We start from the raw sequence: 113,554 nt of genomic DNA, 5'->3' as shown, positions 1-113,554 counted from the left end.
ATCAAGTCATGTCGAAGCGCAACACACCTCAACGGCGCCACAACATCCTGGCCTTGCTCAACGAGCAGGGCGAAGTCAGTGTGGATGAATTGGCAAAGCGCTTCGAAACCTCTGAAGTTACGATTCGCAAGGATCTGGCCGCACTTGAAAGCAACGGTCTGCTGCTACGTCGTTATGGCGGCGCCATCACCTTGCCTCAGGAATTAGTGGCCGACCTGAGTCAACCGGTCTCCAGGTACAAGCAGGCCATTGCCCGCGCAGCTGTTGCACGGATTCGCGAACACGCACGCATCATCATCGACAGCGGCAGCACCACCGCATCGATGATTCCGGAACTGGGGCAGCAACCGGGCCTCGTGGTGATGACCAACTCCCTTCACGTCGCCAATGCCTTGAGCGAACTCGAGCATGAGCCGGTGCTGTTGATGACCGGCGGCACCTGGGACCCGCATTCCGAGTCCTTTCAGGGGCAGGTCGCCGAGCAGGTACTACGCTCCTACGACTTCGATCAATTGTTCATCGGCGCCGATGGTATTGATCTGGTCCGCGGTACAACCACCTTCAACGAACTGCTGGGACTTAGCCGAGTGATGGCCGAAGTCGCCCGTGAAGTGGTCGTGATGGTGGAGGCCGACAAGATCGGCCGCAAGATTCCCAACCTGGAACTGCCCTGGAGCAGCATCCATACCCTCATTACCGATGATCGCCTGTCGCTCGAAGCGCGGGATCAGATTCAAGCCCGCGGTATCACTTTGATTTGCGCGGCTGTCAGTCAGGAGAAATAACATGTGTGGAATTGTCGGCGCAGTTGCAGAACGTAACATCACCGCCATCCTGGTCGAGGGCCTCAAGCGCCTGGAATACCGTGGGTATGACAGCGCCGGCGTGGCGGTGTACACCAACGATCAGAAGCTCGAGCGCGCGCGTCGCCCGGGCAAGGTCAGCGAACTCGAGCAGGCCTTGGCCGAAGAAGCACTGGTTGGTCGTCTGGGTATTGCCCACACTCGCTGGGCTACTCACGGTGCACCGTGCGAACGCAACGCGCATCCGCACTTCTCTGGCGATCTGGCCGTGGTGCACAACGGCATTATCGAAAACCATGAAGCCCTGCGTGAACAACTCAAGTCTCTGGGTTACGTTTTCACTTCAGACACTGACACCGAAGTCATCGCCCACCTGCTGAACCACAAACTCAAGGACCTTCCTGACCTGGCCGAGGCCCTCAAGGCAACAGTAAAGGAACTGCACGGTGCTTATGGCCTGGCAGTCATCAGCGCGAAGCAACCTGATCGCCTGGTGGCAGCCCGCAGTGGCAGCCCGCTGGTGATCGGCCTGGGCCTGGGTGAGAACTTCCTGGCGTCCGACCAATTGGCACTGCGTCAGGTGACTGACCGTTTCATGTACCTGGAAGAGGGTGATATCGCCGAAATTCGCCGCGACAGCGTGCAGATCTGGGATGTCAGCGGCAAGGCTGTCGAGCGTGAGACCGTGCAGTATCGCGATGGCGCCGAAGCGGCTGAAAAAGGCGAGTTCCGCCATTTCATGCTCAAGGAAATCCACGAGCAACCGTCCGTGGTGCAGCGCACCCTGGAAGGTCGTTTGAGCCCGAACGGCGTGCTGGTACAGGCTTTCGGTCCACAGGCCGCTGAACTGTTCGCCAAAGTGCGCAATGTGCAGATCGTTGCCTGCGGCACCAGCTATCACGCCGGCATGGTTGCGCGTTACTGGCTCGAAGAACTGGCCGGCATCCCCTGCCAAGTCGAAGTTGCCAGCGAGTTCCGCTACCGTAAAGTCGTGGTGCAACCCGACACCCTGTTCGTGACCATCTCTCAGTCCGGCGAAACCGCCGACACCCTGGCTGCGTTGCGCAATGCCAAGGAACTGGGTTTCCTCGCCAGCCTGGCGATCTGCAACGTCGGCATCAGCTCTCTGGTGCGTGAATCCGACCTGACCCTGCTGACCCAGGCAGGCCGCGAAATCGGCGTGGCGTCTACCAAAGCCTTCACTACGCAATTGGTGGGTCTGCTGTTACTGACCCTGTCCCTGGGCCAGGTTCACGGATCGTTGGCCAAAGGCGTTGAAGCGACACTGGTCGAAGAACTGCGTCGCTTGCCAACCCGCCTGGGTGAAGCGCTGGCGATGGACAGCACCGTGGAGAAAATTGCTGAACTGTTCGCCGAGAAGAACCACACCCTGTTCCTGGGGCGTGGCGCACAGTTCCCGGTCGCGATGGAAGGGGCCCTCAAGCTCAAGGAAATTTCCTACATCCACGCCGAAGCCTACCCGGCTGGCGAGCTGAAGCACGGCCCGCTGGCGCTTGTGGATAACGACATGCCAGTGGTGACCGTAGCGCCAAACAACGAGCTGCTGGAGAAACTGAAGTCCAACCTCCAGGAAGTCCGCGCCCGGGGTGGCCAACTGATCGTTTTCGCAGATGAGAAGGCTGGCATGACCAATGGTGAAGGCACGCACGTTGTGCACATGCCGCACATCCACGACATCCTGTCGCCAATCCTCTACACCATCCCGCTGCAGTTGCTGTCGTACTACGTGGCTGTGCTCAAAGGCACTGACGTCGATCAACCACGCAACCTGGCGAAATCGGTGACTGTGGAATAAGTTATCCACAGCTGATCGAACCTTAAAAAATCGCAGCCACTTGGTTGCGATTTTTTTTATCTGAATCGAGGACTCACCCATGGACCGCTTCCAGGAAATGCAGGTCTTCGCCGCCGTCGCCCAGGACCAGGGCTTTTCCGCAGCAGCGCGGCGTTTGGGTTTGTCCGCCGCCAGCGTTACCCGGGCGGTGGCGGCGTTGGAGAAGCGCATTGGCACGCAGTTGCTCACGCGCACTACGCGCAGTGTTTATTTGAGCGAGGCGGGGCAGCGATATCTGGAAGACTGTCGAAGAATTCTGGCTGAAGTGCAGGAAGCTGAGGATTCCGCGGCAGGCAGTCACGTCCAGCCCCGTGGGCATCTGACGATTACGGCGCCAGTTTTGTTCGGTGAGTTGTTCATCACTCCGCTGATGGTGAGTTTTCTCACGCAGTTTCCTGACGTGACGATCAATGCGCTGCTGGTGGATCGGGTGGTGAGTATCGTCGAGGAAGGGGTCGATGTGGCCATCCGCATCGGTGAGTTGCCTGACAGCAACCAGCATGCGATTCGGGTGGGCGAAGTGCGGCGAGTGATCTGTGCATCGCCGCAATTTCTGGGTATCCATGGTCGGCCAAAACATCCACAAGAACTGGCTCAGGCGCCGATTATTGCGACGTCCGCGATTGGACAGTTGAAGCACTGGCCCTTTCTCGAGCGAGGCGAGCCACTGAGTGTCCGGGTAGAACCGCGTCTGACAGTAACGGCGAATCAAGCAGCGATCACCGCGGCCGGGCTTGGACTGGGTTTTACCCGGGTTCTGTCCTATCAGTCGGCGAGCAAAGTGGCGGCAGGTGAGCTTGAAATTGTACTCGCGGATTTCGAAATGCCGCCTTTGCCCATCCATGTGCTTTATCAAGGCGGGCACAAGGCTGCGACGCGCGTTCGTAGTTTTGTCGACTTTACGGTGAAGGCACTCCGCGAGCATCTCGCTTTGCGGGACTGATGCTTTATTTCTCTGGGTGAAATAATTGATTGCGTTTGCTGGGTATTCTGTTGTTTTCGTGACTGGTAGAAGATGGCTGCCATCGGTGCTGATCTCTCCCCTGACAGCGCCACTGCCCAGCGGAGTCGACCATGCAAGCCATCAAACTCTACAACTTTCCACGTTCCGGCCACGCGCATCGTGTGGAACTGATGCTTTCGCTGCTGCAACTGCCGACCGAGCTGGTCCTCGTCGACCTGGCAAAGGGCGAGCATAAAAAGCCGGAGTTCCTGGCCATCAACGCTTTTGGCCAAGTGCCGGTGCTCGACGATCAAGGTGTGGTACTGGCGGATTCCAATGCGATTCTGGTCTACCTGGCGAAAAAATACGGTAAAGGTCGCTGGCTGCCAGACGATCCGGTCGGTGCCGCCAAAGTGCAGCGCTGGTTGTCGGTTGCTGCCGGGCCAATCGCCTTCGGGCCCGCCCGGGCACGGCTGATCACGGTATTTGGTGCACCGTACAATCCTGATGAAGTGATTCCTTACGCTCATAGCGTGCTCAAGGTGATCGATCAGGAACTGGCCAACACAGCTTTCCTGACCGGCAGCGAACCGACCATCGCCGATGTGTCTGCCTACAGTTACATCGCCCATGCACCGGAAGGCAACGTCTCGCTAGACGACTACGCCAACATCCGCGGCTGGTTGGCGAGGGTCGAAGCTTTGCCCGGTTTTATCGGCATGCCGCGCACTGTCGCCGGCCTGCAAAAAACTGCCTGATATTTTCGCCCGACTTCTGTCGGGCCCTTCACGCTGTGCCGATGGCGCAGGGGAGAAGCCGCAATGGATAATTCACCGTGGCATGCTGGCGAGAAAGAGTTGCAGGCTCATATCGGTGTCAGTGAAAGAATGGACGTACTCGGGCGCCGGGTGATTCGCGACCAGATGCCAGATCAACATCGCACCTTCTATCAGCAACTTCCGTTCATGTTGTACGGCGCGGTTGATGCTGATGGTCGTCCCTGGGCCAGTGTGCTTGAAGGTCAACCGGGTTTCGTACATTCCCCCGATCCAGGTTTATTGCAATTTAGCAGCTTGCCGGCTGCTGATGATCCTGCGCAACTGGGCGCGGGTTCGGCGATCGGTCTGTTGGGCATTGAACTGCACACCAGGCGTCGCAATCGCATTAATGGCCATATTGGCGCAATGACCACCAGCGGGTTTGCTGTGACGGTGGATCAGTCCTATGGTAATTGCCCGCAGTACATCCAATTGAGGCAGTTCCGCTCGGTGCCCCTGGCGGATCCGGCAACACGTCCCGCGCAGCAATTCAATGAATTGGATGACGCGGCCAAAGCCATGATTGCTGAGGCGGACACCTTTTTCGTCGCCAGTTACGTCGATGTCGATGGCGTACGGTCGGTGGATGTTTCACACCGTGGTGGACAGTCTGGTTTTGTCCGGGTGGAAGGGAACTGCCTGACCATCCCGGACTTTGCCGGGAACCTGTTTTTCAATACCTTGGGTAATCTGCGGGTCAATCCAAAAGCCGGTTTGCTGTTCATTGATTTCAATTCCGGTGATCTGCTACAGGTAAGTGGGCGCACCGAAATCATCCTTGAAGGCCCGCAGGTAGAGGCATTTCAAGGTGCTGAACGTTTGTGGATGTTCCACGTGGAACACGTTGTTCGTCGTCCCGCTGCCCTCGGTTTGCGCTGGCGCTTTGACGGTGTTTCGCCGACCAGTTTGCTCACGGGGACATGGGAGCAGGCCAAGGCGCGCTTGCAAGCCAAGACCTTGGGTGATCAATGGCGGCCGCTGCGGGTGGTGCGGATCGAAGCGGAAAGCCAACACATCCGTTCGATATATATGGAGCCAGCCGACGACGTCGGGTTGCCGTTGTTTCAAGCCGGGCAACATCTACCGCTGCGCTTCAACATTGATGGTGAAACCCATATCCGCACCTACAGCCTGTCGAGTGCGCCATCGGATGACTTTTTCCGTATCAGTGTGAAACGTGACGGTCGGGTGTCTTCGCACCTGCATGACCAGGTTCGCGTCGGTGACTTGTTGGAGGCAAGGGCACCCCAGGGGCATTTCACCGTTGCGCCCCATGAACGGCGGCCGCTGGTGTTATTGGCCGCTGGTGTGGGTATTACGCCACTGCTGTCGATGCTGCGTGAGGTGGTTTATCAAGGCTTGCGCACTCGACACATCCGGCCGACCTGGTTCTTCCAGAGTTCGCGCACCCTGGCCGATCAGCCATTTCGTCCCGAGGTGGATCGCTTGCTCGATCATGCCGGTGACGCGATCAGGGTGGTGCGTCTGCTCAGTCAACCGGAGCCGGAGGCACGGGAGGGCGAGGACTTCGATGTGACTGGGCGAATCGATGTCGCTCGGCTCTCGGAACTGCTCGAAGTCGAGGACTACGATCAGCTGGATTTTGTGCTTTGCGGCCCCGGCAGTTTTACCCAGGCGTTGTACGACGCCTTGCGCGAACTGGATATTCGCGATGCGCGGATTCACGCTGAAACCTTCGGTCCATCGACTTTGCGTCGTCGGCCTGACCCCGATGCCATCGTCATCGAGCAAACGCCAGCGGCTAGCACCTCGGTGCCGGTGGTGTTCCAGCGCTCAGCCAAGGAAGCTCGCTGGCAACCGGATGGCGGCAGTCTGTTGGAGCTGGCGGAAAGTCGCGGATTGCACCCGGAATTCAGTTGCCGCGGCGGCTCATGCGGCACCTGTAAGACACGGCTGATCAGCGGCCAGGTCAATTATCCACAGCCGCCAGCAGAGGTGCCGGATGAAGGTCAGGTGCTGATTTGTTGCGCAGTTCCGGCTCAAGGCACGCAGCCTTTGGTCCTGGATCTTTAGCGGGTCAACTCGCGGGAGCGATTGCCCGACGGTCGTTGGCTGGGTAGGGTAGGTAGTACGAAAAAGGGCCGAAGAAAGGCCCTTTGTGCATTTCAGGGACAGGCGTTTTTTCATGGGTTTTCTCACTCGCGTGATCGTCTCGCTGACGGCGCTCGCGCTGCTTGGTGGTTGCGAGCAGCACAACGCACCGCCACTCGATCAGCAACTCTATGTGTGGCAACGCCAATGGACCCCGGCGCATGACGCTGCATTGCGGGACAGTCGCGCCGATTTTTCCACCTTGCGGGTGCTGGCATTACAGGCCTTCCCTCAGGCGGGCTGGAGTCGCGCGCGGATTGATCCGGCGCTGCTCAAGCGCGATGGTCGGCGGCTGATTGCGGTGATTCGCCTTGATGGCCAGCTACAGTCGCTGGATCAGGATGAGGTCATGGAGCAGATCCAGAGCCTGATCAGCGATTGGCAGGGCAAGGGGCTGACACTCGCCGGGGTGGAAATCGACCACGATGCGGGCAACGCTCGGTTACCCGCCTATCGCGCGTTTCTGGCGCACCTGCGTTCTGTGATGCCAGCGCCCATGGCCTTAAGCATCACTGCATTGCCGGCATGGCTCGACAGTCCCGAGTTGCCAGCGTTGTTATCCACCGTCGATAGCAGCGTGTTACAGGTTCATGCCGTGAGCGATCCCCGGCGCGGCTTGTTCGATTCAGATCTCGCTAGCCAATGGGCAATGGCCTGGAGTCGTATCACCTCGAAACCCTTTTTCCTGGCCTTGCCGGCCTATGGCGTCGCGTTGTTGCCGAGTGTCGGTGGCGCTCCCATCGTGGAAAGCGAAGTAGCCATTGAGCGTAACGGCAAGCGCCGGGAGTTGTTGGCTGATCCACTGAAATTGAGCAAGCTTGCTGCGCGGTTGCGCGCAGACCCGCCGGCTCATCTGGCCGGTTTGATCTGGTTTCGGCTGCCTTTGGCCAACGACCGTCGAGCCTGGAGCCTGGCGACCTTGCGCGCTGTGTCGCGTGGTGATGTCCTTGAGAGTCATCTGGCACTGAATCTTTCGGAGCACGAAGGCCTCTATGACATTGGTATCAGTAATGAGGGCAACCTCGACAATGCCTGGCCCGAGCGCGTGACGCTGGCGGTACAGGGTTGTGAGGGGGCCGATGCGCTGGCCGGTTATACGTTGCAACAAGAACCGAACCTGCTTACCTTCACCCGCCTGCGCGACGGCCGGATAGCGGCTGGCGGACAGCGCGCCATCGGTTGGGCACGCTGCGCAATCATTGATCAAGGAGCTTCGAATGTTCACCCGTAACTGGCCTCGTCACTTGCTTTGTCTGAGCCTTGGCCTGCCGTTGGCAGCCATGGCTTGCGGGCCGGATTTCCCCATGCGGTTGCTGGACAATCGAGGTCAATCCCTGGCGGAATTACCGGAGGGCAATTTCAGTTTCGAGGTGAGCCGCCTCGGTCATGCGATTGCCGGTCTCAAGCCTGTTACGGCCGCCACCCTTGTCCCTGGCGCAGCCTATGGAGAGACCTCCGCTCATGTTGAACAGCGGGATCAGGCCGAGCAGGTTGGTTTGACCCATGAACAGCAGGCACAGGTGAAACAGTTGCGTGGGCTCGCCGATGCCCGGCAGGTTGAAGTACAGGGTACGAACCTTCCCGCCGAGCTCAAGTTGTATCTGGCGGGCGCGGTAGCGTTCAATGCCGGCGATCAAACGCTGGCCGCCGAATACTTCCGCAAGGTGCTGGCGCTGCCCGCCGATCAACGGGCATTGCGCAGTACCTGGGCTGCCTACTCGCTGGGGCGGGCGTTGTTCGCCATGAGTTCGCAGGCCGACGCCGCCCCCAACCTGCTGGAACAATCGCGCAAGGCCTACGAACAAACCCGCCAACTGAGCATCGACGGCTTCAGTGATCCACTGGAACTGGGCGTCGCCAGTCTCGGTGAAGAGGCTCGCGTGGCCCGGGCGGCAGGTGACTGGAACGGGGCGATCGAACTTTATGCGACGCAGAACCTTCAGGGTTCGGCAGTGGGTTACACCTCGTTGAAGCTGTTGATGGCTGAACTGGCTTCGATGCCCGAGGATCAGTTGGCCGGGTTGCTCAAGGGCAAGCCTGTGCAGCAGCTGGTGACCGCCGCCTTGATCAGCCGACTGGGTTGGTCATTCGGTGATCAACCACCTAACGAGCAAAAACTGATCAAGCTGTTGCAGAGCAGTACGCGCGGCAGCCTCGACAATGCGGACCGCCTGGCCGCGTTGAATTATCAACAGGGCGATTTCAACAGCGCCAAGGCCTTTCTCGAGCGCGCTGGCGACGGCGGCCTGGCCTGGTGGCTTCGGGCCAAACTGGCGGTGCGCGATGGCGATAAAGCGGCGGCGGCTGCAGCGTATGCGAAGGCCGCCAAGGCTTTCCCGCAGAATGAATCTTGGGGTGATCGGAGAACGCCGGATTACGATTTCGAAACGCTGCAACCCAAATGCCGGGTCGAAGGCGAAAGCGCGATCCTGGCCCTGCAACGCGGGGATTATCTGCAGGCGTTCGACCAGTTGTACCGCAGCCAAGGCATCTATTGGTTGGACGCGGCCACTGTTGCCGAGCGTGTACTGACGTTGGATGAGCTCAAGCAGTACGTCGATACTCAGGTACCGGCACCGCCACCACTCAGCCAGCACGATGTGGACAACTACGTGCCTCTGCCGGTGGCGGCGAGCCTGCGCAATCTGCTTGGGCGGCGTTTGTTGCGCGAAGGACACTACGAGCAAGCGCCGGCTTATTTCGATAACGATGGCTTGCGCCACAAAGCCAGGCTGTACGGCCAGCAACGTATGGCGGCGGATTCGGCATGGTGGCCGACGCGACGCGCCGCGGCTCTGTTCAATGCCGCCTGGACCGCACGTGAATGGGGGATGGATATTCTCGGTTATGAAATGGCGCCGGACTACGCCACGTTCGGGGGCAACTTCAGCCTTGAGAGTGCTGAACTCAAGGTCGGGCCGCTAGTAGCCGAGGACGAAGTGAAGCGTCAGCGAGCCAGCGCCGCCCAACCCGATCAGCGCTACCACTATCGCTTCGTGGCGACGGCACTGGCCAGCCGTGCAGCCGACAATCTGCCGCACACCAGCCAGGCGTTCGCCGCTGTGCTGTGTGAAGCGGCCGGCTGGAACAGCAGCCTTGAAGAACAAAGTGCGCTCTACCAGCGATATGTCAAAGAGGGACCATTCGTGGAGTGGGCAGCGGATTTTGGCCATCAATGCCCGTATCCCGACTTTGAAAGTGCAGACAAGCGCTATGTCACACAGGCCACCGATGCTGCCCGCTCGGCCCTGCGACCGTACAAGACAGCTCTGCAGATGGGAGGCGTGTTGTTGGTCATGGCGGTGGCGCTGGTGCAGGTCAAGCGCCGTCGCCGCAAAGTGCAATAAGGTTCAAGCCTGTTGAACAAAGGTCAGTCGCACGGCGAAACCGATCAACAGGCTGCCGAACAGCCATTGTTGAACGCGCTGAAAGCTGGGGCTGCGTTGCAGCCAACGACCCAGCGCGGCTCCGGTCAACGCATAGGCGCTATCGAACAGCAAACCGATACCGACCAACACCAGGCCCAGGACCGCAAACTGCGCGAGTACCGGTCCATTGAGTGGATCGATGAACTGCGGCAGCAATACCGAGCAAAACAGCAGCGCCTTGGGGTTAAGCAGATTGGTCAGTAGACCGCGGCGAATCGCTTCGCCCCAGCGTGTTTTTTCGTCTGTTGTACCTGGGCCGTTCAGGGATGGCAGCATCGTCGTCCGCAGGCATTGAATACCGATCCACAGCAGATAAGCAGCCCCGACCAGGCGCACTGCGTCGAATGTCCAGGGAGCCGCCTTGAACAATGCCGCCAATCCCAACGCCGCCAGCACTACATGACAACCGCGGGCGATCGCCAGGCCGACGGCCGTGGCCAACGCTGCGCCTTTGCCCTGGCGGGCACCGGTTTGCAGCAGCAGGATCATATCGGGGCCGGGTAACAGATAGACCACCGCCAGCGCCATGAAAAATAGCCCGAGTCCCGCCATGTCGTACCCCTGTCCGTAGTCGATTCAGTGGTGCCAGTCTAGAGCCAGGGAGTAGGGCATGTGCTTGCGTAGTTTGCTTCTAAAGGTGGCTGTTTTGGCATAACCTGCCAACAAATAACGGTTCAACCAGCGGGATATGCCAAACGATGAAACTGGATGCCTACGACCGCAAGATTCTTGCCGCTCTGCAACGGGATGGTCGGCTGAGTAATGTGCAGTTAGCTGAAGAAATCGGTCTGTCCGCCTCGCCATGTTTGCGCCGGGTACGGATGCTTGAAGAGGCCGGAGTGATTCGTGGTTATCAGGCCAATCTGGATCGCGATGAAGTTGGACTAGGGCTGACCGTGTTCGTCGGAGTAAAAGTCGAGCGCCATAACGATGAACAGGCTGAATCTTTTCGCTTGGCCGTGACAGCATTGCCGGAGGTGATTTCGGCGTTTCTGGTATCTGGAGAATCGGACTTTCTGTTGCAAGTGGTGGTACCGGATCTACGCGCCTACGACCGGTTTCTCACGGGGTGTTTGTTGAAGCTGCCAGGGGTGAGCGATATCCGCAGCAACTTTGCGATCCACACGGTGAAGACACCGGGAGCGTTGCCGCTGGGGCATTTGCCGCTGTAGACCGAGGAGACTTTTTCACGAGCAGGCTCGCTCCCACATACGAATGCATTCCAATGTGGGAGCGAGCCTGCTCGCGAAGCGAAGGCCCAGCCATCAAAAATCTGGAGGCCTACATCTGCGTCGCCATCCCCTCCACATTCATCGCGGCCTGGCGCAAGGCTTCGGATCGGGTCGGGTGAGGATGGCAGGTCAGGGCAATGTCTTCGGCGGATGCGCTGAACTCCATGGCCACGCAATATTCGCCAATCATTTCACTGACGCTTGGCCCTACGAGATGCACACCGAGGATTTCGTCGGTACGCTCATCGGCCAGCACTTTGGCGAATCCTTCGGTTTCATGATTGATCTTCGCCCGGCTGTTGGCGGTAAACGGAAATTTGCCGACCTTGAATGCGCGACCTTCGGCCTTCAACTGTTCTTCGGTCTTGCCGACGCTGGCCAGCTCCGGCTTGGTGTAGATCACGTTGGGGATCAGGTCGTAATTGACCTCACCAGCCTTGCCGACGATCTGTTCGACGCAGGCCATGGCTTCGTCTTCAGCCTTGTGGGCAAGCATCGGTCCGGAGGTGACGTCGCCAATCACCCAGACGCCCGCCGCTTCGGTACGGTGCCCCTTGTTGGCGAGCATGCCGCGTTTATCGGTGGCGAGGCCGACGTTCTCCAACCCCAGACCTTGGGTATAAGGCCGACGTCCGATCGCCACCAGCACGTAATCGGCCTCCAGCGACTCGGCTGCTCCACCTGCGGCAGGTTCGACGCTGAGCAGCACGCCGGTTGCGGTCGTCGTGGCGCTGGTCACTTTTGAACTCAATTTGAAACTGATGCCCTGTTTGCTCAGTGAGCGTTGCAGGGTTTTTCCTGCTTCGCCATCCACACCCGGACAAATCCGGTCCAGGTACTCGACCACGGTCACTTGAGCCCCCAAGCGCCGCCAGACGGAACCAAGCTCCAGCCCAATCACCCCGGCGCCGATCACCACCAGATGCTTCGGCACTTCTGTGAGTGACAGTGCGCCGGTGGAATCGAGGATGCGTTGGTTATCGATGTCCACCCCAGGCAGGGGAGTGGGTTCGGAACCGGTGGCGATGATGATGTCTTTGCCAACCAGTTCGGTCTTGCCGCCGACGTTATCCGTCACGGTGACTTTGCCCGGCCCGTCGATGTGGCCCCAACCCTTGATCCAGTCGACCTTGTTTTTGCGGAAGAGAAATTCGATGCCCTTGGTCAGCCCGGTCACGCTTTCATCTTTCTGTTTCATCATCTGGGCGAGGTTGAGCGTGGGTTTGACCTCGATCCCAAGGTTGGCGAATTCCGCTCCCATGGCTGCATCGTACAGCTCCGAGGCGTGCAGCAATGCCTTGGACGGCATGCAACCGACGTTCAGGCAGGTACCGCCGAGCGTAGCGCGTCCTTCTACGCACGCCGCCTTCAATCCCAGTTGGCCTGCTCGAATCGCTGCGTTATAGCCACCGGGGCCACCACCGAGTATCACGACGTCATAGGTGCTCATGGAAGTACTCCTGGATTGAAAGCGGACGGGGAGGGGTAAAAGTAGTCTTTGAATAAAATTACGAGCGTAATATGTGCGCTCCGATGCTTTTCGGTCAAGGGTTCAGCTTCGCGACAGGTTGAGCATCTTTAGATAGGGCGATTGAGCACGAAAATTTCACCAGTACTGTTATATCGTTACGAAATGCCCCGCGGGGCAATTCTAAATACTGGAGTGGTATGCAAGTCGATCTCGAAGAGGGTGGTGATGGAGCGCAGGTAGCCGGGCTGCCGCGTTTTCAGCAGGCAGTTTTTCAGGGGCGACGATTGCGCCTGCTCGCCATCGGTCTCGGCGCGCTCGCGGCAATGGGCCTGGTGCTGGGTTTTTTTGTCGGGATGTTTGCTCCGCAATCCCTTTGGCCTGCGCTGTTGTTCAATCAGAGCGCCGCATTGCTGGTGCTGGTCGCCGGCTTGCAATCGGCCTGGTGGGTCACGCAATGGCGTGCGCAGGCGATGAATCCCTTGGAGTCGGTGGTCGATTCTGATGAAGCTGAAGTCCCGGCAGGCTGGTATGAGCGACTGCTTGAGAGAATCAGTCAGCACTGCCTGAAGCTACTCAGGCAAATCGGAGCCCCGACACTGTGGCTGGCCGGTTGGGCGCTGCTGGCGTTGTTGTGCGTCGAACAGGCATGGACCCTTGCTTTGCCTTCCGCAGCGCTGGGCATGTCGGCCACTGTCAGCGCGACCCTGGGGTTGTTGTTGGCCTTTGGTCTGTTGGTTCTCGAGCGTCAGCTTGCTCAGGAAAATACTGCTCAATGGCCCGAGGCAGGCGCCTTGGCGCAGCTGACCCGCGTGGCGATCATCAGCCTGATTCTTGGAGCGTTTTGCCTGCTGTTCGGCAGTGAGACTTCGGTTTGGCCGGTGCGTCTGGCGGTACTGATCGGCCTGCTGCCAGGCTTCGTTGCCTTCGAATTACTGCTGCGTGCCGTGCTGTCATTGTTCAGCCCGCGTCGCGAACAACTTGAACCTGCATTGCTGGCGCGTAGTTTTGTCGCCGACATGTTGCGCTGGCCGCCACGGCCATTGCAGGCGTTACAGCAAGAATTGCACAACCGCTTCGGCATCGACCTGCGGCAAATTTGGGCCTTCACTTACATGCGCCGGGCATTGTTGCCGGTGCTGGGGGTAGTAGGCATCGTCGGTTGGGTGCTGACCGGTGTTCACGAAATTCCGCTGCAAGGGCGGGGGATCTACGAGCGATTCGGTAAACCGGTGACGGTGTTTGGGCCTGGTCTGCATGCGGGTTTACCGTGGCCATTGGGGAGGGTGCTAAGTGTCGAAAATGGCGTGGTTCACGAATTGGCCACCAGTGTCGGCGAAACATCGGCCCCCGTGCAGGCAGACCCCGCCGAAGGCCCGGCGCCGATAACCGCCAACCGGTTGTGGGACGCCAGCCATGTGAATGACAAATCCCAGGTGATTGCCAGTAGCCGCGCAGACAAGCAGAGCTTTCAGATCGTCAACATGGACGTGCGTTTTGTTTATCGCATTGGTTTGAGCGATCAGGCGGCATTGGCTGCAACCTATAACAATGCGGATGTGCCGACGTTGATCCGCAGCACCGCGAGCCGAGTTCTGGTTCACGACTTCGCGTCACGCACCCTTGACGGTTTGCTCGGTGAGGACCGGGTAGGGCTTGCCGAGGAAATCGGCCGGGCCGTGCAGGCCGACCTGCAGAAACTCGACAGCGGCGTGGAAATTCTCGCTACGGTCGTTGAAGCGATCCATCCCCCGGCAGGGGCTGCCAATGCTTATCACGGGGTGCAAGCCGCACAGATCGGCGCGCAGGCGTTGATTGCCCGTGAACGCGGAGCCGCCGCCGAAGCCACCAACCAGGCGCAGTTGCAGGCGAGCATTGCCCGGGATCAGGCAACAGCTACCGCCCATGAAATCAACGCGACGGCCAAGGCTGGCGAGCTGAAATTCAGCGCCGAGAAAAAGGCTTACGCCAATGCCGGCCAGGCCTTTGTGCTGGAGCAATACCTCGGTCAACTTTCCCAGGGCCTGGCCAGCGCCAGCTTGCTGGTTCTCGATCATCGTTTGGGCGGCAGCAGCAATGCTCCGACCATCGATCTGCGTACATTCACGTTGCCGGCTGACCCTGCGTCGTCGCGTAAAACTGCTCAGCCAGGAGTCGCCAATTGAGCCAGCTACATACCCACGATCATGCCAACCACAGTGGCCACGATCACAGCCATGGCGGCCATCACCACGGCCATCACCATCATGGTGATCCGCAAGAAGCCGGCCCGTTCCCCTGGCGACGCATGGGCTGGGCGGCGTTGTTGGTGGCGTTTGCCGTGGCGGCAGCAAGCCTGGTGCAAGTGCGTTCAGGCGAAGCCACGGTCATCACACGTTTTGGCAATCCATCGCGGGTGCTGGTAGAACCCGGGCTAGGCTGGCGCTGGCCGGCACCCTTCGAAGCAGCGATCCCGGTGGATCTGCGACTGCGCACCACGTCCAGCGGTCTGCAGGATGTGGGCACGCGGGACGGCTTGCGCATTATCGTTCAGGCTTACGTTGCCTGGCAGGTGCAGGGTGATCCGGACAACGTGCAGCGCTTTATGCGCGCTGTGCAAAACCAGCCGGACGAAGCGGCACGGCAGATTCGCACCTTCGTCGGCTCCGCGCTGGAAACCACGGCCAGTAGTTTCGATTTGGCCAACCTGGTGAACACCGATGCCAATCAGGTGCGCATCGCCGATTTCGAAGCACAGTTGCGCAAGCAAATCGATCAGCAGTTGCTGAACACCTATGGCGTGCGAGTGCTACAAGTTGGCATCGAGCGCCTGACCTTACCGTCGGTCACGCTCACTGCGACGGTCGATCGCATGCGCGCCGAGCGTGAAACAATCGCGACTGAACGCACCGCCATTGGCAAGCGCGAAGCGGCGCAAATTCTCTCCGCGGCGGAACGCGATGCACGAATCGTCCAGGCCGATGCCACGGTGAAAGCGGCGGACATTGAGGCGCAATCCAGGGTCGAAGCCGCGCAGATTTATGCGCGTGCCTACGCTGGTTCACCGCAGCTTTACAATTTGCTGCGCTCACTCGATACCTTGGGCACGGTGATTACCCCGGGCACAAAACTGATCCTGCGTACCGATGCCGCGCCTTTCCGGGCATTGGTTGATGGTCCGCCGACGCTGGAAAATAAACCCGGGTCGCAGCCATGAATTTGGTTCCACGTGGAACAAATGAGTTGAGTAGCCCGTGGATTCAGGCCGGACGCTTGGCGTTTTTCGCTCTGTATGCCGTGACAGTGTTGGCCGCTTTGGCTTGGGCGTTCTCCAATGTGCGACAAATCGACCCGCAAAATCGTGCGGTGGTTTTGCACTTCGGCGCTCTTGATCGCGTCCAGAATGCCGGTTTGCTATTGGCCTGGCCGCGTCCGTTTGAACAGGTGATTTTGCTGCCAGCGGCGGATAGGGTCATCGAGCGTCGAGTGGAGAACCTGCTGCGAACTGACGCCGCATTGCAGGCCGATCGCGCCGCCAGTTTTGCAGGGCCGATCAGTGATGCGCTGGCAGGTTCCGGTTATTTGCTGACGGGGGATGCCGGTGTGGTGCAACTGGATGTGCGGGTGTTCTACAAGGTCACAGATCCGTATGCCTTCGTGCTTCAAGGCGAGCATGTGCTTGCGGCCTTGGATCGTCTGGTGACCCGTAGCGCATTGGCACTCACGGCTGCACGAGACCTGGACACAATTCTGGTCGCACGGCCGGAGTTGATCGGCGCTGATAATCAGGCGGCAGAAAGGCGCGAGCGTCTGCGGGGTGATCTGGTGCAAGGCATCAATCAGCGTCTGGCGCAATTGGCCGCGACAGGGCAGGGGCTGGGGATCGAAGTGGCGCGGGTTGACGTGCAGTCGAGCCTGCCGGCGCCTGCGATCAACGCCTTCAACGCCGTACTGACCGCCAGCCAACAAGCCGACAAGGCCGTGGCCAACGCGCGCACTGAAGCAGAGAAAATGAACCAGAGCGCGAATGAACAAGCTGACCGTACGCTACAAGTCGCTCACGCTCAGGCGAGTGAGCGGCTGGCGAAAGCCTCGGCTGATACCGCCACGGTGATCAGTCTGGCCAATGCGCAACACGAAGCCGCCGACCCACAAATGTTGCTGCGAATCTACCGCGAGCGAATGCCGAAAATTCTTGGCCAGGCCGGCTCAGTCATTACGGTCGATCCGCAAGACGATTCCCGCCTGATCATTCAGGGAGCTGCACAATGACCGCTCAAACTGCCGCCGCACCGAGCATGTTGTCCTCGGCCGAACAACGCAGCGCTGCTCGCCAACTGACTTTGGCCATGCTTGCACTCGGCTTGCTCGCGTTGGGCCTTGTATGGCGCTGGTTGTCCCCGGAGCAAAGTGGGGTCAGCCAATTGTTGCTGGGTTTTGCTTCTGTACTGGTGGCCGTGCCAGTGATGCGTTCAGCCTGGTACAGCTTGCGGTATCCGAGCCTGCACGGCATCACCGATCAACTCATCGCCCTGGCGATGCTTGGCGCATGGGCGACAGGCGATCTGCTGACGGCTGCATTGCTGCCGATCATCATGATCTTCGGCCATGTGCTGGAAGAGCGCAGCGTGATCGGCTCGCAGGAAGCCATTCACGCCCTCGGCAAACTGACCCGCAGCCACGCGCGTAAGGTTCAGGCCGACGGCTCCATCGTCGAAGTCGACAATGGCACGCTCAGGGCCGGCGATCTGGTGGAAGTCCGTGCCGGTGGTCGGGTGCCGGCGGATGGCCAGGTGCTGTCCGGCCAGGCGAGTCTGGACACCGCATCCATTACCGGCGAGTCGGTGCCGATGGAGGCGGGTGTCGGAATGGCGGTGTTCGGTGGCGCGATCAATCTCGATGGCCTGTTGCGCATTGAAGTGACACGGACCGGCGACGAATCGACCCTCGGCAAAGTGATCGCGCTGATGCAAAACGCCGAGCGATCGAAGCCACCAATCACCCGGTTGCTGGAGCGATACGCCGGGAGCTACCTGGTGCTGGTGTTGTTGCTGGCCGCAGTCACCTGGTTCATCACCAACGATGCCCAGGCCATGCTCGCGGTGCTGGTCGCTGCTTGCCCTTGTGCGCTGGTACTGTCAGCACCCGCTACGGCGATTGCCGGGGTAGCAGTAGCCGCTCGGCACGGCATTCTGATTCGCAGCTCGGCGTTTCTCGAAGAGCTGGCAGACCTGACATCGCTGGTGGTCGACAAGACCGGAACCCTCACCTTCGGCACCTTGCGCCTGCAATCCATCGAGAGCTCGCTAGCGGATCGCAACCCCGTCTTGAGGCTCGCCGCCAGCCTCGGTTCCGCCAGCAGTCACCCGGTCAGCCGGGCGCTCGCCGGGCTCGTCCCACCAGAGCATTTTCAGTTGCTGTCGGACATTCGCGAGCGTCAGGGTCTGGGCGTGGTGGCCATGACAGAGCAGGGCGAGGCTGCGCTTGGGCGGCCGGAGTTGTTCGCCCAATTGGGTATAGCTACCCCAAATGTTCCCGACCACGATGGCCCCATTGCCGGGCTGGCACTCAACGGTGAGTTTCTCGCTTGGCTGTTGTTGGCCGACAGTGTTAAACCGGAAGCGAAGGTTGCCTTGAGTGAGCTGAAGGACCTTGGATTGGGCCGACAGCTTTTACTCACCGGCGACCGGTACAGCGTCGCTCACACACTCGCTCGGGATGTCGGCATCAGTGAGGTTGAGGCGCAGGCCTTGCCCGAGGACAAATTGAATCGCGTGTTGAAAGAAATCGGTAACGGCTTTCGGCCTATGGTGGTCGGCGATGGCATCAACGATTCCCTGGCGCTCAAGGCTGGCGTTGTCGGTGTGGCAATGGGTGCAGGCGGGGCGGATATCGCGTTGGCTTCAGCGGATATTGTGTTGATCGGTAGCGACCTGCGGCGCCTTGGCACCTGCGTGCGCTTGAGTCGGCAATGCCGTCAGACTTTGCAAGTCAACGTGATTATCGGTTTGGGCTGGACTTTGGCGATCGTTGCTTTCGCGGCGTTCGGCTGGCTCGGGGCAGCAGGGGCGATGATCGCTGCGTTGCTGCATAACCTCAGTACGTTGCTGGTGTTGGGCAATGCTGGGCGTTTGTTGCGATTTCAGGAGCCGCTGTTCAAGCTCAATGAAGAGCGGTTTTAACAATACAGAACTGTGGGCCGGATTTGCAGTCATTTAGCTAAGAGCGGTCATTTCTGCGAATTCGCAACCGTTGTATATTCGTAGAGTGCCGCTATGAAATCGATAGCCAGTTGTTTTTCCAGGATGGTCTAACCTCTCAGCAGACGTCTGAAACAAGGGGGATTTTCCATGCTCGCGCAACTTCCACCGGCCTTACAGAATCTGCAGTTACCGCTACGCCTGCGACTCTGGGACGGTCATGAATTCAATCTGGGGCCGACGCCCAGTGTCACAATTGTGGTCAAGGACCCACAAATGGTCACCCAGTTCACCCACCCTAGCCTGGACGCGCTCGGGGCTGCGTTTGTCGAGGGCAAACTGGAACTCGAAGGTTCCATCAGCGATGTGATCCGCGTGTGCGATGAATGGAGTCAGGCGTTGCTGGATGAGGACGACGGCAATCAGCCGGTCCGCACCATGCATGACAAGGAGACTGACGCCAAGGCAATCTCCTACCATTACGACCTCTCGAACGCCTTTTACCAACTGTGGCTCGACAGCGACATGGCGTATTCCTGCGCTTACTTCGAGACAGGCAGTGAATCCCTTGAACAGGCCCAACAGGCAAAATTCCGTCATCTGTGCCGCAAGTTGCGCCTGCAACCTGGCGAATATCTGCTGGATGTCGGCTGCGGCTGGGGTGGGCTGGCCCGGTACGCTGCTCGTGAGTTTGGTGCGAAGGTGTTCGGTATTACCCTCAGCAAGGAACAACTGGCCCTGGCCCGGGAGCGGGTAAAAGAGGAAGGGTTGGAGGACCTGATCGAGTTGCAGTTACTCGACTACCGCGACCTGCCTCAAGACGGACGCTTCGACAAGGTGGTCAGTGTCGGTATGTTCGAACATGTCGGGCACGCGAACCTGGCCGAGTATTGCAAAACCTTGTTCGGCGCAGTGAAAGAGGGCGGGTTGGTGATGAACCACGGGATCACCGCCAAGCACACCGATGGGCGTCCTGTGGGACGCGGTGCGGGTGAGTTCATTGAGAAATACGTGTTCCCCAATGGAGAACTGCCGCACCTGTCGATGATCTCTGCCGAGATCAGTGAGGCAGGCCTGGAGATCGTCGATGTCGAGAGCCTGCGCCTGCATTACGCACGGACCCTGGATCACTGGAGCGAACGTCTGGAAGACAATCTGGAGGCCGCCTCGAAACTGGTGCCGGATCAAGCCCTGCGCATCTGGCGCCTGTACCTGGCCGGTTGTGCCTACGCGTTCGCCCGCGGCTGGATCAACCTGCACCAGATTCTCGCGGTGAAGGCCCACGCCGATGGCAGCCATGAGCTGCCCTGGACGCGAGACGACATCTACAATCCCTGATCCCTAGAGAATGGGCGAAATAAGCCGGGCGACCCTCATGCCGACTTGCTGCAGGCGATGGGTCTCCCGGCCTTCTTCCTTGGCGATTTCGTGAGCCTGGTCGAAGTCGTCGTTTAGCATTTGCTCCACTTGGGCAGCAAACGCTTTGTCGACTGTCAGTAGCATCACTTCGAAATTCAATCGAAACGATCGGTTGTCCATGTTGGCGCTGCCAATGGCGCTGATTTCACTGTCGATCAACACCACTTTCTGATGCAGGAACCCGGGTTGGTAGCGGAACACTCGCACACCGGCGCGCACGGCTTCAAAGGCATAGAGGCTGGAAGCGGCGTAGACGATTCGGTGGTCGGGCCGCGACGGCAGCAGGATTCGCACATCCACCCCGCGCAAGACCGCCAGGCGCAACGCAGCCAGTACCGCTTCGTCGGGGATGAAGTAAGGGCTGGTGATCCATACCCGTTCGGTCGATGCGTGAATCGCTTCGACGAAGAACAGTGAACAGGTTTCGTAGGCGTCCGCCGGGCCGCTGGCGAGTACCTGGCACAGCACTCCGTCGTCCGGGTAAACCTGCGGCAGGATCAGCGGCGGTAATTCTCGAGCCGCCCAGAACCAGTCTTCGGCGAAGGACTCTTGCATGCAGGCCACCACCGGTCCCCGTACTTGCACATGGGTATCGCGCCACGGTGCCAGCGGTGGTTTCTCGCCCATGTATTCATCGCCAACGTTGTGGCCACCGACGAAGCCGAGCATGCCGTCGACGACCACGATCTTGCGGTGGTTGCGAAAGTTGACCTGGAAACGGTTGAGCCAGCCGCTGCGGGTGGCGAAGGCTTTGACCTTGACGCCGCCATCGCGCAGTGACTGGACGTAACCGTGGGGCAGGGAGTGGCTGCCAATTCGGTCGTAGAGCAGGTAAATCGCCACGCCTTCGCTGGCTTTGTGCAGGAGCAAGTCATGCAGGCGACGGCCCAGCCGGTCATCGTGGATGATGAAGAACTGGACCAGTACGGCTTCCCTGGCCTGGTCGATGGCGTGGAAAATCGCTTCGAAGGTCGCCTGTCCATTCACTAGCAAGCACACTTCGTTGTTTGCCAGGCACGGCATGCGTCCCAGTTTCGGCATGGCCCTCAGCGACGCGTAGGCGCTGGATGCGCGAGCGGTGAGGGCTTCCTCCACCCATGGCCGCCAGTTCAGCTCGGAGACCGCCTTGCGCATCTCCTCGTTGGCTTGGCGCCGAGCCTTGATGTAGCCGTCGAAGGAGCTGCGCCCGAATACCAGGTAGGGGATGAGAGTCAGGTAAGGCATGAACAACAATGACAAGGCCCAGGCAATCGAGCCTTGCGCGGTGCGGACGGTCAACACGGCATGGATTGCTGCAATCAGGCCCAATGAGTGCAGCAGCGCGATGACATAACCAAAGACATGGGGTCCAAAATAATCCATGGGGGCAACCTTGCTCCTGAAGATTCAATGCTTAACAGACCATGTTCCGTGCAGAATGTCGCTATTTAATTGGCCCATGAACCGAAGCCCGCTGGCGACGTCTAACGGCCACTACTGATCAGGAGTTACTCGATGAACGTTCGTCTGCTGGGTTTGGCCATGGCATTTGGTTTGGCACTTCCTGTGGCTGCTCAGGCGCAGATGCTTCAGCCAGGTTTGTGGGAATTGACTTCGAGCAACATGAAAGTCGATGACCAGAACCTGCCGGATCTGCAACTGATCCTGGGTCAAATACAAAGCCAGATGACTCCTGAACAGCGCGCGCAGCTGGAAAAACAGGGCATCACCATGGGTGGCAAAGGGATTCGGGCGTGCTTGACGCCAGAGCAGGTCAAGAGCGACAACATTCCGCTGACCGACCCACAATCGGGCTGCAAACAGGAAATCACCGAGCGCACCGGTAATCAGTGGAAGTTCCGTTTCAGCTGCCCGAAAGCACAGGGCGCGGGTGTAGCCACCTTCCTCAGTGATCGTGAGTTCACCACCAAGGTCAACGGTACGTTCAACGCCACCGGCATCCAGCAGAAGGGTAGCCTCGATACCCGCGCGGTCTGGTTGGGACAGGACTGCGGCACCGTAAAACCAAGAGCCTAAACCTCATCGGGGCGAGCCTTGCTTTTTTGTAGGAGCGAGGCTTGCCCGCGAAGACGTCCGTTCAGCCACCTCCAATCCCCGGCTGACCTAACCACTCGCACACCGCCTCAACCTTCATCCTGCCAAAATCCTCTCCATTGCGATTGCGCACGCTGACATACCCGCCAGCTCTTTCCTGTTCACCAACCACCACCAGGTACGGCACCGTCTGACTGTGATGTCGAATCTTGTGGCGAACTTTTTCGTTACGCAGGTCCGCCAGGGCACGCACACCACTGCGGCGCAAGTGTTCGGTAACTGCGTGTGCGTAACTTGCCTGCCGGTCATCCATGCTGACCACCACCACATGGGCTGGCAGGCGCCAATGCTGCAGCTCGTGGTGGTTGGACCAGCAGGTACCATAGATCCTTTGCTGCAAGGTTCCGTTGATGTGATCGAGGGCGAAAGCTTGTAAGACCCTGGTGGTGGGCACATGAGGGCCGCTCGTCACATAGTCGGTATCCCCCAGGCGATACAGCGACAGATCGGCGCAAGAGGGCGAGTGGTTGCGATTGCGACGGATCGAGTGGTTGGCCGCCGCCAATGATTGCATACGCGCTTCGATCAGCGGCAGGTCAGCGGTCCTCATTGGACGTTCGACAGCGAACTCACAATAGAACCCGTCACCCAACGCCGAGCCGGTTCGCAATTGAGCATGGGAATGCAATTGCTTGACTGCCATCGCCAGCATCAGCGAACAGGAGCGCCGGAGGATCTCCAGGCCGTCGGGTTCCTGGGGCGTAACGATGCTGACCCTGGCATTGGCCCGGATCACGAACTCACAGTCGACCAACAGGCCGTCCACCCGACCCGCTACTGCAGCGTTGGCCAGCCCGGGGCCAATACTCGCGGCAATCTCATGTACGGACAGCGGTTGATCGTATTCACGCAATGAACCATCGGGCAGAGTGATCTGGATCATAGTTTTTGTTCTCGAATGCTTCGATCACATGCGTCAGCGGCTTAACCTTAGATCCAAAACCCGGCCGCTGTCATGTAGACGTTTGTCGTGCCCACTCAAAACTCTTTCTAGAAAGCCCTGTAGGCGCGCAGCAGATTGATTGTTGATGCGCGCCATAACTTCGGTACAGAGCCTGGCGCAATGCCTGTAAATGGATTATGCGGCCTCCCAGTTCCACCGACTCTCGGCAACGGCATCGTGGGCATGCAGGCTTTCAGCATGGATGACGCGTATCTGGAACCCACTGACGCCGGGTGAGCGTTTCAGGGCCAGGTTCAAGCGTCGAGCAGCGTCTTCGCAAAACATCAGGTTCTGACCATTAGCCAAGGCGAACGCCTGTTCATCAGCCCGTTTGACAGCGGTTTGTACGGCGGTGCCGAGGGCTGCCTCGGCGTCGTTGATGATTGCGACCAGCGGCAATTCATCCAGGCTCTCGTGCAATCGCAGACTCAGTTGCGCCGTACTGCGTTGACTATGGGGCGTCGCAACAATGCCTTCAGGGGAACCGAGCCAAGCGAGTACTTCGTCGTGATGCAAAGTCCGGTTGGCAAAATCATCGACGAATTGCTGTTGGATCAGTTGTCGGGACAGCGCGGCTGAACAAGGACAGGTTGAGGAATAAGGCAGTGCCATTTTTAGTTCCACGTGGAACATCTGGTTTTTCAAACGTGCTTCGATGCTGACGGGATAGCTTTTCCAGCCAGACAGAGGACTGACCAATGCCGGTCTTTTCAGCAGCAAATCGGTGTGAATAGTCAGGTAGGCGTTGTTTGATAGCCCTTCGTGACTGATCAGGAAACTATGCAAAACCCGTCGTAGCAGACCGGGCGAGAGCGTTTCTTGCTCAAGCGTTTCCAACCCCAGATACAGCCGCGACATATGAATCCCACGCGCCTCGCCGTTATCGAGGCTCACACCCGCGTCGGCCGTCGCAGGCAATTTTTTGCCGTCGAGTAAAACAGGAAGAGCAATGCCACACATGCCCACCCATTCCAATGGGTGGGCTTGGCGTAATGCCTGCGCGGCGATATCCGGCAGAGTCAGCGCATTCATGAGCAGGTCCATCGTGGAGTTTGTGAGGTAATGTTATATGATAACATTAAAGCAAGCCCGATAATTTCACCGGGTACCCTGTGAGGAGCTTCTGATGCCAAATCGCCTTCCCGTGACAGTCCTCTCGGGCTTTCTTGGAGCCGGAAAAAGTACACTTCTTAATTACATACTACGTAATAGAAATGGTCTGCGCGTTGCTGTCATCGTCAATGACATGAGTGAAATCAATATCGACGGCAGTGAAGTCCAGCGCGATGTCAGTCTCAATCGTGCGCAAGAGAAACTTGTGGAGATGAGCAACGGCTGCATCTGCTGCACGTTGCGGGAAGACTTGCTGAAGGAGGTTAGCTCGCTCGCCGGGGAGGGTCGTTTTGATTACTTGTTGATCGAATCAACTGGCATTTCAGAGCCGCTGCCAGTAGCGGAGACCTTTACCTTCCGCGATGAAAACGGCCAGAGCCTCACCGACATCGCCCGGCTCGACACGATGGTTACCGTGGTCGATGGCATGAATTTCCTGCTCGATTTCCAGGCTGCCGAAAGCCTGGCGTCACGTGGCGAAACGCTGGGCGAGGGAGATGAACGCGCGATCACCGATCTGTTGATCGAGCAGATCGAATTCGCCGACGTCATCCTGATCAGCAAGATTGACTTGATCAGTAGCCGAGAACGCGAGGAGCTGACGGCGATTCTTGAACGCCTCAATGCGCAGGCGCTAATCATCCCGATGGTCATGGGCGAAGTGCCGTTGGAGAAGATCCTCGATACCGGTCGTTTCAACTTCGAGAAAGCGGCGCAGGCACCGGGCTGGTTGCAGGAAATGCGTGGTGAACACGTGCCGGAAACCGATGAATATGGCATCGCGTCCTACGCCTATCGCGCGCGTCGCCCCTTTCATCCGCAACGCTTCTTCAATTTCATCGATGGCCCGTGGCTCAATGGCAAGCTGTTGCGCTCCAAGGGCTTCTTCTGGTTGGCGAGCAAACACACGGACGCTGGCAGTTGGTCCCAGGCCGGCGGAATGATGCGTTATGGTTTTGCCGGGCGCTGGTGGCGTTTCGTGCCGAAGGATCAGTGGCCGCAGGATCAGGAAAGCACCGCCGCCATCCTGCAGAACTGGGACGCTGATAGTGGGGATTGCCGACAGGAACTGGTGTTCATCGGACAGAACGTCGATTTCGCGCGACTTGCCGCCGAGCTGGACGATTGTCTGTTGAGCGATGAAGAGATGGCGCCAGGCGCAGAGAGCTGGTGCTCGTTGCCTGATCCGTTTGGCCCTTGGTATGAAGAGGCCGCTTGATTCTCAAGGCTCGAGCCAGGTTCCCTGGCTCTGGGCTTCGCAAAACGGCTTCAAATACGCCGCATCCGTGGCAACGCCGTAATAGTGAATATCCTGCCGGTAAGGCATATTGGCGACTTGGGCGTTGCTGCACACGCCGAAAGACCCACCAGGGCATTGGTCGACGTACTGCACTTCGACTTTCTGCCCTGCAAGGCTTGGCTTGCAGAATCCATCGGCAAAGAGTTTTTGCGGAATGTTGCGGTTTTGCTGGCAGACTTTCACGTCAAGCCGTTCCGCCTGGCTGTGGACCACGCAAGCCTGGGCCAGCGCCTCGCCACTATTGAGCGCCAGCAGCAACGACATGCCTATCCACCGCATTCTTACCTCCCAAGACACCTTCGATCATGTTGCAGAACATACCCACCCATGTCATCGCCGGGCCACTGGGGGCCGGTAAGACCAGCCTGATCAGCCACCTGCTGGCGCAACGTCCCGCTGGCGAGCGCTGGGCGGTGCTGATCAACGAATTCGGACAGATCGGTATCGATGCCGCGTTGTTGACCCGTGATGCCGATGGTATCGCACTGGGTGAAGTGGCCGGGGGCTGTTTGTGTTGCGTCAACGGTGCGCCGTTTCAGGTCGGTCTCGGCCGTTTATTACGCAAGGCGCGACCGGATCGACTGTTCATCGAGCCGTCCGGGTTGGGGCATCCGGCGCAGTTGCTCCGGCAGTTGCGTGAAGCGCCGTGGCAAGGTGTCCTGAGTGTCCAGCCCTGCGTTCTGGTACTGGACGCCAAGGCGCTGGCTGCTGGCAAGCCGCTCCCGCCGGCGCAACAGGAGGCTTTGGAGAGTGCCGGCCTGTTGCTGATGAACAAGGCGGAACACCTTGATGAAATCGCTCGGCAACGCCTTGTCGCGCAGTTGCCGGAACGCCCATTGTATTGGGCGCACCATGCAGCCTTGCCATTGAGCCAATTGCCTGGCCTGGCCGCGCAGGCTGTGGCGGGTGTGGATAACTTCGTGGCGCCCAAGGGGTTGGCGCAGTTGCCGGCGATCTGGACCGATCCGGCGCTGCCGATTTGCTTGAGCCAGGCGCAGGAGGACAGCTGGAGCATTGGTTGGCGCTGGCATCCGAGCCAGACCTTTGACACTAACAGGATCGCTCGGTGGCTCGCAGGCCTTGATTGGCGGCGGGCCAAGCTGGTTATCCACAGCGTCGAGGGGTGGATGTCGGCGAATGCGCTGGATAATGCGGCGCTGGAATGGCGGTCCAGCGAATGGCGCCAGGACTCGCGGATTGAGCTTATTTTCATTCAGATGCAGGATGTTGAGGTGCTGCAACGAGGACTGGACGGCTGTCGGTTGGGGTGAGGAACAAAAGATTGTCCGAACGCGGCCCGAACCTGCGGCAGCTTCTACAGGGATCGCCAGTTGCGTTAGTTCAAGGCCGCCACTTGGTATGTTCCTGCCGCCACTGGCTCAACTCGATTACCTCGGCACGCGGCTTGACCACGTCGACCACCGTGGCGGTGTCGTCGAATGGCACAGGATAAGGCGCCAGTTCGATCTGTGCGCTGTGTGGGCCGAATTGGGTGATGGTGCCGTTGTGGCGGGTTTCGCCGGTTACGGTGAATTCGAAGTTATACACACGGGCCAATCGTCGCCGACCATTGGCATCCTTGATGAACGCGATTTTTTTCAATGCTACGTTGCCATCCAGCAACTCGATCCCAAGCTTGGCGCAATGCTGCTTGACCCGCTCGAGTGCGTGTTCGCGCAAGCCGTGGTTGTGCCATAGCCAGGCAGCCGCGGTAGCGAAAAGCATCAGCACTAGAATATTTCCAAGGGTCAGCATCTACAGGGCGCTCCAACAAGATAGTGTCAGCTTAACTGTGTCGTTGGTCTGTCGTACAGGCTGCGTTTAGTCGCATACTGCGCGGCACGAATTTCAATCGTTTTACGGATAACTCACCGCATGAAACGTACACCCCATCTGCTTGCTATCCAGTCCCACGTGGTGTTCGGTCACGCAGGCAACAGTGCCGCGGTTTTCCCGATGCAGCGGGTCGGGGTGAATGTCTGGCCGCTTAACACCGTGCAGTTTTCCAATCACACCCAATACGGCCAGTGGTCGGGTGACGTATTGGCACCGCACCAGATTCCCGATCTGGTCGACGGTATCGCGGCCATTGGCGAGCTGGGCAATTGCGATGCGGTGCTGTCCGGTTACCTCGGCAGTGCAGCCCAGGGCAGGGCGATCCTGACGGGTGTGGCGAAGATCAAATCGATCAATCCCAAGGCGTTGTACCTGTGTGACCCGGTGATGGGCCATCCGGAGAAGGGCTGCAGCGTACCGGCGGAAGTCAGCGATTTCCTGCTGGAGGAGGCCGCCAGCGTGGCCGATTTCATGTGCCCCAATCAACTGGAGCTCGACAGCTTCTCGGGGCGCAAGCCGCAGTCGCTGTTCGATTGCCTGGCGATGGCGCGGGCGCTGCTGGCACGCGGGCCGAAGGCGGTGTTGGTCAAGCACCTGGATTATCCCGGGAAAAAAACCGATGTCTTTGAGATGTTGTTGGTGACGGCCGAAGGCAGTTGGCACCTGCAGCGTCCGCTGCTGGCGTTTCCGCGTCAGCCGGTGGGTGTTGGCGACCTGACGTCCGGGTTGTTCCTGGCCCGTGTCCTGCTGGGCGATAGCCTGGTGGCGGCTTTCGAATTCGCCGCGTCGGCGGTGCATGAAGTGTTGCTGGAGACCCAGGCCTGCGCCAGTTACGAAATGGAACTGGTTCGGGCTCAGGACCGGATCACCCATCCGCGCGTGCGGTTCGAGGCCACGCCGATCAGTTTGTAATCCGGTTACGGCGAAAAAAATCGCAGCCTGCGGTAGCTTCTACAGAGGCTGCGATCTTTTGCTTCAAGCGTCGCCCTTGATTTCCTGATAACGCTTTTCCAGCTCCTGACGAATCTGACGACGTTGCTGGGCCTGCATATAACGGCGCTTGTCTTCACTGTTTTGAGGTTGCAGTGGCGGCACCGGGGCGGGCTTGCGCTGGTCATCCACGGCGACCATGGTGAAGAAGCAGCTGTTGGTATGGCGTACCGAGCGCTCACGGATATTCTCGGTCACCACCTTGATGCCCACCTCCATGGAGGTGTTGCCGGTGTAATTGACCGACGCCAGGAAGGTCACCAGTTCACCGACATGGATCGGCTCGCGGAAAATCACCTGGTCTACCGACAAGGTCACCACATAGCGGCCGGCATAGCGGCTGGCGCAGGCGTAGGCCACTTCGTCGAGGTATTTGAGCAGGGTGCCACCATGAACATTGCCAGAGAAATTGGCCATGTCGGGGGTCATCAATACTGTCATCGACAGCTGGGCGTTTCCGGGTTCCATAGCGTTCTCACGGGTCAAGGCAAGGTTTGAGGGACGCACCTCTGCGGGCGCTTCAGCGGTTTTTTCAAACCAACAGATATCGGGACGCCGCGCGGGCGGCCGCCGTCACGCCTGATCGATCTGTTTCCATATATTGCACCGCCTTTTCGCCGGAAGTCGCGGTGTTACCCTGCAAAAGCCCGGACCAAGGGAAAAGTCCTACACGCAAAGCAGAATTTTACGCTGCTCGAATCGGACGCTTAGCCGCGTCCGATGATTAAGCCAATGCACCCAAGGAGCCCACGCCATGCATGCCATCAGTTTTATTCAGGATCTGGCAGTGATCATGTTGGTTGCGGGCGTGGTGACCGTACTGTTCCATCGGTTCAAGCAACCGGTGGTGCTGGGCTACATTGTGGCCGGCTTCATTATTGGCCCGCACACTCCACCGTTCGGCCTGATCCACGATGAAGAAACCATCAAGACCCTGGCGGAGCTGGGGGTGATTTTCCTGATGTTCTGCCTGGGCCTGGAGTTCAGCCTGCGCAAGCTGTTCAAGGTCGGTGCCACGGCGTTTATCGCGGCGTTCCTGGAAATCGTTCTGATGATCTGGATCGGCTACGAAATCGGCCGCTGGTTCGATTGGAACACAATGGACTCGCTATTTCTCGGGGCGATCCTGGCCATTTCCTCGACCACCATCATCGTCAAGGCACTCAATGACCTGAAGATGAAAAACCAGCGCTTTGCGCAGTTGATTTTCGGCGTACTGATCGTCGAAGACATCCTCGGTATCGGCATCATCGCCTTGCTGTCCAGTATCGCGGTCAGCGGCACGGTCAGTTCGGGCGAAGTGTTCTCCACTGTCGGCAAGCTTTCGCTGTTCATGATCGTCGCGCTGGTCATTGGCATTTTGCTGGTGCCGCGCTTGCTGGCGTACGTGGCCAAGTTCGAGAGCAACGAAATGCTGCTGATCACCGTGCTGGGCCTGTGTTTTGGCTTCTGCCTGCTGGTGGTCAAGCTTGAGTACAGCATGGTGCTCGGTGCGTTCCTGATTGGCGCGATCATGGCTGAGTCGCGGCAGTTGCTGAAAATTGAGCGCTTGATCGAACCGGTTCGCGATTTGTTCAGCGCGATCTTCTTCGTGGCGATCGGGTTGATGCTCGACCCGATGATTTTGCTGCAATACGCCTGGCCAATTGCGGTGATCACCGTGGCGGTGGTGCTCGGCAAGATGCTGTCCTGCGGCCTTGGCGCCTTCATCGCCGGCAATGACGGACGAACTTCGCTTCGCGTCGGGATGGGGCTGTCGCAGATTGGCGAATTCTCTTTCATCATTGCATCGCTGGGCATGACCCTGCAGGTCACCAGTAACTTCCTTTACCCGGTGGCCGTGGCGGTCTCGGTGCTCACCACGCTAATGACGCCCTATCTGATCCGCGCGGCCGACCCGCTGTCGATCAAGCTGGCCGCGGTGATGCCGCAACGGCTGGCTCGGGTGTTGGGGATGTATGGCGAATGGCTGCGCAGTATTCAACCGCAGGGCGAGGGTGCGTTGCTGGCTTCGATGATTCGGCGGATTTTGCTGCAGGTGGGGGTCAATCTGGCATTGGTGATTGCGATCTTCTTCGCCGGTGCTTACTTTGCCGAAGGCATGTCTACCTATCTGCAAGACTGGATCAGCGACTCGAGCTGGCAGAAAGCGCTGATCTGGGGTGGGGCGCTGCTACTGTCGCTGCCTTTCCTGATTGCCGCGTATCGCAAGCTCAAGGCGTTGTCGATGTTGCTGGCGGAAATGGGTGTCAAACCGGAGATGGCGGGTCGTCACACGCAGCGAGTGCGCCGGGTGATCTCCGAAGTGATCCCGATCCTCTCGCTGCTGGTGATTTTCCTGCTGCTGGCAGCCTTGTCGGCCAGTATTCTGCCGACCAACAAGTTACTGGTCCTGATCGCCGTGGTCGCGGCCGCCGTAGCGGCGTTGCTCTGGCGCTGGTTCATCCGAGTGCACACACGGATGCAGGTAGCCTTGCTCGATACCCTGGAAAACCACAAGGATTCGCCGGGGCATTGATCATGTGAGGGGCGTCGAACGGCTCAGCTTTCCAGCCAGACGTCCCGCGCCCAGTGCCATACCGATTCCCAGGTTTCTTCGGCGATCAGCTCTTCTTCGGCCTGCCAAAGCACTACGGTGCCGTCTTCTTCGACGCAGTAGTAGTTGTCGCCGTCCTGGCAGATCGGGATCAGGCTGCGATCGACGCCTGCATCCCAGGCGTTGGCGGCAACGTCCGGCAGGTAAGTGTGGGATTGCGGGTCCGTGACGGTGACGGGCTCCAGGCTGCCATAGACCACGTCGCTGACGGTCAGCAGGAACTCCCTGAAGACGAACGGAATGTCGATGAACAGTTGTTCTTCGATTTCCACCAGCAGATCTTCGTCGGGCAACTCCAAGGGGACCGGTACCGGTTCGTTGGCTTCACGCAGTTGTTCGATGATTTCTTCCACGTCCGGGATCCTCTTGCTTGTATGGCGCGGTTTATATGGGGCGGTTTATACAGTAGCTCGCTATAGATGCAACCGCGAAATAGAAAACCCCAGCCGAGGCTGGGGTTTTTATTACAACAAGTGAAGCGCGGAGGGGAATCAGCCGTTCTGACGGATACCAGCCACCAGCCAAGGCTGGTTTTCGCCCTGTGTACGTTCCATGTTCCAGCTTTCGCTGAACACTTCGCCCTGGTCGAACCGCGAGGTCTTCGACACGCCGCTGAAGGTCAGGGTGGCGATGGTCTTGTCGGCACGATCTTCTACGCCGTCCAATTGCACATTCAGGTTATCAATGTAGGTGGACTGGAAGCCGTCACCCAGGTCAGCACGTTCGCGCTTGAGGAACTCCAGCATTTGCGGGGTCACGAACTCGGCGATCTTGTCCATTTCGTTCGCGTCCCAGTGTTGCTGCAGGGACTGGAAGTGATTGCGCGCAGCTTCGATGAAGTTGTGTTCGTTGAACCAGGCCGGAGCGTTGATTACCGGACGAGCGGCAACCGGTGCTGCCGCGCCACCGAAGATCGAACCGCCAGCAGGCTTCTGTTCGAACGCCTCACGCTGCATCGGCGCGTAGCCTGCCGGAGCCATTTGCGGCTGCTGCTTGCGACGACGAGCGGCAATGAAGCGGAAGACCAGGAACGCGATGACCGCCATGATCAGGATGTCGAGGATCTGCATGCCCTGGAAACCGTCGCCCATGAACATGGATGCCAGCAGGCCACCAGCGGCGATGCCGGCCAGAGGGCCGAGCCAGCGCGAAGCGCCACCGGCCTTGGCTGCGGCGCCCGCGGCACCGGCTGCACCAGCGGTCGCTGCAGCGCCGCCCATGCCTGGAGAAGAAGGAGCCATCTGGCTGGTCTGGTGTGTCGGCGCAGCGCCTGCGCTTTTGCCACCACCAAAGCGCTTGGCGGCATTGGCGTCGAGGCTCATCGTCAAGCCGATGCACAACGCCATGGCGATGCTAAGAAAACGTTTCATAAAGGGAATTCCCATTTGTGGAAGGCACGCGCGCCATGTTGCACAGCTGAAGTGTTGCTGGCTAGCGGCAGAGTGTTTCGAGCTTTTGCCTGACAGGTTGCATTCAGCTTCAGTCAGTGCAATAGGGCTTGTTAACTTTGGTCCGTAGGAAAAGTGGATAAGTTCTGTAAGAAGGATGTCTATCGTCGCAGCGCGAGCATGATGACGCCCGCCGTGATCAGGCCGATCCCACTCCATTGGCGCAGATCAAGCTTCTCGCCCAGCAGGACCACACCGAGCACGGCTACCAGCACCACGCTGAGTTTGTCCACAGGGGCAACCAGTGAGGCCGGGCCGACCTTGAGTGCGCGGAAGTAGCAAATCCACGAGGCACCGGTGGCAAGGCCAGACAACAACAGGAACGCGTAGCTCCTGGTAGAGATCGTTCCTAAAGACTGATATTGGTCCGTGGCGTATAAAATCAAGGCCAGGCTGACCAGTACCACCACGGTTCGCAATAGGGTGGCGAAGTCTGGATTGACGTTTTCGACGCCGATCTTCGCGAAAATGGCGGTCATTGCCGCGAATACGGCGGATAACAGGGCCCAGAAAGTCCAGGAAGAAAACAAGCCTGAGCCCATGACTTTTTCCTTGGGGCTAATCAACCTTTGGGAGCGAGCCTTGTGGCGAGGGGATTTATCCCCGCTGGACTGCGCAGCAGTCCCATTATTAGGGGCCGCTTCGCGACCCGACGGGGATAAATCCCCTCGCCACAAGTCTCGCTCCCACAGAAAAACAGTCAGTGTGACCTTAAATAGCTTCCAGCTTGGCATACCCCAGCATCAGCCACTTGCTGCCTTCGCTGAAGTTAACCTGTACCCGAGCCGCCGCTCCGGCGCCTTCGAAGTTGAGGATCACGCCGTCACCGAAGATCGAGTGGCGTACAGTCTGGCCCAGGCTGAAGCCGGTCTGCGGAATCTCGCTGCCGCTGAACAGATTGCTGCCACTCATCGACTGATTGCCGCCGTACGGCCGGCTGACGCTGTTGGAAAGCCGTACTTCCTGAATCAGGCCCTTGGGTACTTCGCGTACGAACCGCGAAACCTTGTTGTAGGTCTCGCTGCCGTAGAGGCGTCGGGTTTCGGCATAGGTCATCACCAGGTTCTGCATGGCCCGAGTGATGCCGACATAGGCCAGGCGACGTTCTTCCTCAAGACGGCCGGGCTCTTCCAGGCTCATCTTGTGCGGGAACAGGCCTTCTTCCATGCCCACCAGGAACACATAGGGAAATTCCAGGCCCTTGGCGCTGTGCAGGGTCATCAATTGAATGCTGTCTTCGTGTTCGTCGGCCTGGGTATCGCCGGCTTCCAGCGAGGCGTGACCGAGGAAGGCTGCCAGTGGCGTCAGGTCCTCGTCCTCTTCGCTGTTTTCGAAGTTGCGCGCCGCGCTGACCAGTTCCTCAAGGTTTTCTACCCTGGCCTGGCCCTTCTCGCCTTTTTCCGCTTCGTGATAGGCGATCAGCCCCGACTGTTCGATGACGGTCTGGGTCATCAGGTGCAACGGCATTTCCATGCACTTGGCGGCAAGGTTCTCGATCAACTCGACAAACGCGCTCAGCGCGCCGGCTGCGCGGCCGGTAACGCCTTTATTGGCCACCAGCTGGCGCATCGCTTCCCACATCGACACATCACTGTGGCGGGCGTGGTCGCGGATCGCTTCGACGGTTTTCTCGCCGATGCCCCGGGCTGGCACGTTGATCACCCGTTCCAGCGCGGCATCGTTGCCACGGCCTTCGAGCAATCGCAGGTAGGCCATGGCGTTCTTGATTTCAGCACGTTCGAAGAAGCGCTGGCCGCCGTAGATGCGGTAGGGAATGCGCTCGCGCAGCAAGGCTTCTTCCAACACGCGCGATTGGGCGTTGGAACGGTACAGAATCGCGATATCGCTGCGAGCCAAGCCGGTTTTCAGCGCACTTTCGATGGTTTCGACAACGTAGCGAGCTTCGTCGTGTTCGTTGAACGCGGCGTACAGGTTGATCGCTTCGCCGTCGCCGCCGTCGGTCCACAACTCTTTGCCCAAGCGCCCGGTATTGTTGGCGATCAAGGCGTTGGCGGCCTTGAGGATGCCTGCGGTGGAGCGGTAATTCTGCTCCAGGCGAATGGTTTCGGCGTCCGGGAAGTCTTCGGAGTACTGGTAGATGTTCTCGATTTTCGCGCCACGCCAGCCATAGATCGACTGGTCGTCGTCGCCGACCACCATCAGACTGTCGCCACCTTTGGCCAGCAGGCGCAACCAGGCGTACTGCACGGCGTTGGTGTCCTGGAACTCGTCCACCAGAATGTGCCGGAAGCGCTTCTGATAGTGCGCCAGCAAGCCAGGGTGATCGCGCCACAGGTCGAGGGCGCGCAGCAGCAATTCGGAGAAGTCGATGACACCGGCGCGCAGGCACGCGGCCTCGTAGGCCTCATAAATGCTGCGCATGGTCGCCAGGAACAGGTCGCCGCTGGCTTGAATGTGTTGCGGGCGCAGACCTTCGTCTTTCTGCCCGTTGATGAACCATTGGGCCTGACGGGCGGGCCAGCGCTGTTCGTCCAGGCCGAGCTCGCGGATCACCCGCTTGACCAGGCGTTGCTGGTCGTCGCTGTCGAGTATCTGGAAGGTCTGGCTCAGGCCGGCTTCCTGCCAGTGCGCCCGCAGCAAGCGGTGCGCCAGGCCGTGGAAGGTGCCGACCCACATGCCGGCCGGGTTGATACCCATCAGCTGCTCGATGCGATGGCGCATCTCGGCAGCAGCCTTGTTGGTGAAGGTCACCGACAGGATGGAGTGGGGCGAGGCGTTTTCGACCTGGATCAACCAGGCGATACGGTGCACCAGCACTCGGGTTTTACCGGAACCAGCACCGGCCAGGACCAACTGACGACCCACGGAGGCAGCTACGGCCTGGCGTTGGGCATCGTTGAGAGAGTTCAGCAGAAGGGAGAGATCATCGCGCATCGGGCCATTCTAGGGGGCCGCGTCACCCCGGGCAAACCCCGCTTCGTTTTAGCCGATGAAAGTTACGCAAGGGACGACCGGTCAGTCATCGGCTGCAATCGTTTGCCGTGCCTGTTTGGCGGCATTTTGCCACCGCTGGCGGCTGATACTTTGGTCTGTTTTTTGATCGGGAGCAGTTTGGTCCGGGCATTGGCTTGTGTATGCTCCGTCGACGTTTCGGGCACATGCTCATCATTATAAGAACAAGAACACTGCCTATGACCCTCAGCTTCGACCTGTCGGGCCCTACTGTGGAGCCCAGGGTTATTCGTAAACAATACGCCATGGAAATGGCGGTCGAACGCACGCGTCTGTTGTATCAGGGGTCCTTGCTGCCCACGCTGTTCATGTTGATCAATGGCCTGGTCTGCGCTGGATTGCTCTGGAGTCCGCAGCGCTACTTCCTGGTCAGTGTCTGGCTGGTGTGGTTGCTGTCGCTGGTGGCATTGCGGGTGATCCAGGTGGCGGCCTTCGATTCGGCGATTCCCAACCGCCAGGCTCATCCGATCTGGCGGCGCATGTTTTTACTGGGCTCGGGTCTCACGGGCCTGACCCTGGCTGGCGCCGGTATTGCTCTGGTTCCTGCCGATAACTTCATTCAACAAGCCTGGGTCTTTGGCCTGATCGGCGCCGCGGCGCTGTCGGCCAGCGTGGCCTATGCGGTGAGTTTGCCGGCGTTCCTGTCCTTCACCTTACCCTGCCTGTTGCCGGCCATTGCCTATATGTTCTGGGGTGGGGATGAGCACGGTTGGGGCTGGTTCGGCTTGATTTTGCTGGGTGCGCTGAGTGTGGTTGCCTGGCAAGTGAACCGGCTGATCGATCGGGGCCTGTTGCGACGCTTCCAGAATCAGGCGCTGATCGAGAATCTGCAGCAGGCGCAGAACTGCAGCGATCAGCTCAATCAAAAGCTGGCCAGGGAAATCGATCAGCGTCGGCGTGCCGAAGACGAATTACGCGAAATCCAGGTCGACCTGGAAAACCGTGTCGCCCAGCGCAGTCTGGAGCTGGACGCGGCCAACCAGGCGCTGAGCAAGAGTGAGGCGCGCCTGGCACTGGCACTGAAGGCCAGCGAACTGGGGTTGTGGGACTGGAACCTGCAAACCGATGAAGTCCATCACACGCAGATCCAGGAATTGTTCGGCCTGGAGCCGGACCAGGTGACGGCATTATTGCGCCACCTCAAACCGCGCTTGCATCCCGACGACCTTCCTGCACTGAAAAAGGCGTTGGTCGAGCATTTGAAGGGGCGCACCGAGGATTACCAGATCGAGTACCGCGTGCGGCATGGCGATGGCCATTGGGTGTGGATCGAGGACCGCGGACGGGCGGTGGAACGTGCCGCCAACGGCCGGGTGATTCGCATGGTGGGCACGCGGCGCGATATCAGTGTCAGCAAGGTCCAGGAAGAGCAACTGCAACTGGCGGCGACCGTGTTCGAGGCCGCCAGCGAAGGCATTGTGATTTTCGATCCGAATTATGCCGTGATCGCGGTCAACCAAGCCTTCAGCCGGGTCACTGGCTATGAAATCGAGGAGGTTCTTGGACGCAACGTGGTCGAGTTGCCCTGCAGTCGCGATGCGCGCCGGCATTACGGTGCGATCCATCTAACCCTGGAGCAGCACGGCAATTGGCAGGGTGAGCTGGTGGAAACCCGCAAGAGTGGCGAGATGTATCCGCAATGGCTGCAATTGACCGCCGTACGCGATACTCGGGGAAATGTCAGTCATATCGTGGGCTTCTTCGCGGATCTCTCGGCAAGGCGAGAATCCGAGGAGCGCATGCGCTACCTGACCCATCACGACGAACTCACGGGGCTGGCCAATCGCTCGATGTTCCGCGAACGACTCAGCGAAGCACATCAGCGGGTACGCCAGGGCGGTTATCGCAGCCTGGCTTTGTTGCACATCAATCTGGATCGCTTCAAGCAGCTCAACGACAGCCTGGGTCATGAGGTGGCCGATCAGCTATTGCAGAAAATGGCCCGGCGCCTGGTCAACGCATTGCCCGAGGCAGACACCATCGCACGCTTGTCCGGCGATGAATTCGCTGTCCTGTTCAATGCCTACGGCAACCTCTCCAGTCTGGCGCGAGTGGCGACTCGCTTGTCGGCCAAATTGCGTGTGCCGGTGACCGTCGACGGTCATGAGCTGGTGGTCAGCGCATCCATGGGTATCAGCCTGTTGCCAGACAACGCTCGGGAAGTATCCGCATTGGTCAGTCAGTCGAACATGGCTATGCAGCACGCCAAGCATTTGGGGGGTAACAATTTCCAGTTCTACACCGATAGCTTGCAAGCCAGCACCCTTGAGCGCCTGCAGCTGGAAAATCATCTGCGCAAAGCGGTCGAAGATAAGCAACTGAAGGTGTTTTACCAACCGAAGCTGTGCCTCGCCACGGGCAAGCTCAATGCTGCCGAGGCCTTGGTGCGTTGGGACCACCCGACCATGGGACGTGTGCCGCCGGGGGATTTCATTGGCTTGGCGGAGGAGACCGGTTTGATCGGCCCAATCGGCGAGTTCGTCTTGCGCCAGGCCTGCTGGCAAGCCTGCGAGTGGCAGCGCCTGGGGCTTGAGGGAATTCGGGTGTCGGTCAATCTGTCGGTGCACCAATTGCGTCAGGGCAAACTGGTAAGCCTGGTGCGTCAGGTCCTGGAAGAAACCGGGTTGGCGCCGCATTACCTGGAGCTGGAACTGACCGAGAGCCAGTTACTCGACAGCGTCGAGCACATTATCGCGACGTTCCAGCAACTGCGTGATTTGGGCGTTACGCTGGCGATCGACGATTTCGGCACCGGGTATTCGTCCCTGAGCTACCTCAAGCGCATCCCGGTGGATTACGTGAAGATCGATCAGGCGTTTATCCGGGGCCTGGGAGAGGGTACGGCAGACGCGGCGATCACTCGGGCAATCATTGCGATGGCGCACGGCTTGAAATTGAAAGTGGTGGCTGAAGGCGTGGAACGGCTGGAGCAGCTTGAATTTTTGAAAGCCGAACATTGTGATGAAGTGCAAGGCTATCTGATCAGCCGGCCGGTTGAGGCCGAGGCCCTGGCACGGTTGCTTCAAGTACAAGGTGTAAGTTGATCGACGAGGTTTTCCGCCAGACACCTGATGTGTCTGGCGGAAAGTTTTAAAGCGTGGGAAACAGGCTGATGGGTAAGCTTCGATGTATCAGGCCAGCTCCCCACACAAGTCCAGTTCAATTAGCCGCCGGACCTCCGCAGGTTCAAGTCCTGCCCCCAGCAAGCCATGCAGCTTGCCGAACGCCGCTTCACGGGTCATGCCGCCACCTGAAAGCACACCGGCCACCCGCAAACGACTGCCCGCCTCATACACGTCCAGTTCTACGCCACCTTCGTGGCACTGCGTGACTGCCACCACCACGACGCCCGCGTCCCGCGCCCGTTCCAGGCTGGCGAGGAACCCGGGATTGTCGCTCGGCCCGGTACCGCTGCCGTAGCATTCCAGCACCAGGCCCTGAATACCGCTGTCGATCAGGCCATCGAGTATTTCGGCGCCGATGCCGGGAAACAGCGGTAACACTGCAACGTTCGCCTGTTGCCGGGCTTGGTTGTAATGCAGTTGCGCCGGAATCGAAGACGCTTTCGCACCACCACCCTGACGTTCCAGTCGCTTGAACGGATGACGGCCGAAACTGCGCACTTTCGCGCAATGGGTTGGGTCCAGCAATTCACCGTGGAAGTACAAGTGCACACCCGGAGCCAGGCCCTGGCCCAATGCAACCAGGGCGCCGCCGAGGTTTTCCCAGGCATCGCTGTCGGTCACGCCGGCCGGCAACATCGAGCCGGTAAAGCAAACGCGTGCGTGCAGGCCGAGCAATTGAAAGCTCATGGCGGCGGCGCTGTAGGCGAGGGTGTCGGTGCCGTGCAGGATCAGCACGCTGTCGCAACCTTGCACGTCCACGGCATCGACCACTGCTTCACGCAATTGCTGCCAATACGCCGGGGTCATGTTGGCGCTGTCGATCAGCGGCGACATTTCGCGAAAGCGCCATTGCGGTACCACGAGATCAGGCTGGCTGTGCAGGTACTCACGCATCCGCGCTTCGAAACCGGACGCCGGCACCAGGCCGTGGGCACTGGCTTGCATGCCGATGGTGCCGCCCGTGTAGAGCACCATGACGTGCTGGGCGGCAGGGTAGGTCGAGGAATTCATGGAGCTGCTCCGAGAACGATGATGTCCTGTGGGAGCGGGCTTGCTCGCGAAGAGGGAGTGTCAGGCGACATTAGTGTTGTCTGATACACCGCTTTCGCGAGCAAGCCCGCTCTCACAAGGGATTTCGCACTTTAACCGATCAGCGTTGCGCTGCGGGCACGCCTTGCGGCACGGCTTCGGCCTTGGTGGTGACTGTAGGCGGATTGGCTGGCCAGGCCTGGCGATCCAGGTCCAGGTCCGGGAACTTGCTCGAATCGAACACCGGCGTCTTGATCCCGGCTGCACGCTGGTCATCGTAGTCGCGCAGGATGCGCATGCCGACCTTGAACAGCAGGAACAGCGCGATCAGGTTGACGAACGCGAGCATCGTCATGGTGATGTCGGCAAAGGCGAACACGGTCCCGAGGTTTTCGATGGCGCCCCAGAAGATCAGCACCAGAACCAGCGCACGGTAGCCCATCAGTGCCTTGCGGTTTTCGCCGATCAAAAAGCGCAGGTTGCTCTCACCCAGGTAGTAGTTGTAGAGGATCGAGGTGAACACGAACAACGCCAGCGCCACGGAAATGAACATCCGGCCCCAGTCACCGACCACGGCAGCCAGGGAGTTCTGGGTCAGGGCAATACCGTCGCCTTCGAAGCCCGGGGTGTAGAAGCCCGAGAGCAGGATCAGCAGGGCCGTGCAGGTGCAGATCACGAAGGTGTCGAGGAACACACTGAACGCTTGAACCACGCCTTGGGCGACGGGGTGCTCGACCGAGGCCACCGCGGCCACGTTCGGCGCGCTGCCCAGGCCCGCTTCGTTGGCGAATACGCCACGTTTAACGCCCATGATAATCGCGCTGCCGATCAGGCCGCCAAATGCCTGGTCAAGGCCGAAGGCGCTTTTAACGATGGTCATCAGCATGCCCGGTACCTGATCGAACTGCAGCACGATCACGTAGATGGTCACGCCGATGTACACCAGGGTTTTCACTGGCACCAGCAGGTCGGCGACCTTGGCGATGCGCTTGATCCCACCGATGAACACCAGGCCCAGCAGTACCGCAAGGCCAAGGCCGGTCCAGGTGGTGTCGAGGCCGAAAGCGTTGTTCAGCGAGTGGGTCACGGCATGGGATTGCAGGCCGTTGAAGGCGAAGCCGAAGGTGATCAGCAGCAGGAACGCCATGATCATCCCCAACCAGCGCTTCTGCAGGCCGTGCTGAATGTAATAGGACGGACCGCCACGGAAGGTGCCGTCGGAATCAGTGCGTTTGTAGAGTTGGCCGAGGGAGCATTCAAAGAAGCTGCTGGACATGCCGACCAGTGCGGTCACCCACATCCAGAACACGGCACCGGGGCCGCCCAGTGTCACGGCAATACCGACACCGGCGATGTTGCCTGCGCCGACACGACCGGCAAGGCTGAGCATCAGGGCCTGGAACGAGCTGAGTTGCCCAGCGCTGCTTTTGAGGCTGTCCCGGAACACCGCGAACATGTGGAAGAAGTGACGCAATTGAACGAAACGCGAGCGGATCGTGAAGTAGCTACCGAGCCCGACAATGAGCACGATCAGTACTTTCCCTGAGAGGAAGTCGTTAATGACTTCGAGCATGGTTATTCCTCGCTGTTTTTTGTGTAGGCAGATGCTGGCCAGGAAGAAACATCGTGTTACATCCGTTCGCGCACGGCATAACGGATCAGGCGAAGTTCGTCCCGGATTCATATCGCGGGTTTGTTGTTAGTTCGGGTTTCGCATGGGTTGTGGCCTCGCTACCGACGACCGCTCACGCGAAGAGGGGCGGCACTATACCGATGACAGTGCCGTCCGTCTGCACGGTTGTGGTGCAAGATCAAAAGATCGCAGCCTGCGGTATCTACAGGGACCGCATTCCCCCGTAGGAGCTGCCGAAGGCTGCGATCTTTTCGCTTGTAAAAAAAAGGGCTTGGAGAGAAATCTCCAAGCCCTCAAAAGGTGAGAGGTGTCTAGTCCCTCGACCTGGTGAGCGGTGCTACAGCGTTGGTTAAGCCTTCAGAGGCACCAGACGCGGGGCAATCATGTTTTCCGGGCGCAGGATGTCGGCGAGCATGGCGTCGTCGAGCAGACCTTCTTCGCGCACCAGTTCCAATACGCCGCGGCCGCTTTCGAGGGCGATGCGGGCGATACGGGTGGCGTTTTCATAGCCGATGTACGGGTTCAGCGCGGTCACCAGGCCGATCGAGTGCTCGACCAGTTCACGGCAACGTTCTTCGTTGGCGGTGATGCCGGTGATGCAGTGCTCGCGCAGCATGTCCATGGCGCGTTGCAACAGGCGGATCGAGTCGAAGATCTTGAAGGCGATCAGCGGCTCCATCACGTTCAGTTGCAGCTGGCCGCCTTCGGCCGCGATGGTCAGGGCCAAGTCGTTGCCGATGATCTGGAACGCTACCTGATTCACGGCTTCCGGGATTACCGGGTTGACCTTGCCTGGCATGATCGAGCTGCCTGGCTGACGCGCCGGCAGGTTGATTTCGTTGATGCCGGTTCGTGGGCCGCTGGACAGCAGGCGCAGGTCGTTGCAGATCTTCGACAGCTTGACCGCGGTGCGCTTGAGCATGCCGGAGAACAGCACGAAGGCGCCCATGTCAGAGGTGGCTTCGATCAGGTCGGCTGCCGGTACAAGCGGGTGACCGCTGATGGTGGCCAGGCGCTGAACGGCCAGGTGCTGGTAACGCGGGTCGGCGTTGATGCCGGTGCCGATTGCGGTACCGCCCAGGTTCACTTCGGTCAGCAGCTCGGGTGCCAAGGTCTTCAGGCGTGCCAGGTCTTCGCCCAAGGTCGTGGCGAACGCACGGAATTCCTGGCCAAGGGTCATCGGCACAGCGTCTTGCAGCTGGGTACGGCCCATCTTCAGGACGTGGCTGAATTCTTCACCTTTGGCGGCGAACGACTGGATCAGGCTGTCGAGGCTGGCCAGCAGCGCGTCATGACCCAGCAGCAGACCCAGGCGGATCGCGGTCGGGTAGGCGTCGTTGGTCGACTGCGCCATGTTCACGTCGTTGTTCGGGTGCAGGTACTGGTATTCGCCCTTCTGGTGACCCATGGCCTCCAGCGCGATGTTGGCGATGACTTCGTTGGCATTCATGTTGGTAGAAGTGCCAGCGCCGCCTTGAATCATGTCCACCACGAATTCTTCGTGGAAATCGCCGCGGATCAGTCGTGCACAGGCTTCGCTGATGGCCGCGTGCTTGGCTTCACTCAAGTGACCCAGCTCGCGGTTGGCGTCAGCGGCGGCTTGCTTGACCATGGCCAGGCCGACTACCAGCTTCGGGTAATGCGAGATCGGAACGCCGGAGAGACGGAAGTTGTTCACCGCTCGCAGGGTCTGGATGCCGTAATACGCTTGAGCCGGTACTTCGAGTACGCCAAGCAGGTCTTTTTCTGTGCGGAATGATGCAGCGGAGGACATGATAGAAATCATCTCAATATGGACCCGGGCTGTGCCGGAACACTGCAAATGCTAGGCTTGTGGAGAATTTTGGGCCAATGCTGTTAAACACTGGCCTATGCACATTCGGCATAATGCCCATGTGACGCCATGTTGACGGCGAGCGTGTGACCTAATTTGGTGCGTGTCCGGGAGGATGTGATGAATCTGGAAAGTAAATGGCTGGAGGACTTCAGTGCCCTGGCCGCCACCCGCAGCTTCTCCCAGGCAGCGGAACGCCGCTTTGTGACTCAACCGGCCTTTAGCCGCCGAATCCGCAGCCTCGAAGCCGCGCTGGGATTGACCCTGGTCAACCGCTCCCGCACGCCGGTCGAGCTGACGGCGGCAGGCCAGTTGTTCCTGGTTACCGCGCGTACCGTGGTCGAGCAGCTCGGTGAGGTGCTGCGCCACCTGCATCATCTGGAAGGCGGGCAGGGCGAAGTGATGCAAGTCGCGGCGGCACACTCACTGGCTCTTGGGTTTTTCCCTCGCTGGATCGCGCAACTGCGCAATGAAGGCTTGAACATCGCCACACGGTTGGTCGCCACCAACGTTGGCGACGCCGTGCATGCGTTGCGCGAGGGCGGTTGTGACTTGATGCTGGCGTTCTATGACCCGGACGCGGCCATGCAGATGGACCCTGAGATTTTTCCTTCCTTGCACCTTGGGCACACCGAAATGCTCCCGGTGTGCGCGGCAGACGAGCAGGGCAAGCCCCTGTTCGACCTGGAGGGCGAGGCAAGCGTGCCATTGCTGGCCTACAGCGCCGGAGCGTTTCTTGGGCGTTCGGTCAATGGTTTGCTGCGCCAGCGCGCGCTGCGCTTTACCACCGTGTATGAGACCGCCATGGCCGATAGCCTCAAGAGCATGGCCCTGGAAGGCCTGGGGATTGCCTGGGTACCACAACTGAGTGTGCGCGCCGAGCTGGCGCGCGGTGAATTGGTGGTGTGTGGTGGCCCGCAATGGCATGTGCCGCTGGAGATTCGTTTGTACCGCTGCGCGTTGGTGCGCAAAGCCAACGTGAGGTTGTTGTGGCGCAAGCTGGAAGGCGGGGCAGCGCAGGGCGCGACCAATTCTTGAACACAATGAAAACCCTGTAGGAGCGGGCTTGCCCGTGAAGGGGCCAGCAAAATCAACATAAATGTGTGATGTGTCGACGTTATCGCAGGCAAGCCAGCTCCAACAGGAATTCGTGGTGTACTGGATTGACCTTCAGGTCAATAAATCCGGTGCTTTGCGGTGGGTGACAGATGGTCGCAATGGGGGCTGTTTATCTGCTTCATTGAGGTATACTGCGCGGCCTTCGGCCGGTTCGCCTGGCCATAATTCGTACAATCAAGCCACGCATTCTGCGTGGCTTGTTGTTTTTTGATGCGCCTGCGGGCGCCCAGAGAGAAGAGGCACGACGATGAGTGCATTGGTTGGCGTGATCATGGGCTCCAAGTCCGATTGGTCCACCCTTAGCCACACCGCCGATATGCTGGAAAAGCTCGGCATCCCTTACGAGGTGAAAGTGGTCTCTGCCCACCGCACCCCGGACCTGCTGTTCCAGTACGCTGAAGAAGCCGAGGCGCGTGGCATCGAGGTGATCATCGCCGGTGCCGGTGGCGCAGCCCACTTGCCTGGCATGTGTGCAGCCAAGACCCATCTGCCGGTGCTGGGCGTGCCGGTGCAGTCGGCGATGCTCTCGGGCGTCGATTCGCTGCTCTCCATCGTGCAGATGCCAGCAGGCATTCCGGTCGCCACCCTGGCCATCGGCAAGGCCGGTGCGATCAACGCCGCCCTGCTTTCGGCGAGTATCCTGGGCGCCAAGCACCCGCAGTTCCACGCGGTGCTGAAAACCTTCCGTGCTGAACAGACAGACAGCGTCCTGGAAAATCCAGACCCACGCATCGCCTGAGGTTGTTGACGATGAAGATCGGTGTAATCGGTGGCGGCCAATTGGGTCGCATGTTGGCGCTGGCGGGAACTCCGCTGGGTATGAACTTCGCTTTCCTCGACCCGGCGCCGGACGCGTGTGCCGCCGCGTTGGGTGAGCATCTGCGCGCCGATTACGGCGATCAGGATCACCTGCGTCAGCTGGCCGATGAAGTCGATCTGGTGACTTTTGAGTTCGAGAGCGTCCCGGCGGAAACCGTGGCGTTCCTGTCGCAGTTCGTGCCGGTTTACCCGAGTGCCGAAGCCCTGCGCATCGCTCGTGATCGCTGGTTCGAAAAGAGCATGTTCAAGGACCTGGGCATTCCAACCCCGGCGTTCGCCGACATTCAGTCGCAAGCCGATCTGGACGCCGCCGTGGCTTCCATCGGTCTGCCAGCCGTGCTGAAAACCCGCACCCTGGGTTACGACGGCAAGGGCCAGAAAGTCCTGCGTACAGCTGAAGATGTGGTTGGCACTTTCGCCGAGCTGGGCAGCGTGGCTTGCCTGCTGGAAGGTTTCGTACCCTTCACCGGCGAAGTCTCGCTGATCGCCGTGCGCGCCCGCGATGGCGAAACCAGGTTCTATCCGCTGGTACATAACACCCACGACAGTGGCATCCTCAAGCTGTCCGTGGCCAGCACCGATCACCCGTTGCAAGCCTTGGCCGAAGATTATTCCAGCCGTGTGCTCAAGCAGCTGAATTATGTTGGCGTGATGGCGTTCGAGTTCTTTGAAGTCGACGGGGGCCTGAAGGCCAACGAAATTGCCCCGCGCGTACACAATTCCGGGCACTGGACCACCGAAGGTGCCGAGTGCAGCCAGTTCGAAAACCACCTGCGGGCGGTCGCCGGCCTGCCGCTGGGTTCAACCGCCAAGGTCGGCGAAAGCGCAATGCTGAACTTCATCGGTAAAGTGCCGGAGACCGACAAAGTCCTGGCCATCGCCGATTGCCACCTGCATCACTACGGCAAGGCATTCAAGGTCGGCCGCAAGGTGGGTCACGCCAATCTGCGCTGTGCAGACCGCGAAACGCTGGCCGCACAGATCCTCAAGGTCGAAGCGCTCATCGCCGAGTAAAACAGTTTCATGTGGCAGCGGCGGAACCATTCAGGGACCGCCGTTCTCTCATGGCAGGATGCCAAAGTCTGACTAGGCTTTGGACACTGCCATTTAATCAGAGGGAAATGCCATGGGAATCATCGGAACCATCTTTATCGGCTTGATCGTCGGCCTGCTGGCACGCTTCCTTAAACCGGGCGATGACAGCATGGGCTGGATCATGACCATCCTGCTTGGTATCGGCGGTTCGCTGGCAGCCACCTACGGCGGCCAGGCTCTGGGTCTCTATCAAGCGGGTGAAGGCGCAGGCTTCATCGGCGCACTAGTGGGCGCCGTCATCTTGCTGGTGATCTACGGCTTGATCAAAAAGAACTGACTCAAGCGACAAAGTCCTCTCGGCTGCGCAGCCCGGGAGGACTAGAATGCCCGGCGATCTCCTTAACCCTACCGGGCATTTTCATGCGACGTCTTCTGCTGACTCTTGTTTTACTGAGTACGGGCCTTGCCCATGCCGGCGAGCTGCCGGAAACCGACTGGCTCGAACTGATGCCCAAGTCGGACCAGAAAGCCCTCGAGGCCATGCCTGAAATCGACCACGACTCTCCGGAAGCCAATGGCACCTTCACTGAAAAAGGTGGCATGAAGCAGAGCAAGGGCTTGCCCGCGGTGATGTATTCGACCAAGACCGTAGCGTCCATGAACGACAAGGACATCCGTATCGGTGGCTATCCGGTACCGCTGGAGTCCGACGCCAAGGGCCGCAGCACCTTGTTTTTCCTTGTGCCATACCCGGGGGCCTGCATCCACGTACCGCCGCCGCCACCCAATCAATTGGTGCTGGTGCGTTATCCCAAGGGTTTGAAGCTGGAGGATATCTACACGCCGCTGTGGGTGACCGGCACGCTGAAGATCGAGAAGGTCAGCAATGACCTGGCGGATGCGGCGTATGCGCTGGACGCGGCGAAGGTGAGGGTGGTGCAGGAATCGGACCTGTGATCGAGTGAAGCAAAAAGATCGCAGCCTGCGGCAGCTCCTACAGGGATCTGTGTAGGAGCTGCCGCAGGCTGCGATCTTTTGATCTTAAAGCACTTTGCTGCCAATACTCACGCCGAGTGTATGACTGGCCCCCGGAGCCAAAGCCACCACATCACCCATCACATTTGCCGTTTCAATGCACAGCATGCGTTGCCAGCCATCGTCGGCCATGTCGCTGAAAGCCGCGGCGCGTTCGGTCCATGGGTTCCAGATTACAGCCGAACGTGAACCGGAACTGGTGAGCTCGATACGCCGCTCCCAGGACGGGTCGACAATGCTGAGCTGGGTCGGCGTATCGAGGTAAATGCGATCGGTTTCGCCGGTAAAGTGCAAGTCACCGGACTGGGTCACGGTTTTCCAGTCGTCCAGCGTCTCGATATAGCTCAGCCCGTCCAGCCCTTCGACATGCACATTTCGCACATCACTGACGGCGAAATAGCTGTGCAGCGCCTGGCTGATCGTGACGGTGTCGGTGCCCTGGTTGTGACTGGTCAGGCTGATATGCAGTTGCTCATTCAGACGAATGCTCAACTTCAGGTCGACCTTGTGCGGCCAGCCAGGCAAGCCGCCTTCGGGGCAAGGCAAGAGGAACTCGATCTTCAGGCTTTCGCCCTCGGCCTCGATGCCGCCCAATTCCCAGTCGATCGCCCGTACCAGCCCGTGAGCGGCGGCGGGTTCGCTGCTGACGCGCATTGCCTGGACACTCTGCGGGTTGCGCGCCAGGTTGCCGAACCACGGCCAGCACACTGGCACACCGGCGCGGATGCTTTTGCCCGCCTTGAACACGGCCTCGTCGTTGAGCCAGATCAGCGGTGGCTGGCCGGCCACTTGATAGCTGAGGATGTGCGCGCCTTGCTGGGCCACCAGCAATTCGGCCTGGCCGTGGCGGATGCGCCAGCAGTTCAGTTCATCCAGTTTGACGGCTTCAACGTTGGGCGTGCTCATGGGACAGCTCTCGATCAGTAACAATGACTGCAATGGACCGCAAAACGCTTATCGGGTTTAACGCAGCCCGTTTTTAACGTGCCCGGGGCGGAACCGAACGAGTACGGCCGCTGCCATCGATGGCGACGAACACAAACACCGCTTCGGTAACTTTGCGCCATTCGCTGGACAGTGGATCGTCGCTCCAGACCTCGACCATCATCTGGATCGAGCTGCGGCCGATTTCCAGTGCCTGGGTATAGAAGGAGAGCTGGGCGCCCACTGCGACCGGAACCAGGAATGCCATGCGGTCGATCGCGACAGTGGCCACGCGACCGCCAGCCACCTTGCTGGCCATCGCAGTACCGGCCAAGTCCATCTGCGCCACCAGCCAGCCGCCGAAAATATCGCCAAAGCCGTTGGTTTCGCGAGGAAGCGCGGTAATTTGCAGGGCCAGGTCGCCTTGCGGGATCGGATCTTCTTGTTCGAGCTCTATCATGCGGGGGGTGCCTCTGACCCGTGACTCTTCGTTGTGTAGCGGATAAATAGCCGTCCTGGAAAAACGATTCATCCCCGAACTCACTGCGTTCGTCACGTTTTTCGTAAGGCGCCTAAAGGGAAACTCTGCGAAATCGCCTATGAACCTGACAGGCGTTTTCGCACAGCAACCCCTTACAAGCTATTACACAATTGCGAGTATATCGGTCGATAGACTCCGATACGACCGTCCGGTTCTCATTTTGCCCATCAAATACGCGCCTCTATGTGCTTTTTCGAACAATTTGCTATCGTGCCGGTCCTGCCCGAGCCCTTGCCAGCGTTGTTGGGGCGGCAGACCTGACTATAAGAGAAGCCCTTGCCATGACCACAGCGCCCTCGAGTATCGCGCAGCCTTCCCCATCCGCACGTCCGCTGACCCGCAACGACTACAAGACGCTATCGCTGTCGGCCCTGGGCGGCGCGCTGGAGTTCTACGATTTCATCATTTTCGTGTTCTTCGCCACGGTGGTGGGCAAGCTGTTCTTCCCGGCGGACATGCCCGAGTGGCTGCGCTTGATGCAGACTTTTGGCATCTTCGCCGCCGGCTACCTGGCGCGGCCACTGGGCGGCATCGTGATGGCGCACTTTGGGGACCTGTTGGGGCGCAAGAAGATGTTCACCCTGAGCATCTTCATGATGGCGGTGCCAACCCTGATCATGGGCCTGTTGCCGACCTATGCACAGATCGGCATGTGGGCGCCGATCCTGTTGCTGCTGATGCGGGTGATCCAGGGCGCGGCAATTGGCGGTGAGGTGCCGGGTGCCTGGGTCTTCGTTTCTGAACACGTACCGCAACGGCATGTCGGCTATGCCTGCGGCACCCTGACCAGCGGCCTGACGGCGGGTATCCTGCTGGGTTCCCTGGTTGCCACGGCGATCAACAGCATTTACACGCCAGTTGAAGTGGCGGATTACGCCTGGCGGATCCCGTTCCTGCTCGGTGGCGTGTTCGGTCTGTTCTCCGTGTACCTGCGCCGTTGGCTGCACGAAACTCCGGTGTTCGCCGAGCTGCAGCAGCGCAAGGCTCTGGCCGAGGAGGTGCCGTTGCGCGCGGTGCTGCGTGACCATCGCGGTGCAATTGCCATTTCGATGCTGCTGACCTGGCTGTTGTCCGCCGCCATCGTGGTGTTGATCCTGATGACCCCGACCGTGCTGCAGACGGTGTACCACTTCGCGCCAACCACCGCGTTGCAGTCCAACAGTGTGGCAATCGTGTTCCTGAGCATTGGCTGCATCATTGCCGGTGCGTTAGCGGATCGCTTTGGTGCGGGGCGTGTGTTCGTTGTCGGATGCACGGCATTGCTGGCCAGTTCCTGGACGTTCTATCACAGCCTGGCCGACCATCCCGAATGGTTGTTCCCGCTGTATGCCCTGACTGGTCTGCTGGTGGGCACCATCGGCGCGGTACCGTACGTGATGGTCAAGGCGTTCCCGCCAGTGGTGCGTTTCAGCGGCCTGTCGTTCTCGTACAACGTGGCCTACGCGATTTTCGGTGGTTTGACGCCGATGGTCGTCAGCCTGCTGCTCAAGGAAAGCCCGATGGGACCGGCGTATTACGTGGCGGTGCTGTGCGGGGTCGGGATTTTGGTGGGGGCGTATCTCTGGAAGAAAGGGCGCTAATTCACCGCCGATCGTTCCCACGCAGAGCGTGGGAACGATCTGTCGGCAGATGCTGGCCTTTCATCCAATTGTCATATTTCAGCCATAGAGTGTTCACACGGCCTGCTGATACTTGGCCCCGAATAACACACCCTATCTGCTAGGAGTAAGGCATGAAACTGAAGCGTTTGATGGCGGCAATGACTTTTGTCGCTGCTGGCGTTGCGACTGCCAACGCGGTTGCCGCTGTTGACCCTGCTATCCCGAGCTACACCAAGACCACTGGTGTGTCGGGCAACCTGTCCAGCGTCGGTTCCGATACCCTGGCCAACCTCATGACCCTCTGGGCTGAGAACTACAAGAAAGAATACCCGAACGTAAACATCCAGATTCAGGCCGCCGGTTCGTCTACCGCGCCACCTGCGCTGACCGAAGGCACCGCTAACCTGGGCCCGATGAGCCGCAAGATGAAGGATAACGAGCTGCAAGCCTTCGAAACCAAGTATGGCTACAAGCCAACCGCTATCCCGGTTGCCGTGGACGCCTTGGCTGTATTCGTGCACAAGGACAACCCGATCAAGGGCCTGACCATGGCTCAAGTCGACGCGATTTTCTCCTCGACTCGCCTGTGCGGCGCCAAGACCGACGTCAAGACCTGGGGTGATCTGGGCGTGACCGGTGACCTGGCCAACAAGCCGCTTCAACTGTTCGGTCGTAACTCGGTATCCGGCACCTACGGCTACTTCAAGGAAGAAGCCCTGTGCAAAGGCGACTTCAAGCCAAACGTCAACGAACAGCCAGGTTCGGCTTCGGTCGTGCAGTCGATCAGCTCCTCGCTGAACGGTATCGGTTACTCGGGCATCGGCTACAAGACTGCCAGCGTGAAAACCGTTGCCCTGGCCAAGAAAGAAGGCGGCGAGTTCATCGAAGACACCGAAGAAAACGCCCTGAACGGCAAGTACCCGCTGTCCCGCTTCCTGTACGTATACGTCAACAAGGCCCCGAACAAGCCTCTGGCCCCGCTGGAAGCCGAGTTCGTGAAGCTGGTTCTGTCCAAGCAGGGCCAGGAAGTCGTGGTGAAAGACGGCTACATCCCGCTGCCAGCCAAGGTTGCAGCAAAAGCACTGGCTGACCTGGGTCTGCAGGAAGGTACCGAAGTCGCAAAAAAGTAAAACCCTGATCCGGGGCTAACCCCGGATCTCTTTGGGGGGCTTGTGTGGTGAGGGGATAAATCCCCTCGCCACGGAATTGCGTTCCAACACCCCCAAATTTTTCGCTCCGCTGCCGGTTTCACCGGGCGGCGGATTTGTTGCGTCACTGCACTGTCATCTTTCTGTCATACAGGATCGCTAGGGTGTGCGAATGAATGATCTGGCCAATTCCACAATGACTACAAATCCCCCCAAGCGAATTGATTTCAATACGCCTGAGCTACAACGCAAGCGCCGTATCCGCGCGCTCAAGGATCGCCTGACCCGTTGGTACGTCCTGGTGGGCGGCCTCGCCGTTCTCGGCGCGATCACGCTGATCTTTTTCTTCCTCGCCTACGTCGTTGCGCCCCTGTTTCAGGGGGCCAGCCTGACATCCAAGGACGCCATCACGCCGGCCTGGATGCAAGACGCCGGCAAGCCGTTGATGATCTCCCTGGAAGAGCAGAACCAGGTCGCGATGCGGGTTTCCGACAAGGGCCAGGCACTGTTCTTCGACATCGACAGTGGTGTCGAACTCAAGCGCGTCGATCTGCCGATCCCGGCCGGTGCCAGCGTGACGTCCATCGGTGACGACCAGCCAGGTCACCCACTGGTGGCGGTGGGCTTGTCCAACGGCCAGGCCATGGTGTTCCGCCACACCTACAAAGTCAGCTACCCGGACGGCAAGAAGACCATCTCGCCAGCCATTGAATACCCGTATGGCGAATCCCCGATCACGCTGAACGAGGCGGGTGGTGCGCTGGAACACGTCAGCCTCAACGCCAACGATTCGACCCTGATGCTGGTGGGTTCTACCGGTTCGCAACTCAATGTTTTGTCGCTGACCAGCGAAGAAAACATGATGACAGGCGAAATCACCAGCGAGCAGAAGCGCATCGATCTGCCGCAGATGACCGAGCCGGTGAAGAACATTTTCGTCGACCCGCGTCAGCAGTGGCTGTACGTGATCAACGGTCGTGCCCAGGCCGACGTCTTCAGCTTGCGTGACAAGAGCCTGAACGGTCGCTACAAACTGCTGGAAAACGGTGAAGCCGAAATTACCGCCAGTACCCAGCTCGTAGGCGGCATCTCGCTGATCCTTGGCGACTCCAAAGGTGGTCTGGCCCAGTGGTTCATGGCCCGCGACCCGGATGGTGAGCAGCGCCTGAAGCAGATCCGCACCTTCCAGATGGGCACCACGCCCATCGTTGAAATCACCGCCGAAGAGCGCCGCAAGGGCTTCGTCGCCCTCGACGCCTCGGGCAAGCTCGGCGTGTTCCACAGCACCGCACACCGTACCCTGCTGGTCGACCAGGTGGTCGAAGGCCAGGGCCTGTTCGGTCTGTCGCCACGGGCCAACCGCGTGATCGTGGAGGCCGGCGGCAAGTTGCAACCGTTGCTGCTGGACAACCCGCACCCGGAAGTGTCGTGGAGCGCGTTGTGGAGCAAGGTCTGGTACGAGAACTACGACGAGCCTAAATACGTCTGGCAATCGACCGCCGCCAACACCGACTTCGAACCCAAGCTGAGCCTGTCGCCGCTGACCTTCGGTACCCTGAAAGCCGCGTTCTACGCCATGCTGCTGGCCGCTCCACTGGCCGTCGCCGCGGCGATCTACACCGCGTACTTCATGGCTCCGGGCATGCGCCGCAAGGTCAAGCCGGTGATCGAGCTGATGGAAGCGATGCCGACGGTGATCCTCGGTTTCTTCGCCGGTCTGTTCCTCGCCCCTTATGTGGAAGGGCATCTGCCGGGCATCTTCAGCCTGCTGATGTTGCTGCCAATCGGCATCCTGGTCGCCGGTTTCACCTTCAGCCGACTGCCGGAATCGATTCGCCTGAAAGTCCCTGACGGCTGGGAAAGTGCCCTGCTGATTCCAGTGATCCTGTTCGTCGGCTGGCTGTCGTTGTACATGAGCCCGTTCATGGAGAACTGGTTCTTCGGCGGCGACATGCGCATGTGGATCTCCCACGACCTGGGCATCACCTACGACCAGCGCAACGCCCTGGTGGTCGGCCTGGCCATGGGCTTCGCAGTCATCCCGAACATCTACTCCATCGCCGAAGACGCCGTATTCAGCGTGCCGCGCGGCCTGACCCTGGGCTCGCTGGCCCTCGGTGCAACGCCGTGGCAGACCATGACCCGCGTGGTGATCCTCACCGCCAGCCCGGGCATCTTCTCGGCGCTGATGATCGGCATGGGTCGTGCGGTCGGCGAAACCATGATCGTGTTGATGGCCACCGGTAACACCCCGGTCATGGAAATGAACCTGTTCGAAGGCCTGCGTACCCTGGCCGCCAACGTCGCGGTGGAAATGCCGGAGTCGGAAGTCGGCGGCAGCCACTACCGCGTGCTGTTCCTCTCGGCGCTGGTGCTGCTGCTGTTCACCTTCGTCATGAACACCCTCGCGGAACTGATTCGTCAGCGTCTGCGCAAGAAATACTCGTCGCTTTAAGAAAGGTAGAAGTCTGTGAAACAGAACTCCCTGAAAGGATGGTTCAAGAGCGGCGCCCCGGGCGTCTGGATCAGCGGTGGCGCGGTGTCCATCGCGGTCATCATGACCATTGGCCTGCTGGCGGTGATTGCCGTGCGCGGCCTGGGTCACTTCTGGCCGGCGGACCTGATCCACGCCAGCTACGACGTGCCGGGCCAGGCCAATCATTTGGTCATCGGCGAAGTAGTGCAGAAGGAAGAAGTGCCACGTGCGCGTTTGAAGAGTGCCGGCCTGCCGGTGCCTGAGGACGGCCCGGAGTTCATGACCCGCGAGCTGATCAAGGTCGGCAACCGTGACCTGAACGGCACCGATTTCACGTGGATCGTCGGCGAGTGGCTGACCAATCAGAAAACGCCGGTCGAATTGATGGCGCTTGAGCGTCGCGAGTGGGGCAATTTCTACGGCTACCTGGTCAACGTCAAACAGGACGGCAAGGTGATTGCCGAAGGCGAGGCTGCATGGCCCGAGCTGCAGGCGCGGATCAACCGCGTGAATCAGCTGGCTGCCCAGCTCAAGACCCTGGAGAAGTCCGACATCGGCGCGATCAACGCCGGTCTCGAACGCATCCGCCTGCACGGCCGCAAATTGGAACTGGACGGCAAGCTCGACGCCGCTGCGCAAGCGGACATGGAATCCGAGCGCGCCGAGCTCAATGCCCGTTATCAGGACATCGAGGCCCGTCTGGGCGATCTGCACGCGCAGTTCAACCGCGACAGCCTTACTGCCCGCGATGCCAACGGCAAGGAAATCGAAATCAGCCTCGGTAAAGTGGTTCACGCCTACCAGCCGAACGCCATGGGCACCTTTACCAAGATCGGTTTCTACTTCAGCAAGGTCTGGGAGTTCCTGAGCGACGACCCGCGTGAAGCGAACACCGAAGGCGGGATTTTCCCGGCGATCTTCGGCACCGTGATGATGACGTTGATCATGGCGATGATCGTGACCCCGTTCGGCGTACTGGCCGCGGTGTACCTGCGTGAATACGCCAAGCAGAACACCCTGACCCGGGTGATCCGCATCGCGGTGAACAACCTGGCGGGCGTTCCGGCGATCGTCTATGGCGTGTTCGGGCTGGGCTTCTTCGTCTACGTGCTGGGTGGCTCACTCGACCGCCTGTTCTTCCCTGAAGCCTTGCCGGCGCCGACCTTCGGTACACCGGGCCTGTTGTGGGCATCGTTGACCCTGGCGCTGCTGGCGGTGCCGGTGGTGATCGTGGCCACCGAAGAAGGCCTGGCGCGGATTCCTCGCACCGTGCGTGAAGGCTCGTTGGCCCTCGGCGCGACCAAGGCGGAAACCTTGTGGAAGATCGTATTGCCAATGGCCAGCCCGGCCATGATGACCGGCATGATCCTCGCCGTGGCACGCGCCGCGGGTGAAGTGGCGCCGCTGATGCTGGTGGGTGTGGTGAAGCTGGCGCCGTCGCTGCCGGTGGATGGTAATTACCCTTACCTGCACCTGGACCAGAAGATCATGCACTTGGGCTTCCACATCTATGACGTCGGTTTCCAAAGCCCGAACGTCGAAGCCGCGCGGCCGTTGGTGTACGCCACGGCGCTACTGTTGGTGCTGGTGATCGCGACGTTGAACCTGTCGGCCGTTTATATCCGTAACCACCTGCGCGAGAAGTACAAGGCGCTGGATAGCTGATTAGCAGCAGCAATTATTTCTATGTGGGAGCGAGCCTGCTCGCGAAGCTTTTGGCGCCATTGATGGCCCCTTCGCCAGCAGGCTGGCTCCCACAAAAATTGAACCGAATTTGTTAGCACAGGGAGCCTCCCATGCAGCACGAAGCACATACCCACGGCATCAACATGTCGGCCCTGGGTCGCGACAAACAGAGCCTGAGCCTCGAGCAGGAAACCGTGGCCATCGAAGTGCCGGGCCTGAGCCTGTTCTACGGCGACAAACAAGCACTGTTCGACGTCAGCATGAACATCCCGAAACAGCGCGTGACCGCCTTCATCGGCCCGTCCGGCTGCGGCAAGTCGACGCTGCTGCGCACCTTCAACCGCATGAACGACCTGGTGGACGGTTGCCGTGTCGAAGGCGCGATCAACCTCTACGGCAACAACATCTACCGCAAGGGCGAAGACGTGGCCGAGCTGCGTCGTCGCGTCGGCATGGTGTTCCAGAAGCCGAACCCGTTCCCGAAAACCATCTACGAGAACGTGGTCTACGGCCTGCGTATCCAGGGCATCAACAAGAAACGCGTGCTCGACGAAGCGGTTGAGTGGGCGTTGAAAGGCGCGGCCCTGTGGGACGAAGTCAAAGATCGTCTGCATGAATCGGCGCTGGGCTTGTCCGGTGGTCAGCAACAACGCCTGGTGATTGCCCGTACCATCGCCGTGGAGCCGGAAGTGCTGCTGCTCGACGAACCTTGCTCGGCACTCGACCCGATCTCGACGCTGAAAGTCGAAGAGCTGATCTACGAGCTGAAATCCAAGTTCACCATCGTCATCGTGACCCACAACATGCAACAGGCCGCGCGGGTTTCCGACTACACGGCGTTCATGTACATGGGCAAACTGGTGGAATTCGGCGATACCGATACCCTGTTCACCAATCCGGCGAAGAAGCAGACCGAAGACTACATCACCGGTCGTTATGGCTAGTAAGCGGTTGTTGCTCACTAAACTGACGCTGCGGTCCACCGCACCTTACCGGACGCTCCAAGGACGCCAACATGATTAGTAAAGAAGGCCTTACCCACCACATTTCCGCGCAGTTCAACGCCGAGCTCGAGGAAGTGCGCAGCCACCTCCTGGCCATGGGCGGGCTGGTCGAAAAGCAGGTCAACGACGCGGTCACCGCGCTGATCGAGGCCGATTCCGGCTTGGCCCAGCAGGTGCGTGAGATCGACGACCAGATCAACCAGATGGAACGCAATATCGACGAAGAATGCCTGCGTATCCTGGCCCGTCGTCAGCCGGCGGCGTCCGACTTGCGTTTGATCATCAGCATTTCCAAATCGGTGATCGATCTGGAGCGCATCGGTGACGAAGCGACCAAGATCGCCCGTCGCGCCATCCAGCTGTGCGAAGAAGGCGAAGCACCGCGGGGTTACGTCGAGGTTCGCCACATTGGCGACCAGGTGCGCAACATGGTCCGTGATGCGCTGGATGCCTTTGCCCGTTTTGACGCCGACCTGGCCTTGTCGGTGGCGCAGTACGACAAGATCATCGACCGTGAGTACAAGACGGCCCTGCGTGAACTGGCGACCTACATGATGGAAGACCCACGCTCTATCTCGCGGGTCTTGAGCATCATCTGGGTACTGCGTTCGCTGGAGCGCATCGGCGACCACGCACGCAATATCTCGGAGCTGGTGATTTACCTGGTGCGAGGCACAGACGTACGTCACCTGGGCCTCAAGCGCATGAAGGAAGAAGTTGAAGGAACCAGCGGCGAAACCGCTAATGTTCCGGGCAAATCTGACGATAAGTAAGATTGCCCAATTAAAGCGCCCGGCCTATTGGCCGGGCGTTTTCGTTTGGGAGTCGCCGGGATTTTTTAAAGGGGTTGTGGATGAGTAAGGTCAGTGTGTTGGTCGTGGACGATGCTGCGTTCATTCGTGACCTGGTGAAGAAATGCCTGCGCAACTATTTCCCGGGCATGCGCATCGAAGACGCGGTCAACGGCCGCAAGGCGCAGTCGCTGCTGGCCAGGGAGGCATTCGACCTGGTGCTGTGCGACTGGGAAATGCCAGAGATGTCCGGCCTGGAGCTGCTGACCTGGTGCCGCGAACAAGACAGCCTCAAAGGCATGCCATTCGTGATGGTGACCAGTCGTGGCGACAAGGAGAACGTCGTCCAGGCGATCCAGGCCGGCGTTTCCGGCTACGTCAGCAAACCCTTCACCAACGAGCAACTGATCACCAAGGTCAAGCAGGCGCTGCACAAGGTCGGCAAACTCGACAGCTTGATCAGCGTGGCGGCGACCAAAACGATCTCGGCATTTGGTAACGACACCCTGAACGCATTGACCAGTGGCAAGCCTGCCGTGAGTGCTCCGGCGCCCGCGGCAGCATCCCCAGGGTTGCTCAACAGCCCACCGGTCAAGGCTCCGGTGGCTGCTACTGGCGGCGGTGGACGCGGCCAGGGTCAGCTGCGGCTGCCCAACGGCATCCAGCCGTGCGTGATCAAGGCGCTGAGCCTCAAGGAAGCGCTGCTGGTGGTCAAGCGCACCGACAGCCTGCCGCAGGTCCTCGACAGCGCCGTACTGGATCTGGAGCAGGGCGAGAGCGCCGAAGTGGCCCGCCTCAATGGCTACCTGCACGCTGTGGTGGCCCACGAGCCCAAGCCCGACAGCGACTGGCTGCAGCTGACCTTCCGCTTTGTCGATCAGGATGCGCAGAAACTCGACTACATTTCGCGATTGATCGCTCGTGGTACGGCGCAGAAGCATTTCATTCCTGGCGCTTAAGACCGCCTTCGCGAGCAAGCCCGCTCCCACAGGGTTTGCGCCGACCTGTAGGTGCGAGCTTGCTCGCGAAGAGGCCCTCGAAATCACCGTACATCCATCTGAACATCTGCCGACTTCACAGGTCCATTGCGCCTGCTAGGCTCAATCCAAAACCTGAATCGACAGAATCCCGCCCATGTTCGCGCGCCTACTGTTTTTCTGTGGTCTTTTCATCGCCTCGACTTCGGCCATGGCAGTGACCATCTACAAGTCCACCGACGCCAGTGGCGTGGTCTCCTACAGCGACCGCCCCACGAAAGGCTCCAGCGTGTTCACGTTCCGCGATCGCATGGTCGAGAACTTCGAGCGTCAGGTGTACCTCGTGATCATGAAAAAGGACGGCGTGGACAGCGTCTACGTTCGCAATGACCTGTATGCGCCGGTCGAAATCGAATTGAGCTTTACCGGGTTGAACAACGTCAGCGGTGCACCGAGTCGTCCCATTCGTCGGGTAATGCCATTGCGAAGCAGCATTCGCCTGGCGCAGCTCACGCCGACCAGGGCCGGGCGGCCGCTCGCCTACCTTCCCAAGTTCGAATATTCCCTGGGCGACCCCGAAGGCGCTGCCGTGGCCTACCGATACCCGTACCCCTGGCGTGGCGGACCGTTTCGCGTGAGCCAGGGCGCCGAAGGCCAATACAGCCACTTCGGCCCGAGGAATCGCTACGCCATCGACATCGCCATGCCGGAAGGCACGCCGATCATTGCCGCGCGGGGCGGGATCGTGGTGAAGACCGAAAACGGGCAGACCGGGCGCGGTACCGATCCGTCGGGCAATTTCGTGCGGGTGCTGCATGATGACGGGACGATGGGCGTGTACCTGCACCTGCAAAAAGGTTCGGTCAGCGTGCGCGAAGGGCAGCGGGTCGTCGTGGGCAGCCCGCTGGCGCTGTCGGGCAATACCGGCAACAGCAGCGGGCCGCATCTGCACTTCGTGGTGCAGCGCAATACCGGCATGGGGCTGGTGTCGATCCCGTACCAGTTCAAGCAACCGATGGGGGCGTTACCCAACTTCGCGCTGGGCAAACAATAATGCGTTGACTGATCTGACGCCTTCGCGAGCAGGCTCGCTCCCACATTTGAAATGCATTCCAATGTGGGAGCGAGCCTGCTCGCGAAGGGATCGACTCGGCTCTGGATCAGCCCATCAATCGAGCATCAACACCTTGGCCAGCACAATCTTCGGCCCTTTCATCTTCTTGATGATGATGCGCAGGCCTTCGACTTCCAGCACTTCTTCCTCTTCAGGAACGCGCTTGAGGCTTTCATAGACCAAACCTGCGAGGGTTTCGGCTTCAACGTGGTCCAGGTCGATACCCAGCAGGCGCTCGACCTTGAACAAGGGCGTATCGCCCCGTACCAGCAGCTTGCCTGGCTGATAAGCGAGGATGCCGCGTTCGGCCTTGCGGTGTTCATCCTGGATATCGCCCACCAGCACTTCCAGCACGTCTTCCATGGTCAGGTAGCCGATGATGTTGCCGTCGGCCTCTTCGACCACGGCGAAGTGCGAGCCGCCCTTGCGGAACTGCTCCAGCAGCTGCGACAACGGCATGTGCCGCGACACGCGCTCCAGCGGGCGGGTCAGTTCGGCCAGGTTGAACGACTCGGGAATGTGGTCCAGGGCCGCCAGCTCCAGCAGCAGGTCCTTGATGTGCAGCAGGCCGACGAACTCCTGGCGCTCGCTGTCGTACACCGGGTAACGGCTGAACTTGTGGCGACGGAACATCGCCAGGATTTCCTTGAGTGGCGCGTTGAATTCCAGGGTCACCAGGTCTTCGCGGGAGTTGGCCCAGTCGACCACTTCCAGTTCGCCCATTTCCACGGCCGAGGCCAGTACGCGCATGCCCTGGTCGCTCGGGTCCTGTCCACGGCTGGAGTGCAGGATCAGTTTCAGTTCTTCCCGGCTGTAATGGTGCTCGTGGTGCGGGCCGGGTTCGCCTTGCCCGGCGATGCGCAGGATCTGGTTGGCGCTGGCATTGAGCAGGTAAATGGCCGGGTACATGGCCCAGTAGAACAGGTACAGCGGCACGGCGGTCCACAGCGACAGCAGTTCGGGTTTGCGGATGGCCCAGGATTTCGGGGCGAGTTCGCCGACCACGATGTGCAGGTACGAAATGATGAAGAACGCGGTGAAGAACGACACGGCCTTGACCACTTCGGCCGAATCGACGCCCACGGCACTCAGTACAGGCGCCAGCAGGTGCGCGAACGCAGGTTCACCGACCCAGCCCAGGCCCAGCGAGGCGAGGGTGATACCCAATTGGCACGCCGACAGGTAAGCATCGAGCTGACTGTGCACGGTGCGCAGGATGTGTCCACGCCAGCCGTGCTGCTCAGCGATGGCTTCGACCCGGGTCGAGCGCAATTTGACCATGGCGAATTCCGCCGCAACGAAAAAGCCGTTGAGCAAAACCAGGATCAGAGCAAAAAGGATCATGCCGAAGTCGGCGAATATTGTTGCGAGGGTCAAGCCAGGGGAAGGGTCCATGATGGAGTTTTGCGGGTTCCGTGTAATCGAATGAAAAGAAAAAAGTGCACCTGAAAGGCAGGCACAAGTCAGCCAATGTAGCGGCTGACCGGGCAATTGCCTAGTGGCGTGTGCTGGCCGGTATCAGTCGGCGGTGCTGATCACCCGGGATTTGCTGACCTGAGCGGGTGCAAAGTGGCAGGTAAATGTACTCCCGTGGCCCGGCACGCTGCTGATTTCCATGCGCGCGCGGTGACGCAGCAGGACATGCTTGACGATCGCCAGGCCCAGCCCGGTACCGCCAGTGTTGGAATTGCGGCTGGAGTCGACGCGGTAGAAGCGTTCGGTCAGGCGCGGCAGGTGCTTGCTGTCGATGCCGATCCCGGAGTCCTGCACGCTCAGGTGCGCGCCTTGCTCATCGCCCCACCAGCGGATGCGGATGCTGCCTTCGGCGGGGGTATATTTCACTGCGTTGAACACCAGGTTGGAAAACGCGCTGCGTAATTCCGCTTCACTGCCCTTGAGCAGAATCGTCGGGTCGGCTTCCAGGGTGATCTGTTGATTTTTCTGGCCCGACAGCTGTTGAGCATCGCCCTTGATCGACTGCAGCAAGCCATCAATGGCCACCGGCTGGTTGTCCGACGGGTAATCGGTGGCTTCCAGCTTGGCCAGCAACAGCAGGTCATTGAGCAAGGTTTGCATGCGCCCGCCTTGCTGCTGCATCTGTTGCAGGGCACGGGTCCAGCGCGGGTTCACTTCCTCGACGTTATCGAGCAGGGTTTCCAGGTAGCCACAGATCACCGTCAGCGGCGTGCGCAGCTCGTGGGAAACGTTGGCGATGAAGTCTTTGCGCATCTGTTCCAGCTGATGGATACGGGTCACGTCGCGCACCAGCATCAGGTGCTCATTGTTGCCGTAACGGGTGATGTACAACTGGATGCGCATCCGGTCGTTGGTCGGCGAAGGGATTTCCAGCGGTTCGGCGTAGCTGTCCTGCTCGAAGTATTCCTTGAAGCGCGGATGGCGTACCAGGTTGGTCACCGGCTGGCCGCTGTCCTGCGGGGTCTTGAGGCCCAGCAGGGTTTCAGCGGCACGGTTCCACCATTCCAGGTTGCCGTCGCTGTCGAGCATGACCACCGCGTCTTTCAAGGCTGCGGTGGATTCCTGGACCCGATCGATGACCGCTTGCAGGCGCCCGCGAACGCGTTGGTCGCGACGTTGCAGATGGTAGATGCTGTCGAACACCTCGCCCCACAGGCCATAGCCATCGGGAGGTGCTTCATCGGGTTTGTGCAGGCGCAGCCATTCGTGCAGGCGTAGCAGTTGCTTGAGGGTCCAGGCCAGGTAAACGCCAAGCCCCGCGGCGAGGCTCCAGCCGTAGTAGCCGGTGACCAGGCCGATCACCAGGCAGGCGGTGACCAGCAGCAGCATGTGGCGAATCAGGGTGCCATGCCAGTTTTGGTTCACTTGAAAGCGCGTCCTTGTCTACTTCTAAAACGGGGAAATCCGGGTCACGCTTTTGTGGAAAAGCGGTAACCGGTGCCGCGCACGGTTTGTACCAGGTTTTCGTAGGCATCGCCGAGGGCTTTGCGCAGGCGCCGGATGTGCACATCCACGGTGCGCTCCTCGACATACACATTGCCGCCCCAGACCTGATCCAGCAACTGGCCACGGGTGTAGGCGCGTTCCTGGTGCGTCATGAAGAACTGCAGTAGACGGTACTCAGTCGGTCCCATTTCCGCCGGTTTGCCGTCAATGGTCACGCGGTGGCCAATCGGGTCCAGCAGCAGGCCCCCGACTTCGATCGGTGCTTCGCCGTCGGAGGGGCCGGCACGGCGCAGCACGGCCTTGAGGCGTGCGACCAGCTCACGCGGGGAAAAGGGCTTGGTGATGTAGTCATCGGCGCCGACTTCCAGGCCCTGGATCTTGTTGTCCTCTTCGCCCTTGGCGGTGAGCATGATGATCGGGATATCCCCGGTCAGCTCGTCGCGCTTGAGGCGGCGGGCCAGCTCGATGCCGGACGTGCCGGGCAGCATCCAGTCAAGCAGGATCAGGTCCGGTTTGCGGTCGACGATAATGGCGTGGGCCTGCTGGGAGTTCTCCGCCTCCATGCAGTCGTAGCCGGCCATTTCCAACGCAACGGCGATCATTTCGCGAATGGGCGCTTCGTCGTCGACGATCAGAATGCTCCTGCCAACCATGCCTTAATCCTCTTGTCATTTAACTGTCTTGCGCCGCATTAGATAACGGAATTATTGCAGTCGTGTGACAGTATTTTAGTCGCCCGGCGATTGTCATGAACCTGGGCTAAGCTCTAAGTCCGAATCCTGACAACCACAAACGGAAGGTTTCCATGAAACACATTGCTCAATCCTGGAAGGCTTTGCTGGTGACTGCTGCGCTTGCCTTGCCGACAATGGCCTTCGCCGCCGAGCCGGCGATGATGAAAGACGGCATGATGGTCGACCATAAGGGAATGACTTTGTACACGTATGACAAAGACTCGGGCGGCAAGTCGATGTGTAATGACGAGTGCGCCAAGAATTGGCCTCCGATGATGGCGCCAGCGGGGGCCACTGCTTCAGGCAAATGGAGCGTCATCAAGCGCGATGATGGTACGAGCCAATACGCTTACGACGGCAAGCCTCTGTATACATTCGTGAAGGACAAAAAACCCGGTGACATGGTAGGCGACAAAATGAAGGACGTCTGGCACGTCATGCACGAGTCGCAGAAGTAAACGTGTAGGAGCTAGCATGCTCGCGATGGTCGTCAACGATAACGCGGCAAGCCTGACATCCCGCGGCGTCTGTGAAACCTTCGCGAGCATGCTCGCTCCTACATGAAAACGGGTCAACGCAACCCGTAATCCAGCACGATCCCGACAAAAATCGCCAACCCGGCCCAATGGTTGTGCAAGAACGCCTTGAAACAGCGCATACGGTCCTTGTCACGGGTGTACCAGAACTCCCAGGCAAAACAGCCCGCCGCCACCGCCAGTCCCAGATGGAACCAGCCGCCGAGCTCGAATTTAGACCCGGCCAGCAGCAGGCAACCCAGCGCCAGCCCCTGAAGGGTCAGGATGATCACCCGATCAGCCTCGCCAAACAGGATTGCCGTGGACTTCACGCCGATCTTCAAGTCATCGTCGCGGTCGGTCATCGCGTAGTAAGTGTCGTAACCCACCGTCCACATCAGGTTGGCGATCCATAGCAGCCACGCCGCCGCCGGCAGTTCGCCGGTCTCGGCAGTGAACGCCATTGGCATCCCCCAGGAAAACGCCGCGCCCAGCACCACTTGCGGGTAATAGGTGTAGCGCTTCATGAACGGATAGGTGAAGGCCAGGGCCAAGCCACCGAACGACAGCCACACCGTTGCCGCGTTGGTGCACAGCACCAGCAGGAAGCTCAGGCCCATCAATAATGCAAAGAACGCCAACGCTTCTTTGGAGCTGATCTTGCCGCTCGGCAGCGGGCGCTGTTCGGTGCGCTTCACATGGCCATCGACCTTGCGGTCCGCCCAATCATTGATCACACAGCCCCCCGCGCGGGTCAGCACCACGCCAAGGACGAAAATCACGATATTGGCCAGCGACGGCGAGCCCTTGCCGGCAATCCACAGCGCCCATAGCGTCGGCCACAACAGCAGGTAGATGCCGATCGGCTTGTCCATGCGCGTCAGCTGAATGAAATCCCAGGCCCGGGGATTCAAGCGGTTCAAGGACTTGAGCAGGCTCTGGTACATCAGCAATTCTCCGGATGGACGCGGGCGGCGCTCCACAGGGTCGGCAGGAAGATCTCGGCCACCAGCACACTCAAGGCGCCACGGTCGAATCGCGAGCGGCGAGCCCACAGCCCGGGCGCCCGCACTTCGCTGGGCAACCACGCCTGCGGGTAGTGGCAAACCTCGATGGCACGGCGCTGGAAGGCGTGATCGCAAAACAGCAGCTCGCCCAGGGAGCGACTGCCCAATTCGTCCATGTGCAAGCCGTCGCCCTGCAACGCGCTGCGCGCCGCGACGCTGCGGGCAAACACCAGGGCTTGCCCGTGTCCACGCAAATACACCTCGCGCACCCAGCCTTCACTGCCCTCGGCCAGGTCCAGCGCCGCGCATTCATCCGTGCGCAGGGGCTGCCAGCCTTCGAATAATGGCGTGACGCTAAACGCATCATTCGTCAGATGAATGAGACGCCTGGTCAGCGAGCCATTATCGAACAACCAATCGAGGATAGACGTGTCGGGGAGAGGCGTCAGTTGGCTTTGAAAGAGCCAGGTTGGGGGAGGGCAGGGGGATTCTGTGTGTTGCACAATGAGTCATTATTGGCAGCAAAGGAGCCTGTGAGCTTACCATGTCAGCCACCAATGTTGATTGATCCGGGCCACCCGATGCTCCGAACCGGCTTGCATCTGTCGTGCCCGATCAGTAAAAAAACGCTTTGAGCTGGATGGCAACGCAGTAACCATCGACCGTCCGCGCCGGCAATAGCCTGAATCCCGAGGAATTACCTGAATGAAAAAGTGGCAATGTATCGTCTGCGGCCTGATTTATAACGAAGCCGACGGTTGGCCCGATGACGGCATTGCGCCGGGCACCCGTTGGGAAGACGTTCCGGCAGATTGGCTGTGCCCGGACTGCGGTGTGGGCAAAATGGATTTCGAAATGATCGAAATCGCCGCCTGAACAACTGAGGAGTAAGGAATGAACGCACCTGTCGTAATCGTTGGTACCGGGCTGGCTGGCTACAACGTCGCTCGCGAGTTTCGCAAACTCGACAGCGAAACCCCGCTCCTGCTGATTACCGCCGATGACGGGCGCTCCTACTCCAAACCGATGCTCTCCACCGGTTTCGGCAAAAACAAGGACGCCGACGGCCTGAGCATGGCCGAACCGGGCGCGATGGCCGAGCAATTGAAGGCCGAGGTGCGCACCCATACCCGCATCAGTGGCATCGACCCGGGCCACAAGCGCCTGTGGATCGGCGAGGAAGCGGTGATCTACCGTGACCTGGTGTTGGCGTGGGGGGCGGAAACCGTGCGCGTACCCATCGAAGGTGATGCAGGTGATTGCGTGTTCCCGATCAACGATCTGGAAGACTACGCGCGCTTTCGCGCGGCTGCGGCCGGCAAGCGGCGGGTCTTGTTGCTGGGCGCCGGCCTGATCGGTTGCGAGTTCGCCAACGACCTGACCCTGGGCGGCTACGAGGTGCAACTGGTTGCACCGTGCGAGCAGGTCATGCCGACCCTATTGCACCCGGCAGCGGCCGCAGCGGTCCAGGCCGGGCTGGAAAGCCTGGGTGCACGCTTCCACCTCGGGCCGGTGCTCAATCGCCTGCAGCGGGTTGCTGACGGCCTGGAGGCCCATCTTTCCGATGGTCAGGTCATACCGTGCGACGTGGTGGTGTCGGCCATTGGCCTGCGTCCGCGCATCGACCTGGCCGCCGCTGCCGGCCTGCAGGTCAATCGCGGCGTAGTGGTCGACCGGCACCTGCAAACGTCCCATGCCAACATCTACGCCCTGGGTGACTGTGCCGAGGTCGATGGGCTGAACCTGTTGTACGTGATGCCCCTGATGAGTTGTGCGAGAGCGCTGGCACAGACCCTTGCCGGCAACCCGACGGTGGTCAACTACGGCCCGATGCCGATCACTGTCAAAACCCCGGTGTGCCCATTGGTGGTATCCCCGCCGCCACGGGGTACGGAGGGCTTCTGGACAGTCGAAGGGCAGGGCGCCGACATCAAGGTTTTATGCCGTGATGCCCACGGCAAACTGCTCGGTTATGCCCTCACAGGCGCAGCCGTGATGGAAAAGCTGGCCCTCAACAAAGAGCTTCCGGCACTGCTGGCGTAAATACCGGTCGTTCTGTCGGAATCACCCCCATTTTGCCCGTACATTGGCCGTGCCGACACTGGCGCGGCTCCTCACTGCGTGCCATCCTCACTCCCGTCTGCCGCAGAGTAGAGCACCTGCGGCGCTTTGGGCGCTGCTCCATAGAGGGCGGCACGGACATAACAACAAAAAACCGTCAAAGGGGCTTCACTAATATGCGTAAACCAGAACTCGCCGCAGCCATCGCTGAAAAAGCAGATCTAACCAAAGAGCAGGCCAACCGCGTCCTCAACGCCGTTCTCGAAGAAATCACCGGCGCCCTGCACCGCAAAGACAGCGTGACGCTGGTAGGTTTCGGCACCTTCCTGCAACGCCACCGCGGTGCCCGCACCGGCAAAAACCCGCAAACCGGTGAGCCGGTTAAGATCAAGGCCAGCAACACTGTTGCATTCAAACCGGGTAAATCGTTGAAGGACAGTGTTAATCCGTAATCTGTTTCGCGAACCTGCAGTTCAGGGGAGCGGACTGAAGAATGGGCACGCCAATGAGATTGGGTGCCCATTTTTTGTTAATCGAGAAGTCTTGCTTATCAAGCATGTAGCCAAGTGGCTTTTGTCAACTGTCAGCTATGACAGTTACCGAACTTCAACCGATGGTTTATAAAAGGAGTTCATTAAATGCGGGCAAGGTGACGACATGACTTCGGACACTGCTATTGCAAAGGCTTTTTCCCCTGTGATAATCCCGGCAAAGATAAGGACGCTCTTTGACGACCTTTCTTTTGCGCACATTGCGGCCGCACATATTTCAGAAGCCACGGGCATACCGGTGACCATCGACGATGTCGTGACGCAGGACATGCTTGATAAAGTGACGGTCTTGAGTGTGCTGAGCGGGGCGCCTGGAAAGTTCACCAGCCTGCGAGGCATTGGGCATCTGCGCAATTTGCAAAACGTAATGATAGAAAATCAACCTGTCACTCGCCTGCCTGAAGACTTCGGAACGTTGGCAAAGTTGACGTCGGCGCACTTCATCAACAGCGCACTCAAATCAATTCCGGACTGGATAGGGAATCTCACCAGCCTGACCCAGTTGAATCTGAGCTCTCAAAGGCCGCTGGGCATTATGAGAGGCAGTATTCCGGAGTCGATCGGTAATCTGACAAGACTGGAACGCTTCGACTTGGGTAATAACAATAATCTGTGCGGAAAACTGCCAGACTCAATGGCTAGGCTGACCGCCCTCAAAAACCTGTTGATTCAAAGTAACGGGTTTGAAGACATGACTGTGTTGAATGCCATGCCTTCCACCACCAATATTAATTTCCACAATCAAGCCTTGGGCATTTTCGACTTGGGCAAAGTACGCCAAAACAATTCGCTGACCATCAGGCTGCCTGAAATATTTGTTCAGGCCCAAACACCGGATGACAAGCTGTATGAGCCGAGTGGAGTTCAAATCGTGGGCGCTCCAGGAACGCATCTGGACCCAAACCGGCATGATGTGCATTTGCCGACCGGCACCACTGGTACGTTCGAAGTGATGCTGGCGATTCATGGGCGGCTGACAAATGTGAACTATCGCTACGCGGTGATCGAGTAACGGCCAACGATCCTTTGGTTAGCGGATGAAGAACCCCGAGATACGTCCCGCGTCTTGCAGGAAGTTTCCGGCAAGCTTGCGGGACAAACATCAAAATGTCGCAGCCTTAGGCCATTCCTACAGGACGATTTTTTTTCATGTTCAGGATCGGTGTGTGAGGGCAGTCCAGAGCCGAGTGCGATGAATTACCTATTTACCATTCTGCTGATGGCCATGGCGATTGTGCTACCAAACGGCAGGTTTGGAATCGTTAAACGTATCTCGAAAATGATGAATTTCCTTACAAAATTGAGGAAGCATCTGACGCTTTTTTAAGGTTGGCCTTCGGAAGCGCGACGGTTAGTTTGGTCACTCCCAATCTTCATCGGAGATATACCATGCCCAAGGCCAAAGAATTGCCCGCCAGATTAGAAAGCGCTAGCACTACCCCGTACATGTCCGCGACTTCAAGAAAGTTGCACCATGCCGCCACCCGCGCCCTGGACCATTACCTGAAACCCAATGCCTTGGTCATGACCGGGGCTCATCCACCCGGCGCGATCTTTGTCGTGGCGCCTGACATCGACAACGAGACGCTATTAGCCCACGCCTGTGAGTCGTTGGCGTCGGCCAACGTGATGGCAAGTGAAATCGCCGCAATGCTCGAGGGGGCGCACCGCAGTACGATGCTGGCGCTTCAGCAGGTGATCATGCTCGGTGAACTGGCGGTAAATCGAGTGCTGGATAACGTCGCCCCACCACACCCCGTCTGAGTCCAGAAAAGGCAGGCTTTCGTCCGTGACTTGGTAGTCATCGGCGTCAAAAATCCAGGCATCTCCTCCAAACATATCTGGAAGGTGGCGTTCTGGAATTTAATCGCTACACTGCGCCGGCCGTTCATTTTTCTTCTGAGGCTTGCGCATGAAATTTCGTTTTCTGCTGTGGATGCTGGGTTTGTTGATGGGTAAGGCCAGTCGGACCAATCCGGCGTTTCAGCAGCAGCTGGGTGATAAAGAACTGGTGTTTCAACTGCAGACCCTGGACGGGAAAGTAGCGCGGCACTTCCGGGTGAAGGATCAGCGCATCACCAGCAAGGCGGGTGTGTATGCCGAGCCAGCGTTTGCGATTGCCTTCAAGGATGCGGCCTACGGCTTTGCCACGATGCAGGCCAAGAACAAGCAGTTGGCGTTCATGACGGGTATTCAGGACAAGTCGATTCAGATCAAGGGCAACCCGGCGCTGGTGATCTGGTTCCAGGGGTTGACCAAGTATTTGAAGCCGCGGAAGAAGCCAACTAAAGGTAGCTGAGTTCCGATTTTTTGGCCTGATAAGTCGGTTATCTTGCCTCAAAAGAATGTATAGCTATCATTTCTGACAGGTGTTTTAAATGAGGACATGCTCCATTGTGGGGGTCTTAGTACATCAATGCCGACCTGGTGGAGCCTGATCATGAGTCAATCGCAAGCTAAAATAGCTGGGAATTTTTACGATCAAACTTTTGGTATCGGAGGTGTTGTAACCTTCCCAATCGATAATGTCGCCGCTAGTGATTTTCCTCAGGCGATAGCTACCCTGCCACAAAACAAATTGCTGATGGTTACTACTGGTGACGATACAAGTCTAAAAATGGTAAGGCTAAATGAAGACGGATCACTTGACTCGTCGTTTGCCAGTGGTGGGAGTGTCGTTGTTCCGACGTCCCGTATCGGTTATTTTTATGCTAACTCATTGGATTTGTTGCCAGATGACAAGTTTCTTGTTAGTGGCGCGATAAATAACACTGTCGCAATTGTTCGGCAGGTAAAGGATGGTGCGCCAGATCCCTCGTTTGGCGAGAATAATGATGGTCAAGTCAGTTATAACGTTTACAATTTTCTTGATAGCAATAGCTATCCTGGTGCCAGTTTTCACAGCAGTGATGCTGAGGGGGAGCAGGTCGATAAATCAACCGGTTACTCAAGCGGTGTTAGAGGAGTCGCAACTGCACTGGATGGTCAAATTGTTTTGACTCGGACTATCAAAGTCGGCGCAAGCGATTTTAGGGTAATCGTGATTCGACTGAGCGAGAATGGTTCATTGGACGAAACATTTGGTGGTAAGGGCTATGTATTCATTGCTTCCGCTAGCTCGGAGGAGCGTTTTAGTCGTGGGGTACTGTTACAGCAGGACGGTAAAGTTTTGGTTTTCTTTAAGTATAACGGCTATGTCCATGTCATTCGCTATAATCAGGACGGAAGCGTTGACATAAGTTACGGTGATAAAGGAACTGGTATTGTGACCATTCCGAGTATTAACTTATCTAGCACGCTAACTTCGATGGCACTAAAGCCTGGCGGGGGGGTGGTAGCAGCAGGCGATAACTCAAGCGTTTCTGGAAGGAGTACGCTACTCGTTTCACTAACTTCGAATGGCAGTTTTTCCAAAGATTTCAATGAGGGGCAGCCAGCGTTATCTGTTTATTCTGGATATTCAAACAATGTGGTGAAAAGCCTTGCTTTGCAGGATGACGGGCGAATCCTAGTGGGGCTGGCAGTGTTTGTTGGTGATAGTAGAGAGCTGGTCAACCTGGTTGCGCGTTACCTTCCTGATGGGTCTTTTGATACGACGTTTGGTGGCGGAAAAGGGTTTATTGCTTTCGACGCAACTGAGGGCTTTTTCAGATCTCTAGCAGTGTTGCCGGACCACCGGGTGGTTTTTTGTGGGTATGGACGCGTAAGCGGTCTAGCAGGCCATGTGGTGCGCTGCTTGGCTTGATTTCTTCGGCCACCTTTACCCATTGCCAGCATGCTTGCTCCCACAGGAAGATCCAAATCCTTGTAGGAGCGATGCTGGCCCGCGAAGCTTTTAGGGTTGACTGAATTGCGACGCCAGCTCACGCAATAACACTTCAGCCTCCAGCACTTTGCTGACAACGTCTTCGGCTTTAGCACGGCTCAGGCCGAGACGTTCGAGCAGGGCGTCCGGGATATCTTCGTCCGGTCCCGAACCAATGCCCCGGCTGCGCAGCAGGCGTACGGCCAGGCAAACAAGGTTCGGGTATTCGGCGTAGGTGCCGTCGTAGTTTGGATCGTGCTGGAAGCGCAGCGCGGTGGTGAGTTCTTCCGGCATGTCCCAGTAGCGCATCAGCCATGAACCGATCTGTTCGCGACTGATGCCGAGCAGGTGTTGCTCGATGTAGCTGTGGCACAGGTGTGGGTTGACCTCCATGTGACGGCAGATCAGCGAGAAGTGCGGCGGGAACACGTGGGCCAGCAGCAGGTAGCCGAAGTTGTGCAGCAGGCCCGCCAGGTAGGTCAGGCCCGCTTCCGGGCGCTGGGTGCGGGGCATGGCCCGGGTCAGGCCTTCGATGACCGCGGCCGTGTAGATCGATTGCTGCCAGTACGGAGTGCTGTGTTGCGGGCGGTCCTTGGGCAGGCTCAAGGTTTTTCCCAGGGCCAGGCCCAGCGCCAGGTTGATCACCAGGTCGAAACCCAGTACCCGGACGATCGCGTCTTCTACCGAACGAATCTTGCCCGGTGAGGCGTAGTACGGCGATGCGGCCCAGCTCACCACTTGTGCGGCGAGGGCCGGGTCGGTTTCGACCACGCCGGTAATGTCGTCGATAGTGGCGTTAGGGTCGACGCGCAGCTTGATGATCTTCTGCGCCGTTTCGGCCAGCGGTGGAATCTCGATGGTCGCTTCCAGTCGTTGCTGGATACGTCGCGCCGTGAACGCCTGGACGGCTTGGGAGATCTCATCGCGGTCATCGTCAGGGCGATCAAGGTTGGGGCGGATGCTGCTCAGGTTCTCGCCGAAGTTGGCGGCGCTGGCCTTGGTCAGCATGGACCTGAAGGCTTCGCTGGTGATCTCCAGCAGCACGCCCGGCTCCCCCGAATTGACCAGCACCATGGGTTCGCGCAACAGGCTTTCTTCATACAGGCAGGGTGAACTGGTCAGCGATGGCAGGCCCGGCAGCAGGCTCAGGCTGTGTTTGCCGAGCATTTTCTGCAGACGCTCGGTCGACACGGCTGTGAGGCGGCGGCCTGTGAGTTCGGTCAGGCGATTGAGGTCCAGCAATTGACTCTGCGGATACAGCACCATCAGCGCGCCGACACTGTCATCGAGCAGCACGGCCTGGACTTTGCGCGCAGCGTTCAGGCCGTGATGGTCGAGCACTTCTTCGAAGGTAATGCCCATTTTGTCCAGCAGCAGCCGAATGACCGACGGAGCGTGCGGGGCAGCAGGTGCGAGGGCAACTTCGGTCATGGTCTGTATCCGTTCCAAAACAATTTCAGGAGTATAACCAGCTTGCTCAAAGCCATCGCCTGGAAACTGAGACGCTGCTCACACTTGGCCGTATTGCTGCCCGTGGCGCAACCAGCGGTCGAGTAACGGGCTGACATGGTCAGGCCAGCGTTCCAGCAAGGCCTGGGCGGCGTCGCGTACGGCAGGCAGCAGGTCGGCATCGCGCATCAGGTCGGCGACCTTGAATTGGAGCAGGCCGGTTTGCCGTGTGCCGAGCATTTCGCCGGGGCCGCGCAGTTCGAGGTCTTTTTCGGCAATCACAAAACCGTCGTTGGTTTCGCGCATGATACCCAGTCGCTGACGTCCGATCTGGGACAACGGCGGATGATAAAGCAGCACGCAATGGCTGACCGCGCTGCCCCGCCCCACGCGGCCGCGCAACTGGTGCAGTTGCGCCAGGCCCAGGCGTTCGGGGTTTTCGATGATCATCAGGCTGGCGTTGGGTACGTCCACGCCGACTTCAATGACTGTGGTGGCGACCAGCAGTTGCAGGTTGCCGGCCTTGAACTCGGCCATCACCGCCGCTTTTTCGGCAGGCTTCATGCGTCCATGGATCAAGCCGACTTTTAATTCGCCGAGGGCGGCGGTGAGGTCTTCGTGCGTAGTTTCAGCGGCCTGGCAGGTCAGCTCTTCCGATTCTTCGATCAGCGTGCACACCCAATAGGCCTGACGCCCTTCGGCGCAAGCACCGCGCACTCGTTCGATCACTTCGACGCGCCGGGTGTCAGTGACCAGCACCGTGTTCACCGGAGTACGGCCGGGGGGCAGTTCGTCGAGGATCGAGGTGTCGAGGTCGGCGTAGGCGCTCATGGCCAGCGTCCGGGGGATCGGCGTGGCGGTCATGATGAGTTGGTGCGGACACATCCGCCCGCCGACGCCTTTCTGCCGCAGCGCCAAGCGCTGCTGTACGCCAAAACGGTGCTGTTCGTCGATGATCGCCAGCGCGAGATTCTTGAACTGTACTTCGTCCTGGAACAGCGCGTGGGTGCCGACCACCATCGGCGCACCGCCCGCGATCTGCTCAAGCGCGGCGACACGGTTCTTGCCCTTGAGCTTGCCGGCGAGCCACGCGACTTCGATACCCAACGGTTCGAGCCAGCGCTTGAAGGTGATGAAGTGCTGCTCGGCGAGGATTTCGGTGGGCGCCATCAGGGCGACTTGATAACCGGCTTCCAGCGCCTGGAGTGCAGCCAACGCGGCGACCACGGTCTTGCCCGCGCCAACGTCGCCCTGAATCAGTCGCAGCATGGGTTCGTGCTGGCTGAGGTCGTAGGCGATTTCGTTGCCCACCCGTTGCTGCGCGCCCGTCGGGGTGAAGCCGAGGTTGGCTAAATATTGGCCGGGCAGCTTCGTGGCTTTCGGCATCGCTGGCGCGCGCAGGGCACGCATGCTCTCGCGCAGGCGCTGCTGGGACAGTTGATGGGTCAGCAGCTCTTCGAAGGCCAGGCGGTGCTGGGCCCAGTGATGACCCAAGGCGAGTTCGTCGACGTCAGCATCGGCAGGCGGGTTATGCAGGTAGCGGATCGCATCGGCCAGCGGCGCCAATTGGTAGTCGCGGGCCAATTCCTTCGGCAGCCAGTCGGGCAGGCTGCTCGGGCCGAGCAAAGTCAGGGTTTGCATGCACAGCTGTCGAAGACGCTGTTGGGTCAGGCCTTCGGTGAGCGGGTACACCGGGGTCAGGGTTTCATCCACGGGCGGTGGTTCGTCGCCGGTGATGGCGCGGTATTCCGGGTGGTAGATTTCCAGCCCCGAGGCGCCGGGCCGCACTTCGCCGTAGCAGCGAATCCGCGTGCCGCGCTTGAGGCCTTCTTTCTGTGCATTGCTGAAATGATAGAAGCGCAGGCTCAGGCCGCCGGTGCCGTCCTGCATGCGCACGACAAGGCTGCGGCGTCGGCCCATGACCACGTCTGCGCCGCTGACGGTGCCTTCGACGACGGCGTCCTGCCCTGGGCGCAGTGCGCCGATCGGCACTACGCGAGTGCGATCCTGGTAACGCAATGGCAAATGAAACAGAACGTCCTGGAGATTCTCCAGGCCGACCTTGGCCAGTTTTTCGGCCATGGCTTCGCCGACACCCTTGAGTGCCGTCACCGACACTTGCGACAACTCAGTCATGGCGTGGCTTAACCGGCCGTTACCGGTGCGGCGGGTTTGGCCACCGAGCACAGGCGAATGGAGTCAGCGAGAATTTCAATGGCCTTGGGTCGCGGGAAGCTCGCACGCCAGGCAATGGCTACGGTGCGGAATGGCACCGGCGCCGACAGTGGTCGAACCTCGATCACGCCGGGGGCGTAGTGATGGCTATCGACCGCCGACAGCGGCAAGATTGAAATGCCGAGGCCGGAGGCCACCATGTGGCGGATGGTTTCCAGCGAACTGGACTCCACCGTGGTGTGCTTGGCGCCGTCGTTGCCCTTGGCCAGTGTCGGGCAGGCTTCGAGTACCTGGTCGCGGAAGCAGTGCCCTTCGCCGAGCAGCAGCAGGCTCTTGTCGTTGAGCAGGTTGGCGTCGATGGATTCTTTCTGCGTCCATGGGTGCTGGGCCGGCATCAGGACATAGAACGGCTCGTCATAGAGCTGCAAGGTCAGCACGTCGGCTTCGTTGAACGGCAGGGCGATGATGATCGCGTCGAGTTCGCCATTGCGCAGTTTGTCGCGCAGCACGTGGGTGAAGTTTTCCTCGATGTACAACGGCATCTGCGGGGCAACCCGGTGCAGTTGTGGAATCAGGTGCGGAAACAGGTATGGGCCGACGGTATAGATCGCGCCGACCTTGAGCGGCGCGGTCAGCTGGTTCTTGCCAGCCTGGGCCAGTTCGCGAATGCCCTGGGCCTGCTCGAGTACTTTTTGCGCCTGGGCGACGATCCCTTCGCCAACCGGGGTCAAGCGCACGGCGCTTTTGCTGCGCTCAAAAATCAGCACACCGAGTTCGTCTTCAAGCTTTTTCACGCCCACCGACAGGGTTGGTTGGCTGACGTGACAACGCTCGGCGGCATGGCCGAAGTGTTGTTCTTGGGCGAGGGTAACGATGTAGCGTAATTCTGTGAGGGTCATAGCAAGCGTCCATGAAGTTGCGAGCCAAGCATACCGGCTGCAATCGATAGACGCACGTTATCAGAAGGTATGTGGCGTGTAACACAGGGCAATACCGGTTTGCCGTATCCAGATATGCAAAAGGCACCTTATCGGTGCCTTTTGCAGAGCCAGGGGCCTGGATGGCCGGTGTGATCAGCGTCGGCGCTTGTCGATCGAGTACACAAAGGGTGCAACGATTTCGATGGAGCCATTGGTCAGCATGTCGGCCGGCGGCTTGGGCAGCGGTTGGGCACGGCGGATCATGTCCAGGGTCGCCCGGTCCAGATCGGCTGTGCCCGAAGCGCCCACCAGCTCGAAAGACAGGACGTTGCCTTCGCCGTCCACCACGAAACGCAGACGGTTCATGCCTTCCTTGCCCCGTGCCTGTGCACTGGCAGGGTACTTCTTGTACTTTTGCAAGTGCGCCAGCAATGCGCCTTGCCAACTCGCCTTGGCCGCGACTTGAGCCGCTGAAGGGCCTGGTGCGGGCTGTGCGGACTTCTCCGTCGGCGCCTGGGTCGGCTGCGTGTCGGCGGGTTTCTCCTCCGACGGCTTTTCCTTTGGCGGATCAGGCTTCTTCTCTACCGGTTTGGGCGGCTGAGGCTTCGGCTTGGGTTTTACCGGCTTGGGCACGGCAATCTCGGCCTTCGGCGCTTCGGCAAGCTTGGGTATCGGCAATTCTTCAACCGGAGCGGGCGGCTGCGGTGGCGTGACGACCTTCGGCGGTGCAGGCGGTGGCGGGGCGGGAAGCGGTGCCAGTTCGACCATCATTGCCTGAGGTGGTAATTCGATGGGCGGGTGGGCAGTCCAGTTCACGGCCAGTGCGATGGCCAGCGCGTGAACGCCCAGCACGATGGCCAGGCTACCGCTGTAACGCGTCAGCTTATGGCGCGTATTGATCATTTCTTGGCTGCCGTCTCGAGTCCGACCAGGCCCACCTTCAGGTAACCGGCGGCGCGCAGATTGTCCATCACGCTCATCAGGTCGCCGTAATCCACGCCTTTATCGGCCTGGAAGAAGATCGTCGTGTCTTTCTTGCCCTGGGTCCTGGCGTCGAGCGTGGCGCCAAGTGCTTCGACCTTCACTTCGTCTTCGCCGAGGAACAGGCGCTGGTCAGCCTTGACGCTGAGGAACACCGGTTTCTCCGGCCGTGGCGCCGGCTTGGCGGTGGACGCGGGCAGGTCGACCTTAATGTCTACGGTAGCCAGCGGGGCCGCCACCATGAAGATGATCAGCAGCACCAACATCACGTCGATGAACGGCGTGACGTTGATTTCGTGGTTTTCGGACAGATCGTCGTCTGCCCCTTCTTTCAAATGCAGGCCCATGGCCGATTACCCCACTTTCACCATGTGCGGATGTGAGCTGCGCTCAGGCTGGTGGTCGAGGTCGCGGCTGACCAGCAGCAGGACCTCTGCCGACGCGTCGGAGACCTGCGCTTTGTAACCGGCGATGGAGCGGGCGAACACGTTGTAGATCACCACCGCAGGGATCGCTGCAACCAGGCCCAGAGCCGTGGCCAACAGGGCTTCGGCGATGCCGGGGGCGACGACGGCGAGGTTGGTCGTCTGGGTCTTGGCGATGCCGATGAAGCTGTTCATGATGCCCCATACGGTACCGAACAGGCCGACGAACGGCGCTGTGGAACCGATGGTGGCAAGCACGCCGGTGCCGCTGCTCATTTTGCGACCGCAAGCCGCTACCAGGCGCTCAAGGCGGAAGCTGACGCGCTCCTTGATGCCTTCTTTTTCACGGCTGTTGACCGACAGGCGCATCTCTTCGAGGGCATCATGGACCAGCAGGTTGGCCAGGGTGCCTTCCTTTGCCGCAGTGGCGCTGGCTTCCTTGAGGGAGGCGGACTTTTTCAGCTGGGCGATTTCACCGCGCAGGCGACGCTTGGCGCCCATCAACTCAAGACCCTTGGCGATCCAGATGGTCCAGGTGATGATCGAGGCGATGGCCAGGCCGATCATCACGATTTTCACGATGATGTCGGCGTTCTGGTACATGCCCCACGGCGACAGGTCATGGGCCATGCCCAGGGTGTTGTCGGCCTCGAGGACTTCGGGAGCTTCTTCACCAATCGCGTCTGCCGGTACTGCCTGGGCAGGATCGGTCGCGACCGGCGCCGCTGCCGGGCCGGCGTGGTCGGCCTGGGCAGGTGCGGCGGCGGCAGTCGGGGTGGCGGGGGCTTGTGCGTCAGCAAAGGTGGCGGTTGGCGCCAGCATCAGGCTGAGTAGCAGGGCGGCCACCGCGCTCCAGGCGCGAGGTCGTTTGGTTGGCGAAGCGGAGAGTTGAATACGTGTCATGCTGGGCCGGACCTGAAGGAAAAAGACGGTTAATGTTCTTCCAGGCCTCGTAAGGCCGAGAACAAAAGTGGTCCGCATTATTGCAAGTAATTCTTGTTAACAGAAGTAATAGCGTCTCTTTTTTTCCTGCATTGCTAGCCGCTCGTCCATTGCCAGCGCTGGTTTGTCCATTTTCAAGGAGAGTTTTCTGATGTCCGCACCCTCTGTTTTGATCGCCGGTTGCGGTGATGTCGGCAGTCGCCTGGCCACGCAGTTGTTGGCTGGCGGGTGGGAAGTCCATGGCCTGCGCCGTGACGTTTCGCGCCTGCCCGACGGGGTTGTCGGAGTGGCCGGCGACCTGTTCAACAAGGACTGCCCGGCAACTTGGCCGGTCGGTGCGGTGGATTACCTGGTGTATTGCGCGGCCGCCACCGATCACGATGAAGCGGGTTATCGGGCCGCTTATGTCCAGGGCTTGCAGCATGTGCTGGAGTGGCTGGACGACTATGGCCAGGTGCCCAATCGCTTGTTGTTCGTTTCCAGTAGCAGTGTCTACGGCCAGCAGCAGGGCGAGTGGATTGATGAGACTTCGCCAGCCGTGGCGGCGGGTTACTCGGGGCGAGTGATGCTTGAAGCGGAGCAGATTGCTCTCAATAGCGGCATCCCGGCCAGTATCGTGCGTTTGACCGGTATCTACGGCCCGGGTCGTGAATGGTTGCTGACCCAGGTTCGCCGCGGGTATCGCGTGGCGATCGATCCGCCGCTGTACGCCAATCGAATTCATGCCGATGACGCCGCCGGCTTGATGGCGTGTCTGCTCGAGGCGGACCGGCGTGGAGTGGCACTGGACGATGTCTATATAGGTGTTGATGACGAACCCGCCGCGCTGGCGGATGTGGTGGGCTGGTTGCGCGAGTACATGGGTGTGACCGAATGGGCGGAGGACGCCACTGTGCGCCGCACCGGGAGCAAGCGTTGTAGTAACGCGCGGGCGAAGGCGTTGGGTTGGATGCCGAAGTATCCGAGTTTTCGCGAGGGTTATGCGGCGATCATTGAAGGGAATTGTTAACTGCCAGACGCCCGAATCAATCGTGGGAGCGAGCCTGCTCGCGAAGAGGCCGTAACATTCAACATTTATGTCGACTGATACACCGCTTTCGCGAGCAGGCTCGCTCCCACATGGGGCATGTGTGGATTACTGTTTTTCCAGCAGCCACTTGCGATTGCCCGGTGTGTACTGGGGCATTTCGTCTGCCTGGGCGGTATTCACCGCCTGGAAGATTTCCAGTTCCTTGCCTTTGCGTGCAAAGATCCAGGGGTTTCCTTGTCCGTTGAGTTGCAACCACATGTTGTCGTTGCCACCGCTCATCGATGCACAATCACCCGCCAGGCACAGCGCATAGCGATCGGCTTCCGGCAAGCCGATGACCTGGCCGTCGGCCTGGAACTGCACGCTATTGCCTTCGCCGGGGCCGCTGACGACCTTCCAGCTACCGCCCATGTACGCCGTGTACAGCGCGCGTTCGAAACTGGCACCCATCGGTGCGCCATCCGGAACCGGAATCAATGCGCGGTCGAAGACCTGCTCGGGTTCGTTGTCGCTGGCGGCCTGGCTCAGTTGCTTGCCGTCACGCTTGAGCTCGCTGGCAGAGCTGCCATAAAAGTCGACTTTCCAGGCGCCGGACTGTTCGCCCAGCAACTTGCCTTCGACATTTTCAAAACCATTGGTGTAGCGGGCCTGACTGGCTTTGGTGTTGACGTCCCACTCCAGGTTCGGACCATAGGCCTGGAGGGCTTCACGCAGGGGGCCGCCTTTGGCTGCAGCATCGATCGCCGCCTGGTTGATCCAGGTGCCGCTGATATCACGGTCGGCAGGGTTGCTGGCACAACCGCCCAAAAACAGGGCGAGCAGCGAGAGAACAAGCGCTTTGCGCATGGTGGAATCCTTTCAGGCTTTCTTTACTGCAGAGCGGTCGGCGCAGCCATTGGCTGCGCCAGACGCGTTACTCGATGACCAGGATGGCATCCATTTCAACCTGCGAACCCTTTGGCAGGGCCGCAACGCCAATGGCGGCGCGTGCTGGGTAAGGCTGGTCGAAGTATTTGCCCATGATCTCGTTGACCTTGGCGAAATGGCTCAGGTCGGTGAGGAAGATGTTCAATTTGACGATGTCCTTGAACGAACCACCGGCGGCTTCGGCCACGGCCTTGAGGTTCTCGAACACCTGGACGGTCTGTGCTTCGAAGCCTTCGACCAGTTCCATGGTTTTTGGGTCCAGAGGGATCTGGCCCGACATGTAGACGGTGTTGCCAGCCTTGATCGCCTGGGAGTAAGTACCGATGGCGGCCGGGGCCTTGTCGCTGGTGATAACAGTCTTGGTCATGAATGACTCCTTGTAATGGATGGGTGGCTACGCGCGCATGCGGGTGATGCGGATCACCCCGGTCAGGGCGCGCAGTTTCTTGATCACACGGGCCAGGTGCACACGGTCGTGCACGCTGACCACCAGTTGGACCACGCTGATGCGACCATCGCGTTCATCCATGCTGATTTTTTCGATGTTGCCGTCGGCCGCGTTGACGCTGCTGGCCAGCAGGGCGATCAGGCCGCGCTGGTGTTCCAGCTCAACGCGCAGTTCGACGTTGAATTCGCCGGTGACATCCTTGGCCCACGAGAGCTGGATGCATTTTTCCGGGTTGTGGCGGATTTCGCTGATGTTGCGGCAGTTGTCCAGGTGCACGACCATGCCCTTGCCCGCGGACAAATGACCGACAATCGGGTCGCCCGGGATCGGTGTGCAGCACTTGGCGTAGCTGAGGACCAGGCCTTCGGTGCCGCGGATCGCCAACGGGCCTTCGGGGCTGGGTAACTGCTCGCCTTCGCCAAGCAGGCGTCGGGCGACGACGTAGGCCATGCGATTGCCCAGGCCGATGTCTTCAAGCAAGTCTTCGATCAGTTCGAGGCGGTACTCGGCAAGCATCGCTTTCACGCGCTCGGCCGGGATTTTTTCCAGCGAGCTGTCGAAGCCGTTGAGCACCTTGTTCAGCAAGCGTTCGCCCAGGCTGATGGACTCGGAACGGCGCTGCAGTTTCAGCGCATGGCGAATATGGGTGCGTGCTTTGCCGGTAACCACGAAATTGAGCCACGCCGGGTTCGGCCGTGCGCCGGGAGCACTGACGATCTCGACCGTGGAACCGCTTTGCAACGGTTCGGACAGCGGCGCGAGGCGACGGTTGATCCGGCAGGCAATGCAGCTGTTGCCGACGTCGGTGTGCACCGCGTAGGCGAAGTCGACCGCCGTGGAGCCCTTGGGCAGCTCCATGATCCGGCCCTTTGGCGTGAACACGTAGACCTCGTCCGGGAACAGGTCGATCTTCACGCTTTCGATGAATTCCAGCGAGTTGCCGGCCCGTTGCTGCATTTCCAGTACGCCCTTGACCCACTGGCGCGCGCGCGCATGCGTGCCTTTTGGCTGCTCGTCGCCGCTGGATTTGTACAGCCAATGGGCGGCGATGCCGTTGTTGGCCATCTCTTCCATTTCGCGGGTGCGGATCTGGATCTCGATCGGAACACCGTGCATGCCGAACAGCGTGGTGTGCAGCGACTGATAGCCGTTGGCCTTGGGGATCGCGATGTAATCCTTGAAGCGCCCCGGCAACGGTTTGTACAAATTATGAACAGCACCCAGCACGCGGTAGCAGGTATCGACCTTGTCGACGATGATCCGGAATGCATATACATCCATGATCTCGTTGAAGGCCCGACGCTTGCCGCGCATCTTCTTGTAGATGCCGTAGAGGTGTTTCTGGCGCCCGCTGACCTCGCCCTGGATGCCATCGATGGCCAGGCAATGGCTGAGGGATTCTTCGATCTTGTTGACGATTTCCTTGCGGTTGCCCCGGGCGCGCTTGACCGCCTGGTAGATTCGCGCGGAACGCATCGGGTGCATGGCCTTGAAGCCGAGGTCTTCGAATTCTATGCGGATGGCGTGCATGCCCAGCCGGTTGGCGATGGGTGCATAGATTTCCAGGGTTTCCTTGGCGATGCGCCGGCGCTTTTCGCCGGACAGCACTTCCAGCGTGCGCATGTTGTGCAGGCGGTCGGCCAGCTTGACCAGGATCACGCGAATGTCGCGCGCCATGGCCATGGCCATTTTCTGGAAGTTTTCAGCCTGGGCTTCGGCCTTGGTCTCGAAGTTCATCTGGGTCAGTTTGCTGACCCCGTCGACCAGTTCGGCCACGGTTTCGCCAAATTGCGCTTGCAGCGCTTCCTTGGCAATGCCGGTGTCTTCGATCACGTCATGCAGCATGGCCGCCATCAGGCTCTGATGGTCCATGTGCATGTCCGCAAGAATATTCGCCACCGCAAGTGGGTGCGTGACGTACGCCTCACCGCTACGGCGGCGTTGGCCGTCGTGGGCTTGTTCGGCGTAGAAATACGCTCGGCGGACCAGGTTGACCTGGTCTTTGCCGAGGTAGGTCGATAAGCGATCGGCGAGGGCGTCTATGCTCGGCATGATGACTCCTGCCGCAAGCTGTGTTCCCGCGCCGTGCTACGTCGACCAGGCATAGGCTTAGACGGCCTCGTTGGACTCGTCCTCGAATGCAGCGAAAAGCGGTTCATCTTCAACGATTTCGGCTTCGGCGATAGCTGCGTAGTCGATCAGGCCTTCAGCGATTTCACGCAGGGCGACGACGGTAGGCTTGTCGTTTTCCCATGCTACTTTCGGCTCTTTGCCGCCGGTGGCCAGTTGACGGGCACGCTTGGTAGAGAGCATGACCAGCTCAAAGCGGTTATCCACGTGTTCTAGGCAGTCTTCAACGGTTACGCGGGCCATGGTCTTCCTCGTAGCAAATGCAATATGCGCGCTGCCCGGATGGGCGAGCGGACTCAACAGTTTAAAAAATCACCAGCGTTTAGGGAAGCGCTGATTTTTTGACCAAGCTCTTCAACGCGCTGCAAGTGCCAATGTAAAGCCCTTGCAGCTGTTTTGGGAAGAGCTCTTTAGCCGAGTAATTCAGCCAGTAATTTGCCAAAACGTTGCTGCTGGCGTTTTTGTTGCAACTGATTGGCGCGGAAAATCGCCTTCAGGTCGTCCAGTGCGTGGGCGAAATCGTCGTTGATGATCAGGTAGTCGTAGTCGACGTAGTGGCTCATTTCGCTGACGGCTTCGCGCATGCGACCTTCGATGATCTCGTTGCTGTCCTGGCCGCGGTTGTCCAGGCGCTGGCGCAGGGCCTCCTGGCTCGGCGGCAGGATGAAGATCGAGCGCGCCTGGGGCATCAGCTTGCGCACCTGCTCGGCGCCTTGCCAGTCGATTTCCAGGATCAGGTCATGGCCTTCGTCCAGCGTCTGCTGCAGATGGCTCTGCGAGGTGCCGTAGAGATTGCCGAACACCTCGGCGCGCTCAAGGAAATCGCCGTGCTCGATCATCTTCACGAACTGTTCGCGCGAGACGAAGTTGTAGTTCACGCCATCCACTTCGCCCGGGCGCATCGCGCGGGTGGTGTGGGAAACGGAAACCTGGATCTGCGGCTGGGCGTCGATCAAGGCCTTGACCAGGCTGGTCTTGCCGGCGCCCGAAGGCGCGGAAATGATGTAGAGGGTGCCGGTGCTATGGGTCATGGGGTTTGCCTTACTCAATATTCTGCACTTGTTCGCGCATCTGCTCGATCAACACCTTGAGGTTGACCGCAGCCTGGGTGCTGCGCGGGTCGAAGGCTTTGGAGCCCAGTGTGTTGGCTTCGCGGTTGAGTTCCTGCATCAGGAAGTCCAGGCGCCGACCGGCGGCGCCGCCGGACTTGAGCACCCGGCGAACTTCGATGATGTGAGTGCTCAGGCGATCCAGTTCTTCGGCGACGTCGCTTTTTTGCGCGAGCATGACCATTTCCTGCTCCAGGCGCTGCGGGTCCATCTCGGCCTTCATGTCGGCAAAGCGGTCGAGCACTTTCTGGCGCTGGGTGGCGAGCATCTGCGGAACCAGTTCGCGCAGGGTCACCACGTCTTCTTCAATGGACGTCAGGCGATCGTTGATCAGCCGTGCCAGCTCCGCGCCTTCGCGCTCGCGGCCGGCCTTGAGCTCTTTGAGGCCCTGGTTGAACAGTGCCAGTGCCTCGGCGTTCAGCGCTTGCGGGTCGGTCGCGTCGCCCACCAATACGCCGGGCCAGGCCAGCACTTCGAGTGGGTTGAGCGCAGCCGGGTTCTTGATCAGGCTGGCAATGGTCTCGGCGGCCGCAACCAGTTGTGCTGCGCGTGCCTGGTCCACCTGCAGTGGTTTACCGGTATTTTCTTCGGTGAAGCGCAGGGTGCATTCGAGCTTGCCTCGGGAGACAGCCTGGCGCAGCGCTTCGCGTACGGCGCCTTCGAGGTCGCGGAAGGACTCCGGCAGGCGCAAGTGGGGTTCCAGGTAGCGGCTGTTGACCGAACGCAGCTCCCAGCTCAGGGTACCCTGGCCCCCGGCTTTCTCGACGCGGGCGAAGGCGGTCATGCTGTGCACCATGGAGGTACCTCGCAATGCAGATCGGCGCGCAACTGACGTTCCGGCAATCCGATATGAATGAATTTAAGCCGACTGGCAGCAAAGGCGCAGGATTGTAGCGCAGTGGCGTGGATGCGCCCAAACACACGGTGTGACAAAGGCCTGCAGGTCGTCGGCAGCGGGCTGTGCAGAGCCTTCGCTCGTCCGAGGATTTTTTTAGAAGTGCCCAGTCGTGTCTGGCGGCTCTATAATGCTCCGCAGTTTTCCGTCCCCGTACAGGTATCCCTTATGAAACGTCCAAGTGGTCGCGCTGCCGATCAGCTCCGCTCGATCCGCATTACCCGCAACTACACCAAACACGCCGAGGGATCCGTACTGGTCGAGTTCGGTGATACCAAGGTCATCTGCACCGTCAGCGTCGAAAACGGCGTGCCGCGGTTCCTCAAGGGCCAGGGCCAGGGCTGGTTGACGGCCGAGTACGGCATGTTGCCGCGCGCCACCGGCGAGCGTAACCAGCGTGAAGCCAGCCGCGGCAAGCAAGGCGGCCGTACCCTGGAGATCCAGCGCCTGATCGGCCGTTCCCTGCGCGCTGCGCTGGACATGTCCAAGCTGGGTGACATCACCCTGTACGTTGACTGCGATGTGATCCAGGCTGACGGTGGCACGCGCACCGCCTCCATCACCGGCGCCATGGTTGCCCTGGTCGATGCCTTGAAAGTGATCAAGAAGCGTGGCGGCCTGAAAGGCGGCGACCCACTCAAGCAAATGATCGGCGCCGTGTCGGTGGGCATGTATCAAGGCGAACCTGTGCTCGACCTCGACTACCTGGAAGATTCGGCGGCCGAGACCGACCTGAACGTGGTGATGACCAGCACTGGCGGCTTCATCGAAGTCCAGGGCACTGCCGAAGGCGCGCCGTTCCAGCCTGAAGAGCTGAACGCCATGCTGGAACTGGCGAAAAAAGGCATGAACGAAATCTTTGATCTGCAAAAGGCTGCACTGGCCGACTGATCTGGATACCTGTAGGCAAGGAGGGCGCCATGAGTGAAGAGCAACAGCTACTTCCCACCCCGAGCAAAGAGGTTCGGCAGTGGGCTATGTTTTGTCACTTGTCCGCCTTGCTGGGGATCTGGATTCCATTCGGTACGCTGATCGGCCCGCTGGTTCTGTGGCAGATGAAGCGCGAGATGGACCCGTTCATCGACGCGCAGGGCAAGGAGGCGCTGAACTTTCAGATCACGGTCGCCATTGCTTCCGCCATTTGCTTGCTGCTGATGCTGGTGATTATCGGGTTTTTCCTGTTCGGCCTGGTGGCGATTGGGGCGCTGGTCTTGACCATCATCGGTGGTGTGAAAGCCAATGAAGGGGTGCCATATCGGTATCCGTTCACCTGGCGGTTGATCAAATAACGATCAGCGAAGATCTTTTTGTGGGAGCGAGCCTGCTCGCGAAAGCATTGTGCCAGGCGACATTTGTATTAACTGACACTCCGCCTTCGCGAGCAGGCTCGCTCCGACAGAAAACTAATCACCCATAAAAAAGCCGACATCGCTGTCGGCTTTTTTGCATCTGACACTTAGATGGTCAGCGTCCAGTCGTAGTCCACGATCAGTGGCGCATGTTGCGAGAACCGTGGCTGACGTGGCAGGCGCGCGCTGCGTACGAAGCGGCGCAGGCCCGGGGTCAGGATCTGGTAATCGAAGCGCCAGCCGAGGTTGAGCATTTCGGCCTGTTCGTTATCCGGCCACCAGCTGTACTGGTCGCCTTCACGGCTGACTTCGCGCAGGGCATCGACGTAACCCATGTTGCCGACAATCTCGTCCATCCAGGCGCGTTCAGGCGCCAGGAAACCCGGGGATTGCTGGCTGTCACGCCAGTTCTTGATGTCCAGTTTCTGTTGCGCCACATACAGCGAACCACAATAAATGTACTCGCGGCGTTTGCGCCGCTGCTTGTCCAGGTACTTGGCGAAGTCGTCCATGAGCTTGAACTTCTGGTTCAAGTCCTCATCGCCGTTCATCCCGGAAGGAAGCAGCAGGGTTGCAATACTAACTTTGTCGAAATCTGCTTGCAGGTAGCGCCCGTAGCGGTCTGCCGTCTCGAAACCGAGACCGCTGATGACAGCCTTCGGTTGCAACCGCGAGTACAAAGCCACGCCGCCTTGGGCGGGAACTTCGGCGTCGCAGGCATAAAGGAAGTATCCATCCAGTTGGAAGGCTGGATCGTCCAGTTCAAAGGCGGAGGCACGGGTGTCCTGCAGGCAGATGACGTCGGCATTCTGTGCCTGCAGCCAACTGAGCAAACCTCGCTCGACTGCAGCCTGAATACCATTGACGTTCACACTGATGATCCGCATAAATGGCCCCAAAAATCGCGTGCGTGTATGATACACGGCGTCAACCTAATTAGCTAAATCCGTGGTATTTGGGGTTTTTTTCATGCAAGCGTATCAGCGCGATTTCATTCGTTTTGCCATCGATCGCGGCGTTTTGCGCTTCGGTGAGTTCACCCTGAAGTCCGGGCGCACCAGTCCTTACTTCTTCAATGCGGGCCTGTTCAACTCGGGTTCGGCCTTGGCGCAGCTGGGTCGTTTCTACGCTGCAGCCATTGCCGAAAGCGGTATTGGCTTCGATGTTCTGTTCGGTCCGGCCTACAAAGGGATCCCTTTGGCGGCGACCACTGCAGTGGCATTGGCCGAACATCACGGTCGTGACCTGCCATGGTGCTTCAATCGCAAGGAAGCCAAGGCTCACGGTGAAGGCGGTAGCCTGGTCGGCGCGCCGCTGACCGGCAATGTGCTGATCATCGACGACGTGATTACCGCTGGCACCGCGATCCGTGAAGTGATGCAGATCATCGCCTCCCAGGACGGCGCCAAGGCGGCCGGCGTGCTGATCGCCCTGAACCGTCAGGAGCGTGGCAACGGTGAGTTGTCAGCGATCCAGGAAGTGGAGCGTGATTTCGGTATTCCCGTGATCAGCATCGTTTCGCTGAACCAGGTGCTGGAATTCCTCGCCGACGATCCGCAGCTCAAGCAGCATTTGCCAGCCGTTGAAGCCTATCGCGCGCAATTCGGCGTTTAACACGATCCCTGTAGGAGCTGCCGCAGGCTGCGATCTTTTGATCCTGTTTTTTACAAGCCAAGTCAAAAGATCGCAGCCTGCGGCAGCTCCTACAGGGATATTCAGGTTTCATAGGGATCGTGGGCAAAAAAAGACCCCGTTCAGCCAGGCTGAGCGGGGGCTTTTTTGTGCGCTATCGCTTACGGACGCTTGCGATTGCTGATCAGGGTGCCCACACCGGTATCGGTGAAGATCTCCAGCAGAATCGCATTCGGTACCCGACCGTCAATGATCAGCGAGCTGCCCACGCCACCCTGGACCGCTTCCAGAGCACAACGGATCTTGGGCAGCATGCCGCCATAGATGGTGCCGTCGGCGATCAGGTCGTCGACTTGCTGGGTGGTCAAGCCGGTCAGGACCGTTCCCGCCTTGTCCATCAGGCCGGCGATGTTGGTCAGCAGCATCAGCTTCTCGGCTTTCAGCGCTTCGGCGACTTTGCCGGCCACCAGGTCAGCATTGATGTTGTACGACTCGCCGTTTTCGCCGACGCCGATTGGCGCGATCACCGGGATGAAGTTGCCTTTGACCAGCAGGTTCAGCAGCTCGGTGTTGATCCCGACCACTTCGCCCACCTGGCCGATGTCGATGATCTCCGGTTGGGTCATCTCCGGGGTCTGGCGGGTGACGGTCAGTTTCTTCGCACGAATCAGCCCGGCGTCTTTGCCGGTCAGGCCAATGGCGCTGCCGCCATGACGGTTGATCAGGTTGACGATGTCCTTGTTGACCTGGCCACCGAGGACCATCTCGACCACGTCCATGGTAGCGGCATCGGTAACGCGCATGCCGTCGACGAAGTGGCTCTCGATCGACAGGCGCTTGAGCAGATCGCCGATTTGCGGGCCGCCGCCGTGAACCACGACCGGGTTGATGCCCACGGCCTTCATCAACACGATGTCGCGGGCGAAGCCGGTTTTCAGCTCCTCGCTTTCCATCGCGTTGCCGCCGTATTTGATCACCAGTGTCTTGCCGACATAGCGGCGAATGTAAGGCAGCGCTTCGGACAGGACCTTGGCGGTGTTGGCGGCGGCTTCGCGTTCGAGGGTCATTCAGGGCTCCGGGTGAATCAGAACGGTAGTTGGAGATCAGGTGCAACACGCTTCAACTGGACGTGGAAAACGTCCTTGATGCGCGAAAGTTCTGCCTCGTCATCGGCCTCGAAACGCAGGACCAGCACCGGTGTGGTGTTGGAAGCGCGAACCAGGCCCCAGCCTTTGGCATAGTCGACTCGCACGCCGTCAATGGTGGTCAGGTCGGCGCCTTCGCCCCACTTCGCGTCGTGCAATGCATCAATGATGCTGAATTTGCTCTCTTCGGTCACATGGATATTGATTTCCGGCGTAGAAATATCGTTCGGGAAGGTCGCGAACAACTCTTCGGCCGTGGATTTCTCCTTGCTCAGGATCTCCAGCAACCGCGCGGCGCTGTAAATACCGTCGTCGAAACCGAACCAGCGCTCCTTGAAGAAGATGTGCCCGCTCATTTCGCCGGCCAGCAGGGCGCCGGATTGTTTCATTTTTTTCTTGATCAACGAATGACCGGTTTTCCACATGAGCGGACGACCACCGTATTCCTTGATCAGCGGGATCAAGCGGCGAGTGCATTTAACGTCGAAGATAATTTCGGCGTTCGGATTGCGCGCCACCACGTCACGGGCGAACAGCATCAACAGGCGGTCCGGAAAAACGATGCTGCCAGTGTTGGTCACCACGCCGACGCGGTCGCCGTCGCCGTCGAAAGCCAGGCCGATATCCGCATTGGTTTCCTTGACCTTGGCGATCAGGTCGACGAGGTTTTCAGGCTTGCCCGGGTCCGGGTGATGGTTAGGGAAGTTGCCATCGACCTCGCAGAACAGCGGGATGACTTCGCAGTTCAGCGCCTCGATCAATTGCGGGGCGATCACGCCGGCTGCACCGTTGCCGCAGTCCACCACGACTTTCAGGCGACGGGCCAGTTTGATGTCCTGGACGATTTCGGTGTTGTAGCGATCAAGGATCTCGACCCGGGTGATGCTGCCCTTGCCGCTGGTCAGGTTGTTGGTCTTGAGGCGGTCATGCAGGGCCTGGATCTGTTCGTTGGCCAGGGTATCCCCGGCAATGACGATCTTGAAGCCGTTGTAGTTCGCTGGGTTGTGGCTGCCAGTGAGCATCACCCCGGATTTGCCGGCCAGCACGTTGGCGGCGTAGTACAGCGCGGGCGTTGGCACCAGGCCGACGTCGCTGACGTGGCAACCGCTGTCGGCCAGGCCTTGAATCAGCTGTTCAACCAGCTCGGGGCCGGACAGGCGACCGTCACGGCCAACGGATACATTCGGTTCATCCTGGGCCAGGCTCTGTGCGCCGATGGCGCGACCGAGCCAGTAAGCCGTTTCGGCGTTGAGAAATTCCGGGACGGTGCCGCGTATGTCATAGGCACGGAAAATACTGTCGGGGAACTTGGGGGCAACGCGCACTGGGGTGCTCATCTGGGGAAATGCTCCATATTGAAAGTGGCTGGACCTGCCTGCGAACGACTCGACGGCAGGTTCAAACTGAAAGGTATGACGGCGTTTTTCGCCCAGAGTTCGTGGTGCGAAAAGGCCATGCCAGCGACGCGAGCGGCTTTGGGCCGTTCAATCCATTGATTTCAGAGGTATAGCGAACGTATCAGTGACTGCCGGAATGACCGAAACCGCCGGTACCACGCTGGGTTTCGACAAACTCTTCAACCATCTCGAAATGCGCCTGCACCACCGGCACCAGCACCAGCTGCGCCAGGCGTTCGCCGACGGCCATGGTGAAGTCGGTCTGGCCACGGTTCCAGCAGGAGACCATCAGCGGTCCCTGGTAGTCGGAGTCAATCAGTCCGACCAGGTTGCCCAGGACGATACCGTGTTTATGGCCCAGGCCGGAGCGCGGCAGGATCAGCGCCGCCAGGTTCGGGTCGCCGATGTAGATCGACAGGCCAGTGGGGATCAGTACCGTTTCACCCGGCTTGATCACGATGTCCTGCTCCAGCATGGCGCGCAGGTCGAGGCCGGCGGAACCTGGCGTGGCGTACTGTGGCAGCGGAAATTCGGTACCGATGCGGGGGTCGAGGATCTTGGCTTGCAAAGCGTGCATGTAAATTAAACCTGGTTCAGACGTTCGGCGATAAAAGTGATCAGCTGGCGAGCAATCTTGCTCTTGCTGGTCTGGGCGAAGAGTGTGGCGTGAAGTTCACGGTCGATTACGCTGCAGGCGTTTTCTTCGCTGTTGAAGCCAATGCTCGGGTTGGCGACGTCGTTGGCGACGATCAAATCGAGGTTCTTGTCTTTCAGCTTGCGGGCAGCGTAGTCGAGCAGGTGTTCGGTTTCGGCGGCGAAACCGACGCTGAACGGACGGTCGGGGCGTGTAGCGATGCTGGCCAGGATGTCCGGGTTGCGCACCATTTGTAGCAACAAGCCGTCGCCGTTCGTAGGATCTTTCTTGAGTTTCTGTGGTGCGACGACTTCTGGGCGGTAGTCCGCGACCGCTGCCGAGGCGATAAACAGGTCGCAAGGAATCGCCGCTTCGCACGCGGCGAGCATGTCGCGGGCGCTGACTACGTCGATGCGCGTAACACGGTCCGGGGTCGGCAGATGCACCGGGCCCGTGATCAGGGTTACGCGGGCGCCGGCTTCAACCGCCGCTTCCGCCAGGGCAAAGCCCATTTTTCCGGAGCTGTGGTTGGTGATGTAGCGCACCGGGTCGATGTTTTCCTGGGTAGGGCCGGCGGTGATTAGCACGTGCTTGCCGGTCAATGCCTGGCGCTGGAAGCAGTCTGCCGCGCATTGAGCCAGCTCCGTCGCTTCGAGCATGCGCCCAAGGCCGACGTCGCCGCAGGCCTGGCTGCCCGAAGCTGGACCGAAGGCCTTGATGCCACGGTTTTCGAGGGTTTGCAGGTTGGCCTGGGTGGCCGGATCGCGCCACATGGCCTGGTTCATCGCCGGAGCGATGGCAACCACTGCGTCGGTGGCCAGCACCAGCGTAGTCAGCAGGTCATCGGCAATGCCCTGGGCCAGGCGCGCGATCAAATCCGCGGTGGCGGGGGCGATCAGCACCAGATCGGCCCATTTGGCCAGCTCAATGTGGCCCATCGCCGCTTCGGCCGCCGGGTCCAGCAGGTCCAGGTGCACTGGATGCCCGGACAGGGCCTGCATGGTCAGCGGAGTAATGAATTCAGCGCCGCCACGGGTCATGACCACGCGCACTTCCGCGCCCTGATCGATCAGGCGGCGAACCAGGTCGGCGCTCTTGTAGGCAGCGATACCGCCGCCGACGCCCAGAACAATGCGTTTCCGATACAGCCGCTGCATAGGCCTGCCTTTCATTTTCGTTGATGACTGCGTTGCGATACCCCCTCCCCAGGAGTGAAATCGCCCGCAAAAAAGATGGGCTACGATATCACAGCGACCGCTACGGAACAGCGGCGCCCACAGACAGGGAGGTGCTATGAGTATTCGCGATTGGCCGGCGTCGGAACGGCCGCGGGAGAGGTTGCTTGAACAGGGCTCGGGAAGTCTTTCGGACGCCGAGTTGCTGGCGATATTTTTACGAACTGGCGTGGTGGGTAAAAGTGCCGTCGATCTGGCGCGACACCTGTTGAATCAGTTTGGCAGCCTGCGTTTGCTGTTGGAGGCCGACCAGGAAACGTTCAGCAAGCAGTTGGGGCTCGGTCCGGCGAAATTCGCGCAGTTGCAGGCTGCTCAGGAAATGAGCAGGCGTCACTTGGCTGAGCGTGTGCGCGAAAAATCGGCACTGGAAAATCCGCAGGCGGTGCGTGAATACCTCAAGTCGATGCTGCGTCATGAGCCCCACGAGGTATTTGGCTGCCTGTTTCTCGACTCCAGGCATCAGGTCCTGGCGTTTGAGGTGCTGTTTCGTGGCTCGATAGACAACACCAGCGTTCACCCGCGGCAAGTGGTCAAGCGTGCATTGGCTCACAATGCGGCGGCACTGATCCTCTGTCACAACCATCCGTCAGGCAACACTGACCCCAGCCAGGCTGACCGGATGCTGACCAAGCGCCTGCAGAAGGCGCTGGACCTCATCGATGTGCGGGTGCTCGACCATTTCATCATTGGCGATGGCAACCCGCTGTCGATGGCGGAGTACGGGTGGATGTGACCCCCCCCGTGTAGGAGCGAGCATGCTCGCGATGGTGGTAGGGGCACCGCTTTCTTTCAGGCGGCCCTTGTCATCGTTGACGACCATCGCGAGCATGCTCGCTCCTACAGGGTTTTGTGTCGGGTGGCCTATTTGATGTTGACCTTCGAGTAATCCTGTCGCCCAAACGGGCTGACCGAGTATCCCTCGACGGCCTTGCTGGTCAGGGCGAAGGCGGTTGGATGCGCCAGGGGCAGCCACAGTGCCTGTTGCTGGATCTGCGTCTGGGCCTGTTCGTAGAGCTTGGTGCGCACGCCTTGCTCACCGGTGGTCTTGCCGGCATTGATCAACTTGTCCAGGTCCTGGTTGCAATAGCGCGCAAAGTTGGTGCCGGACTTGACGGCTGCGCAGGAAAACTGCGGCGTGAGGAAGTTATCCGGGTCACCGTTGTCACCCGCCCAGCCCATGAACAGCAAGTCGTGTTCGCCAGCTTTGGCGCGGCGAATCAACTCACCCCATTCGATGACGCGGATTTCGGCCTGAATGCCGATTTCCGCCAAATCGGACTGAAGCAGTTGAGCGCCGAGGCTCGGGTTAGGGTTCAGCAGGCTGCCGGAAGGACGGGTCCAGATGGTGGTCTGGAATCCCTCCTTGAGCCCGGCCTTAGCCATCAACGCCTTGGCTTTCTCGACGTCATGCGGGTAACCCGGCAATGTTTTCGCATAGCTCCAGGTGTTGGGCGGGTAGGGGCCGTTGGCGGGTTCAGCGGTGTCTTCGAACACGGCCTTGACGTAGTTGGCCTTGTCGAAGGCGAGGTTGATCGCCTGGCGCACTTCGGGTTTGTCCAAAGGCGGGTGCTGACTGTTGATGGCAACGAAGGCGGTCATGAAGGCGTCAGTCTTTTCGACTTTCAGCGTCGGCTCCTTCAGCGCCGCCTGGACATCCAGAGGCTTGGGCGACAGCGCAATCTGGCATTCATTGCGGCGCAATTTCTGCAAGCGCACGTTGGCGTCAGGGGTAATGGCAAAGATCAGCGGATCGACCGAGGGCTTGCCGCCAAAGTACTCGGCGTTGGCTTTGTAGCGAACGGTGGCGTCCTTCTGGAAGCGCGTGAATACGAACGGGCCAGTGCCGATCGGTTGGTTATTGAGCTTTTCCGGCGTGCCGGCTTTCATCAGCTTGTCAGCGTACTCGGCCGAGTAAATCGAGGCGAAGCCCATGCTCAGGGTGGCGAGGAAGGTGGAGTCCGGGTGATCCAGGGTAAAGCGTATGGTCAGGGGGTCCAGTGCGTCGATCTTATTGATCAGTGCGGGCAATTGCATCGACTGAGCATGGGGGAAGCCGCTCTGGGCGACTTTGTGCCATGGGTTGGCCGGATCGAGCATCCGGTCAAAGCTGAACTTCACGTCCTCGGCGGTCAGTTCACGCGTTGGGCTGAAGTAGTCGGTGCGATGAAATTTCACCTGGGGGTGCAACTTGAAGATGTAGGTCAGGCCATCCGGTGTGACCTCCCAACTGTCCGCGAGGCTGGGGACAACTTTGCCGCTGGCATTGTCGAAGTCCACCAATCGGTTCATCAGCACGTCAGCCGAAGCGTTGGTGGTGGTCAGCGAGTTGTATTGCACCACATCGAACCCTTCGGGGCTGGCCTCGGTGCAGACGCTCAGGGCGGCGGCGTAGGCCTGTGGGCCCAGCAGGAGCGGGGCAAGCAACAGCGGTAGGGCAGCGAGGCGCATGGTCGGGTTCCTTTACAGATCGAAGGCCCATCTGCAAGTGCAGTCTGGAAAAGGCTTACCCTAGTGGGCTGGATTGCAAATGACTATCCCCTTTTTCGTTTTCAGGGGACTATAGCCGATCGATTCTGGCGAGCGCTGGTTGGGAAAAAGCTGGATCGGCTTGTTGCGCAGATTCTCTGCGACGAGCGGTCGCAAGCGACGATAGCCTTGATCCAAGGCGCCTGGCGCCTGAAAAACAGGGTTTTTATCAACTCAGCGCACACTGAATGTTGTTGCTCTCTAGTCTTTCTGGTATAAAGCAGCGCTCTTTTCTAGGGGCCCGGTTCCTTCGTTTGTAGGTGTAGCCGGTAAGACCCTTAAAGAAACGCGGCGCCTGGCGCCAAATGACTGAGAGATTAAGCGGCCAACCCATGCCGGGTTGGGCATGTGGTTTTAGAGGGCTGAGGCATGTCGAGAGTCTGTCAAGTTACCGGTAAGGGTCCGGTGACTGGGAATAACATTTCCCACGCAAATAACAAAACCCGTCGTCGTTTCCTGCCGAACCTGCAGCATCACCGCTTCTGGGTTGAAGAAGAGAAACGTTTCGTGCGTCTGCGCGTATCTGCCAAAGGCATGCGCATCATCGACAAGCGTGGCATCACTGTCGTGCTGGCCGAAATCCGCGCCGCTGGCAAGATCTAAGGGAGCTAATCATGCGTGAATTGATTCGTTTGATTTCGAGCGCCGGTACTGGTCATTTCTACACTACCGACAAGAACAAGCGTACTACTCCGGACAAAATCGAGATCAAGAAATTTGATCCGGTTGTTCGCAAGCACGTGATCTACAAGGAAGGCAAAATCAAGTAATTGATTTTTCCTGACTTACGAAAAAGGCCCGTATCGCGAGATACGGGCCTTTTTTGCTGCCTGCAAAAAAATCAGGCTTTCTGTTCAAACGCCACATAGATCTTGCGGCACGGCTCCAGCACTTCCCAGGTGCCACGGAAGCCTGCCGGGATCACGAAGCGATCGCCCGCGCGTACGGTTTTGCTGTTGCCGTCGTTGTCACGCAACACAGAAACACCCTGAACGATTTCGCAGTATTCGTGCTCGGTGAAATTCACCAGCCACTGGCCGACCGCGCCTTCCCACACACCGGCATTCAACTGTCCGCAAGGGCTGTTGTAGTGGTTGTACACGGCTTGCTCGGGATCGCCTTTGAGAACTTTCGCCGGGTCTGGGCGATAGCGTTCGACGGCAGTGGTGGCCTGGCTGAAGTCTACGATGTTCTGGATGCTCATTATTGTATTCCCCCGTCTTTGCGGTGCGAGTGGCTGGTAATGTTTAAGTCTATGTTTATTAAAATGAACATCGCAAGGCCGTTTGCCGGTGTTATGTCAAATATATTGAAACTTCACCTGCCGCTGGTTTAGGGTGGTGGTTGCCTTGGGCCGCAAGCTGGCTGGCCGGGCAGAATTCCTGACAGCGCCCGCGAAGAACGCGGGTGTCGTATTCAATAAGAGGAGGACACTCGCATGACCACCCTGACTCGTGCCGACTGGGAGCAACGCGCTCGCGATCTGAAGATCGAAGGCCGCGCCTACATCAATGGTGAATACACCGATGCCGTCTCCGCCGAGACCTTCGAGTGCATCAGCCCGGTCGATGGGCGCCTGCTGGGCAAGATCGCCAGCTGTGACGCCGCCGATGCCCAGCGCGCTGTTGAAAACGCCCGCGCCACCTTCAACTCTGGCGTCTGGTCGCGCCTGGCGCCGACCAAGCGCAAAGCCACCATGATTCGTTTCGCCGGCCTGCTGAAACAGCACGCCGAAGAGCTGGCCCTGCTTGAAACCCTGGACATGGGCAAGCCGATCAGCGACTCCCTGTACATCGACGTTCCTGGCGCGGCGCAAGCACTGAGCTGGAGCGGCGAAGCCATCGACAAGATCTACGACGAAGTGGCGGCAACCCCGCACGATCAACTGGGTCTGGTCACTCGCGAGCCAGTCGGTGTTGTCGGTGCCATCGTGCCGTGGAACTTCCCGTTGATGATGGCGTGCTGGAAACTCGGCCCGGCGCTGTCCACCGGTAACTCGGTGATCCTCAAGCCGTCGGAAAAATCCCCGCTGACTGCCATCCGCATCGCTGCCCTGGCCGTCGAAGCCGGTATTCCGAAAGGCGTGCTCAACGTGCTGCCGGGTTACGGTCACACCGTCGGCAAGGCCTTGGCCCTGCACAACGATGTCGACACCCTGGTATTCACCGGTTCAACCAAGATCGCCAAGCAACTGCTGATCTACTCCGGCGAGTCGAACATGAAGCGCGTCTGGCTCGAAGCCGGTGGCAAGAGCCCCAACATCGTGTTCGCCGATGCACCGAACCTGCAAGAAGCCGCCGAAGCCGCTGCGGGCGCCATCGCGTTCAACCAGGGCGAAGTCTGCACCGCTGGTTCGCGCCTGCTGGTGGAACGCTCCATCAAGGATAAATTCCTGCCGCTGGTGATCGAAGCCTTGAAGACCTGGAAGCCTGGCAACCCGCTGGATCCGGCGACCAATGTCGGCGCGCTGGTCGATACCCAGCAGATGAACACTGTGCTGTCATACATCGAGTCTGGCCATGCCGACGGCGCCAAACTGGTGGCCGGTGGCAAGCGTACGCTTCAGGAATCGGGGGGCACCTACGTTGAGCCGACCATTTTCGACGGCGTAAGCAACGCGATGAAAATCGCCCAGGAAGAAATCTTCGGGCCAGTGTTGTCGGTCATCACCTTCGACAGCGCCGAAGAAGCCGTCGCCATCGCCAACGACACGCCTTACGGCCTGGCCGCCGCGGTGTGGACTGCCGACATCTCCAAGGCTCACCTGACCGCCCGCGCACTGCGTGCCGGTAGCGTCTGGGTCAACCAGTATGATGGTGGCGACATGACGGCGCCGTTCGGTGGCTTCAAGCAGTCCGGCAACGGTCGCGACAAGTCGCTGCATGCGTTCGACAAGTACACCGAGCTGAAGGCGACCTGGATCAAGTTGTAATGTGACGCGAGCCCTGGCTATGCCGGGGCTCAACGCAGACCCCCTGTGGGAGCGAGCCTTTGTGGTGAGGGGATTTATCCCCGTTCGGCTGCGAAGCAGTCGCAAAGCCAGTGCAAGCGGTGTATCGATACTCCGCTGTTGCAGGTTTTGGGGCCGCTTCGCGACCCAACGGGGATAAATCCCCTCGCCACAAAGGCCCGCTCCCACATTGCTTTGTGCCGCCTGTAAAAATAACAATCCACAGGAGCGTGGAACATGCGTTGGGCGACGTATTTCGCCGTATTGGCGTCTGTCTTAAGTGTCGGCCTGGCCCTGGGTGTCAGCATGCCGCTGGTGTCGTTTCGCCTGGAAAGCTGGGGATACGGCTCGTTTGCCATCGGCGTAATGGCCGCGATGCCGGCCATTGGTGTTTTATTAGGCGCGAAGATTTCCAGTCACCTGGCAGCGCGTCTCGGCACGGCCAATCTGATGCGCCTGTGTTTGTGGGGTGGGGCTGTGTCCATCGGCCTGCTGGCAATGTTGCCCAGCTATCCGATCTGGCTGGTGCTGCGCTTGTTGATCGGCGTGGTTCTGACCCTGGTCTTCATCCTCGGTGAAAGCTGGATCAACCAACTGGTGGTCGAGGAGTGGCGCGGGAGGCTGGTGGCGCTGTACGGCAGTAGTTATGCGTTGAGCCAATTGGCTGGGCCGATATTGCTGGGCGTCCTCGGCACCCAGCACGATTATGGCTTCTGGGTTGGCGTCGGATTGCTGGTGGCGGCACCGTTGCTGTTGTTGGGCCGCAGTGGTGCGCCCAGTAGCGAGGCCTGCAGCGTGACCTTCGGTGATTTGCTGACCTTCTGCCGTGGCCTGCCGGCGATTGCCTGGGCGGTGTCGCTGTTCGCGGCGTTCGAAGCGATGATCTTGACGTTACTGCCGGTGTATTGCCTGCGCCAGGGCTTCACCACGGAAATCGCCCTGGCGATGGTCAGCACGGTGGTGGTGGGGGATGCTTTGCTGCAATTGCCCATCGGCGCGCTGGCGGACCGGATGTCGCGCCGAGCATTGTTCACCTGGTGCGCGGTAGTCCTGTTGGTGTCGAGCCTGGCGATCCCGCTGCTGATCGACACTCTGATGATCTGGCCGCTATGGGTGCTGTTCGGCGCCAGTGCTGGCGGGCTGTTTACCTTGTCGCTGATCCTGATTGGCGAGCGTTATCGCGACGATGCGCTGGTCCGAGCCAATGCCCACATCGCGCAGTTGTGGGGCATCGGTTGCCTGCTCGGGCCGTTGATCGCCGGTGCTGGCAGCCAGTGGATCAGCGGGCACGCGTTGCCATTGCTAATGGCGGCGGGAGCGTTTAGCCTGGTGATTCTGCTGTCGCGCCAAGGGGCATTTGGCGCCGTACAGCCAGCATAAGATCAAAAGATCGCAATCTTCGGCAGCGCCTGCAGGCGATCGCATTTCAGTGGCAGGACTGCCGAACGCTCGGGTCTTTTAAAGCATGCGCTCCAGTCCCACTGTAGTGCTGAGCCAGGCATTGAAGCGTCGCCACCAACTGGCCGGCTCTTCGGTGAGGGTGTGCATCTTGCCGTCGTCTTCGGTCACCCATACCACTTGGCCATTCTCCAGCCGCGCCTGATAACTCAGGGCTGGCGCCATGCCTTCCAATGCCAGTTCGCGCACGCGGGCCGCGAGTTCCGGGCTGTCCACCAGCACGCCGACTTCGGTGTTCCACAGTACCGAGCGTGGATCGAAGTTGAATGAACCGATGAAGGATTTCTGTTGGTCGAAGATGATCGCCTTGCTGTGCAGGCTGGAGTCGGACTCGCCATAGGACCTGCGGGAAAACAGGCGCGGTCCGCTGCCGCTTTCATCGCCGGGCTGGCGGCGCAGTTCGAAGAGTTGTACGCCATGCTCCAGCAACGCCTTGCGATACGGGGCGTAGCCGCCATGCACCGCCGGTACGTCCGTGGCCTCCAATGAATTGGTCAGCAACCTCACCGACACGCCGGCATCGGCGCGGCCGGTCAGATACACCAGGCCCGGCTGACCGGGCACGAAATAAGCGGAAATCATCACCAGTTCTTTACTGACGCCATCGAGTTCGGGTGCTAATTGGGTGGTCAGCAGCAGGTGCGGGTCTGGCTCGCCGTCCGCAAGCACTTTGCTCGGTGCATCCCACAACGCCTGGTTCCAGGCCCAGATCAGCTCTTTGCGCCAGGTATCCAGGCGCGGGTCCGTGGCAAACTTCCTCAACTGCTGAAAGAGCGCATGGTTCTGTTTGCGTGATTGTTCCAGGGATTCTTCCAGTCGGGCCCGGGTATTTTTCAGGTCCTGTGCGGTCGGTTTGCTCGACAGAAACTGTTCGACCGGTTTGCTCAGGGCGCTATTCCAGTATTGGTCGAAACTGTGCCCGAGCTGCTCCGCGACCGGGCCGACGCCGAGGATGTCGATGTCGGTAAAATTCAGATTGGGTTCGGCATCGAAATACTCGTCACCCAGATTACGCCCGCCGACGATGGCCATGCTGTTGTCCGCCAGCCACAGCTTGTTGTGCATGCGCCGATGTTGTTGTGACAAGTTGAACAAGCGACCCATGGTACGCGTTACGCCGGTGCTGCGCCCCAGGTGCAAAGGGTTGAACACTCGAATCTGGATCTGCGGATGCGCTGCAAGCGTGGCGATGGTGACGTCCTGGCCGTCACTGGTGGTGTCGTCGAGCAGGATGCGCACACGCACCCCGCGGTCGGCGGCCTTGAGCAATTCCTCCACCAGCATCCGCGTGCTGACGCCGTCATGCACGATGTAGTACTGCAAATCGAGACTACCTTGGGCGTTGCGGATCAGTTCGGCGCGGGCGGTGAAGGCTTCGGTGCTGTCCGATAGCAGGCGAAAGCCGGATTTCCCTTCATGGGGTGCCGCCTGCGCCTGGACCGAACGGCCAAATGCCGAAGCGCTCGCCGGCAGCGCCTGGCTTTGTTCGCGCTGCACGTCGAGGCTGGCGCAGCCGCCAAGGAACGAAGCAAGTAACACCAGAGCTAGCAGGGGCTGTCTGATTCTCACGTGGGACCGTTCCGATTGGCGGCAGATGTTGGTATATGGACGCTAATTTGCGCAGAAAGGTCAGTCAGTCAGCCCGTTGGTTTGCGCCAGCAGTTGGATGGCAGCGGCGCCGACCTTGCGCACAGCTTCTTCAATCTGTGCTGTTGGTTTGGCAGCGTAGTTCATGCGCAGGCAATTGCGGTACTTGCCCGAGGCAGAAAAGATGCTGCCGACGGCAATCTGTACGCCCTGATCGTGCAAGGCGCGATTGAGTTTCAGGGTGTCGAAGCCTTCCGGCAACTCGACCCACAGCATGAAACTGCCTTGCGGGCGGCTGGCGCGGGTGCCTGCGGGGAAATACCGCGTGACCCAATCGATCATCGCGTCGCGATTGCGCTGGTATTGCGTGCGCATGCGCCGCAAATGCGGTTCGAAATGACCGGCCTTGAGAAACTCGGCGATGGCAATCTGTGGCTGCGGCGCGGTCGAGCCGGTGCTGATGTATTTCATGTGCAGCACGCGCTCCAGATAGCGTCCCGGCGCCACCCAGCCAATGCGCAGGCCGGGAGCGAGGGTTTTGGAAAACGAACTGCACAGCAGGACACGACCGTCTTCGTCGAAAGATTTGATGGTGCGCGGGCGAGGATAGCTGTAGGCCAGCTCGCCATACACATCGTCTTCGATGATCGCCACGTCAAAGCGCTGTGCAAGCATCAAGAGTGAGCGTTTGCGCGACTCCGGCATGATATAGCCCAGCGGGTTGTTGCAGTTTGGGGTCAACTGTATGGCCTTGATCGGCCACTGTTCCAATGCCAGTTCCAGTGCATCCAGGCTGATCCCGGTGAGCGGGTCGGTGGGGATTTCCAGGGCTTTCATCCCCAGGCCCTTGAGGGTTTGCATGGCGCCATGAAAGCTTGGCGAATCCACAGCCACAATATCGCCTGGCTCGCAGATCGAACGAATGCTGGTGGACAGCGCCTCGTGGCAGCCAGTCGTTACCACCAGGTCGCCGGGGGCCAGTTGGCAGCCGGAATCGAGCATCAGCCGGGCGATCTGCTCGCGCAGTTCCAGATTGCCGTGGATGTTGTCGTAATACAGGCCGGGCATGTCTTGTCGGCGGCTGAGCTGCGCCAGGCCGCGCAGCAGCGGCTTGAGGGTCGGCGTTGTGATGTCTGGCATGCCGCGACCCAGTTGCACCACATCCTTGCGCGGCACCGCACGGATCAGCTCCAGCACCTGGTCCCATTGGGAAATGTCTACCGGCCGCTGAGCCGGGCGACCCACCGCTGGAAGTTCGGGCAGATCGCGGCTGACCGGCACGAAATATCCGGATTTAGGCCTTGGCGTGGCCAGTCCGCTGTCTTCCAGCACGCGATAAGCCTGCTGCACCGTGCTCAGACTGACGCCGTGTTCAACACTCAGCGCGCGCACCGACGGCAATCGGTCACCGGGGCGATAGAAGCCTTGTTCGATTCGCGTGCCGAGCAGTTCGGCGAGGTTGACGTAGAGAGTCATGGTGCAGTCTCGTCTGAGGTCGTGGGATTGACCAGTACAGATGGAGCAAAAAATCAGGATTCAGTACTTACAGCGTTAAATCTGTATGGAGATAATACACTTTGGTTGAATCTGTAATGCTTTTCGCCGTCCACGCATCATGAAAGCTCTGGCTACCCAAGTAAACAGGAGCAATCAAAATGAACGGCTTGAGCGATGTGCGGCTGACGTTACACAGTCAGGAGCTGACGGCAGGGCAGGATCACGGTGCGCGCGAGGCGGACATGCGCGGCGCGCCTTTGAAGCGCTGGGATCGGTTCTGGCGTCGTCTGCACACGCGCAAGGCATTGCTCGAACTGACACCTGCTCAGCTCAAGGATGTCGGGCTGACGCGTGAGCAGGCGCGGGAGGAGGGGCTTAAGCCTTTCTGGAGAGTTTGAACATTGCGGTGTTCATTCGATCCATTCGCGGGCAAGCCCGCTCCCACAAGGACCGCGTCGGTCACAGATGTTTTGTACGACGCGGCTCCTGTGGGAGCGGGCTTGCCCGCGAAGAGGCCCGGTGAGCCGAAACCAAACGATCAGACCAACTCTTTGAGCCGATGCCACAACATCCCCAACGCCAACAACGGCGAGCGCAAATGCTTACCGCCGGGGAAAGTAATGTGCGGCACCTGGGCGAACAGATCGAAGCCACCGCTGTGCTGCCCGCTAATGGCCTCGGCCAGCAACTTGCCCGCCAGGTGCGTGGCGTTCACCCCGTGACCGGAATATGCCTGGGCGTAATACACATTTGGCTGATCTTTAAGTCGTCCGATCTGCGGTAGACGGTTGGCGCCGATTCCGATCATCCCGCCCCACTGATAATCGATCCTCACGTCGGCCAATTGCGGGAAGACGTCCAGCATTTTTGGCCGCATATAGGCGGCGATATCTTTCGGGTCCCGCCCCGAGTAATGGCAGGCACCGCCGAACAGCAGGCGGCGATCCGCCGAGAGTCGATAGTAATCCAGCGCCACCCGCTGATCGCAGACCGCCATGTTCTGCGGCAACAGTGCGTGGGCCAGTTCTTCGCTCAAGGGTTCGGTCGCGATGATATAGCTGCCGGCGGGCAACACCTTGCCGCTGAGTTCGGGATTGAGCTCATTGAGGTAGGCGTTGCAGCCCAGTACCAGCGTCTTTGCCCGGACCGAGCCTGTGGCTGTGTGCACCTTGACCTCGGGGCCGTAGTCGATGCGCGTGACGGCCGACTGTTCGAACAGTTTCACGCCCAGTTGCCGGGCGGCGGCGGCTTCGCCCAGCGCCAGGTTCAGTGGGTGCAGATGCCCGGAACCCATGTCGATCAAACCGCCGACGTAGCGGTCGGAGCCCACTACGGTGTGCATTTCATGGGGTTGCAGCAGACGGGTTTCGTAGCGGTAGCCGAGGCTGCGCAATTCTTCGGCGTCTTCGGCGAAACCTTCGAGATCACGGGGCTTGTTGGCCAGGTCGCAGTAACCCCACGTCAGGTCGCAGGGGATCAGAAAACGTTCGACCCGCTGTCGGACGATTTCAACTGCTTCCAGGCCCATGAGCTTCATCTGACGTACACCGTCGGCGCCTATCACGTTGGCAAACTGATCAAGGCCATGGCCAACCCCGCGAATCAGTTGCCCGCCATTGCGGCCGCTGGCGCCCCAGCCGATTTTATGGGCTTCCAGCAGCACCACGCTCAGGCCGCGTTCCGCCAGTTCCAGCGCTGTGTTCAACCCGGAGAAACCGCCCCCGACCACGCAGACGTCAGCCATCTGTTCGTCGGACAGCACCGGATAGTCAGGCTGAGGCAGGCTGCTGGCGGCGTAATAGGAGGCGGTGTGCCGGTGATTCGGGACAGGCTGATGGGCACGGCCATTCATGTGCGTGATCCTGATGGGTGTGTCTAGAAAATTCGACGGAGCATAAGCCGGACCTCGAAGGCGGGCAACACTGGTCGCTCGGTGCTGTCTGGTTGGGGATTTTTAAGTCAGAATCTGCCTCTGTTTCGAGATCGGTAATAGTTTGGATGAGCTGCAACAGTCAGAAAATTCGCACGTTGCGCCAGCAGATTCCCTCGTTCGAGTGCGTCCCCGGCTGCCATGACTGCTGTGGTCCGGTAACAACCTCGCCGGAGGAAATGTCCCGCCTGCCACGCAAGAGCCGCGCCGAGCAGGATGCGGCGATGGATGAACTCAACTGCGTCCATCTGGGGCCGAACGGCTGCACGGTGTATGACGAACGGCCGCTGATCTGTCGGTTGTTTGGCACTACTAAAACACTGCCATGCCCGAATGGGCGGCGGCCGGTAGAGCTGATTCACCCTCGGGTCGAGAAGCAGATCCATGAATACATGGCCAGCACCCGGCAGGTTCTTGTTTGATCGTTCCCACGCTCCGCCTGGGAACGATCCATGTCGAGTCAATCCGGAATCGGCAGGCTCAAGCTCTCTTTCACCTCTTCCATCACGATATAGCTCTTGGATTCGCGCACATGCGGCAGCTTGAGCAGGATGTCGCCCAGCAGTTTGCGGTACGAGGCCATCTCCGATATCCGCGCCTTTACCAGGTAGTCGAAATCGCCTGATACCAAGTGGCACTCCAGGACGTGGGGCAGTTTCAGCACGGCGCGTCGGAATTCTTCGAAGGTATCACCGGACTTGTAGTCGAGGCTGATCTCGACGAATACCAGCAGGCTTCCCTTGAGGTGCTGCGGATTGAGCCGGGCGTTGTAGCCCATGATGATCCCTTCGCGCTCCAGGCGCCGCACCCGCTCGGTACAGGGCGTGGTCGAGAGCCCGACCTTTTCCCCAAGTTCCGTAAAAGATATGCGCCCATCCGCTTGCAGGATCCGCAGGATATTGCGGTCGATCTTGTCCAGCTCACGTTTGGTTTGAGTGTTGGTACGCATAGGGGATGCGCCTCCGTGAAAAGGGTTTTTGCCGAGAATTGTCGCCAAATATAGGCGCTTATATAGTGAAAAGCACTGGCAAATCTTTTTTACACTGCGCACATCCGAAGCTTTGAACAACAAACGTCAGCGGTTAGCCGCGATGAGGGAAATGAAAATGCGCGTTATGGTCTTGGGTAGCGGCGTCATCGGTACCACCAGTGCTTATTATCTGGCACGCGCCGGGTTTGAAGTGGTGGTAGTGGACCGGCAGCCGGCTGCTGCCATGGAGACCAGTTTCGCCAACGCCGGGCAGGTCTCGCCGGGCTATGCCTCGCCGTGGGCCGCGCCGGGTGTGCCGCTCAAGGCTATCAAATGGCTGTTGCAGCGCCATGCGCCCCTGGCGATCAAGGCCACTGCCGACATCGATCAGTACCTGTGGATGGCACAGATGCTGCGCAACTGCACCGCCAGCCGCTACGCGGTGAACAAGGAGCGCATGGTCCGCCTGTCCGAGTACAGCCGTGACTGCCTTGACGAACTGCGCGCCGAAACCGGTATTGCCTACGAAGGCCGCAGCCTGGGTACTACTCAATTGTTCCGCACCCAGGCTCAGCTCGATGGCGCTGCAAAAGACATCGCCGTGCTGAAAGAGTCCGGCGTGCCGTTCGAACTGCTTGACCGCGAAGGCATTGCCCGCGTCGAGCCGGCCCTGGCCAATGTGACCGACATCCTCGCCGGTGCCCTGCGCCTGCCGAACGACCAGACTGGCGACTGCCAGATGTTCACTACCAAGTTGGCAGAGATGGCCACTAACCTTGGCGTGCAATTCCGCTTTGGCCAGGACATCCAGAGCCTCGACTTCGCCGGTGACCGCATCAACGGTGTGTGGATCGATGGCAAACTGGAAACCGCTGACCGCTACGTGCTGGCGCTCGGCAGCTACTCGCCGCAATTGCTCAAGCCGCTGGGCATCAAGGCGCCGGTGTATCCGCTCAAGGGTTACTCCCTGACCGTGCCGATCACCAACCCGGCGATGGCCCCGACTTCGACCATTCTCGACGAGACCTACAAAGTCGCGATCACCCGTTTCGACAACCGTATCCGCGTTGGCGGCATGGCGGAAATCGCCGGTTTTGACCTGTCGCTGAACCCGCGTCGGCGCGAAACCCTGGAGATGATCGTCAACGACCTTTATCCTCAGGGCGGCAATCTGGCCGAGGCCAGCTTCTGGACCGGCCTGCGTCCGACCACGCCGGACGGCACGCCGATTGTCGGCGCTACCCCGTTCAAGAACCTGTTCCTGAACACCGGTCACGGCACCCTCGGTTGGACCATGGCGTGTGGCTCTGGCCGCTTGCTGGCCGACCTGATGGCCAAGAAAAAGCCGCAGATCAGCGCCGAGGGGCTGGACATCTCCCGGTATGGCAGCAATCGTCAGGAGCCTGCAAAACATGTCAATCCAGCGCCGGCTCACCAGTGAGTCCACGCTAGGCGCGCTGCGAAAGCGATAATGCGAGATCCCTCTCCCGGTGCTACTGGCGGTTATCGCCGCCCGCAGCGCCGGTTTTTTATTAACCGACCGACCAGAAGTCTGCCGCCATGCGTCCTGCCCGTGCCCTGATCGACCTCCAAGCCCTGCGTCACAATTACCAGATCGCCCGTGAAGTCACGGGTGCCCGTGCTCTTGCGGTGATCAAGGCCGATGCCTACGGCCATGGCGCGGTGCGTTGCGCCCAGGCGCTGGAAGCCGAGGCGGACGGGTTTGCCGTGGCCTGCATCGAAGAGGCCCTGGAGTTGCGAGCGGCGGGCATTCGTGCGCCCGTCCTGCTGCTGGAAGGTTTTTTCGAAGCCAATGAGCTGCCGCTGATCGTCGAGCATGATTTCTGGTGCGTGGTGCATTCGCTGTGGCAACTCGAAGCGATCGAGAAAGCTGCATTGAGCAAGCCGATCACGGTCTGGCTCAAGCTCGACTCGGGCATGCATCGGGTCGGCCTTCATCCGAAGGACTATCAGGCAGCCTATCAACGGCTGCTGGCCAGCGGCAAAGTTGCGAAGATTGTGCTGATGAGCCATTTCGCCCGTGCTGACGAATTGAACTGCCAGGCCAGTGCCGAGCAGGTCGCGGTCTTCGAAGCGGCGCGTCAGGGCTTGTCGGCCGAAGTCAGCCTGCGAAACTCCCCGGCGGTGCTGGGTTGGCCGCAGATTCCCAGCGACTGGGTTCGCCCGGGGATCATGCTGTACGGCGCCACGCCGTTCGAGGAAGCCAACGCCGTGGCCTCGCGCCTGCAACCGGTGATGACCCTTGAATCGAAGGTGATCAGCGTCCGTGAATTGCCTGCTGGAGAGCCGATCGGCTACGGCGCCAAATTCATTACCCAGAAGCCGATGCGCGTTGGCGTGGTGGCCATGGGTTATGCCGATGGCTATCCGCGGCTGGCGCCGACCGGGACGCCAGTATTGGTCGCCGGGCAACGCAGCCAGTTGATCGGCCGGGTGTCGATGGACATGCTGTGCGTCGATCTGACTGACATTCCACAAGCAGGCCTGGGCTCGACCGTCGAGTTATGGGGCAAAAACATCCTCGCCAGCGACGTGGCCATCGCCGCCGGCACGATTCCGTACCAGATCTTCTGCAACCTGCGCCGGGTGCCAATGCTCTATTCCGGGAGCTAGGGCAAAGCCGCCCAGACCGGAAGTCGCCTCGCCGAACAGGATTCAGGTCAAGGTGTTGTAAATACTGAACGCTGTCGCCATGATAACGCTCAATATTCCAACAACCTGAATCCTTGGAGGCGCAAGCTTGGACGTCGGTGAACGACTGCAATCAATCCGCAAGCTCAAAGGTCTTTCCCAGCGTGAGCTCGCCAAACGCGCGGGCGTCACCAACAGCACGATTTCGATGATCGAGAAGAACAGCGTCAGCCCCTCGATCAGTTCGCTGAGGAAGGTGTTGGGCGGGATTCCCATGTCCATGGTCGAGTTCTTTTCCGAAGAAATCCTGCAGGAAATACCGACTCAGATCGTCTACAAAGCCAACGAGCTGATCGATATTTCCGATGGTGCAGTGACCATGAAACTGGTCGGCCGGGCTCACCCGAGCCGCGCTATCGCATTCCTCAATGAAATCTACCCTCCAGGCGCCGATACCGGTGAGGAGATGCTCACCCATGAGGGCGAGGAAACCGGGATTTTGCTGGAAGGGCGACTGGAACTGGTGGTCGGGCTTGAAACTTTTGTGCTCGAAGCTGGCGATAGCTACTACTTTGAAAGTACCAAGCCGCATCGTTTCCGTAATCCATTCGATGCGCCGGCGCGACTAATCAGCGCAGCAACACCCGCGAACTTTTAAGGAAAGAGGCGTCCTGCCAGCACGGCAGAGGCACTTGAGCCGTTTGACCGTTGCGCAACAAGACCCCTTCGACTTTGGGGTTGTTTCAGTGTCGCGGGCTTACCGCTATACTTGCGCCCGCCTGCGAACCGTGGCCGTAGGCGTGACTAGCCACCATTGAGGGTGAACGCGTGAATCTAATTATGAAAATGCTGGCCGTACCAGCAACCGTATTGGCCCTCTGGGCTGCCAGCGCTCAAGCTGCGACCAATGACGAAATCGCCAAGCGCCTTGAGCCAGTCGGCCAGGTCTGTGTCCAGGGCAAAGAGTGCAAGGGCATGGAAGTCGCCGCTGCTGCTGGCGGCGGCGGTGGTGCAAAAACCCCGGATGAGGTGATTGCAAAACATTGCAACGCTTGCCACGGTTCAGGCTTGTTGGGCGCACCGAAAATCGGTGATGCCGCCGCCTGGAAAGAGCGTGCCGATCACCAGGGCGGCCTCGACGGCATCCTGGCCAAAGCCATTACCGGTATCAACGCGATGCCACCTAAAGGCACCTGCGCCGACTGCTCCGACGCCGAGCTAAAAGGCGCCATCCAGAAGATGTCCGGCCTGAAATAAGCCTGAGTCTTCCTGCTGAAAAGCCGCTTTCGAGCGGCTTTTTTTGTGCCTGCGATTTCGTTAATCGCTCCTACAGGGTTTCCTGTGTGGGTCGATTGTTTTTAATGGGCTGGTCAATGCAGCAAAGACCCGGCAAGCTCGGTCCAACCTCACTCATGGAATGTACGGGAGGATCGGATGGTACAGCTGTGTTCTATCGAGCAAGCGGTCGATGAAGTGTTGGCGAGGTTGCCGGCGCATATTCACATGGGCTTGCCCTTAGGATTGGGTAAGCCCAATCACTTCGTCAACGCGCTGTATCAACGAATTGCTCAGTTGCCTGAGCGACGGCTGACGATTTACACCGCGTTGTGCCTGGGACTTCCGCCCTTGGGCGATGGCTTGCAAAAGCGCTTCCTTGAACCCTTTATCGAACGGGTTTTCGGCGATTATCCGGAGCTGGAGTTCCTCGCCGACCTGCGTCGCGATGATCTACCGGGCAACATTCACATCCAGCAATTCTTCATGCAGCCCGGCAGTCTGCTCAACAGTGCCACGGCGCAACAGGATTACGTCAGCAGCAACTACAGCCATGCCGCCCGGGACATTAACGCTGCCGGTTTGAACTTGATTGCTCAATTGGTGGCCAGTCATCCCGAACATCCCGATCGCTTGAGCTTGAGTTGCAACCCGGACATCACCCTCGACCTGCTGCCGATGATTGCCAGGCGCCGTGCAGAAGGGGAGACGATCCTGATGGTCGGGCAGGTGCACGACGATTTGCCCTACATGCCCGGTGACGCTGAAGTCGGCATCGACACCTTCGACCTGTTGATCGACGAGAAAGACAGCACCACGCTGTTTTCCACGCCGAACATGCCGGTGGGTTTCCAGGATCATTTCATTGGCCTGCACGCCAGCTCACTGGTGCGTGATGGCGGTACCCTGCAGATCGGCATCGGTTCCATGGGCGATGCGCTGACCGCTGCGTTGCTGGCGCGTCAGGCTGACAACGACGCCTATAAGGCTTTACTGAGCGACCTGAATCTCGACCCGTGGGCGCAACTGATTGAGCGCGAAGGTGGCATCGAACCATTCGCCAAAGGCTTGTACGGTTGCAGCGAAATGTTCGTCAACGGCCTTCTGGTGCTGGCTGACGCCGGGATCGTGCGGCGCAAGGTTTACCCGGACGTGCCGACCCAACGGCAGGCCAATGCCGGCACCCTCGACGAAGCGGCGCAAACCGACGGTATTTCGGTGCACGGCGGCTTCTTCCTCGGCCCACGCAGTTTCTATCAGCGGCTGCGCGAATTGCCGCAGAGCAAGCGTCTCGAATTCAACATGACCCGCATCAGCTACATCAACGAACTGTACGGGCAGGAAGAGCTCAAACGCCTGCAGCGGCTCGATGCACGATTTATCAACACCGCGTTTACCGTAACCCTGCTAGGCGCCGGTGTGGCGGATCAGCTTGAAGATGGGCGCGTGGTCAGCGGGGTGGGTGGACAATATAACTTCGTTGTCCAGGGCCATGCGCTGGAAGGTGCGCGTTCGGTGTTGCTGCTGCGTAGTTGGCGTGAGTCGGCGGGTGACGTCAGTTCCAATATTGTCTGGGAGTACGGTCATTGCACCATCCCCAGGCACCTGCGGGACATCGTGGTCACCGAGTACGGCATTGCCGATCTGCGCGGCAAGACGGATGCGGCGGTGATCGAAGCCCTGTTGAACATCAGCGACTCGCGTTTTCAGCCGGGCTTGATCGAGCAGGCACGGAAGGTCGGCAAGTTACCGAAGGATTTCCATCTGGATCCGCGTTTCACCGACAACACACCACAGCGTTTGCAGGCGATTGAAGCGCGTCATTCGCGGTTGTTTCCGGAGTATCCGCTGGGTTGCGATTTCACCGACGTGGAGCGTGACCTGTTGCGGGCGCTGAACTGGCTCAAGAGCAAATTCAAACTCAGCGAAGTGCTGGCGTTGGGCAAGGCTGCGCTCGATGCACCGCAGGCGGCAGCATTCCCGGAACATCTGGAACGCATGCAGCTGGCCAATCCGGAGGGGATGAAGGAGGATTTGTATCAGCGGTTGCTGCTCACGGGCCTCAAGGCCACTACACCGATCTGATCGTTCCCACGCGCAGCAAAGGAATGCCTCTTCGGACGCTCTGCGTTCGACTCTGGATGGGACGCAGAGCGTCCCGGGCTGCATTCCCACGCAGAGCGTGGGAACGATCAATGCGGTGGGCGGCTTTACTCGATGAAGGTCACGACGCCGCCAGCCAGCGACTGCACGCGCGCCAGCGACTCAACGCGATAACCTTGGGCATCCAGCTCCGCACGACCGCCCTGGAACGATTTCTCGATCACGATCCCCAAGCCGGCCACGGTGGCACCGGCTTGCTTGATGATCGAGATCAGCGCCTGGGACGCCTTACCGTTGGCCAGGAAGTCATCGATGATCAGCACGCGGTCGCTGCTGGTCAGGTGGCGCGGAGAAATCGCCACGGTGCTTTCGGTCTGCTTGGTGAACGAGTAGACGGTCGCCGACAGCAGGTTTTCAGTCAGGGTCAGGGACTGATGCTTGCGCGCAAAAATTACCGGCACACCGAGGTTCAGGCCGGTCATGATTGCCGGCGCAATGCCCGAGGCTTCGATGGTGACGATCTTGGTGATGCCCGAATCCTTGAACAGCGTGGCGAACTCATCGCCGATCAGCTTCATCAGGGCCGGGTCGATCTGGTGGTTCAGAAAGGCGTCGACTTTCAGGACCTGATCGGAAAGCACGATGCCTTCTTCGCGAATTTTCTTGTGCAGTGCTTCCATGAAGCTGTCCTCGTTTGGCGCCTTTTGCGCCGAAGGTCTAAATAAATGTGGTCAATTCTAGCGCTTTAACATCGCGCGTATATCCGCCAATGCGCTATTGCCACGCACGGCTTTGACTTCGGTCGGTGTGTCGTCGTTGCCTTCCCAGGCCAGGTCGTCCGGCGGCAGTTCATCAAGGAAGCGGCTTGGTGCGCAGTCGATGATCTCGCCGTATTGCTTGCGCTTGGCGGCAAAGGTGAAGGCCAAGGTCTGGCGCGCGCGGGTAATGCCCACGTAGGCCAGGCGCCGCTCCTCCTCGATGGTGTCGGCTTCGATACTGGAACGGTGCGGAAGGATTTCCTCTTCCATGCCCATGATGAACACGTAGGGGAATTCCAGGCCCTTGGAGGCGTGCAAGGTCATCATCTGCACGCCTTCGGCACCGTCTTCCTCCTCCTGCTGGCGCTCGAGCATATCGCGCAGCACCAGCTTGCCAATCGCGTCTTCGACGGTCATTTCGCCTTCTTCGTCCTTCTCGAGCGTGTTTTTCAACGCTTCGATGAGGAACCACACGTTGCCCATGCGGTAGTCGGCGGCCTTGTCGCTGGAGCTGTTGGTGCGCAGCCAGTTCTCGTAGTCGATGTCCATGACCATGCTGCGCAGGGCCGAGATCGGGTCTTCGCCGGCGCATTGCTCGCGGACCTTGTCCATGAAGCGCTTGAAGCGCGACAGACGATCGGTGAAGCGGCTGTCCAGATGCTCGCCCAGGCCGATTTCGTCGGTGGCGGCATACATCGAGATTTTTCGCTCGGTGGCGTAGTTGCCCAGTTTCTCCAACGTAGTCGAGCCGATCTCGCGGCGCGGCACGTTGATCACGCGCAGGAAGGCATTGTCGTCGTCCGGGTTCACGATCAGGCGGAAGTAGGCCATCAGGTCTTTCACTTCCTGGCGCCCGAAGAAGCTGTTGCCGCCGGACAAGCGATAGGGAACCTGGTGATGCTGCAACTTCAGTTCGATCAACTTGGCCTGATAGTTACCCCGGTACAGGATCGCGAAATCGCTGTAAGGCCGGTCGGTGCGCAAGTGCAGGCTGAGGATTTCCACGGCCACGCGCTCGGCTTCGGCGTCTTCGTTGCGGCAGCGGATCACGCGGATCTCGTCACCGTGACCCATTTCACTCCACAGCTGCTTTTCGAATTCGTGGGGGTTATTCGAAATCAGTACGTTGGCGCAGCGCAGGATGCGGCTGGTGGAGCGGTAGTTCTGCTCCAGCATCACCACTTTCAGGGAAGGGTAGTCTTCCTTGAGCAGCATCAGGTTTTCCGGGCGGGCGCCGCGCCAGGCGTAGATCGACTGGTCGTCGTCACCTACCACGGTGAACTGATTGCGCTTGCCGATCAGCATTTTCACCAGCAGGTACTGGCTGGCGTTGGTGTCCTGGTATTCGTCCACCAACAGGTAACGCACCTTGTTCTGCCACTTTTCCAGGATGTCGGCGTGCTCTTCGAACAGCTTTACCGGCAGCAGGATCAGGTCGTCGAAGTCCACCGCGTTAAACGCCTTGAGCGTACGCTGGTAGTGGGTGTAGACAATGGCGGCGGTCTGTTCCTTGGGATTGCGCGCGTTCTCCAGGGCCTGGGCCGGCAGGATCAGGTCGTTTTTCCAGGCGCCGATCATGTTCTTGATCTCGTCGACGCCGTCGTCGCCCGAGTATTCCTTTTGCATGATGTCGGTCATCAGGGACTTGACATCGGTCTCGTCGAAAATCGAGAAACCGGGCTTGTAGCCCAACCGCGCGTGTTCCTTGCGGATGATGTTCAGGCCCAGGTTGTGGAACGTGCAGACCGTCAGGCCGCGGCCTTCACCGGCGCGCAGCAGGGTGCCGACCCGCTCCTTCATCTCGCGCGCGGCTTTGTTGGTGAATGTCATGGCGACGATGTACTGGGCGCGGATGCCGCAGTTCTGGACCAAGTGGGCAATCTTTCGGGTGATTACGCTGGTCTTGCCGGAGCCTGCACCGGCGAGCACCAAAAGAGGGCCGCCGACATAGCTCACGGCTTCTTGCTGCCGGGGATTGAGTCGGGACAT

102 protein-coding genes and 1 pseudogene are annotated in these 113,554 nt (G+C 59.6%); 56 read left to right on the top strand and 47 right to left on the bottom strand.

Annotated features, from left to right (window positions below; translation table 11 throughout):
- The first annotated feature begins 8 nt into the window (after positions 1–8).
- The 7 genes from HGP31_RS00515 to HGP31_RS00485 all read left to right on the top strand — a co-directional run bounded on the left by HGP31_RS00515 (position 9) and on the right by HGP31_RS00485 (position 9,878).
- On the top strand, positions 9–785 hold the full coding sequence (locus HGP31_RS00515; RefSeq protein ID WP_020797982.1) for a DeoR family transcriptional regulator: 777 nt from the start codon (positions 9–11) through the stop codon (positions 783–785).
- A gap of 1 nt (position 786) precedes the next feature.
- Positions 787–2,619, top strand: coding sequence for a glutamine--fructose-6-phosphate transaminase (isomerizing) (glmS, locus tag HGP31_RS00510; RefSeq protein ID WP_020797981.1), 1,833 nt, complete (start codon positions 787–789; stop codon positions 2,617–2,619).
- A 79-nt stretch (positions 2,620–2,698) separates the two neighbouring features.
- Positions 2,699–3,601, top strand: a complete 903-nt coding sequence (locus HGP31_RS00505) for a LysR family transcriptional regulator (protein ID WP_020797972.1) — start codon at positions 2,699–2,701, stop codon at positions 3,599–3,601.
- Positions 3,602–3,732: 131 nt separating this feature from the next.
- On the top strand, positions 3,733–4,359 hold the full coding sequence (locus tag HGP31_RS00500; protein ID WP_168757022.1) for a glutathione S-transferase family protein: 627 nt from the start codon (positions 3,733–3,735) through the stop codon (positions 4,357–4,359).
- 63 nt (positions 4,360–4,422) lie between these two features.
- Complete coding sequence (locus HGP31_RS00495; protein ID WP_168757021.1) at positions 4,423–6,453, top strand: 2Fe-2S iron-sulfur cluster-binding protein; 2,031 nt, start codon at positions 4,423–4,425, stop codon at positions 6,451–6,453.
- Positions 6,454–6,565: 112 nt separating this feature from the next.
- A complete protein-coding gene (locus HGP31_RS00490; protein ID WP_168757020.1) occupies positions 6,566–7,762 on the top strand; it encodes a DUF3142 domain-containing protein in 1,197 nt (398 codons plus the stop codon).
- A complete protein-coding gene (locus HGP31_RS00485; RefSeq protein ID WP_168757019.1) occupies positions 7,749–9,878 on the top strand; it encodes a hypothetical protein in 2,130 nt (709 codons plus the stop codon). The genes HGP31_RS00490 and HGP31_RS00485 overlap by 14 nt, the downstream gene beginning before the upstream one ends.
- A gap of 3 nt (positions 9,879–9,881) precedes the next feature.
- Here HGP31_RS00485 and HGP31_RS00480 read toward each other — a convergent pair whose 3' ends face one another.
- Positions 9,882–10,511 carry a LysE family translocator gene (locus HGP31_RS00480; protein ID WP_168757018.1) on the bottom strand — a complete coding sequence of 210 codons (630 nt, stop codon included), beginning with the start codon at positions 10,509–10,511 and terminating at the stop codon, positions 9,882–9,884.
- Between the two features lie 146 nt (positions 10,512–10,657).
- On the opposite strand from HGP31_RS00480, the gene HGP31_RS00475 reads away from it, so the two are divergent.
- Positions 10,658–11,131, top strand: a complete 474-nt coding sequence (locus tag HGP31_RS00475; RefSeq protein WP_008064568.1) for an Lrp/AsnC family transcriptional regulator — start codon at positions 10,658–10,660, stop codon at positions 11,129–11,131.
- 109 nt (positions 11,132–11,240) lie between these two features.
- Here HGP31_RS00475 and lpdA read toward each other — a convergent pair whose 3' ends face one another.
- Positions 11,241–12,641, bottom strand: coding sequence for a dihydrolipoyl dehydrogenase (gene lpdA, locus HGP31_RS00470; protein WP_168757017.1), 1,401 nt, complete (start codon positions 12,639–12,641; stop codon positions 11,241–11,243).
- A gap of 218 nt (positions 12,642–12,859) precedes the next feature.
- Here lpdA and hflK (HGP31_RS00465) point away from each other — a divergent pair, with 218 nt between their 5' ends.
- The 5 genes from hflK (HGP31_RS00465) to cfaB all read left to right on the top strand — a co-directional run bounded on the left by hflK (HGP31_RS00465) (position 12,860) and on the right by cfaB (position 20,176).
- Complete coding sequence (gene hflK, locus HGP31_RS00465) at positions 12,860–14,824, top strand: protease modulator HflK (RefSeq protein ID WP_168757016.1); 1,965 nt, start codon at positions 12,860–12,862, stop codon at positions 14,822–14,824.
- Entirely contained in the window at positions 14,821–15,855 is a 1,035-nt protein-coding gene (gene hflC / locus HGP31_RS00460) for a protease modulator HflC (protein WP_168757015.1), read from the top strand. Before hflK (HGP31_RS00465) ends, hflC begins: the two co-directional genes overlap by 4 nt.
- Positions 15,852–16,910, top strand: coding sequence for a protease modulator HflK (hflK, locus tag HGP31_RS00455; protein ID WP_168757014.1), 1,059 nt, complete (start codon positions 15,852–15,854; stop codon positions 16,908–16,910). The genes hflC and hflK (HGP31_RS00455) overlap by 4 nt, the downstream gene beginning before the upstream one ends.
- Positions 16,907–18,820, top strand: coding sequence for a heavy metal translocating P-type ATPase (locus tag HGP31_RS00450; RefSeq protein WP_168757013.1), 1,914 nt, complete (start codon positions 16,907–16,909; stop codon positions 18,818–18,820). The genes hflK (HGP31_RS00455) and HGP31_RS00450 overlap by 4 nt, the downstream gene beginning before the upstream one ends.
- Before the next feature lie 168 nt (positions 18,821–18,988).
- Entirely contained in the window at positions 18,989–20,176 is a 1,188-nt protein-coding gene (gene cfaB / locus HGP31_RS00445; RefSeq protein ID WP_020797960.1) for a C17 cyclopropane fatty acid synthase CfaB, read from the top strand.
- A gap of 3 nt (positions 20,177–20,179) precedes the next feature.
- Here cfaB and cls read toward each other — a convergent pair whose 3' ends face one another.
- Positions 20,180–21,619, bottom strand: a complete 1,440-nt coding sequence (gene cls, locus HGP31_RS00440; protein ID WP_168757012.1) for a cardiolipin synthase — start codon at positions 21,617–21,619, stop codon at positions 20,180–20,182.
- 132 nt (positions 21,620–21,751) lie between these two features.
- Here cls and HGP31_RS00435 point away from each other — a divergent pair, with 132 nt between their 5' ends.
- Positions 21,752–22,273: a DUF3617 domain-containing protein gene (locus HGP31_RS00435; RefSeq protein ID WP_020797958.1), complete on the top strand. Its 522-nt coding sequence runs from the start codon at positions 21,752–21,754 to the stop codon at positions 22,271–22,273.
- 61 nt (positions 22,274–22,334) lie between these two features.
- On the opposite strand, the gene HGP31_RS00430 is transcribed toward HGP31_RS00435, so the two are convergent.
- Together HGP31_RS00430 and folE2 are read right to left on the bottom strand one after the other, a co-directional pair.
- Entirely contained in the window at positions 22,335–23,234 is a 900-nt protein-coding gene (locus HGP31_RS00430) for a His/Gly/Thr/Pro-type tRNA ligase C-terminal domain-containing protein (protein WP_020797957.1), read from the bottom strand.
- A 195-nt stretch (positions 23,235–23,429) separates the two neighbouring features.
- Positions 23,430–24,326: a GTP cyclohydrolase FolE2 gene (gene folE2 / locus HGP31_RS00425; protein WP_083349927.1), complete on the bottom strand. Its 897-nt coding sequence runs from the start codon at positions 24,324–24,326 to the stop codon at positions 23,430–23,432.
- Positions 24,327–24,420: 94 nt separating this feature from the next.
- Here folE2 and zigA point away from each other — a divergent pair, with 94 nt between their 5' ends.
- A complete protein-coding gene (zigA, locus tag HGP31_RS00420) occupies positions 24,421–25,626 on the top strand; it encodes a zinc metallochaperone GTPase ZigA (protein ID WP_168757011.1) in 1,206 nt (401 codons plus the stop codon).
- Positions 25,627–25,629: 3 nt separating this feature from the next.
- Here zigA and HGP31_RS00415 read toward each other — a convergent pair whose 3' ends face one another.
- Entirely contained in the window at positions 25,630–25,986 is a 357-nt protein-coding gene (locus HGP31_RS00415; RefSeq protein ID WP_168757010.1) for an NADH:ubiquinone oxidoreductase, read from the bottom strand.
- Between the two features lie 26 nt (positions 25,987–26,012).
- Here HGP31_RS00415 and HGP31_RS00410 point away from each other — a divergent pair, with 26 nt between their 5' ends.
- Entirely contained in the window at positions 26,013–26,978 is a 966-nt protein-coding gene (locus HGP31_RS00410; RefSeq protein WP_168757009.1) for a CobW family GTP-binding protein, read from the top strand.
- 70 nt (positions 26,979–27,048) lie between these two features.
- Here the strand turns inward: HGP31_RS00410 and HGP31_RS00405 are convergent, their stop codons facing one another.
- On the bottom strand, positions 27,049–27,462 hold the full coding sequence (locus HGP31_RS00405) for a DUF3301 domain-containing protein (RefSeq protein ID WP_020797952.1): 414 nt from the start codon (positions 27,460–27,462) through the stop codon (positions 27,049–27,051).
- A 120-nt stretch (positions 27,463–27,582) separates the two neighbouring features.
- On the opposite strand from HGP31_RS00405, the gene pdxY reads away from it, so the two are divergent.
- On the top strand, positions 27,583–28,455 hold the full coding sequence (gene pdxY / locus HGP31_RS00400; protein ID WP_020797951.1) for a pyridoxal kinase PdxY: 873 nt from the start codon (positions 27,583–27,585) through the stop codon (positions 28,453–28,455).
- A 63-nt stretch (positions 28,456–28,518) separates the two neighbouring features.
- Here pdxY and HGP31_RS00395 read toward each other — a convergent pair whose 3' ends face one another.
- Entirely contained in the window at positions 28,519–29,001 is a 483-nt protein-coding gene (locus tag HGP31_RS00395) for an acyl-CoA thioesterase (RefSeq protein ID WP_041073853.1), read from the bottom strand.
- 286 nt (positions 29,002–29,287) lie between these two features.
- Here HGP31_RS00395 and HGP31_RS00390 point away from each other — a divergent pair, with 286 nt between their 5' ends.
- Entirely contained in the window at positions 29,288–31,051 is a 1,764-nt protein-coding gene (locus HGP31_RS00390; protein WP_020797949.1) for a cation:proton antiporter, read from the top strand.
- A gap of 23 nt (positions 31,052–31,074) precedes the next feature.
- On the opposite strand, the gene HGP31_RS00385 is transcribed toward HGP31_RS00390, so the two are convergent.
- From HGP31_RS00385 to uvrD, 4 genes are all read right to left on the bottom strand, one after another.
- Positions 31,075–31,482: an SMI1/KNR4 family protein gene (locus HGP31_RS00385; RefSeq protein ID WP_168757008.1), complete on the bottom strand. Its 408-nt coding sequence runs from the start codon at positions 31,480–31,482 to the stop codon at positions 31,075–31,077.
- Positions 31,483–31,620: 138 nt separating this feature from the next.
- Complete coding sequence (locus HGP31_RS00380) at positions 31,621–32,499, bottom strand: Tim44 domain-containing protein (RefSeq protein ID WP_168757007.1); 879 nt, start codon at positions 32,497–32,499, stop codon at positions 31,621–31,623.
- Between the two features lie 179 nt (positions 32,500–32,678).
- Positions 32,679–33,119, bottom strand: coding sequence for an EamA family transporter (locus HGP31_RS00375; RefSeq protein WP_168757006.1), 441 nt, complete (start codon positions 33,117–33,119; stop codon positions 32,679–32,681).
- A gap of 169 nt (positions 33,120–33,288) precedes the next feature.
- Positions 33,289–35,472: a DNA helicase II gene (gene uvrD, locus HGP31_RS00370; RefSeq protein ID WP_168757005.1), complete on the bottom strand. Its 2,184-nt coding sequence runs from the start codon at positions 35,470–35,472 to the stop codon at positions 33,289–33,291.
- 257 nt (positions 35,473–35,729) lie between these two features.
- Here uvrD and HGP31_RS00365 point away from each other — a divergent pair, with 257 nt between their 5' ends.
- Positions 35,730–38,594 carry an EAL domain-containing protein gene (locus HGP31_RS00365; protein WP_168757004.1) on the top strand — a complete coding sequence of 955 codons (2,865 nt, stop codon included), beginning with the start codon at positions 35,730–35,732 and terminating at the stop codon, positions 38,592–38,594.
- Positions 38,595–38,681: 87 nt separating this feature from the next.
- On the opposite strand, the gene HGP31_RS00360 is transcribed toward HGP31_RS00365, so the two are convergent.
- The 3 genes from HGP31_RS00360 to aspA form a co-directional block, all read right to left on the bottom strand.
- Entirely contained in the window at positions 38,682–39,686 is a 1,005-nt protein-coding gene (locus HGP31_RS00360; RefSeq protein WP_168757003.1) for an asparaginase, read from the bottom strand.
- Between the two features lie 139 nt (positions 39,687–39,825).
- Positions 39,826–41,277 carry an alanine/glycine:cation symporter family protein gene (locus HGP31_RS00355; RefSeq protein ID WP_168757002.1) on the bottom strand — a complete coding sequence of 484 codons (1,452 nt, stop codon included), beginning with the start codon at positions 41,275–41,277 and terminating at the stop codon, positions 39,826–39,828.
- A 409-nt stretch (positions 41,278–41,686) separates the two neighbouring features.
- A complete protein-coding gene (aspA, locus tag HGP31_RS00350; protein WP_020797941.1) occupies positions 41,687–43,111 on the bottom strand; it encodes an aspartate ammonia-lyase in 1,425 nt (474 codons plus the stop codon).
- Positions 43,112–43,291: 180 nt separating this feature from the next.
- On the opposite strand from aspA, the gene HGP31_RS00345 reads away from it, so the two are divergent.
- The 5 genes from HGP31_RS00345 to HGP31_RS00325 all read left to right on the top strand — a co-directional run bounded on the left by HGP31_RS00345 (position 43,292) and on the right by HGP31_RS00325 (position 47,101).
- Positions 43,292–44,209: a LysR substrate-binding domain-containing protein gene (locus HGP31_RS00345; RefSeq protein WP_033045512.1), complete on the top strand. Its 918-nt coding sequence runs from the start codon at positions 43,292–43,294 to the stop codon at positions 44,207–44,209.
- A gap of 328 nt (positions 44,210–44,537) precedes the next feature.
- Positions 44,538–45,029 (top strand): 5-(carboxyamino)imidazole ribonucleotide mutase, encoded by a 492-nt coding sequence (purE, locus tag HGP31_RS00340; RefSeq protein ID WP_007971731.1) that lies wholly within the window; start codon positions 44,538–44,540, stop codon positions 45,027–45,029.
- Between the two features lie 11 nt (positions 45,030–45,040).
- On the top strand, positions 45,041–46,123 hold the full coding sequence (locus tag HGP31_RS00335; protein ID WP_020797939.1) for a 5-(carboxyamino)imidazole ribonucleotide synthase: 1,083 nt from the start codon (positions 45,041–45,043) through the stop codon (positions 46,121–46,123).
- A gap of 112 nt (positions 46,124–46,235) precedes the next feature.
- Positions 46,236–46,481 (top strand): GlsB/YeaQ/YmgE family stress response membrane protein, encoded by a 246-nt coding sequence (locus tag HGP31_RS00330; protein ID WP_020797938.1) that lies wholly within the window; start codon positions 46,236–46,238, stop codon positions 46,479–46,481.
- An 83-nt stretch (positions 46,482–46,564) separates the two neighbouring features.
- Positions 46,565–47,101 carry a DUF3299 domain-containing protein gene (locus tag HGP31_RS00325; protein ID WP_083349920.1) on the top strand — a complete coding sequence of 179 codons (537 nt, stop codon included), beginning with the start codon at positions 46,565–46,567 and terminating at the stop codon, positions 47,099–47,101.
- Positions 47,102–47,185: 84 nt separating this feature from the next.
- Here the strand turns inward: HGP31_RS00325 and HGP31_RS00320 are convergent, their stop codons facing one another.
- Both HGP31_RS00320 and HGP31_RS00315 read right to left on the bottom strand, forming a co-directional pair.
- On the bottom strand, positions 47,186–48,085 hold the full coding sequence (locus tag HGP31_RS00320; protein WP_168757001.1) for a D-hexose-6-phosphate mutarotase: 900 nt from the start codon (positions 48,083–48,085) through the stop codon (positions 47,186–47,188).
- A gap of 73 nt (positions 48,086–48,158) precedes the next feature.
- Positions 48,159–48,563, bottom strand: coding sequence for an acyl-CoA thioesterase (locus tag HGP31_RS00315; RefSeq protein WP_007896491.1), 405 nt, complete (start codon positions 48,561–48,563; stop codon positions 48,159–48,161).
- 362 nt (positions 48,564–48,925) lie between these two features.
- On the opposite strand from HGP31_RS00315, the gene HGP31_RS00310 reads away from it, so the two are divergent.
- The 8 genes from HGP31_RS00310 (at position 48,926) to HGP31_RS00275 (ending at position 59,381) form a co-directional block, all read left to right on the top strand.
- Positions 48,926–50,224, top strand: a complete 1,299-nt coding sequence (locus HGP31_RS00310) for an MFS transporter (protein WP_168757000.1) — start codon at positions 48,926–48,928, stop codon at positions 50,222–50,224.
- A 152-nt stretch (positions 50,225–50,376) separates the two neighbouring features.
- Positions 50,377–51,375 carry a phosphate ABC transporter substrate-binding protein PstS gene (locus tag HGP31_RS00305; protein ID WP_020797934.1) on the top strand — a complete coding sequence of 333 codons (999 nt, stop codon included), beginning with the start codon at positions 50,377–50,379 and terminating at the stop codon, positions 51,373–51,375.
- Between the two features lie 190 nt (positions 51,376–51,565).
- Positions 51,566–53,848 (top strand): ABC transporter permease subunit, encoded by a 2,283-nt coding sequence (locus HGP31_RS00300; protein WP_033042684.1) that lies wholly within the window; start codon positions 51,566–51,568, stop codon positions 53,846–53,848.
- Between the two features lie 15 nt (positions 53,849–53,863).
- On the top strand, positions 53,864–55,534 hold the full coding sequence (pstA, locus tag HGP31_RS00295) for a phosphate ABC transporter permease PstA (protein WP_020797932.1): 1,671 nt from the start codon (positions 53,864–53,866) through the stop codon (positions 55,532–55,534).
- Positions 55,535–55,665: 131 nt separating this feature from the next.
- Positions 55,666–56,499 carry a phosphate ABC transporter ATP-binding protein PstB gene (pstB, locus tag HGP31_RS00290; RefSeq protein WP_020797931.1) on the top strand — a complete coding sequence of 278 codons (834 nt, stop codon included), beginning with the start codon at positions 55,666–55,668 and terminating at the stop codon, positions 56,497–56,499.
- Between the two features lie 71 nt (positions 56,500–56,570).
- The gene (gene phoU, locus HGP31_RS00285) at positions 56,571–57,332 is read left to right on the top strand and encodes a phosphate signaling complex protein PhoU (RefSeq protein ID WP_008064514.1); all 762 of its coding nucleotides are present in this window, start codon (positions 56,571–56,573) and stop codon (positions 57,330–57,332) included.
- 80 nt (positions 57,333–57,412) lie between these two features.
- Entirely contained in the window at positions 57,413–58,309 is an 897-nt protein-coding gene (locus HGP31_RS00280; RefSeq protein ID WP_020797930.1) for a response regulator, read from the top strand.
- A 175-nt stretch (positions 58,310–58,484) separates the two neighbouring features.
- Positions 58,485–59,381 (top strand): peptidoglycan DD-metalloendopeptidase family protein, encoded by an 897-nt coding sequence (locus HGP31_RS00275; protein ID WP_168756999.1) that lies wholly within the window; start codon positions 58,485–58,487, stop codon positions 59,379–59,381.
- Between the two features lie 114 nt (positions 59,382–59,495).
- Here HGP31_RS00275 and HGP31_RS00270 read toward each other — a convergent pair whose 3' ends face one another.
- The 3 genes from HGP31_RS00270 to phoB form a co-directional block, all read right to left on the bottom strand.
- Positions 59,496–60,836, bottom strand: coding sequence for a hemolysin family protein (locus tag HGP31_RS00270; protein WP_008064508.1), 1,341 nt, complete (start codon positions 60,834–60,836; stop codon positions 59,496–59,498).
- A gap of 123 nt (positions 60,837–60,959) precedes the next feature.
- Entirely contained in the window at positions 60,960–62,246 is a 1,287-nt protein-coding gene (phoR, locus tag HGP31_RS00265) for a phosphate regulon sensor histidine kinase PhoR (protein ID WP_240963565.1), read from the bottom strand.
- Between the two features lie 80 nt (positions 62,247–62,326).
- On the bottom strand, positions 62,327–63,016 hold the full coding sequence (phoB, locus tag HGP31_RS00260; RefSeq protein WP_020797927.1) for a phosphate regulon transcriptional regulator PhoB: 690 nt from the start codon (positions 63,014–63,016) through the stop codon (positions 62,327–62,329).
- Positions 63,017–63,168: 152 nt separating this feature from the next.
- Between phoB and HGP31_RS00255 the strand changes: the two genes are divergently transcribed.
- Positions 63,169–63,555, top strand: coding sequence for a COG4315 family predicted lipoprotein (locus HGP31_RS00255; RefSeq protein ID WP_168756998.1), 387 nt, complete (start codon positions 63,169–63,171; stop codon positions 63,553–63,555).
- Positions 63,556–63,668: 113 nt separating this feature from the next.
- Here the strand turns inward: HGP31_RS00255 and ubiA are convergent, their stop codons facing one another.
- Positions 63,669–64,559 (bottom strand): 4-hydroxybenzoate octaprenyltransferase, encoded by an 891-nt coding sequence (gene ubiA, locus HGP31_RS00250; protein ID WP_020797925.1) that lies wholly within the window; start codon positions 64,557–64,559, stop codon positions 63,669–63,671.
- The gene (locus HGP31_RS00245; protein WP_033045499.1) at positions 64,559–65,122 is read right to left on the bottom strand and encodes a chorismate--pyruvate lyase family protein; all 564 of its coding nucleotides are present in this window, start codon (positions 65,120–65,122) and stop codon (positions 64,559–64,561) included. Before HGP31_RS00245 ends, ubiA begins: the two co-directional genes overlap by 1 nt.
- Positions 65,123–65,324: 202 nt before the next feature.
- On the opposite strand from HGP31_RS00245, the gene HGP31_RS00240 reads away from it, so the two are divergent.
- The 7 genes from HGP31_RS00240 (at position 65,325) to HGP31_RS00210 (ending at position 70,976) form a co-directional block, all read left to right on the top strand.
- A complete protein-coding gene (locus tag HGP31_RS00240; RefSeq protein WP_007995385.1) occupies positions 65,325–65,495 on the top strand; it encodes a rubredoxin in 171 nt (56 codons plus the stop codon).
- Positions 65,496–65,513: 18 nt separating this feature from the next.
- Positions 65,514–66,662 carry an NAD(P)/FAD-dependent oxidoreductase gene (locus tag HGP31_RS00235; RefSeq protein ID WP_020797922.1) on the top strand — a complete coding sequence of 383 codons (1,149 nt, stop codon included), beginning with the start codon at positions 65,514–65,516 and terminating at the stop codon, positions 66,660–66,662.
- Between the two features lie 194 nt (positions 66,663–66,856).
- On the top strand, positions 66,857–67,132 hold the full coding sequence (locus HGP31_RS00230; RefSeq protein ID WP_003213368.1) for an HU family DNA-binding protein: 276 nt from the start codon (positions 66,857–66,859) through the stop codon (positions 67,130–67,132).
- 205 nt (positions 67,133–67,337) lie between these two features.
- Positions 67,338–68,243 carry a leucine-rich repeat domain-containing protein gene (locus HGP31_RS00225; RefSeq protein ID WP_168756997.1) on the top strand — a complete coding sequence of 302 codons (906 nt, stop codon included), beginning with the start codon at positions 67,338–67,340 and terminating at the stop codon, positions 68,241–68,243.
- A gap of 377 nt (positions 68,244–68,620) precedes the next feature.
- Positions 68,621–68,995, top strand: coding sequence for a DUF6124 family protein (locus HGP31_RS00220; RefSeq protein WP_168756996.1), 375 nt, complete (start codon positions 68,621–68,623; stop codon positions 68,993–68,995).
- Positions 68,996–69,143: 148 nt separating this feature from the next.
- Positions 69,144–69,530, top strand: a complete 387-nt coding sequence (locus HGP31_RS00215; RefSeq protein WP_020797918.1) for a hypothetical protein — start codon at positions 69,144–69,146, stop codon at positions 69,528–69,530.
- A gap of 141 nt (positions 69,531–69,671) precedes the next feature.
- A complete protein-coding gene (locus tag HGP31_RS00210) occupies positions 69,672–70,976 on the top strand; it encodes an NHL repeat-containing protein (RefSeq protein ID WP_168756995.1) in 1,305 nt (434 codons plus the stop codon).
- A 90-nt stretch (positions 70,977–71,066) separates the two neighbouring features.
- On the opposite strand, the gene HGP31_RS00205 is transcribed toward HGP31_RS00210, so the two are convergent.
- The 6 genes from HGP31_RS00205 to exbB all read right to left on the bottom strand — a co-directional run bounded on the left by HGP31_RS00205 (position 71,067) and on the right by exbB (position 77,889).
- Complete coding sequence (locus tag HGP31_RS00205; protein ID WP_020797916.1) at positions 71,067–72,467, bottom strand: aminoacyl-tRNA deacylase and HDOD domain-containing protein; 1,401 nt, start codon at positions 72,465–72,467, stop codon at positions 71,067–71,069.
- Between the two features lie 78 nt (positions 72,468–72,545).
- Positions 72,546–74,621: an ATP-dependent DNA helicase RecG gene (recG, locus tag HGP31_RS00200; RefSeq protein WP_020797915.1), complete on the bottom strand. Its 2,076-nt coding sequence runs from the start codon at positions 74,619–74,621 to the stop codon at positions 72,546–72,548.
- An 8-nt stretch (positions 74,622–74,629) separates the two neighbouring features.
- A complete protein-coding gene (locus tag HGP31_RS00195; RefSeq protein ID WP_008064487.1) occupies positions 74,630–75,559 on the bottom strand; it encodes a hydrogen peroxide-inducible genes activator in 930 nt (309 codons plus the stop codon).
- 174 nt (positions 75,560–75,733) lie between these two features.
- Complete coding sequence (locus HGP31_RS00190) at positions 75,734–76,483, bottom strand: TonB family protein (RefSeq protein WP_033045205.1); 750 nt, start codon at positions 76,481–76,483, stop codon at positions 75,734–75,736.
- Positions 76,480–76,908, bottom strand: coding sequence for a TonB system transport protein ExbD (gene exbD / locus HGP31_RS00185; RefSeq protein ID WP_020797913.1), 429 nt, complete (start codon positions 76,906–76,908; stop codon positions 76,480–76,482). The genes HGP31_RS00190 and exbD overlap by 4 nt, the downstream gene beginning before the upstream one ends.
- 6 nt (positions 76,909–76,914) lie before the next feature.
- Positions 76,915–77,889 carry a tonB-system energizer ExbB gene (gene exbB / locus HGP31_RS00180; protein WP_168756994.1) on the bottom strand — a complete coding sequence of 325 codons (975 nt, stop codon included), beginning with the start codon at positions 77,887–77,889 and terminating at the stop codon, positions 76,915–76,917.
- Between the two features lie 190 nt (positions 77,890–78,079).
- On the opposite strand from exbB, the gene HGP31_RS00175 reads away from it, so the two are divergent.
- Complete coding sequence (locus HGP31_RS00175) at positions 78,080–78,937, top strand: SDR family oxidoreductase (protein ID WP_020797911.1); 858 nt, start codon at positions 78,080–78,082, stop codon at positions 78,935–78,937.
- A 126-nt stretch (positions 78,938–79,063) separates the two neighbouring features.
- Here the strand turns inward: HGP31_RS00175 and HGP31_RS00170 are convergent, their stop codons facing one another.
- The 6 genes from HGP31_RS00170 to HGP31_RS00145 all read right to left on the bottom strand — a co-directional run bounded on the left by HGP31_RS00170 (position 79,064) and on the right by HGP31_RS00145 (position 84,368).
- Complete coding sequence (locus tag HGP31_RS00170) at positions 79,064–79,804, bottom strand: hypothetical protein (RefSeq protein WP_168756993.1); 741 nt, start codon at positions 79,802–79,804, stop codon at positions 79,064–79,066.
- Between the two features lie 67 nt (positions 79,805–79,871).
- Complete coding sequence (locus HGP31_RS00165; protein WP_003229509.1) at positions 79,872–80,252, bottom strand: RidA family protein; 381 nt, start codon at positions 80,250–80,252, stop codon at positions 79,872–79,874.
- Between the two features lie 27 nt (positions 80,253–80,279).
- A complete protein-coding gene (gene spoT / locus HGP31_RS00160; protein ID WP_008062824.1) occupies positions 80,280–82,385 on the bottom strand; it encodes a bifunctional GTP diphosphokinase/guanosine-3',5'-bis pyrophosphate 3'-pyrophosphohydrolase in 2,106 nt (701 codons plus the stop codon).
- Between the two features lie 57 nt (positions 82,386–82,442).
- Positions 82,443–82,706 carry a DNA-directed RNA polymerase subunit omega gene (gene rpoZ, locus HGP31_RS00155; RefSeq protein WP_007921129.1) on the bottom strand — a complete coding sequence of 88 codons (264 nt, stop codon included), beginning with the start codon at positions 82,704–82,706 and terminating at the stop codon, positions 82,443–82,445.
- Between the two features lie 167 nt (positions 82,707–82,873).
- Positions 82,874–83,494 (bottom strand): guanylate kinase, encoded by a 621-nt coding sequence (gmk, locus tag HGP31_RS00150; protein ID WP_020797909.1) that lies wholly within the window; start codon positions 83,492–83,494, stop codon positions 82,874–82,876.
- 10 nt (positions 83,495–83,504) lie between these two features.
- Complete coding sequence (locus HGP31_RS00145; RefSeq protein WP_020797908.1) at positions 83,505–84,368, bottom strand: YicC/YloC family endoribonuclease; 864 nt, start codon at positions 84,366–84,368, stop codon at positions 83,505–83,507.
- A 267-nt stretch (positions 84,369–84,635) separates the two neighbouring features.
- Between HGP31_RS00145 and rph the strand changes: the two genes are divergently transcribed.
- Entirely contained in the window at positions 84,636–85,358 is a 723-nt protein-coding gene (rph, locus tag HGP31_RS00140; protein ID WP_020797907.1) for a ribonuclease PH, read from the top strand.
- A 29-nt stretch (positions 85,359–85,387) separates the two neighbouring features.
- Complete coding sequence (locus HGP31_RS00135) at positions 85,388–85,756, top strand: DUF4870 domain-containing protein (RefSeq protein ID WP_020797906.1); 369 nt, start codon at positions 85,388–85,390, stop codon at positions 85,754–85,756.
- 167 nt (positions 85,757–85,923) lie between these two features.
- Here HGP31_RS00135 and HGP31_RS00130 read toward each other — a convergent pair whose 3' ends face one another.
- Positions 85,924–86,703 (bottom strand): exodeoxyribonuclease III, encoded by a 780-nt coding sequence (locus HGP31_RS00130; protein ID WP_008062840.1) that lies wholly within the window; start codon positions 86,701–86,703, stop codon positions 85,924–85,926.
- A gap of 82 nt (positions 86,704–86,785) precedes the next feature.
- Here HGP31_RS00130 and pyrE point away from each other — a divergent pair, with 82 nt between their 5' ends.
- On the top strand, positions 86,786–87,430 hold the full coding sequence (gene pyrE / locus HGP31_RS00125; protein ID WP_020797905.1) for an orotate phosphoribosyltransferase: 645 nt from the start codon (positions 86,786–86,788) through the stop codon (positions 87,428–87,430).
- 179 nt (positions 87,431–87,609) lie between these two features.
- Here the strand turns inward: pyrE and argB are convergent, their stop codons facing one another.
- From argB to coaBC, 4 genes and pseudogenes are all read right to left on the bottom strand, one after another.
- Entirely contained in the window at positions 87,610–88,515 is a 906-nt protein-coding gene (gene argB / locus HGP31_RS00120; RefSeq protein WP_020797904.1) for an acetylglutamate kinase, read from the bottom strand.
- A gap of 17 nt (positions 88,516–88,532) precedes the next feature.
- Positions 88,533–89,936, bottom strand: a pseudogene (locus HGP31_RS00115) (phosphomannomutase/phosphoglucomutase); the annotation flags it as partial.
- A 175-nt stretch (positions 89,937–90,111) separates the two neighbouring features.
- The gene (dut, locus tag HGP31_RS00110; protein WP_008054604.1) at positions 90,112–90,567 is read right to left on the bottom strand and encodes a dUTP diphosphatase; all 456 of its coding nucleotides are present in this window, start codon (positions 90,565–90,567) and stop codon (positions 90,112–90,114) included.
- Positions 90,568–90,572: 5 nt separating this feature from the next.
- Positions 90,573–91,781, bottom strand: coding sequence for a bifunctional phosphopantothenoylcysteine decarboxylase/phosphopantothenate--cysteine ligase CoaBC (gene coaBC / locus HGP31_RS00105; RefSeq protein WP_020797901.1), 1,209 nt, complete (start codon positions 91,779–91,781; stop codon positions 90,573–90,575).
- A 136-nt stretch (positions 91,782–91,917) separates the two neighbouring features.
- On the opposite strand from coaBC, the gene radC reads away from it, so the two are divergent.
- Entirely contained in the window at positions 91,918–92,592 is a 675-nt protein-coding gene (gene radC / locus HGP31_RS00100; RefSeq protein WP_033041752.1) for a RadC family protein, read from the top strand.
- 128 nt (positions 92,593–92,720) lie between these two features.
- On the opposite strand, the gene HGP31_RS00095 is transcribed toward radC, so the two are convergent.
- Positions 92,721–94,307: an ABC transporter substrate-binding protein gene (locus HGP31_RS00095; protein ID WP_168756992.1), complete on the bottom strand. Its 1,587-nt coding sequence runs from the start codon at positions 94,305–94,307 to the stop codon at positions 92,721–92,723.
- 447 nt (positions 94,308–94,754) lie between these two features.
- On the opposite strand from HGP31_RS00095, the gene rpmB reads away from it, so the two are divergent.
- Together rpmB and rpmG are read left to right on the top strand one after the other, a co-directional pair.
- Positions 94,755–94,988 (top strand): 50S ribosomal protein L28, encoded by a 234-nt coding sequence (rpmB, locus tag HGP31_RS00090; RefSeq protein WP_003176907.1) that lies wholly within the window; start codon positions 94,755–94,757, stop codon positions 94,986–94,988.
- Between the two features lie 11 nt (positions 94,989–94,999).
- Complete coding sequence (gene rpmG / locus HGP31_RS00085) at positions 95,000–95,155, top strand: 50S ribosomal protein L33 (protein WP_007894709.1); 156 nt, start codon at positions 95,000–95,002, stop codon at positions 95,153–95,155.
- 71 nt (positions 95,156–95,226) lie between these two features.
- On the opposite strand, the gene HGP31_RS00080 is transcribed toward rpmG, so the two are convergent.
- Complete coding sequence (locus tag HGP31_RS00080) at positions 95,227–95,589, bottom strand: cupin domain-containing protein (protein ID WP_008054608.1); 363 nt, start codon at positions 95,587–95,589, stop codon at positions 95,227–95,229.
- A 234-nt stretch (positions 95,590–95,823) separates the two neighbouring features.
- On the opposite strand from HGP31_RS00080, the gene HGP31_RS00075 reads away from it, so the two are divergent.
- Both HGP31_RS00075 and HGP31_RS00070 read left to right on the top strand, forming a co-directional pair.
- Complete coding sequence (locus tag HGP31_RS00075) at positions 95,824–97,317, top strand: aldehyde dehydrogenase (protein ID WP_020797898.1); 1,494 nt, start codon at positions 95,824–95,826, stop codon at positions 97,315–97,317.
- A gap of 255 nt (positions 97,318–97,572) precedes the next feature.
- Positions 97,573–98,715 (top strand): MFS transporter, encoded by a 1,143-nt coding sequence (locus HGP31_RS00070; protein ID WP_168756991.1) that lies wholly within the window; start codon positions 97,573–97,575, stop codon positions 98,713–98,715.
- Between the two features lie 78 nt (positions 98,716–98,793).
- Here the strand turns inward: HGP31_RS00070 and HGP31_RS00065 are convergent, their stop codons facing one another.
- Both HGP31_RS00065 and HGP31_RS00060 read right to left on the bottom strand, forming a co-directional pair.
- Positions 98,794–100,362, bottom strand: coding sequence for a phospholipase D family protein (locus HGP31_RS00065; RefSeq protein ID WP_042955424.1), 1,569 nt, complete (start codon positions 100,360–100,362; stop codon positions 98,794–98,796).
- Positions 100,363–100,422: 60 nt separating this feature from the next.
- Positions 100,423–101,856 carry an aminotransferase-like domain-containing protein gene (locus HGP31_RS00060; protein WP_168756990.1) on the bottom strand — a complete coding sequence of 478 codons (1,434 nt, stop codon included), beginning with the start codon at positions 101,854–101,856 and terminating at the stop codon, positions 100,423–100,425.
- 179 nt (positions 101,857–102,035) lie between these two features.
- On the opposite strand from HGP31_RS00060, the gene HGP31_RS00055 reads away from it, so the two are divergent.
- A complete protein-coding gene (locus tag HGP31_RS00055; protein WP_168756989.1) occupies positions 102,036–102,275 on the top strand; it encodes a DUF1127 domain-containing protein in 240 nt (79 codons plus the stop codon).
- Between the two features lie 140 nt (positions 102,276–102,415).
- On the opposite strand, the gene HGP31_RS00050 is transcribed toward HGP31_RS00055, so the two are convergent.
- Complete coding sequence (locus HGP31_RS00050; protein ID WP_168756988.1) at positions 102,416–103,729, bottom strand: NAD(P)/FAD-dependent oxidoreductase; 1,314 nt, start codon at positions 103,727–103,729, stop codon at positions 102,416–102,418.
- 146 nt (positions 103,730–103,875) lie between these two features.
- Between HGP31_RS00050 and HGP31_RS00045 the strand changes: the two genes are divergently transcribed.
- Positions 103,876–104,229: a YkgJ family cysteine cluster protein gene (locus HGP31_RS00045; RefSeq protein WP_110748172.1), complete on the top strand. Its 354-nt coding sequence runs from the start codon at positions 103,876–103,878 to the stop codon at positions 104,227–104,229.
- Between the two features lie 38 nt (positions 104,230–104,267).
- On the opposite strand, the gene HGP31_RS00040 is transcribed toward HGP31_RS00045, so the two are convergent.
- A complete protein-coding gene (locus HGP31_RS00040; protein WP_003177284.1) occupies positions 104,268–104,756 on the bottom strand; it encodes an Lrp/AsnC ligand binding domain-containing protein in 489 nt (162 codons plus the stop codon).
- 157 nt (positions 104,757–104,913) lie between these two features.
- Here HGP31_RS00040 and dadA point away from each other — a divergent pair, with 157 nt between their 5' ends.
- From dadA to HGP31_RS00015, 5 genes are all read left to right on the top strand, one after another.
- On the top strand, positions 104,914–106,218 hold the full coding sequence (dadA, locus tag HGP31_RS00035; RefSeq protein ID WP_033044263.1) for a D-amino acid dehydrogenase: 1,305 nt from the start codon (positions 104,914–104,916) through the stop codon (positions 106,216–106,218).
- A gap of 119 nt (positions 106,219–106,337) precedes the next feature.
- Positions 106,338–107,411, top strand: coding sequence for an alanine racemase (alr, locus tag HGP31_RS00030; protein ID WP_151143739.1), 1,074 nt, complete (start codon positions 106,338–106,340; stop codon positions 107,409–107,411).
- 127 nt (positions 107,412–107,538) lie between these two features.
- Positions 107,539–108,087, top strand: coding sequence for a cupin domain-containing protein (locus HGP31_RS00025; protein ID WP_020797889.1), 549 nt, complete (start codon positions 107,539–107,541; stop codon positions 108,085–108,087).
- 182 nt (positions 108,088–108,269) lie between these two features.
- A complete protein-coding gene (locus HGP31_RS00020; protein ID WP_020797888.1) occupies positions 108,270–108,686 on the top strand; it encodes a c-type cytochrome in 417 nt (138 codons plus the stop codon).
- 177 nt (positions 108,687–108,863) lie between these two features.
- Positions 108,864–110,789 (top strand): acetyl-CoA hydrolase/transferase family protein, encoded by a 1,926-nt coding sequence (locus HGP31_RS00015; RefSeq protein WP_168756987.1) that lies wholly within the window; start codon positions 108,864–108,866, stop codon positions 110,787–110,789.
- A 125-nt stretch (positions 110,790–110,914) separates the two neighbouring features.
- Here the strand turns inward: HGP31_RS00015 and HGP31_RS00010 are convergent, their stop codons facing one another.
- Both HGP31_RS00010 and rep read right to left on the bottom strand, forming a co-directional pair.
- Positions 110,915–111,487 (bottom strand): xanthine phosphoribosyltransferase, encoded by a 573-nt coding sequence (locus tag HGP31_RS00010; RefSeq protein WP_020799401.1) that lies wholly within the window; start codon positions 111,485–111,487, stop codon positions 110,915–110,917.
- Positions 111,488–111,544: 57 nt separating this feature from the next.
- A complete protein-coding gene (rep, locus tag HGP31_RS00005; RefSeq protein ID WP_020799400.1) occupies positions 111,545–113,554 on the bottom strand; it encodes a DNA helicase Rep in 2,010 nt (669 codons plus the stop codon).

Source organism: Pseudomonas umsongensis, from assembly GCF_012647205.1.
Lineage (GTDB): Bacteria > Pseudomonadota > Gammaproteobacteria > Pseudomonadales > Pseudomonadaceae > Aquipseudomonas > Aquipseudomonas umsongensis.
This window is presented reverse-complemented; position numbering and strand designations above follow the sequence as displayed.

What these genes read in the sequence shown, in the direction of transcription:
- HGP31_RS00515 (WP_020797982.1), top strand. Translation starts at nt 9, where the DNA reads ATGTCGAAGCGCAACACACCTCAACGGCGCCACAACATCCTGGCCTTG.
- glmS (WP_020797981.1), top strand. Translation starts at nt 787, where the DNA reads ATGTGTGGAATTGTCGGCGCAGTTGCAGAACGTAACATCACCGCCATC.
- HGP31_RS00505 (WP_020797972.1), top strand. Translation starts at nt 2,699, where the DNA reads ATGGACCGCTTCCAGGAAATGCAGGTCTTCGCCGCCGTCGCCCAGGAC.
- HGP31_RS00500 (WP_168757022.1), top strand. Translation starts at nt 3,733, where the DNA reads ATGCAAGCCATCAAACTCTACAACTTTCCACGTTCCGGCCACGCGCAT.
- HGP31_RS00495 (WP_168757021.1), top strand. Translation starts at nt 4,423, where the DNA reads ATGGATAATTCACCGTGGCATGCTGGCGAGAAAGAGTTGCAGGCTCAT.
- HGP31_RS00490 (WP_168757020.1), top strand. Translation starts at nt 6,566, where the DNA reads ATGGGTTTTCTCACTCGCGTGATCGTCTCGCTGACGGCGCTCGCGCTG.
- HGP31_RS00485 (WP_168757019.1), top strand. Translation starts at nt 7,749, where the DNA reads ATGTTCACCCGTAACTGGCCTCGTCACTTGCTTTGTCTGAGCCTTGGC.
- HGP31_RS00480 (WP_168757018.1), bottom strand. Translation starts at nt 10,511, where the DNA reads ATGGCGGGACTCGGGCTATTTTTCATGGCGCTGGCGGTGGTCTATCTG.
- HGP31_RS00475 (WP_008064568.1), top strand. Translation starts at nt 10,658, where the DNA reads ATGAAACTGGATGCCTACGACCGCAAGATTCTTGCCGCTCTGCAACGG.
- lpdA (WP_168757017.1), bottom strand. Translation starts at nt 12,641, where the DNA reads ATGAGCACCTATGACGTCGTGATACTCGGTGGTGGCCCCGGTGGCTAT.
- hflK (WP_168757016.1), top strand. Translation starts at nt 12,860, where the DNA reads ATGCAAGTCGATCTCGAAGAGGGTGGTGATGGAGCGCAGGTAGCCGGG.
- hflK (WP_168757014.1), top strand. Translation starts at nt 15,852, where the DNA reads ATGAATTTGGTTCCACGTGGAACAAATGAGTTGAGTAGCCCGTGGATT.
- HGP31_RS00450 (WP_168757013.1), top strand. Translation starts at nt 16,907, where the DNA reads ATGACCGCTCAAACTGCCGCCGCACCGAGCATGTTGTCCTCGGCCGAA.
- cfaB (WP_020797960.1), top strand. Translation starts at nt 18,989, where the DNA reads ATGCTCGCGCAACTTCCACCGGCCTTACAGAATCTGCAGTTACCGCTA.
- cls (WP_168757012.1), bottom strand. Translation starts at nt 21,619, where the DNA reads ATGGATTATTTTGGACCCCATGTCTTTGGTTATGTCATCGCGCTGCTG.
- HGP31_RS00435 (WP_020797958.1), top strand. Translation starts at nt 21,752, where the DNA reads ATGAACGTTCGTCTGCTGGGTTTGGCCATGGCATTTGGTTTGGCACTT.
- HGP31_RS00430 (WP_020797957.1), bottom strand. Translation starts at nt 23,234, where the DNA reads ATGATCCAGATCACTCTGCCCGATGGTTCATTGCGTGAATACGATCAA.
- folE2 (WP_083349927.1), bottom strand. Translation starts at nt 24,326, where the DNA reads ATGAATGCGCTGACTCTGCCGGATATCGCCGCGCAGGCATTACGCCAA.
- zigA (WP_168757011.1), top strand. Translation starts at nt 24,421, where the DNA reads ATGCCAAATCGCCTTCCCGTGACAGTCCTCTCGGGCTTTCTTGGAGCC.
- HGP31_RS00415 (WP_168757010.1), bottom strand. Translation starts at nt 25,986, where the DNA reads ATGCGGTGGATAGGCATGTCGTTGCTGCTGGCGCTCAATAGTGGCGAG.
- HGP31_RS00410 (WP_168757009.1), top strand. Translation starts at nt 26,013, where the DNA reads ATGTTGCAGAACATACCCACCCATGTCATCGCCGGGCCACTGGGGGCC.
- HGP31_RS00405 (WP_020797952.1), bottom strand. Translation starts at nt 27,462, where the DNA reads ATGCTGACCCTTGGAAATATTCTAGTGCTGATGCTTTTCGCTACCGCG.
- pdxY (WP_020797951.1), top strand. Translation starts at nt 27,583, where the DNA reads ATGAAACGTACACCCCATCTGCTTGCTATCCAGTCCCACGTGGTGTTC.
- HGP31_RS00395 (WP_041073853.1), bottom strand. Translation starts at nt 29,001, where the DNA reads ATGGAACCCGGAAACGCCCAGCTGTCGATGACAGTATTGATGACCCCC.
- HGP31_RS00390 (WP_020797949.1), top strand. Translation starts at nt 29,288, where the DNA reads ATGCATGCCATCAGTTTTATTCAGGATCTGGCAGTGATCATGTTGGTT.
- HGP31_RS00380 (WP_168757007.1), bottom strand. Translation starts at nt 32,499, where the DNA reads ATGAAACGTTTTCTTAGCATCGCCATGGCGTTGTGCATCGGCTTGACG.
- HGP31_RS00375 (WP_168757006.1), bottom strand. Translation starts at nt 33,119, where the DNA reads ATGGGCTCAGGCTTGTTTTCTTCCTGGACTTTCTGGGCCCTGTTATCC.
- uvrD (WP_168757005.1), bottom strand. Translation starts at nt 35,472, where the DNA reads ATGCGCGATGATCTCTCCCTTCTGCTGAACTCTCTCAACGATGCCCAA.
- HGP31_RS00365 (WP_168757004.1), top strand. Translation starts at nt 35,730, where the DNA reads ATGACCCTCAGCTTCGACCTGTCGGGCCCTACTGTGGAGCCCAGGGTT.
- HGP31_RS00360 (WP_168757003.1), bottom strand. Translation starts at nt 39,686, where the DNA reads ATGAATTCCTCGACCTACCCTGCCGCCCAGCACGTCATGGTGCTCTAC.
- HGP31_RS00355 (WP_168757002.1), bottom strand. Translation starts at nt 41,277, where the DNA reads ATGCTCGAAGTCATTAACGACTTCCTCTCAGGGAAAGTACTGATCGTG.
- aspA (WP_020797941.1), bottom strand. Translation starts at nt 43,111, where the DNA reads ATGTCCTCCGCTGCATCATTCCGCACAGAAAAAGACCTGCTTGGCGTA.
- HGP31_RS00345 (WP_033045512.1), top strand. Translation starts at nt 43,292, where the DNA reads ATGAATCTGGAAAGTAAATGGCTGGAGGACTTCAGTGCCCTGGCCGCC.
- purE (WP_007971731.1), top strand. Translation starts at nt 44,538, where the DNA reads ATGAGTGCATTGGTTGGCGTGATCATGGGCTCCAAGTCCGATTGGTCC.
- HGP31_RS00335 (WP_020797939.1), top strand. Translation starts at nt 45,041, where the DNA reads ATGAAGATCGGTGTAATCGGTGGCGGCCAATTGGGTCGCATGTTGGCG.
- HGP31_RS00330 (WP_020797938.1), top strand. Translation starts at nt 46,236, where the DNA reads ATGGGAATCATCGGAACCATCTTTATCGGCTTGATCGTCGGCCTGCTG.
- HGP31_RS00325 (WP_083349920.1), top strand. Translation starts at nt 46,565, where the DNA reads ATGCGACGTCTTCTGCTGACTCTTGTTTTACTGAGTACGGGCCTTGCC.
- HGP31_RS00320 (WP_168757001.1), bottom strand. Translation starts at nt 48,085, where the DNA reads ATGAGCACGCCCAACGTTGAAGCCGTCAAACTGGATGAACTGAACTGC.
- HGP31_RS00315 (WP_007896491.1), bottom strand. Translation starts at nt 48,563, where the DNA reads ATGATAGAGCTCGAACAAGAAGATCCGATCCCGCAAGGCGACCTGGCC.
- HGP31_RS00310 (WP_168757000.1), top strand. Translation starts at nt 48,926, where the DNA reads ATGACCACAGCGCCCTCGAGTATCGCGCAGCCTTCCCCATCCGCACGT.
- HGP31_RS00305 (WP_020797934.1), top strand. Translation starts at nt 50,377, where the DNA reads ATGAAACTGAAGCGTTTGATGGCGGCAATGACTTTTGTCGCTGCTGGC.
- HGP31_RS00300 (WP_033042684.1), top strand. Translation starts at nt 51,566, where the DNA reads ATGAATGATCTGGCCAATTCCACAATGACTACAAATCCCCCCAAGCGA.
- pstB (WP_020797931.1), top strand. Translation starts at nt 55,666, where the DNA reads ATGCAGCACGAAGCACATACCCACGGCATCAACATGTCGGCCCTGGGT.
- phoU (WP_008064514.1), top strand. Translation starts at nt 56,571, where the DNA reads ATGATTAGTAAAGAAGGCCTTACCCACCACATTTCCGCGCAGTTCAAC.
- HGP31_RS00280 (WP_020797930.1), top strand. Translation starts at nt 57,413, where the DNA reads ATGAGTAAGGTCAGTGTGTTGGTCGTGGACGATGCTGCGTTCATTCGT.
- HGP31_RS00275 (WP_168756999.1), top strand. Translation starts at nt 58,485, where the DNA reads ATGTTCGCGCGCCTACTGTTTTTCTGTGGTCTTTTCATCGCCTCGACT.
- HGP31_RS00270 (WP_008064508.1), bottom strand. Translation starts at nt 60,836, where the DNA reads ATGGACCCTTCCCCTGGCTTGACCCTCGCAACAATATTCGCCGACTTC.
- phoR (WP_240963565.1), bottom strand. Translation starts at nt 62,246, where the DNA reads ATGCTGCTGCTGGTCACCGCCTGCCTGGTGATCGGCCTGGTCACCGGC.
- phoB (WP_020797927.1), bottom strand. Translation starts at nt 63,016, where the DNA reads ATGGTTGGCAGGAGCATTCTGATCGTCGACGACGAAGCGCCCATTCGC.
- HGP31_RS00255 (WP_168756998.1), top strand. Translation starts at nt 63,169, where the DNA reads ATGAAACACATTGCTCAATCCTGGAAGGCTTTGCTGGTGACTGCTGCG.
- ubiA (WP_020797925.1), bottom strand. Translation starts at nt 64,559, where the DNA reads ATGTACCAGAGCCTGCTCAAGTCCTTGAACCGCTTGAATCCCCGGGCC.
- HGP31_RS00240 (WP_007995385.1), top strand. Translation starts at nt 65,325, where the DNA reads ATGAAAAAGTGGCAATGTATCGTCTGCGGCCTGATTTATAACGAAGCC.
- HGP31_RS00235 (WP_020797922.1), top strand. Translation starts at nt 65,514, where the DNA reads ATGAACGCACCTGTCGTAATCGTTGGTACCGGGCTGGCTGGCTACAAC.
- HGP31_RS00230 (WP_003213368.1), top strand. Translation starts at nt 66,857, where the DNA reads ATGCGTAAACCAGAACTCGCCGCAGCCATCGCTGAAAAAGCAGATCTA.
- HGP31_RS00225 (WP_168756997.1), top strand. Translation starts at nt 67,338, where the DNA reads ATGACTTCGGACACTGCTATTGCAAAGGCTTTTTCCCCTGTGATAATC.
- HGP31_RS00220 (WP_168756996.1), top strand. Translation starts at nt 68,621, where the DNA reads ATGCCCAAGGCCAAAGAATTGCCCGCCAGATTAGAAAGCGCTAGCACT.
- HGP31_RS00215 (WP_020797918.1), top strand. Translation starts at nt 69,144, where the DNA reads ATGAAATTTCGTTTTCTGCTGTGGATGCTGGGTTTGTTGATGGGTAAG.
- HGP31_RS00210 (WP_168756995.1), top strand. Translation starts at nt 69,672, where the DNA reads ATGAGTCAATCGCAAGCTAAAATAGCTGGGAATTTTTACGATCAAACT.
- HGP31_RS00205 (WP_020797916.1), bottom strand. Translation starts at nt 72,467, where the DNA reads ATGACCGAAGTTGCCCTCGCACCTGCTGCCCCGCACGCTCCGTCGGTC.
- recG (WP_020797915.1), bottom strand. Translation starts at nt 74,621, where the DNA reads ATGACTGAGTTGTCGCAAGTGTCGGTGACGGCACTCAAGGGTGTCGGC.
- HGP31_RS00195 (WP_008064487.1), bottom strand. Translation starts at nt 75,559, where the DNA reads ATGACCCTCACAGAATTACGCTACATCGTTACCCTCGCCCAAGAACAA.
- HGP31_RS00190 (WP_033045205.1), bottom strand. Translation starts at nt 76,483, where the DNA reads ATGATCAATACGCGCCATAAGCTGACGCGTTACAGCGGTAGCCTGGCC.
- exbD (WP_020797913.1), bottom strand. Translation starts at nt 76,908, where the DNA reads ATGGGCCTGCATTTGAAAGAAGGGGCAGACGACGATCTGTCCGAAAAC.
- exbB (WP_168756994.1), bottom strand. Translation starts at nt 77,889, where the DNA reads ATGACACGTATTCAACTCTCCGCTTCGCCAACCAAACGACCTCGCGCC.
- HGP31_RS00175 (WP_020797911.1), top strand. Translation starts at nt 78,080, where the DNA reads ATGTCCGCACCCTCTGTTTTGATCGCCGGTTGCGGTGATGTCGGCAGT.
- HGP31_RS00170 (WP_168756993.1), bottom strand. Translation starts at nt 79,804, where the DNA reads ATGCGCAAAGCGCTTGTTCTCTCGCTGCTCGCCCTGTTTTTGGGCGGT.
- HGP31_RS00165 (WP_003229509.1), bottom strand. Translation starts at nt 80,252, where the DNA reads ATGACCAAGACTGTTATCACCAGCGACAAGGCCCCGGCCGCCATCGGT.
- spoT (WP_008062824.1), bottom strand. Translation starts at nt 82,385, where the DNA reads ATGCCGAGCATAGACGCCCTCGCCGATCGCTTATCGACCTACCTCGGC.
- rpoZ (WP_007921129.1), bottom strand. Translation starts at nt 82,706, where the DNA reads ATGGCCCGCGTAACCGTTGAAGACTGCCTAGAACACGTGGATAACCGC.
- gmk (WP_020797909.1), bottom strand. Translation starts at nt 83,494, where the DNA reads ATGACCCATAGCACCGGCACCCTCTACATCATTTCCGCGCCTTCGGGC.
- HGP31_RS00145 (WP_020797908.1), bottom strand. Translation starts at nt 84,368, where the DNA reads ATGGTGCACAGCATGACCGCCTTCGCCCGCGTCGAGAAAGCCGGGGGC.
- rph (WP_020797907.1), top strand. Translation starts at nt 84,636, where the DNA reads ATGAAACGTCCAAGTGGTCGCGCTGCCGATCAGCTCCGCTCGATCCGC.
- HGP31_RS00135 (WP_020797906.1), top strand. Translation starts at nt 85,388, where the DNA reads ATGAGTGAAGAGCAACAGCTACTTCCCACCCCGAGCAAAGAGGTTCGG.
- HGP31_RS00130 (WP_008062840.1), bottom strand. Translation starts at nt 86,703, where the DNA reads ATGCGGATCATCAGTGTGAACGTCAATGGTATTCAGGCTGCAGTCGAG.
- pyrE (WP_020797905.1), top strand. Translation starts at nt 86,786, where the DNA reads ATGCAAGCGTATCAGCGCGATTTCATTCGTTTTGCCATCGATCGCGGC.
- argB (WP_020797904.1), bottom strand. Translation starts at nt 88,515, where the DNA reads ATGACCCTCGAACGCGAAGCCGCCGCCAACACCGCCAAGGTCCTGTCC.
- dut (WP_008054604.1), bottom strand. Translation starts at nt 90,567, where the DNA reads ATGCACGCTTTGCAAGCCAAGATCCTCGACCCCCGCATCGGTACCGAA.
- coaBC (WP_020797901.1), bottom strand. Translation starts at nt 91,781, where the DNA reads ATGCAGCGGCTGTATCGGAAACGCATTGTTCTGGGCGTCGGCGGCGGT.
- radC (WP_033041752.1), top strand. Translation starts at nt 91,918, where the DNA reads ATGAGTATTCGCGATTGGCCGGCGTCGGAACGGCCGCGGGAGAGGTTG.
- HGP31_RS00095 (WP_168756992.1), bottom strand. Translation starts at nt 94,307, where the DNA reads ATGCGCCTCGCTGCCCTACCGCTGTTGCTTGCCCCGCTCCTGCTGGGC.
- rpmB (WP_003176907.1), top strand. Translation starts at nt 94,755, where the DNA reads ATGTCGAGAGTCTGTCAAGTTACCGGTAAGGGTCCGGTGACTGGGAAT.
- rpmG (WP_007894709.1), top strand. Translation starts at nt 95,000, where the DNA reads ATGCGTGAATTGATTCGTTTGATTTCGAGCGCCGGTACTGGTCATTTC.
- HGP31_RS00080 (WP_008054608.1), bottom strand. Translation starts at nt 95,589, where the DNA reads ATGAGCATCCAGAACATCGTAGACTTCAGCCAGGCCACCACTGCCGTC.
- HGP31_RS00075 (WP_020797898.1), top strand. Translation starts at nt 95,824, where the DNA reads ATGACCACCCTGACTCGTGCCGACTGGGAGCAACGCGCTCGCGATCTG.
- HGP31_RS00070 (WP_168756991.1), top strand. Translation starts at nt 97,573, where the DNA reads ATGCGTTGGGCGACGTATTTCGCCGTATTGGCGTCTGTCTTAAGTGTC.
- HGP31_RS00060 (WP_168756990.1), bottom strand. Translation starts at nt 101,856, where the DNA reads ATGACTCTCTACGTCAACCTCGCCGAACTGCTCGGCACGCGAATCGAA.
- HGP31_RS00055 (WP_168756989.1), top strand. Translation starts at nt 102,036, where the DNA reads ATGAACGGCTTGAGCGATGTGCGGCTGACGTTACACAGTCAGGAGCTG.
- HGP31_RS00050 (WP_168756988.1), bottom strand. Translation starts at nt 103,729, where the DNA reads ATGAATGGCCGTGCCCATCAGCCTGTCCCGAATCACCGGCACACCGCC.
- HGP31_RS00045 (WP_110748172.1), top strand. Translation starts at nt 103,876, where the DNA reads ATGAGCTGCAACAGTCAGAAAATTCGCACGTTGCGCCAGCAGATTCCC.
- HGP31_RS00040 (WP_003177284.1), bottom strand. Translation starts at nt 104,756, where the DNA reads ATGCGTACCAACACTCAAACCAAACGTGAGCTGGACAAGATCGACCGC.
- dadA (WP_033044263.1), top strand. Translation starts at nt 104,914, where the DNA reads ATGCGCGTTATGGTCTTGGGTAGCGGCGTCATCGGTACCACCAGTGCT.
- alr (WP_151143739.1), top strand. Translation starts at nt 106,338, where the DNA reads ATGCGTCCTGCCCGTGCCCTGATCGACCTCCAAGCCCTGCGTCACAAT.
- HGP31_RS00020 (WP_020797888.1), top strand. Translation starts at nt 108,270, where the DNA reads ATGAAAATGCTGGCCGTACCAGCAACCGTATTGGCCCTCTGGGCTGCC.
- HGP31_RS00015 (WP_168756987.1), top strand. Translation starts at nt 108,864, where the DNA reads ATGGTACAGCTGTGTTCTATCGAGCAAGCGGTCGATGAAGTGTTGGCG.
- HGP31_RS00010 (WP_020799401.1), bottom strand. Translation starts at nt 111,487, where the DNA reads ATGGAAGCACTGCACAAGAAAATTCGCGAAGAAGGCATCGTGCTTTCC.
- rep (WP_020799400.1), bottom strand. Translation starts at nt 113,554, where the DNA reads ATGTCCCGACTCAATCCCCGGCAGCAAGAAGCCGTGAGCTATGTCGGC.